At 46.3% G+C, this 99361-nt stretch carries 82 protein-coding genes, 2 tRNA genes, 1 pseudogene and 1 riboswitch; of the genes and pseudogenes, 46 read left to right on the forward strand and 39 right to left on the reverse strand.

All coding sequences use genetic code 11. The features are described from left to right. Positions 1-141 (forward strand): annotated as a pseudogene (locus QUB66_RS03685) (photosystem II D2 protein (photosystem q(a) protein)); the annotation flags it as partial. Positions 142-792: 651 nt separating this feature from the next. On the opposite strand, the gene QUB66_RS03690 reads toward QUB66_RS03685, so the two are convergent. Further along, positions 793-984 (reverse strand): hypothetical protein, encoded by a 192-nt coding sequence (locus QUB66_RS03690; RefSeq protein WP_265239349.1) that lies wholly within the window; start codon positions 982-984, stop codon positions 793-795. A 493-nt stretch (positions 985-1477) separates the two neighbouring features. On the opposite strand from QUB66_RS03690, the gene QUB66_RS03695 reads away from it, so the two are divergent. The 6 genes from QUB66_RS03695 (at position 1478) to QUB66_RS03720 (ending at position 8834) form a co-directional block, all read left to right on the forward strand. Further along, positions 1478-1759 carry a 4a-hydroxytetrahydrobiopterin dehydratase gene (locus QUB66_RS03695; RefSeq protein ID WP_265239350.1) on the forward strand — a complete coding sequence of 94 codons (282 nt, stop codon included), beginning with the start codon at positions 1478-1480 and terminating at the stop codon, positions 1757-1759. A 159-nt stretch (positions 1760-1918) separates the two neighbouring features. After that, complete coding sequence (locus QUB66_RS03700; protein WP_265239351.1) at positions 1919-3565, forward strand: HD domain-containing phosphohydrolase; 1647 nt, start codon at positions 1919-1921, stop codon at positions 3563-3565. A 291-nt stretch (positions 3566-3856) separates the two neighbouring features. Continuing rightward, positions 3857-6136: an iron uptake porin gene (locus tag QUB66_RS03705; protein WP_332966365.1), complete on the forward strand. Its 2280-nt coding sequence runs from the start codon at positions 3857-3859 to the stop codon at positions 6134-6136. A 252-nt stretch (positions 6137-6388) separates the two neighbouring features. Then, on the forward strand, positions 6389-6829 hold the full coding sequence (locus tag QUB66_RS03710) for an Rrf2 family transcriptional regulator (RefSeq protein WP_265239029.1): 441 nt from the start codon (positions 6389-6391) through the stop codon (positions 6827-6829). A gap of 56 nt (positions 6830-6885) precedes the next feature. Beyond that, entirely contained in the window at positions 6886-7848 is a 963-nt protein-coding gene (cysK, locus tag QUB66_RS03715; protein WP_265239030.1) for a cysteine synthase A, read from the forward strand. Positions 7849-8153: 305 nt separating this feature from the next. Continuing rightward, a complete protein-coding gene (locus QUB66_RS03720) occupies positions 8154-8834 on the forward strand; it encodes a J domain-containing protein (protein ID WP_265239031.1) in 681 nt (226 codons plus the stop codon). Between the two features lie 182 nt (positions 8835-9016). Here QUB66_RS03720 and QUB66_RS03725 read toward each other — a convergent pair whose 3' ends face one another. Further along, complete coding sequence (locus QUB66_RS03725) at positions 9017-10516, reverse strand: cyclic nucleotide-binding domain-containing protein (RefSeq protein WP_332966368.1); 1500 nt, start codon at positions 10514-10516, stop codon at positions 9017-9019. Positions 10517-10926: 410 nt separating this feature from the next. Between QUB66_RS03725 and QUB66_RS03730 the strand changes: the two genes are divergently transcribed. The 8 genes from QUB66_RS03730 to thiC all read left to right on the forward strand — a co-directional run bounded on the left by QUB66_RS03730 (position 10927) and on the right by thiC (position 23729). Continuing rightward, positions 10927-11796 carry a 6-carboxytetrahydropterin synthase gene (locus QUB66_RS03730; protein WP_332966369.1) on the forward strand — a complete coding sequence of 290 codons (870 nt, stop codon included), beginning with the start codon at positions 10927-10929 and terminating at the stop codon, positions 11794-11796. Positions 11797-12098: 302 nt separating this feature from the next. Beyond that, positions 12099-14147 carry a tetratricopeptide repeat protein gene (locus tag QUB66_RS03735; protein WP_332966371.1) on the forward strand — a complete coding sequence of 683 codons (2049 nt, stop codon included), beginning with the start codon at positions 12099-12101 and terminating at the stop codon, positions 14145-14147. Between the two features lie 532 nt (positions 14148-14679). Then, entirely contained in the window at positions 14680-16959 is a 2280-nt protein-coding gene (locus QUB66_RS03740; RefSeq protein ID WP_332966373.1) for a Calx-beta domain-containing protein, read from the forward strand. Between the two features lie 166 nt (positions 16960-17125). Next, positions 17126-17683 (forward strand): Uma2 family endonuclease, encoded by a 558-nt coding sequence (locus QUB66_RS03745; protein ID WP_332966375.1) that lies wholly within the window; start codon positions 17126-17128, stop codon positions 17681-17683. Positions 17684-17987: 304 nt separating this feature from the next. Next, entirely contained in the window at positions 17988-20942 is a 2955-nt protein-coding gene (locus QUB66_RS03750; RefSeq protein ID WP_332966376.1) for a dynamin family protein, read from the forward strand. Positions 20943-21028: 86 nt separating this feature from the next. Beyond that, complete coding sequence (locus QUB66_RS03755) at positions 21029-21283, forward strand: HNH endonuclease (protein ID WP_332966378.1); 255 nt, start codon at positions 21029-21031, stop codon at positions 21281-21283. Positions 21284-21295: 12 nt separating this feature from the next. Beyond that, positions 21296-21985 carry a hypothetical protein gene (locus tag QUB66_RS03760; protein ID WP_332966379.1) on the forward strand — a complete coding sequence of 230 codons (690 nt, stop codon included), beginning with the start codon at positions 21296-21298 and terminating at the stop codon, positions 21983-21985. A gap of 266 nt (positions 21986-22251) precedes the next feature. Continuing rightward, positions 22252-22348: riboswitch (TPP riboswitch) on the forward strand. 7 nt (positions 22349-22355) lie between these two features. Continuing rightward, a complete protein-coding gene (thiC, locus tag QUB66_RS03765) occupies positions 22356-23729 on the forward strand; it encodes a phosphomethylpyrimidine synthase ThiC (RefSeq protein ID WP_332966381.1) in 1374 nt (457 codons plus the stop codon). 131 nt (positions 23730-23860) lie between these two features. On the opposite strand, the gene dcm is transcribed toward thiC, so the two are convergent. Further along, a complete protein-coding gene (dcm, locus tag QUB66_RS03770; protein WP_332966382.1) occupies positions 23861-25153 on the reverse strand; it encodes a DNA (cytosine-5-)-methyltransferase in 1293 nt (430 codons plus the stop codon). Positions 25154-25569: 416 nt separating this feature from the next. Next, positions 25570-26145 (reverse strand): orotate phosphoribosyltransferase, encoded by a 576-nt coding sequence (gene pyrE / locus QUB66_RS03775; RefSeq protein ID WP_332966384.1) that lies wholly within the window; start codon positions 26143-26145, stop codon positions 25570-25572. An 83-nt stretch (positions 26146-26228) separates the two neighbouring features. Between pyrE and QUB66_RS03780 the strand changes: the two genes are divergently transcribed. Further along, on the forward strand, positions 26229-26753 hold the full coding sequence (locus QUB66_RS03780; RefSeq protein ID WP_265239043.1) for a hypothetical protein: 525 nt from the start codon (positions 26229-26231) through the stop codon (positions 26751-26753). A gap of 215 nt (positions 26754-26968) precedes the next feature. On the opposite strand, the gene QUB66_RS03785 is transcribed toward QUB66_RS03780, so the two are convergent. Together QUB66_RS03785 and QUB66_RS03790 are read right to left on the reverse strand one after the other, a co-directional pair. Further along, positions 26969-27718, reverse strand: a complete 750-nt coding sequence (locus QUB66_RS03785) for a pentapeptide repeat-containing protein (RefSeq protein WP_332966385.1) — start codon at positions 27716-27718, stop codon at positions 26969-26971. Positions 27719-27738: 20 nt separating this feature from the next. After that, a complete protein-coding gene (locus QUB66_RS03790; RefSeq protein WP_265238554.1) occupies positions 27739-28383 on the reverse strand; it encodes a hypothetical protein in 645 nt (214 codons plus the stop codon). Positions 28384-28707: 324 nt separating this feature from the next. Here QUB66_RS03790 and QUB66_RS03795 point away from each other — a divergent pair, with 324 nt between their 5' ends. Beyond that, entirely contained in the window at positions 28708-29025 is a 318-nt protein-coding gene (locus QUB66_RS03795; protein WP_265238556.1) for a WGxxGxxG family protein, read from the forward strand. A gap of 180 nt (positions 29026-29205) precedes the next feature. On the opposite strand, the gene QUB66_RS03800 is transcribed toward QUB66_RS03795, so the two are convergent. The 3 genes from QUB66_RS03800 to QUB66_RS03810 form a co-directional block, all read right to left on the reverse strand. Beyond that, positions 29206-32991 carry a PAS domain S-box protein gene (locus QUB66_RS03800; RefSeq protein ID WP_332966390.1) on the reverse strand — a complete coding sequence of 1262 codons (3786 nt, stop codon included), beginning with the start codon at positions 32989-32991 and terminating at the stop codon, positions 29206-29208. Between the two features lie 290 nt (positions 32992-33281). Continuing rightward, positions 33282-33887, reverse strand: coding sequence for a DUF4276 family protein (locus QUB66_RS03805; RefSeq protein ID WP_332966391.1), 606 nt, complete (start codon positions 33885-33887; stop codon positions 33282-33284). Continuing rightward, positions 33884-35038, reverse strand: a complete 1155-nt coding sequence (locus tag QUB66_RS03810) for an AAA family ATPase (protein WP_332966392.1) — start codon at positions 35036-35038, stop codon at positions 33884-33886. Before QUB66_RS03810 ends, QUB66_RS03805 begins: the two co-directional genes overlap by 4 nt. Before the next feature lie 217 nt (positions 35039-35255). Here QUB66_RS03810 and QUB66_RS03820 point away from each other — a divergent pair, with 217 nt between their 5' ends. After that, positions 35256-36011, forward strand: a complete 756-nt coding sequence (locus tag QUB66_RS03820) for a DUF561 domain-containing protein (protein WP_332966394.1) — start codon at positions 35256-35258, stop codon at positions 36009-36011. Positions 36012-36066: 55 nt separating this feature from the next. Next, complete coding sequence (locus tag QUB66_RS03825; RefSeq protein ID WP_332966396.1) at positions 36067-36222, forward strand: hypothetical protein; 156 nt, start codon at positions 36067-36069, stop codon at positions 36220-36222. On the opposite strand, the gene QUB66_RS03830 is transcribed toward QUB66_RS03825, so the two are convergent. After that, complete coding sequence (locus QUB66_RS03830; protein WP_332966397.1) at positions 36219-36881, reverse strand: hypothetical protein; 663 nt, start codon at positions 36879-36881, stop codon at positions 36219-36221. The genes QUB66_RS03825 and QUB66_RS03830 overlap by 4 nt on opposite strands. 84 nt (positions 36882-36965) lie before the next feature. On the opposite strand from QUB66_RS03830, the gene QUB66_RS03835 reads away from it, so the two are divergent. From QUB66_RS03835 to dprA, 3 genes are all read left to right on the forward strand, one after another. Beyond that, entirely contained in the window at positions 36966-37613 is a 648-nt protein-coding gene (locus tag QUB66_RS03835) for a DUF2301 domain-containing membrane protein (RefSeq protein ID WP_332966398.1), read from the forward strand. Positions 37614-37808: 195 nt separating this feature from the next. Next, complete coding sequence (locus tag QUB66_RS03840; protein ID WP_332966400.1) at positions 37809-38477, forward strand: YdcF family protein; 669 nt, start codon at positions 37809-37811, stop codon at positions 38475-38477. A gap of 124 nt (positions 38478-38601) precedes the next feature. Next, entirely contained in the window at positions 38602-39753 is a 1152-nt protein-coding gene (dprA, locus tag QUB66_RS03845) for a DNA-processing protein DprA (protein WP_332966403.1), read from the forward strand. 263 nt (positions 39754-40016) lie between these two features. Here dprA and QUB66_RS03850 read toward each other — a convergent pair whose 3' ends face one another. The 6 genes from QUB66_RS03850 to QUB66_RS03875 form a co-directional block, all read right to left on the reverse strand. After that, positions 40017-47681, reverse strand: coding sequence for a DUF4347 domain-containing protein (locus QUB66_RS03850; protein WP_332966405.1), 7665 nt, complete (start codon positions 47679-47681; stop codon positions 40017-40019). A gap of 499 nt (positions 47682-48180) precedes the next feature. After that, positions 48181-48450 carry a ParE family toxin-like protein gene (locus tag QUB66_RS03855; protein WP_332966406.1) on the reverse strand — a complete coding sequence of 90 codons (270 nt, stop codon included), beginning with the start codon at positions 48448-48450 and terminating at the stop codon, positions 48181-48183. Further along, entirely contained in the window at positions 48447-48644 is a 198-nt protein-coding gene (locus tag QUB66_RS03860; RefSeq protein ID WP_265238576.1) for a hypothetical protein, read from the reverse strand. The genes QUB66_RS03855 and QUB66_RS03860 overlap by 4 nt, the downstream gene beginning before the upstream one ends. A 57-nt stretch (positions 48645-48701) precedes the next feature. Continuing rightward, the gene (locus QUB66_RS03865) at positions 48702-49580 is read right to left on the reverse strand and encodes a 3'(2'),5'-bisphosphate nucleotidase CysQ family protein (protein ID WP_332966407.1); all 879 of its coding nucleotides are present in this window, start codon (positions 49578-49580) and stop codon (positions 48702-48704) included. Positions 49581-49786: 206 nt separating this feature from the next. Then, a complete protein-coding gene (locus tag QUB66_RS03870) occupies positions 49787-50917 on the reverse strand; it encodes a cupin-like domain-containing protein (protein WP_332966408.1) in 1131 nt (376 codons plus the stop codon). A 232-nt stretch (positions 50918-51149) separates the two neighbouring features. After that, positions 51150-52013: a PfkB family carbohydrate kinase gene (locus QUB66_RS03875; protein ID WP_332966409.1), complete on the reverse strand. Its 864-nt coding sequence runs from the start codon at positions 52011-52013 to the stop codon at positions 51150-51152. A 50-nt stretch (positions 52014-52063) separates the two neighbouring features. Here QUB66_RS03875 and rsmI point away from each other — a divergent pair, with 50 nt between their 5' ends. Next, positions 52064-52945, forward strand: a complete 882-nt coding sequence (gene rsmI / locus QUB66_RS03880) for a 16S rRNA (cytidine(1402)-2'-O)-methyltransferase (protein ID WP_332966411.1) — start codon at positions 52064-52066, stop codon at positions 52943-52945. A 241-nt stretch (positions 52946-53186) separates the two neighbouring features. Continuing rightward, positions 53187-54404: a glycosyltransferase gene (locus QUB66_RS03885; protein ID WP_332966412.1), complete on the forward strand. Its 1218-nt coding sequence runs from the start codon at positions 53187-53189 to the stop codon at positions 54402-54404. 143 nt (positions 54405-54547) lie between these two features. Here the strand turns inward: QUB66_RS03885 and QUB66_RS03890 are convergent, their stop codons facing one another. After that, positions 54548-55543, reverse strand: a complete 996-nt coding sequence (locus tag QUB66_RS03890) for a DNA cytosine methyltransferase (protein ID WP_332966414.1) — start codon at positions 55541-55543, stop codon at positions 54548-54550. A gap of 140 nt (positions 55544-55683) precedes the next feature. Between QUB66_RS03890 and QUB66_RS03895 the strand changes: the two genes are divergently transcribed. From QUB66_RS03895 to QUB66_RS03905, 3 genes are all read left to right on the forward strand, one after another. Then, a complete protein-coding gene (locus QUB66_RS03895) occupies positions 55684-56970 on the forward strand; it encodes a bifunctional folylpolyglutamate synthase/dihydrofolate synthase (RefSeq protein WP_332966415.1) in 1287 nt (428 codons plus the stop codon). A 234-nt stretch (positions 56971-57204) separates the two neighbouring features. Then, complete coding sequence (locus QUB66_RS03900; protein WP_332966416.1) at positions 57205-57492, forward strand: hypothetical protein; 288 nt, start codon at positions 57205-57207, stop codon at positions 57490-57492. Continuing rightward, entirely contained in the window at positions 57492-57950 is a 459-nt protein-coding gene (locus QUB66_RS03905) for an Imm30 family immunity protein (RefSeq protein WP_332966417.1), read from the forward strand. Before QUB66_RS03900 ends, QUB66_RS03905 begins: the two co-directional genes overlap by 1 nt. A gap of 58 nt (positions 57951-58008) precedes the next feature. On the opposite strand, the gene QUB66_RS03910 is transcribed toward QUB66_RS03905, so the two are convergent. Further along, positions 58009-58584, reverse strand: coding sequence for a Uma2 family endonuclease (locus QUB66_RS03910; protein WP_332966418.1), 576 nt, complete (start codon positions 58582-58584; stop codon positions 58009-58011). Between the two features lie 450 nt (positions 58585-59034). On the opposite strand from QUB66_RS03910, the gene QUB66_RS03915 reads away from it, so the two are divergent. Both QUB66_RS03915 and QUB66_RS03920 read left to right on the forward strand, forming a co-directional pair. After that, positions 59035-59763 carry a hypothetical protein gene (locus QUB66_RS03915; RefSeq protein WP_332966419.1) on the forward strand — a complete coding sequence of 243 codons (729 nt, stop codon included), beginning with the start codon at positions 59035-59037 and terminating at the stop codon, positions 59761-59763. Then, complete coding sequence (locus QUB66_RS03920; protein ID WP_332966421.1) at positions 59760-60191, forward strand: type II toxin-antitoxin system VapC family toxin; 432 nt, start codon at positions 59760-59762, stop codon at positions 60189-60191. Before QUB66_RS03915 ends, QUB66_RS03920 begins: the two co-directional genes overlap by 4 nt. Before the next feature lie 47 nt (positions 60192-60238). On the opposite strand, the gene QUB66_RS03925 is transcribed toward QUB66_RS03920, so the two are convergent. Further along, positions 60239-61522 carry an ABC transporter substrate-binding protein gene (locus QUB66_RS03925; RefSeq protein ID WP_265239208.1) on the reverse strand — a complete coding sequence of 428 codons (1284 nt, stop codon included), beginning with the start codon at positions 61520-61522 and terminating at the stop codon, positions 60239-60241. Between the two features lie 187 nt (positions 61523-61709). Here QUB66_RS03925 and QUB66_RS03930 point away from each other — a divergent pair, with 187 nt between their 5' ends. Then, positions 61710-61847, forward strand: coding sequence for a hypothetical protein (locus tag QUB66_RS03930; RefSeq protein ID WP_265239209.1), 138 nt, complete (start codon positions 61710-61712; stop codon positions 61845-61847). A gap of 55 nt (positions 61848-61902) precedes the next feature. After that, complete coding sequence (gene pilM, locus QUB66_RS03935; protein WP_265239210.1) at positions 61903-62997, forward strand: type IV pilus assembly protein PilM; 1095 nt, start codon at positions 61903-61905, stop codon at positions 62995-62997. 240 nt (positions 62998-63237) lie between these two features. Here the strand turns inward: pilM and QUB66_RS03940 are convergent, their stop codons facing one another. Beyond that, positions 63238-63408 carry a hypothetical protein gene (locus QUB66_RS03940; protein ID WP_265239211.1) on the reverse strand — a complete coding sequence of 57 codons (171 nt, stop codon included), beginning with the start codon at positions 63406-63408 and terminating at the stop codon, positions 63238-63240. Between QUB66_RS03940 and QUB66_RS03945 the strand changes: the two genes are divergently transcribed. From QUB66_RS03945 to QUB66_RS03980, 8 genes are all read left to right on the forward strand, one after another. Next, on the forward strand, positions 63407-64324 hold the full coding sequence (locus QUB66_RS03945) for a PilN domain-containing protein (RefSeq protein WP_265239212.1): 918 nt from the start codon (positions 63407-63409) through the stop codon (positions 64322-64324). The genes QUB66_RS03940 and QUB66_RS03945 overlap by 2 nt on opposite strands. Next, entirely contained in the window at positions 64321-65118 is a 798-nt protein-coding gene (locus tag QUB66_RS03950) for a pilus assembly protein PilO (RefSeq protein ID WP_332966426.1), read from the forward strand. Before QUB66_RS03945 ends, QUB66_RS03950 begins: the two co-directional genes overlap by 4 nt. 262 nt (positions 65119-65380) lie before the next feature. Beyond that, positions 65381-67837, forward strand: a complete 2457-nt coding sequence (locus QUB66_RS03955) for an AMIN domain-containing protein (RefSeq protein WP_332966429.1) — start codon at positions 65381-65383, stop codon at positions 67835-67837. Next, the gene (locus tag QUB66_RS03960) at positions 67761-68087 is read left to right on the forward strand and encodes a hypothetical protein (RefSeq protein WP_332966431.1); all 327 of its coding nucleotides are present in this window, start codon (positions 67761-67763) and stop codon (positions 68085-68087) included. Before QUB66_RS03955 ends, QUB66_RS03960 begins: the two co-directional genes overlap by 77 nt. Positions 68088-68771: 684 nt before the next feature. Then, a complete protein-coding gene (locus QUB66_RS03965) occupies positions 68772-69065 on the forward strand; it encodes an HU family DNA-binding protein (protein WP_265239215.1) in 294 nt (97 codons plus the stop codon). A gap of 15 nt (positions 69066-69080) precedes the next feature. Further along, on the forward strand, positions 69081-70214 hold the full coding sequence (gene cobD, locus QUB66_RS03970; RefSeq protein ID WP_332966432.1) for a threonine-phosphate decarboxylase CobD: 1134 nt from the start codon (positions 69081-69083) through the stop codon (positions 70212-70214). Positions 70215-70447: 233 nt separating this feature from the next. Beyond that, a complete protein-coding gene (locus QUB66_RS03975) occupies positions 70448-71923 on the forward strand; it encodes a dihydrolipoyl dehydrogenase family protein (protein WP_332966433.1) in 1476 nt (491 codons plus the stop codon). A 309-nt stretch (positions 71924-72232) separates the two neighbouring features. Beyond that, on the forward strand, positions 72233-72634 hold the full coding sequence (locus QUB66_RS03980; protein ID WP_332966434.1) for a hypothetical protein: 402 nt from the start codon (positions 72233-72235) through the stop codon (positions 72632-72634). Here the strand turns inward: QUB66_RS03980 and QUB66_RS03985 are convergent, their stop codons facing one another. The 9 genes from QUB66_RS03985 to QUB66_RS04025 form a co-directional block, all read right to left on the reverse strand. After that, positions 72635-73873 (reverse strand): FAD/NAD(P)-binding protein, encoded by a 1239-nt coding sequence (locus QUB66_RS03985; RefSeq protein ID WP_332966436.1) that lies wholly within the window; start codon positions 73871-73873, stop codon positions 72635-72637. A gap of 175 nt (positions 73874-74048) precedes the next feature. Further along, positions 74049-75422, reverse strand: coding sequence for an ABC transporter substrate-binding protein (locus QUB66_RS03990; RefSeq protein ID WP_332966439.1), 1374 nt, complete (start codon positions 75420-75422; stop codon positions 74049-74051). A gap of 499 nt (positions 75423-75921) precedes the next feature. Beyond that, complete coding sequence (locus tag QUB66_RS03995) at positions 75922-76137, reverse strand: hypothetical protein (protein WP_265239220.1); 216 nt, start codon at positions 76135-76137, stop codon at positions 75922-75924. 82 nt (positions 76138-76219) lie between these two features. Further along, a tRNA-Ser gene (locus QUB66_RS04000) sits at positions 76220-76306 on the reverse strand. Between the two features lie 60 nt (positions 76307-76366). Beyond that, a complete protein-coding gene (locus QUB66_RS04005) occupies positions 76367-78967 on the reverse strand; it encodes a ComEC/Rec2 family competence protein (RefSeq protein WP_332966441.1) in 2601 nt (866 codons plus the stop codon). A gap of 322 nt (positions 78968-79289) precedes the next feature. Next, positions 79290-79769: a DUF4079 domain-containing protein gene (locus QUB66_RS04010; protein WP_265239448.1), complete on the reverse strand. Its 480-nt coding sequence runs from the start codon at positions 79767-79769 to the stop codon at positions 79290-79292. A 1122-nt stretch (positions 79770-80891) separates the two neighbouring features. Continuing rightward, positions 80892-81236, reverse strand: a complete 345-nt coding sequence (locus QUB66_RS04015; RefSeq protein WP_106149494.1) for a DUF1815 family protein — start codon at positions 81234-81236, stop codon at positions 80892-80894. A gap of 317 nt (positions 81237-81553) precedes the next feature. Further along, positions 81554-82285 (reverse strand): RadC family protein, encoded by a 732-nt coding sequence (radC, locus tag QUB66_RS04020; protein WP_265239449.1) that lies wholly within the window; start codon positions 82283-82285, stop codon positions 81554-81556. A gap of 128 nt (positions 82286-82413) precedes the next feature. After that, positions 82414-82962 carry an excalibur calcium-binding domain-containing protein gene (locus QUB66_RS04025; protein ID WP_332966442.1) on the reverse strand — a complete coding sequence of 183 codons (549 nt, stop codon included), beginning with the start codon at positions 82960-82962 and terminating at the stop codon, positions 82414-82416. A 306-nt stretch (positions 82963-83268) separates the two neighbouring features. On the opposite strand from QUB66_RS04025, the gene QUB66_RS04030 reads away from it, so the two are divergent. The 3 genes from QUB66_RS04030 to QUB66_RS04040 all read left to right on the forward strand — a co-directional run bounded on the left by QUB66_RS04030 (position 83269) and on the right by QUB66_RS04040 (position 85169). After that, entirely contained in the window at positions 83269-83682 is a 414-nt protein-coding gene (locus QUB66_RS04030; protein WP_332966444.1) for a hypothetical protein, read from the forward strand. Between the two features lie 185 nt (positions 83683-83867). Then, positions 83868-84884: a succinate dehydrogenase/fumarate reductase iron-sulfur subunit gene (locus tag QUB66_RS04035; protein ID WP_265239328.1), complete on the forward strand. Its 1017-nt coding sequence runs from the start codon at positions 83868-83870 to the stop codon at positions 84882-84884. 93 nt (positions 84885-84977) lie between these two features. Beyond that, positions 84978-85169, forward strand: coding sequence for a chlorophyll a/b-binding protein (locus tag QUB66_RS04040; RefSeq protein WP_332966445.1), 192 nt, complete (start codon positions 84978-84980; stop codon positions 85167-85169). Positions 85170-85584: 415 nt separating this feature from the next. Here the strand turns inward: QUB66_RS04040 and QUB66_RS04045 are convergent, their stop codons facing one another. The 5 genes from QUB66_RS04045 to psbX form a co-directional block, all read right to left on the reverse strand. After that, positions 85585-86217 (reverse strand): pre-peptidase C-terminal domain-containing protein, encoded by a 633-nt coding sequence (locus tag QUB66_RS04045; RefSeq protein ID WP_332966446.1) that lies wholly within the window; start codon positions 86215-86217, stop codon positions 85585-85587. A gap of 297 nt (positions 86218-86514) precedes the next feature. Continuing rightward, the gene (locus tag QUB66_RS04050) at positions 86515-87963 is read right to left on the reverse strand and encodes a trypsin-like peptidase domain-containing protein (RefSeq protein ID WP_265239331.1); all 1449 of its coding nucleotides are present in this window, start codon (positions 87961-87963) and stop codon (positions 86515-86517) included. Positions 87964-88167: 204 nt separating this feature from the next. Further along, positions 88168-89301, reverse strand: coding sequence for a redoxin domain-containing protein (locus tag QUB66_RS04055; protein ID WP_332966448.1), 1134 nt, complete (start codon positions 89299-89301; stop codon positions 88168-88170). A gap of 593 nt (positions 89302-89894) precedes the next feature. Then, positions 89895-90707: a Ycf66 family protein gene (locus QUB66_RS04060; RefSeq protein ID WP_265239333.1), complete on the reverse strand. Its 813-nt coding sequence runs from the start codon at positions 90705-90707 to the stop codon at positions 89895-89897. Positions 90708-90992: 285 nt separating this feature from the next. Then, complete coding sequence (psbX, locus tag QUB66_RS04065) at positions 90993-91112, reverse strand: photosystem II reaction center X protein (RefSeq protein WP_193975715.1); 120 nt, start codon at positions 91110-91112, stop codon at positions 90993-90995. Positions 91113-91409: 297 nt separating this feature from the next. Between psbX and QUB66_RS04070 the strand changes: the two genes are divergently transcribed. Together QUB66_RS04070 and QUB66_RS04075 are read left to right on the forward strand one after the other, a co-directional pair. Next, positions 91410-91694, forward strand: coding sequence for a YggT family protein (locus QUB66_RS04070; RefSeq protein ID WP_265239334.1), 285 nt, complete (start codon positions 91410-91412; stop codon positions 91692-91694). A gap of 12 nt (positions 91695-91706) precedes the next feature. Beyond that, complete coding sequence (locus QUB66_RS04075; RefSeq protein ID WP_332966450.1) at positions 91707-91901, forward strand: hypothetical protein; 195 nt, start codon at positions 91707-91709, stop codon at positions 91899-91901. A 55-nt stretch (positions 91902-91956) separates the two neighbouring features. Here the strand turns inward: QUB66_RS04075 and accC are convergent, their stop codons facing one another. Then, positions 91957-93309 (reverse strand): acetyl-CoA carboxylase biotin carboxylase subunit, encoded by a 1353-nt coding sequence (accC, locus tag QUB66_RS04080; protein WP_332966451.1) that lies wholly within the window; start codon positions 93307-93309, stop codon positions 91957-91959. A 226-nt stretch (positions 93310-93535) separates the two neighbouring features. Between accC and QUB66_RS04085 the strand changes: the two genes are divergently transcribed. Continuing rightward, positions 93536-93619: transfer RNA gene (locus tag QUB66_RS04085), tRNA-Leu, on the forward strand. 128 nt (positions 93620-93747) lie between these two features. On the opposite strand, the gene QUB66_RS04090 is transcribed toward QUB66_RS04085, so the two are convergent. Together QUB66_RS04090 and QUB66_RS04095 are read right to left on the reverse strand one after the other, a co-directional pair. Beyond that, a complete protein-coding gene (locus tag QUB66_RS04090) occupies positions 93748-94227 on the reverse strand; it encodes a hypothetical protein (protein WP_265239338.1) in 480 nt (159 codons plus the stop codon). Then, positions 94224-94457, reverse strand: coding sequence for a hypothetical protein (locus QUB66_RS04095; protein ID WP_265239339.1), 234 nt, complete (start codon positions 94455-94457; stop codon positions 94224-94226). Before QUB66_RS04095 ends, QUB66_RS04090 begins: the two co-directional genes overlap by 4 nt. Before the next feature lie 254 nt (positions 94458-94711). On the opposite strand from QUB66_RS04095, the gene QUB66_RS04100 reads away from it, so the two are divergent. Beyond that, positions 94712-95299, forward strand: coding sequence for a hypothetical protein (locus QUB66_RS04100; RefSeq protein ID WP_332966452.1), 588 nt, complete (start codon positions 94712-94714; stop codon positions 95297-95299). Here QUB66_RS04100 and QUB66_RS04105 read toward each other — a convergent pair. Both QUB66_RS04105 and QUB66_RS04110 read right to left on the reverse strand, forming a co-directional pair. After that, positions 95275-96735, reverse strand: coding sequence for a hypothetical protein (locus QUB66_RS04105; protein WP_332966453.1), 1461 nt, complete (start codon positions 96733-96735; stop codon positions 95275-95277). The genes QUB66_RS04100 and QUB66_RS04105 overlap by 25 nt on opposite strands. 53 nt (positions 96736-96788) lie before the next feature. Further along, positions 96789-99361, reverse strand: a 2573-nt coding sequence (locus QUB66_RS04110; RefSeq protein WP_332971203.1) for a CHAT domain-containing protein, incomplete at its 5' end; no start/stop codon positions are given.

A 99361-nucleotide genomic window follows, 5' to 3' on the forward strand; every position in this document is an offset into this window, starting at 1 on the left:
GAAGATCCTGAGTTTGAAACGTTCTACACTAAGAACATTCTGCTTAACGAAGGCATCCGTGCTTGGATGGCTCCGACTGACCAACCCCACGAAAACTTCATCTTCCCAGAAGAAGTTCTGCCTCGTGGTAACGCTCTCTAATCAGCGCGAAGTATCAAAAATTGCAACATTTTGAAAGGGTAATATAAATCAGTTTAGGCTTTACCCTCAATGTTTAAAAAGCTCCCGCCGATCGCTCGGCGGGAGCTTTTTTGTTGTAATTATGACAATATCGAGTATTCTCGGCCAAATGAGGATTGTGCCAACTTGCTAACTGATTCATTTACGCGCTCACACATCTCAACACTGCTGAAAAATGATGAATGTGTAACGATAGCTTTGCCGCAAGCGGTAAAGGAGGAATCCCTCAAAGTTATAGGCAATAGCCTATAACGCTTTAAACACCTATTTTCACGTCTTGGTTTTGACGCTGGTTTGTCTTAATTGAGTGGTCGATCTATCACCACTCAAACGAACCAGACACGGTGCAATACCGATCTCTTTGATTTTACCAAAACGTGATCACCAAGCGCGATTATTTCTATTGCGCGGATAATCACCGTAAAATTCAGCAAATCAATCGACAGGACTAAACTCTCTTGAAATGCCTCTGCGTTGATCTGCGTTGATCTGCCCTACATCTGCGCTTGGACGATCGATCAAAGATTTATGCAATAATTCTAGTCAAATTCTACATTCGATCGCTTTGGCGGACTTTCCATCCACCACACGACATCGCCGCATTTGTCAATCTTATATCTGGCGAGAAATTGAGGAGCGGGCGATCGCACATTTCCCGCTTGACACCGCTCCAGATCCCAGCAATCCGTTCAAAAGCTCGTTAGCGAAGCCCTCGAAGAGGATCGTCCGCTGGCTGTAGAGATCGATCGAAAACCTCGCCCCGTCAGTAATTTGCCCGCATCTTGCAAAAATATCAATTTGCATCCCCCCACTTCTAATTCCTTGTGTTATTCTAATAATTGTGATTACTGAAACGATACTCAGAACGCAGGTTCTTTCGGTTACGCTGGCAAGGGCTAGCGCACAAATCCTCACACCAAATCTTGTATTTGGGTGAGGTGCGTTCAAATATTAAACCATTTAGCTAATCCCGGAGGTGATGCCCATGATAGGTAGTAAACTCATGGGTCATCAGATTGGAAACTACCGGCTGTGCGCCGGGGCCGCTCACTAGCAGCCAGCCCTCGTTTCCAACTGGAAACGAATTCCATCGGGAACCAGGCTGAGCTAGGGATTCTCCCGGCAGTCAGGTTCTAATCTGAAGACCCGCTAGACCGCTCTCACCTCAAATAGTGTTAAATCTTGAGTGTTAAAACTTGAGGCTCAACACTATTGGTGAGAGCGGATAGTTTTTGGTTATATTTTCCACAGGTGAGCAATTAATCTGTTATTAATCTCAAATCAAAGTAAAAAAATTATGGCTGATCTACTTAACGATACTGAAATTCAAGAGCGCACCAGTCAATTATCGGGCTGGAGGATTGAAGACAAGCAACTGCGGTGTACCCGGAAATTTAAAGACTTTATTGCTGCGATCGCCTTTGTGAATAAGTTGGTCGAACCCTCAGAAGCCGCCGGACATCACCCAGACATAGAAATCTCGTATAACAAAGTAACAGTTAACTTGACAACTCACGATGCCGGAGGCTTAACTGAAAAAGACTTTGCGCTAGCCCAAGAGATTTCTAAGCTAGATTAGAAGAGTTCCCGTTTTCAGAACAAGAGCCACTGCATCTAGCGACAGTCCCCGATCGCGGAAAGTTCGCAAATAAAAAATCGACTCTGGGTTAAAATCGGTGTGAAAAAGTCGAGATGCTAAAAGTCCAATGTATTAAAGGCTATTCGCCATCCTCCGACCATGATCGTATTTGAAAGGCCAGAGTTCTTGAACGAGTCTGCTGAAAGAACCGATCTGATAGAAAAGCTTTTGGATATTGGCGCGGCTCTGTCGAGCGCCCAAGATTTAAGCGGCTTGCTAAATTTAATTTTATCCAAAAGTAGGGAAATTACCAGCAGCGATGCGGGCAGCGTTTACTTAGTAGATCGCAGCGACGAAAAACCTAAGCTGCTGTTCAAGGTAGCCCAAAACGCTTCTAAACCGGGCCTGTCGTTTAAAGAGTTTGCGCTGCCGCTGACAGACAAAAGTTTGGCAGGTTACGTAGCAATTACAGGTCAAAGTTTGAACCTGTCGGATGCCTACGACTTACCCCCAGGCGTACCTTACCAGCTAGATACCAGTTTTGACAGGGATATTAATTACCGCACTTGCTCGGTAATGGTGTTGCCGATGCAAAACAGAGAAGGCGAGACAATCGGCATACTGCAACTGATCAACCGCAAAACAAAGGCAGATGCGGTGCTTACAGCCGAAAATGCCTGGGAATCGACGCAGCAGTATACTTTGTGGGAAGAAAGAATAGTTCGATCGCTCGCATCTCAAGCAGCAATCTCGATCGAGCGCAATCAACTCCAAGAAAGCATAGAACATTTGTTCGAGGGCTTCGTCAAAGCCTCAGTCCAAGTCATAGAAGCCAGAGACCCCTGTACCTACGGCCATTCAGAACGAGTAGCAGCCCTCACAGTACGCCTGTCAGAAGAAGTAAACAGCGTCAGCGGTGGATGGCTGCGATCTATTTACTTTAACAACCGCCAAATTCAAGAAATTCGTTATGCCGCCCTGCTCCACGATTTTGGTAAAATCGGAGTACCCGAAGCAGTTTTGACCAAGCAGAAAAAGCTCTACCCCGCACAACTAGAAATCATCCGCCACCGCTTTGGCTTAGCTCAGCGGACGATGGAAATGGAATGCGTCCAGTCTAAATATAAATACTTGCTAGAGCATTCAGCTTACCGAAAACACCCGGACGAAGGGCCCTCCTGCGCTCAATGCCAGGAAATAGAACAGCTAGACACGGCGCTAGCAGACGCAAAAACCAGATTGGCAGAATACTGGGAAGTCCTGCTAGAGGCCAACGAACCTCACATTTTGGCAGCAGAACCCCTAGCTCAACTGCTAGAACTTTCTAAGCAAACTTACAGAGATATAGACGGGGCAATGAAACCGCTGCTGAGTCCAGACGAAATTGTGCAATTGATGGTGGCGAGGGGCAACCTGACAGCAGAAGAACGATCGGCAATCGAATCTCACGTCACTCACACTTACGAATTTCTCAGCCAAATTCCGTGGACAAAGGATCTAAAAAATGTGCCCCAAATAGCCTACGGACATCACGAAAAACTGGATGGCACAGGCTATCCGCGAGGTCTAAAACACTCCGAAATTCCCATTCAAGCGCAGTTGATGACGATCGCCGATATTTACGACGCCCTGACAGCAGGCGATCGCCCCTACAAACGAGCTCTACGCCCAGATGCAGCAGTAAAAATTTTGCGGCAAGAAGCAGCTCACAACAAAATCAACGCCGATTTGTTAGAATTGTTCGACCGCCGCCGAGTCTTTAGCGTCCTCGGACACAGCTTGGATCCAAAAGTCGAATCAGCCTAGACGATTCGGGCGTGCTGTGCTAAAAAAGTAGAGAGGCGATCGGGCTTTTGGGTGCCAGCAGTCAAATCAATCGACAACCTAAGTCTTGTCAGGTTTTGAGGCAGTCGATGGCAGGGTTAAAAACACGCCCTCAGCAGCAGCCGATCGCATCCATACACTCAGTCAGACCAAAAGAATCAAAAGAAAAATCGAATTTTAGGTCTTTTTTTGCAGTATGCTAGTGGAGCAACTACTGACGGCATAGAAAACTCAAAAATTTTCTTTGTAATCGGTGTGAGGATGAGAGTGAATATGTCGAAATTTTTGTGGAGTTACCTATTAATCAGCCCAGCAGTCTTAGGAGCTACCCTAGTAGTTTCTTCGAGCGCGATGGCAGCAAACGCTCAGCCCGGTGCTGATGCGCTCAAGCCTCAAGCTGCCAAAGCTGAAACGGCCCAAACCTCTGAAGCGAAAGTCAATGCTTTAGCAGCGGTTGACGAAACTACCGTAGCAGCCGATCGAATCGCAGAAAATTCTCCAGCCGCCGGCATCGCAACAGAGCCAGCGATTGCAGCAGCTTCAAGCACCGCTGCAAAAGAAAGCGCGATCGCCGCCAACACAGCCCCCGCAGTGGAAAATCCCCAAGCGGCAGCATCAAAACCTGCAACTGAATCTCTAGCAGCAGTTGAGCCAACAGCCAACACAGACCCCGCAGCGACAAATCTCGAAGCTGCATCAGAACCTGCAACTAAATCTTTAGCAGCAGTTGAGCCAACAGTCGCTCAACCAGTAGAAAATTCAGCGGCAGCGAAACTAGAAAATCCAGCCCCGGCAGCTACCGCTGTCCCAGAGCTCCTTGGTGCAGTTCAATTAGAAACTACTGCCCCGACAGTGGCAGCGCCAGCACCAGAAAGCTTGCCCAAACTGGCTGAATCTGTAGCCCAAACTGACGCACCACAAGCTCAAAACCCAGCCGCCACATTAGAACAGCTCAACCAGTACAGCAGCGAAGGTGCTGCCGGTGGCGAAACTCAGGGTCAAGTCACCTCAGTATCTCAACTTTCTGACGTGCGGCCCACAGACTGGGCATTCCAAGCACTGCAATCCCTAGTCGAACGCTACGGCTGTATTGCTGGGTATCCCGACGGCACCTTCCGTGGCAACCGGGCAATGACCCGCTACGAATTCGCCGCCGGTTTAAACGCTTGCTTAGACAAAGTTAACGAGCTAATTAAAGCAGGTACAACCAACTTAGCGACCAAAGACGACTTGGCAGCCCTCCAACGGCTCCAAGAAGAATTTGCAGCGGAACTGGCAACCTTGCGCGGCCGCGTCGATGCTCTGGAATCTCGGACATCCGAACTCGAAGCTAACCAATTCTCAACTACTACCAAACTGACTGGGGAAGCAATCTTTGCCCTCAGCGACGACTTTGGCGGCAATGCTGGCTTGTTTGGCAGAGACAACAGAAGATTCGGCAGCGACAACAATCAGGCCGTCTTCCAACAACGGGTACGTCTCAATTTAAATACGAGCTTCACCGGCAGAGACTTGCTGCTGACCAGGCTTGATGTGGGCAATGGTCAAAACTTTAACTTGGGGGCTACCGCTGAAGGTACTCAAACTTGGAACGTAGTCAACCGCACCGACAACGTTTTCAACCTGGGCAGCTTGCTTTACAAGTTCCCCGCTAGCAATCGGTTGAACGTTACCATTGAAGCCGCTAACGGTATTTGGAACGATTTCATTCCTACCGTCAACCCTTACTTTGAAGACTTTGACGGCGGTAATGGCTCCCTCAGCGCCTTCGGTCAAAGCAACCCAATTTATCGCCTAGGTGGCGGTGCTGGTCTTGGCTTCGATTACGCCTTCGGCGGCCGGGGCTTGCTGGGCGGCGTGTTCGGCCCGACTTCTCTGTCCTTCGGCTATTTGGCGTCAAATGCAGCCAGTCCCGCCAAGGGCGGAGGCTTGTTTAACGGCGACTACGCAGCGATGGGCCAGTTGACTTTTACCCCGGGACGCAACTTGCAAGTTGCTCTCACTTACAACCACGGTTACTTTAGCCGAGGTAACTTCGGGTTTGACAACGGTTTAGGGAACGGGGATGGCAAGCTTGGCGGTTTCACCGGCACCGGCGTAGCTAATTCCATCAACGGTTTGAGCGAAGGCTTTGACGGCTTCCGTTCTCAGAAAGTTGTCAGCAACTCCTACGGTGCTGAGGCTTCGTTCCGACTCAGCCCGAGATTTATCCTTGGCGGCTGGGCTGGTTTAACCAATGCTCGGATTATCGGCGTCGGCGATGCGAGAATTTGGAACTACGCTGCCACTTTGGCTTTGCCAGATTTAGGGAAAGAAGGCAACTTGCTGGGCTTTGTGGTAGGTCGCGAGCCTTACTTGGATAAACTTGAGGCTCCCGGCAATTTGCGGAACTTCAACAACGATACTTCGTGGCACTTTGAAGGCTTCTACAAGTTTAAGCTTTCGGATAACATTGCTGTGACTCCGGGCGTCATTTGGATTACCAACCCGAATCAAGACCGCAGTAATGACGACATCATTATTGGTACTCTGAGAACTACTTTCACGTTCTAAGAGCGGCTTAGAGCAGGCACGACGGGTTATACCGTCTCTGCTGGCAACTTTAGGTCAAATTTAGCCCTGCTTTCGGCAGGGCTTTTTTGTGTGGTAGACGAATTCAGTGCCGCTATCTTTTGTGAAAGTCGATTAAGTTCGGTGGAAAACCGGAGTATAATAAAAATTTAGGAGTTAAAATTTTTAACTCAACATTGAGGAAAATTTTTAATGCCTGACTTCGGAGTTGAGAATTCTGGTAGTTGAAGTAATATGGTAGAACTCTCCTGTAAAAGCGAATACGCAATCTTAGCTTTGCTAGAGCTTGCTGATTGCTACGATGAAGGCGAGCCTCTGCAAATTCGCCAGATAGCGGCTCAGCAAAATATTCCCGATCGATATTTAGAACAGTTGCTGGCTACCATGAGGCGCTGCGGGCTGATTCGCAGCCAGCGAGGAGCTAAGGGAGGTTATATCTTGGCGAGAGAACCCTGGAAAATTACACTCCTGGAAATTATCAACTGTCTCGAAGGCTCAGAGTTCGATCGCTCCGAAAAAGACTCGCCTGCTCAAACTGTAGAAAGTGCGGTGATTTGGGAAGTTTGGCAAGAAGCGCGATCGACTGCCAACTTGGTGTTGCAAAAATACACGCTACAGGATCTGCGCGAAAAACGCAATGGCAGACGGCAGCTCGATATTATGTATTACATCTAGTTAGTATTGCCAACTAGGAATTAACATTTACTTTCAACAACCAACTGACAAAGATTATGCGTATTGCTGGCGACATTACAGAATTGGTGGGGCATACACCCCTGGTGCAACTCAACCGCATTCCCCAAGCCGAAGGCTGCTTGGCTCGGATTGTGGTCAAACTCGAAGGCATGAATCCGGCAGCATCGGTAAAAGACCGGATTGGTGTCAGTATGGTCAATCAAGCCGAGGCCGAAGGGCTGATTACTCCAGGCAAAACGATTTTAGTGGAACCGACTTCTGGCAATACCGGAATTGCTCTGGCAATGGTGGCGGCGGCTAAGGGCTACCAGTTGATTTTGACAATGCCGGATACGATGAGCACGGAACGCCGATCGATGTTGCGTGCTTACGGTGCCCAACTAGAACTAACTCCCGGCATTGAGGGCATGAGCGGCTGCATCCGCCGCGCTCAAGAGATTGTGGACAAAACTCCGAATGCGTATATGTTGCAGCAGTTTCGGAATCCTGCCAACCCGGAGGTTCACCGTTTGACAACGGCTGAGGAAATTTGGGCAGATACCGACGGCGAGGTGGATTTCGTGATTTCTGGAGTCGGCACTGGCGGTACGATTACGGGTATTGCAGAGGTGATTAAGTCGCGGAAACCTGAGTTTAAGGCGATCGCCGTTGAGCCGGCTAACAGTCAGGTACTTTCGGGCGGAAAGCCTGGGCCTCACAAAATTCAAGGTATCGGTGCGGGTTTTGTGCCGCCGGTGCTGAATGTGAATGCGATCGACGAAGTGATAATTGTTACCGATGACGAGGCGATCGCCTACGGGCGTCGCTTAGCCAGAGAAGAAGGACTTTTGTCCGGTATTTCCAGCGGTGCGGCACTGTGTGCGGCTTTGAAAATCGGCAAGCGTCCCGAAAATGCCGGGAAATTGATTGTGATGATTCAGCCTAGTTTCGGCGAACGCTACCTCAGCACTCCCTTGTTCCAAGATCCAGAACTCAATCTGGCGATGGCTGTCAACTAGGTTCGCTTTGGGGATCAGTCCCAAAAACTAAAAGCAGGGCGTACACTCTACGCTCTGCTGTTGTTTGTAGTGAAGACTTTAGTCCTTCTTAACTCAACTCCCTCAACAGAGGACTGAAGTCCTCACTACGAACTTTTAAAGAGTCAATATTTTTATAAAATGGATTTATAATAATTTGAAAACAGAGGTTTTTTACCTACAATTTTTGGCATTTATATCAGATAAATACCTAACGCATTAACAAATAATGATATTTTTGTCAAGCACTTTTTTGCGGATTATCCAGATTTCAAGGAAATAACAGCGTGTCTTCCGTTACCAATCACTACAAAACCCTAAAGATTAGCCCAACAGCAACACAAGCCGAGATTAAACAAGCATACCGCCGTTTAGTCAAAATATTTCATCCAGATAGCCAGAGTTCCACAGCCGGTCACGAAGAGATTATCCGCCTCAACGCAGCCTATGAAATATTAGGAGATGCCCAACACCGACAATCTTACGATCGCCAATTTTCCCAACCAAGCGAACAGCAATCACCCTACGCACCAAACGTCGCCCGCCAGCGCCAACAAGCAGCGCGGGATGCCGACGAACAAATGGAACAGTGGCTGATTAAAGTATACAAACCAGTCAATCGAATGCTCAACAGCATCTTGAAGCCGCTTAAAAAAGAAATAAACGAATTGTCAGCAGATCCGTTTGATGACGAACTGATTGAAAAGTTTCAAGCTTATATCGAAACCAGCCGCGACTTTCTTTCAAAAGCTCATAACTTTCTGAAAGCGATGCCCAATCCATCTAATGTAGCCGGAGTTGCAGCGCATCTCTACTACTCCATCAATCAAGTCGGCGATGGCATAGAAGAATTGCATTTATTTACCCTCAATTATGACGATCGCCATTTGCACACAGGTCAAGAACTGTTTAGAATTGCTGCTAGACTGCGGCGGGAAGCACAGGAGGAATTGAAAGTTAGAAGTTAGCTAGTTGAAGGAAAGGGGAGATGGGGAGATGGGGAGATGGGGAGATGGGGAGATGGGGAGATGGGGAAAATTGCCAAATTCCAAATTCCAAATTCCAAATTCCAAATTCCAAATTCCCAAGGACTACTGACTAATGACTACTGACTAATGACTACTGACTAATGACTACTGACTATTCAATGCTAAATTCCAAAAAGAACTTGAATGCGCTTGCGAATTTTAATAAAAGGAGTTTGTCCGAGAGAGTCCCCATCTAATAATCCCAAATCTCTTAAAGCTTGCTGGCGTTCGGACAATTTTTGAGCAATCTGATCTGCTAAATTAGGCTGTTCAATTAAAAGTTTTTGCAAGTCGTGGCGTTCCACCACAAACAAAATTGCATCTTCGCTAGTTTTAACAGTCGCCGTTCTCGGAGTTCCCAATAGCAAAGAGATTTCCCCAAAAAATTCGCCCTCGTGAAGCGTCGCAATATACTTATCGGCTTTTTGAGAAAGAACTTCCACAGAACCCGAAAGAATAATATAAAAAGAATCGCCTGGGGCATTTTCTTTACAGACAATTTGTCCCGCTGGAAACAGTTGTCGATAGCCGTATTCAATTAACTGCCGTAGTTCTAAATCCGTACACTGATCGAAATAAGTTACTCGCCGCAACAAATCTCGCAGCGTCCAATTATTAGGCGATTTAAGCCCTGGCTTTTTCTGCTCGGAAACGGTGGAATTTGATTGTATTTCTGTTGAATGTTTGGCATTCTGCGGAAAAACTTTGCCGTTGGAATTGTCGTCTCTGTGATCTTGAAAATGTTTAGTTATTTCTTGCGGATTTCGCAACCACAAATCCCGCTGGGGAAATGGAATTTCAATATTTCGGCGACGAAATTCGTAATCAATTAAAAAGTTGACCGCACTTTTAATGGCATCACTTTCCTGTGGCTGGTCAATCCAAACTAAAAGTTGAAAATCTAAAGCGTTATCTCCAAACCCGCAAAACCAAACTTTGGGAGAAGGATGAGATAATATATTGGGTTCCAGCCTCGCAGCAACTAACAGTGCTTCCGTAACTAATACTGGGTCGGTTCCATAGGCAACGCCTACGGGGATGCGAAGGCGACATCTGGGGTCTCTATAACTCCAGTTAATAATGTTAGTTTCGACAAACTTAATGTTTGGGATGATCACAAACAGACCATCAATTGTTTTAATAATTGTGGAACGGATGGAAATATTTTCGACTGTTCCTAATAAATGGTCGATCTCAATAAAGTCTCCGACTCTAATTTGGTGCTCGAATAGCAGGGTGAGACCGCTGATAAAGTTGCTGGCGAGATTTTGCAATCCGAAGCCGAAACCAATGCCGACTACGCCAGCTAAGACGGTGAGAGAAGTGAGGTTGATCCCTGCACTTTGCAGGACGAATATACAGCCAAGAGTTGCTAAAATATAGCTAATGATGGTGGAAATTGCTTCTCGACTGCCGCGATCCAATCCCATCCGAACTAGCAGGCTGCGCTTGATGCCTTCACTGAGGAGACGAGCTATAAAAAAGGCAAATATAGCTAAGATGATCAGTTGGACGATCGCACTAATGGACAGATGAGTGTCGCCTATATAAAATAGCGGGGTGCCCATCGCAGCGGACAAATGTTGAAAAAAGCGATCGGCTCGTACAGTAATCCAATTCATGAATATTTCGTCATTCGTAATTAGTTTTGCTCGCAACCGAACCGGAAACTGCTAACTATTGCAGAGCTTAGGCGAAAAACTATAACTGTGGAGTTCCCTGTGTTGCTAAAAGTACGCGCAGCGCAGCTATCCCTCGCGGGGCAAATCGAAAATGGGATAACCCATCCGTTAGCAACGGATGAGGAGAAACTGTTTTGTAGCAGTATTTTCTGCATTTTCTGCCGGATATCTGTGTTGTGGCGCACAATAGGCCATGCTACTCTCGCGGCGACTTGTTGGCAATATCTCGAAAATTGGTATAAATTCAAGTAAAGCACCCTCAAATTATCGAAAAATTCCCGTAAAAATTAGTCTATCCTTAAGAAGTAAGTCCTTTACATAACTTAACAAGCTTACCCTACTTGACTTTTATGCAGTGCATCATCAATCGTCGGGCACAGTTTTCGGCGAGTCATCGTTACTGGCTACCGGAGTTGAGCGCAGCCGAGAACTTTGAGCGCTTTGGCCCAACAGCCTGCGCACCGGGACACGGACACAATTACGTCCTTTACGTTTCCATGATAGGAGAACTCGACGAGTACGGCATGGTGCTCAACCTGTCTGATGTCAAGCACGTCATCAAGCGGGAAGTTACCAAGGATCTCGATTTTTCCTACCTTAACGAAGCGTGGCCGGAATTTGAGCAAACTCTGCCAACTACCGAAAACATAGCACGGCAAATTTGGCTGCGGCTAGCCCCTCATTTGCCTGTGAGCAAAATTCAATTGTTTGAACACCCCGAACTTTGGGCTGAATATTTAGGAAATGGCATGGAAGCTTATTTAACTCTGTCTACTCATTTTAGCGCCGCCCATCGGTTGGCTCGTCCCGATTTGAGCTTTGAAGAAAACTCGGAAATTTACGGTAAATGTGCTCGTCCTAACGGTCACGGTCACAACTATCATTTAGAGGTGACTGTTAAAGGGGAAATTGATGCGCGGACTGGGATGATTGCTGATTTGGGAGCTTTGCAAAAAGCTATTGATGATTATGTTGTTGAACCTTTCGATCACACTTTTTTAAATAAGGATATTGCTTATTTTGAGAAGGTTGTGCCGACGGCGGAGAATATTGCGGTGCGGATTGGGCAATTGTTGCGATCGCCCATTCGGGACTTGGGGGCAGAGTTGCACAAGATTAAGCTGATTGAAAGTCCGAATAATAGCTGTGAAATTTACGGCGCTGATTTGGATGTAGTGGCGTCACAACAGCAACAGTCAGCGGTTTTAGCTGCGGTTTAGAGCTACAAATCGGGTCAGTTGGGGCGGTTCACCCGGATTTTTGCTAATTGTACAGATTGGTGAAGCCGCCCCGATGATTCCGAGGATGATTTGAGGCGGATGAGGCGCGAGAATATATTTTTTGACAAAAGTTCCGCAGCCAGAATTATTAGCAATTTTCCTGACAAGTCAGACACAGCGCGTATTTTGGAGATAGTAAGCCAGCATTCCTCATCTCAGTTATTGTACAGTGCCCAGAGTATGAGGTCGATCGCCCGATCGCTGACAAACAACACTAATTTCTCCTAGGTGAGTTGAACTTTATGCGAGTCTCAAATGTAGCTCTTTTGACTCTGGCCGCCCTCGCATCCCAGAATGTAAATGCTCAAACTAATGCCGCTCCGGCTGCACCTCCCGCCTCTGGAGGGATACCGCAGGCCAGCAAATTTGTTGATGCCATAAATAATATCGCCTCCCGTCCGGCGGAGTCAATGAGCGCGCCCGAGACGATCGCCAACGAACAATTTTCCCCGCGAATTGCTGTAAAATCCCAGACAGGTTTGCTGGTAGCGGAGGCCGTGCCGGAGTTATCTCCTGCTGTAAAAAAAGCCAAGGCGAATGCTGCTGCTGTATCCGGCGATGAACTAACAAAATCTTTACAAGAAACCTGGCTGGCTAAATTAATTGAAACCGGAGTTGAAAGCAATCCCCAAGTTCGCGACACTTTCGATTTTCTCGCCCTGCGTACTGACAGTAATGCTGAATCTGGATATGGTTTTAATAATACCATAGCTCTGCTGAATATTTTGCTAATTCTTGGTACTGTCTTTCCACCGGTGACACTTGGCTTTTTTTGGATGTTCCGGCGGCTGGTAGTCAGACAGTTGGTTGCTGATGCCAATCAAAGATTGCAAGGAATTGGCGTGTTGGAATCAGAGCTAATCAATTCTAGTCAACTGACTCAAAAGTTGAGAGATGAATTAGAATCGCAACTGAGTGCAGCCAAACAATCAATTAATTTTTTAAGTAGAGAAACTGAAATTTCCAAATCTTCCGTTGAGCAAATTGAGACTCTCAAATCTCAATTTCTCCTGCACCTGCAAGTTTTGCTAACAGAAGTTTACGAGAAAAAATCTCAAATTGTTCAAGAAATATCCCAAGTTCCTGCTGTTCTTGCCCAAGAAGCTGTCAAACTCGCACCTCAACCGCAGTCAAACAATTCGCAAAATTCGGAAACAGCACCTGCTAATGAAGCAAATATGATTGCTGATGATTACATTAAGCAAGGTGAAGGGCTTTATTTTCAAGGCAATTATGATGAGGCAGTAGTCTGCTTTGAAAAAGCTATTTTAATGAATAATAATGTGGATGAGGCTTGGTATTGGCGCGGAAATGTGTTAATAAAATTGCAGCGCCATGAAGAAGCCCTCGCCTGTTACGACCAAGCAATATCGATGAAACCGGATTGTTGGGAAGCGTGGTATAATAAAGCGAATTTGCTAGGAAAATTACAGAAGTGCGAAGAGGCGATCGCCTGTTATGAGCGAGCAAGTGCGAGCGAGCCAAGAAAATACGGTTGTTGGCACAGCATAGCAGCTTTGTTGGGTAAATTGCAGCATTACGAAGAGGCGATCGCCAGTTACGATCGCGCCCTGGCTATCAAAACAACCGACAGCGAAATTTGGCACAACCGAGGCGCAATGCTGGGTAAAGTACAGCAGTACGCCGCCGCAGTCGATTCTTACGATCGCGCCATTGAGCTCAATCCCAAGAGATATGAGACTTGGTACAACCGAGGTAATATGCTGTGGAGAATGCTGCGCTACAGCGATGCTGTTGATTCTTACGATCGAGCTATCGAGCTCCGGGCCGACAAATACGAAGTTTGGTACAATAAAGGGGCAGTGCTGGGAAAAATGCAGCGCTATCAAGATGCGATCGCATCCTACGACAAAGCAATTGCCATTAAGCCGCAGGATTTTGAAGTCTGGCACAACCGAGGCTCAGCTTTCGACAAACTATCGCAACACGAAGCAGCAATTGCATCTTACTCCCAAGTAATCACCCTTAATTCGGAGTGTTACGAAGGTTGGTTTGGCAAAGGCGAATCTTTGGCAAAATTGCAGCGCCATGAAGAAGCGATCGCAGCTTACGAAAAAGCGATCGCAATTCAGCCCGACTCCTACGATGCTTGGCATCACATCGGCACAGCTTTGTCAGAATTAAAGCGCTACGAGGAAGCAATGGCAGCTTTCGATCGAGCCATTGCGATCAAGCCCGAAAATGCCGAAGCTTGGCGCGATAGAGGCGCAATTGCCTCAGAATTCAAGCAAGATACAGAAGGATTTGCTACTGGCGAAAAAGATACTTAAAGCCAGTTACAATTCGATGAATATTCTGACAGTTAGTTAGGCGTAAGGTGCACACGGAGCGGTGCACTTTTTTTTTACAATGTGTACACGGAGGCGTATAGCAGATTTTTTGCTAGATTAAACCTTTACATATATTTTGAAATATTGTCCTGAAACAGGTTGAATGAATAGAAGCATATAGCTAAACTGTTAGCAGTATTTGCAATCGGCGAGCGCCATTATTTCTTAAAGTGAACAAGTATTAATTCGGCTCGAAATAATCTTAAAACTTCGGGAACATTGCTACAGCATTCTCATTCTCCACTATTAACAGGACATCGAAGCGGAAATACAGTTGCAAAAATAGCAGGACAGCATAAAATTGCACAGAGAGATTACCTAATGGGGTAAAAAGTATACTAAATACTGACATAAATACCCGGTTTTTCTCCCAGCCATCTGTTAAGTAAAATACCGCATTCCTACCCTGAGACATCTCTACAGGTGCTTCTACCAAAAGCAAAATAAAAATTAACCTGTGGAGTTAAAAAAAATGGCAAACATAACAGGAACTCTCGGTCCAGACGTGATACCGGGTCTTTTACCAGACGGTCGCGTAATTAGCCTGGGAAACTTATTGAGCGACGATACCATCAGCGGCCTTGACGGCAATGATGTAATCAATGCACTAGACGGAAACGATCTACTTTTCGGCGGCCCCGGCAACGATTTTGTTAACGGCAATGAAGGTAATGACAGCGTTTTTGGCGGCAAAGACGACGACCAGGTTTACGGTGGTAAAGGCAACGACTTAGTTAGAGGCGACATCGGCAATGACAGCGTTTTTGGCAACGACGGAAACGACAGTATGTTCGGCGGCAAAGACAATGACACGATGTTCGGCGGGAAAGGCAACGACTTGATCCTAGGCGACCTCGGGGACGATGTACTCTACGGCGACCTCGGTTCTGATACGATGAGTGGCGGTGGTGGAAATGACATTTTTGCGATCGGGCGAGTAGGCGACGGCAAGCCCACAGCCACCACCGGCGGCCCCGGAGTAACCGATGCCGACGTGATTACCGACTTCCAAGTCGCCGGCAACGATGTCATCCAACTGTTCGGCGGACTGCAATTTAGCGATTTGCAATTCATCGACGGCACCAATTCCAACGGCATCAGCATCGGCAACACCCTCGTTCGCGATACCGGCACCGGCGAGTATTTAGTCAACATCCAAGGTTTGAGCGCAGCCCAACTGAGCGCGAACCCAGCTTGGTTCCAATCCGCTGGATTCCCGACACCGACACCAACCCCGACACCGACACCGACTCCTGCACCGACACCGACACCGGGAACTACTCCTGCAAGTGTCTTCAGCTTTAGCACAAATAATTACTCTACTCCCGAAGGCAGTCCCGCTACAGTCACAGTGATTCGCACGGGCAATACTTCCGCCCCTGGAAGCATTGATTTCGGCACTGTTGACGGTTCAGCTTCTTCTCCTGCGGACTATAGCCCTACCACTGGTACGCTGAATTTTGCGGGTGGACAAACCAGCGCGACTTTCACTATCCCAACTGTGGCTGATGCCATTAGCGAAGGCGCAGAGACAGTGAATGTATTTCTGAACAACGGTAATGTAGGCAGTCTCAATCCAGCCACGGTGACGATTTTTGATGGTGGAACCGGCCCGACTCCGACTCCGACTCCGATTACAACTCCAACGCCTGCAAGTGTCTTCCAGTTCAGCCAGCAGAGTTACAGCGTCAACGAAGGCGGCCAGGCTACGATTACAGTTACTCGTACCGATGGCGCTGGTGCAGCAACAATTAACTACGCCAGTGTTGACGGTTCGGCAATTTCTAGCGGGACTGCACCTGATTACACGGTGGCGGCTGGTTCGCTGAATTTTGCAGCGGGGCAAAATAGCGCTAGTTTCACGATTTCGGCTCTGAGCGACATGATTCTGGAATCGCCGGAAACGGTGAATTTGGTGCTCAGCGGCGGTAATGTGGGCAGCAATCCGGCAATCTTGACGATTAACGATGTTGCGCCGACTCCCACTCCCACTCCGACACCGACTCCGACTCCGACTCCTTTTCCGACTCCGACTCCTGGAACCGCAACAGCAACCGAGTTCGTTTTTAGTGCTGCTACTTTCAGCACCAAGGAATCATCTGGCTTTGCTACAGTGACGGTGAATCGTGTCGGCCCTAGTACGGCTCCGGCAAGCATTAGCTATGGTACTCTTGACGGCACGGCATTATCTACTGGGAGTGCAGTTGATTACTCCTCTGCTTCTGGTGTACTAAACTTTGGCCCTGGGGAAACTTCCAAGACGTTCAACATCTTTGTTAATCCTGATAGTGTGCCTGAAATGACCGAGACTGTTAACCTATTTCTCAACAACGGCCCAGTCGGTACTCCCTCAACAGCAAGGCTAGATATTCTTGACGGTAGTGCAGGTGCGTCTGGCAATGTCTTCCAGTATAGTGCGTCTGATTACGGCACTATCGCCACTCAGGGCGGTGGTACAACCGTTACAGTTACCCGTTCAAGTGGCTTAGGTGCAGCATCAGTTGACTATATTCTTCTTGCGGGTACTCCCGGCAGTGGGCCTGCACCTGTATTTGGTACGGACTATGCGCTTACTCCAGGCAGCCCAACTGGTGGCACCCTGTCTTTCACCGATGGCCAACTCAGTCAAACCTTTATGGTTCAAGACAACGCATTTTCTACTAATAATGGAACTGTGCGCTTAGGTCTTGCGAACCCCACTGCTGGCTACAGTTTTGGTTCCACAGCAGCAACAAGCATCACCCTCATCTAAAGCTGTTAGTAGGGCGAGTAATTCTTGCTCTACTAATATGTTTCTTGTCGGCAGTTAAAGGCTTGTTTAAGATTTGTTCTCTAAAATTTTCCTCTTTTTGCCGCTCCGTTTGGGGCGGTTTTTTTTGTGGTAAGCTTAGATCAACTGTTGAAAAAGGAGAATAGTTATGTCTGTTCAGACTCAAAGACGGCTATTTACAGTCCAACAATATCACCTGATGAGTGAAGCTGGTATTTTGCGTGAAGATGAACGATTGGAATTGATCGAAGGAGAGATTATCCAAAGGGCTGCAATTGGTACTCGTCACGCAAGTTGTGTAAAGCGCCTGATCGATCAGTTTAGTGTTATTCCAGAAGAAATTGCTATTTTGGATGTTCAAAACCCAATTCGGTTAACCGATCGCACTGAACCTCAACCAGATATTTTATGGCTGCAACTTCGCGCTGACTACGCCACGGCACATCCAGTACCGTCAGAAGTTTTGCTGTTAGTTGAAGTAGCCGACAGCACAGTTGATAACGATCGCAATATTAAAGTCCCTATCTACGCTCGATCGCTCATTGAGGAAGTTTGGCTGGTAGATTTAGTTGAAAATTGTTTGGAAGTCTACCGTCAGCCCGGCCCGAACGGTTATAGTTTAATGCTCAAGTTTTGGCGCGGTCAACAAGTTGCGCCGCTGGCTTTTCCCGAATTGGAAGTGAGCGTTGATTTTATATTGGGTTAGTATGAATAAGTAATGGCAGCTTACGATCGAGCGATCGCCATTAAGCTTGAAAATGCGGAAGATTGGCGCGATCAAGGCGCAGTTCTATCAGAATTAAAACAGGAGACAGACAAAATTTAATCGGGTGAAAAAAAGACTTATATTCAGCTATACTGACTTAGGGGCAAATAAGATGATCGCGATCGCGATTAGTACGGGTCACCTGGCGAGACTAACTGGTGGTTAGGTAAGCCAGGGGGCTTGAGTTGCTAATGGAGTCCGGCTCTTCTGAATAATTGTCTGAAAATTAGAGTGCTTTTTCCACATGACCCAAAAACCACATCAATGTGAAAATTTAGAAGCCCATGTAAATCGTCTGTTGCGGCTGTTAGAGAAGGAGAAGGGGCCATCTTTGAGAGGGAAGCACGATACTGCCGCAATTAGGACTTCCCGTGATAAGGCAATTGCCCCCAGGTTCGAGATTGTTTTTGCAGGAACATACAGTGCCGGTAAGTCAATGCTGATCAATGCCTTGTTAGGGCAAAACTTACTGTACAGTAATACCGGTCATGCTACTGGCCTCGAATGTTATATTGAGTATGCCAAGTCACTAGAAGAAGAACGAGATGTACTCACATTTCTGAGCATATCTGAAATTCAGGAAGAAGTGAATGAGCGGGGTGAAAACTTAAGACTAAAAAATAAAATTGATATTACTAACGAGCAGGCAATTAAACAGCTTGTGGAAGAATGTGCAACAATCATTAAACAGGAGGGCGGTTCCAAAAACACAGAGAAGGGAGAAGAAGCTAATGGGCTGAAAGAATTACTGGAAGGATTTCAGCTTCACCGCAAGTACATTCACTCATCTGAAAATAAAGTTTATGAAAGGGAGGAGTTAGGTCCTTCAGCCAAAGATTCACATAATTACGCTGGTCGCGGAAGCAGTAGTGCTGTTCTCAAACGTATTGATTATTATCGTCATCATCAGTTGTTAGAGGATGGTAATGTTCTGATTGACTTACCAGGGATTGATGCTCCTGTGAAAAGAGATGCACAATTGACTTCTCGCAAAGTCGAAGACACTAATACTTCTGCCGTTGTCTGTGTCATGAAGGCCAATCAAGAAGGGGAAACAGAAACAGCAGAAAAAAGACTAATACAGGTAATGCGAGAAAACACTGGAATTCGTGATCGTGTGTTTTATGTATTTAACCTTATTGATAAAACCTGGCGTAACCCCAAACTTGAACAAGACCTCTCTGACCTGATTAGCACAAACTTTAATGATACACCTAGAGGATTTTATAAAACTAGCGCTTTGCTAGGTTTCTGGGCTTGTCAGATCAAAAATACAAGTGAAAGTGATCGATGGGGACTAAATTCTATATTGGCTACTGAACCTGTACAAAACTCAGATGGAGTTGAGGGAATCCCTCATGAATTTGTGCGAGAGTTTCTTGACTACTGCGATTCCGATAAACTACCCGTTGATAAATTCCCCGATATTGTACTGCGTAAAAATAAAAGCAAAAACGAAAAATATATAGAAATTCTCAATCTTTATAAAGATAGCATAATCGAGCAGTTAATTCAGGATAGCGGTATTCAGGAATTTAGTAATGCTATCACCCGCTATCTAACCGAAGAAAAGCGACCAGAACTATTTGCCAACCTAGCTAGCGATATTAGTGAACTTTGTAACGACTTGCGTGAATCTTACTTAGAAGAGCGCAGTCAATGGAAAGAGAAACCTGCAAGTATTGCAGAAATAACTGAACAAGATTTGGCACAGGTCGATAAAGAAGTATGGGAAATTGGCGAAGAATTTTACCGACAAATAGAAGAAGAAATTCAACGATTGGTGATGGACACCTGCGAAGATTTTAAGCAAGATTTCAATAATCTTCATCAAAAGATGCAAGATAATCTCACGCAGTTGATAGAAAACTTTTCTATATTAGATACCTTCGCCAATACCTGCCGCAATTATCGTCATGTTACAGCGCCCTTAGTAGCCGTTTTGGGACAAGCTTTCTATGACATTGCCAATGGATTAGAAAATGTTCTGGTTAAGGAATCAGAAATTTTGATTACTAGCTTTTTCCAACGCTTGATTAAGCGAGTACGCAAGCAAAAATACCATCGTCAGCTTGGTAATTTGTTGTTAAATGATGATTGTGAAATTGTCCAAGAGCTACAGGATATACAAAAAAAAGTTATCGAGGGAGTAAAGGTTTTGGCGAGTGCAGAATGTGTGTTTTATATCATCGAAAGCCCCGACCTTTATGATTACAAAGATAGCGTTTGGCTCTATCAATTTCGTGAAACTTTGCAAGAAGCATCTAACAGCCGAGATGTCAAACGTATGGTAGAAGCAGAAGCATCTATACGTCAACTGCTAGAGATTGATTTTCAAGCCAAATTTAAACAAACAATAGAAGTTGATTTTGGTTTAAAAATTATCAAAATGCTGAATGAATATTTGTTATCAATGGCTGAAAGTAAACGGCAATTGATTTGGCAGCAGTCTGCTTGCGCTCGCGCCAACAAACGGCAAGCCATAGAAAAAGACGCTCAAGCGAAAATAGACAAGCGTAGCCGGAAGTTGGGAGAAGTTGAGGTAAAGATTTCCGACTATAACCAAGCAGTTGCAGGTATTAATAGCTGCTTAGAGGCTATGAAATTAGACGATTATAAGTTGCCTACAATACCTGAAGATAATTCCAGTACCACGCCAGATTTCATTGACGTAAATTCTGTAGAGTCAAATAACATCCCACCAGAATCTACTTCCAGTTTCGACTCAGAAAATGATTCAAGTGCGACGCAAAATTATAGTGAGCCAGATCCTGTAGAGTCAGATGACAGCCCGGAACCTGGAGCGAGTCCCAGTCCGCTAGCGCGACCTCATCACCAGGCTGCTCAATCCGAAAGCTCCAAACAATTACAGAGAGGACAACTTGTGGAGGGCAGAGTTAATAAAGTCACGCCAGATGTCGTAGTCGTCAATTTGGATAGTAGAGTTGGGTTGCTCCACAAAAGTAATGTTAGCGGTGGCTTTGTTATACTCGCGGATTTATTTAAGGAAAATCAGCTAATCAAGGTAATGATTGTTACACTGAATGATGATAAGGGTCGGATTTCTTTGTCTACTAAGGTTTTGGAAAATTATAAGGGGGAGATCCTGGAAAATATGGAGCAGGTGATGACTAATGCAGAGGCTCGTGTTCCTACAGCCCGGAAAAAACTGCCTAAGCTACCGGAAAAAACTGCCTAAGCTATAAGTATTTGTGTACTGGGTATTGGCAAGATGCCCCTACATGACGAGCCTGGAAGTGTATGATTTTATAATCTCTACCAAAAATGTCTTTGACGAAAAAAACTCCGCGAATTTTAATTCCACCAAAGGTAAGAAAACTTGTTTTTGATCGCGATGAAAATTGCTGCAAAAGCTGCGGCAGAACAGGCCAAGAGACTAATCTTACGATCGATCACATCATTCCCTTAGCTCTTGGAGGCTCAAATGACATCAGCAATCTGCAAACGCTTTGCTTCGATTGCAATAGACGAAAAAAAGACCGTATTGACCCCCGGTTCAAGCGTAGATTCAGCAAATAAAAAGGAAAAAGTATGCCTGAAACACCTCCTAATTATTCGCCTGCTATTTTGGGTACAAGCATAGCTGTTTTATGGTTGATTCATACAGGATTATCCATTGGATTTAGCAAAAAGTATAATAATTTTTTATCAAGATTTATCAATTTTTTTAATAAAAAACCGATAATATTACCTTCATTAATAGTGTTAATATCTCCGTTTATGTTGACTCGTCTTGCCCTGCCTGAGTATGAACTAACCGGAGCGTTTAAACAAGTTTTATCAATATTTACTTTTGTTTTAGGTGTAGTGATTGCCAGGGAAAAAGAAAAATCTGACTCAAGAAAAAGAGATAAGATTTTAGCAAACTCTCTTTTGGTAGAGTCCTGTGAGAACATTGAGAGATTGGACATAAATAAAACAAGAATTCAAGAGAAAGTCGATTCTCCCTTATTAGTATTAAATCTCACCAAAGTAGAATCTCTAGTTAATCTTATTGCTGAAACGCAAGAAGTTAATTCGATTAAATTGGTAACACTACATTTTAATACAAAAAGTTATATTAAGCATCTGAAACGTCTCAACTCTCAAATCAGAAAATACAACCGCCAACTCTCTAAAAAACTTGCTAACTCTTCAGAAGATTCCCAACAATTACTACTTCAGGTTTCTAAAGTCAGAGAAAAAATATTAAAAATCACAAGTGGTTTAAATAGCTTTTAGACTAATTAGCGACGACAGCAAGGGAAAAACAGCCGAGATTCGCGCAAAATATAACACGATTCGCCTAGCAGCAAAATTGCGCGAAATGGGGATTAATCCTGATGAGGTGTGATTGTTTTTGGGTTGTTAAATTGGGTACGCTAGCATTTTTTAAACAGCAGGAATATCAGAAGTCGGGAAAGGGCGATCGCGAACCTCATCTATCTGTCAATATTAAGATTTCCTTACTTGTTGCCGTCGCGCGCGGAAATCGGTGATATAATCAATAGCTTAGCTAGGGGTGCCCGAAAATCCGGGCTGAGAAAACACCCTTAGAACCTGAGTCTGGGTAATACCAGCGGAGGGAAGCTGTTTATCAAGGAAATTAAATATGCGTACCGAATGGATCGCTAAGCGTCAGGGACACACTAATGTATCTCAAATGCACTACGCCCGTCAAGGTGTCATCACTGAGGAAATGGACTATGTTGCTAAGCGAGAAAATCTCCCAGCAGAACTGATCCGCGCCGAAGTAGCACGGGGACGGATGATTATTCCCGCTAACATCAATCACACGAATTTGGAGCCAATGGCGATCGGCATTGCCTCTAAGTGCAAAGTCAATGCTAATATCGGCGCATCTCCCAACTCTTCCAACATGGAAGAAGAAGTTGACAAGCTTAAATTAGCAGTGAAATACGGTGCTGATACCGTGATGGATTTGTCCACCGGCGGCGGTAATTTGGATGAAATTCGCACTACAATCATCAATGCTTCGCCGGTTCCCATCGGCACTGTACCCATTTACCAAGCTCTAGAAAGCGTGCACGGTAATATGGAAAGTCTGACCCCGAATGACTTTTTGCACATCATTGACAAACACGCTCAACAAGGTGTTGATTACCAAACTATTCACGCCGGAATTCTAATCGAGCATTTGCCCTTGGTAAAAAATCGCCTGACTGGAATTGTATCTCGCGGCGGTGGCATTTTGGCACGGTGGATGCTGCATCACCACAAACAAAATCCTCTCTACACTCACTTTAACGACATCATTGAAATCTTCAAAAAATACGATGTTTCGTTTAGTTTGGGAGATTCTTTGCGCCCCGGTTGCACTCACGATGCGTCGGATGCTGCTCAATTAGCCGAACTCAAAACTTTGGGACAATTAACTCGCAAAGCTTGGGAACATGATATCCAGGTAATGGTGGAAGGCCCAGGCCACGTGCCGATGGATCAAATTGAGTTTAATGTCAAGAAACAAATGGAGGAATGTTCGGAAGCTCCTTTCTATGTTTTGGGGCCGTTGGTGACTGATATTGCACCAGGTTACGACCACATCACGTCCGCAATTGGGGCGGCGATGGCTGGTTGGTACGGTACTGCTATGCTGTGCTATGTCACGCCGAAGGAACACTTGGGATTGCCGAATGCTGAGGATGTCAGAAATGGGCTGATTGCTTACAAAATCGCGGCTCACGCTGCGGATATTGCGCGGGGCCGTCCGGGAGCGCGCGATCGCGATGACGAACTCTCCAAAGCGCGTTACAATTTCGATTGGAACCGTCAATTTGAACTCTCGCTCGATCCAGAAAGAGCGCGGGAATATCACGATGAAACTTTGCCGGCGGATATCTACAAAACTGCGGAGTTCTGTTCGATGTGCGGGCCTAAGTTCTGTCCGATGCAGACGAAAGTTGATGCTGATGCTTTGACTGAGTTGGAGAAGTTTTTGGCTAAGGAACCTGTAGCGCTAAGCTAACCCGATTGATTGGTAGGGCGGGCATTTCCCGCCTTACTTACCCGGAGTAATTTGGAATGATTTAACCGCAGAGGCCGCAGAGAGCGCAGAGAAGAGAAGAGAGATAGCATAAATTCCCTGATTAATGCCGATTAAACTGCATTTTGCAAAGAAACTTGTTTTGCAGAATACAAGACATTCTGGATAACTTCTTTCGCCACAGCCTTTACCACATTAATACTGACGCTATTACCCATTTGATGATAGGTTTTATCATCATTGGAATGCAGACTAAAATTATCTGGAAAACCTTGTAAACGCGCCGCCTCGCGGGGAGTAATTCGGCGGACTCGGTGATTATTGTAAACTCCTAATCTATTGGCATCGCTGGCAACAAGTGTGACAGAAATCTTAGCGGGATCAAGAAACTTATACACTTCAAAGGAAAAGTTACCCGATACAGGTTTATATAAATCATTGTTACACTGTAGGTACTTCTTGGCTACCAGTAAATCCAGAATTTTATCGAGATTGGGATGAGTGAAAAAAGTAGCGATTTGCTCTTTAGTTAATAGTTTACCATCTTGGTGATGTCCAAATTCTTTATTTCGCCTTTTCAATATAAAACGATTCATCAAATCAATTTCGTCTAAACTGCACTCGCCTCGCAAACCGAGTTCCCAAGAATGAATGGAATTGCCACCGCGATAGTCAATTAGCCGCATTCCGTGCAAGCGATTTAAATCATTCTTGACGATTTGTTTCAATGCCTTGACAAATTCTGGCGAGCAATCATATTTTGGGTCTGGATTGTCTTCCAAAATATCTGCAACTGCGACGGGTTTACTTAAGGGGGAAAATAAGGATAGCTGTTGATGGTTACAGGAATGGGAATCTTTTGGCCCTAAGTCGGAAACTAAGTCAAATTGGGGCGAAGCATTTAAAATTCCTATTAGGTAAACTCGGACGCGGTTCTGAGGTAAGCTAAAGTTAGAGCTATTGAGTAAAAAGTAATCGAAGCTATAACCTCTACTGGTAATTTCGTGTTTAATAGTTTCGAGAGTTCTGCCGCCGTCGTGGCTGACAAGTCCCCGCACGTTCTCGAAAATAAATGCTTGAGGTTGAGCGGTATCAATCAGCCTCATTATTTCAAATAAAAGGGTGCCTCTGGTATCGCCAAAACCTGCTTTTTTGCCGGCACCGGAGAAAGATTGACAGGGGAATCCTGCTAGTAAAATATCATGTTCTGGTAGTTGGTCAATTAGTCGGATGTCGCCTAATGGTGTGTCTTTAAAGTTTTGAAGGTAAACTTTTTGAGCGTCGGGATTGATTTCGCTACTTAATACGCATTCTGTTTCCAGATTTAAGGCGCGAGCGGCTGACTCCAAACCTAATCTCATGCCGCCTATTCCTGAGAATAAGTCGATAAAATGGATGGTTTTCATAGCATTAAACTGGCTGGTTAAGATTGATATCTTGCACCATTTGTAACACGAGGCAGATCCAGAGGCTCTGCGTTACCAGGTTCTACCTGGTAACGAGGGTAAAGTTTTCAATTTTTTCAATTATAGCGGTTCTCAGAAAGATGAGGTATGCCCACGGAGGCCTATGCCCACGGAGGCCTATGCCCACGGAGGCCTATGCCCACGGAGGCCTATGCCCTATGCCCAGTCGTACCTCACCTTTTTGAGAAAGGCTATATCTGCGTTTATCTGCGTGCATCTGCTTTGCATCTGCGGTTGCTATATTAATCAAAGATTCATGCAATTCAAGTCTATTTAATTTTTCGGGCGGGCTAGAAGCCCACCCCACAAGAGAGAGTTTCAAGAAACAGGATTGTACAAATTAGATGCGCGCCCGGTTATTTCTTGCTATTAAGCCATTCCTTGAGATCCTGAATCGTAAAAACGGCCTGAAAATCCAATCCCTGCTCGCGATACAACTCGCCTCCACCTTGCTCTCTGTCTATGAGCGACAACACTCGATCGACCTTATAGCCCGCACCTCGCAACCTTTCCACCGCCTGCATCGCCGACTTACCCGTTGTTACGACATCCTCTAACACCGCAACATTTGTCCCAGGAGGCAACAGAGGCCCCTCAATATACGCCATTGTGCCGTGTCCCTTCGTCTCCTTGCGGACAATTAGCGCCGGAATCGATCGCCCTTCCAGAGCCGAAACCACGCTTACCGCACTTACAATCGGGTCAGCACCCAACGTCAAACCGCCCACAGCTTGCACCTCCGACGGCAGCATTGAGAGCAGTACACGCCCCGTCGCCAAAGCACCTTGGGCGTGCAAAGTCACCGGTTTGCAGTTAATGTAATAAGAACTTTTCTGCCCCGAAGACAGTACAAAATCGCCCTCGCGATAGGCAAACTCGCACAATAAATCCAAAAGTCGATCGCGCAACACCTTTAAATCAGCAGCATCCATAACTCACACCGTGTAGAAAACACAAATAATCCGCCGATAATCAGTCTATATTGGAACCGTGATTAATCTAGAAACTGAAATATATGAGTCAAAAGTTAAAAAGCCTGAGCGGTGCGTTGATTCTCGCTGTCGCCTCTGCCTCACTGGCATCCATCAAACCAGCTCAAGCAGAAACAGCCCGATTTAGCCCCGTTAGCGACGACTTCAACCGACAATTCTTTGAAGCTTCAGGAGACTTTTATCACAACGTCAGCTTGCAAGGTTACATGGGCGACTATTTAGGCATCGGTTCCCCCAGCGGCGTAGTTGCCTTTCCCGAAAAAGAAATCGAGCGCGATGCCAGCCGCGTCAACGGGATTTACCGACGAGTATTGCAGCGGCAAGTTTCCAACGATCCAATTCTCCGTGTCCCGGATGCCGTTAATCCTTTTGATTCCTCAGTCATGGCGCTGCCTCCATCTTGTCAGCTAGCACCTCAACCGAGCGGTTGTTTCGCCACTCCCGCCGGAGTCCAAGAGCCGTTTGTACCGAGGCAGCAGCAAGAGTCGCAGGCAGCACCGGGCCCGGTTAGAGGACTTTATCAAGTATCGCCGGTCGGTGGAAATTAGTCGATCGCCAGTTGCGAAATTTCAGCCGGGGCGGGTTTACGAAATCTCGGATTTGGATTAGAGAGCAAGCGTGAACCCGCTCCTATAATTTATGTTTTGGCAATCCTGAGACTTATTGCATAAATCTTTGATTGATACAACCGCAGATGCAATGCAGATCAACGCAGATATTTTTCACAATAGAGAACCAATGAATGCCACTCAATTCTCTTATTTTATGAGGAAACAATGCTGCCATCTGGCATGATTGTTTCTTTCAAATGAGCATCGGCCAGATTAGCTCCCGCCAAGTTTGCTCCTCTTAAATTTGCCCCGGTCAAATTCGCCCCTCTCAAATCAGCTTTGCCAAGGTTTGCCCACCGGAAATCGGCAGCACTAAAGTCCGCAAAACTGAGATTTGCCCGAAAAAGATATGCTCCAGTGAAATGAGCTTCACCGAGGTTAGCTTTAGATAAATTTGCTGCGTAAAAATGCGCTTCAATCAATTCGGCTTGATTGAGATTGGCTTGACTGAGATTAGCCTGATTGAGGTTCACGCCGATCGCATTAACTCGAAACATTGCCGCACCGATTAAATTCGCATCTCCTAAATCGGCTTGTTGGAGATTGGCAGCACTGATGTCCGCCCCAATTAAATTAGCACCGCTCAAATCAGCTCCCCGGAGGTCGGCCACTCGCAGATTTGCTCCCGTTAAATTGGCTTTAACTAATTTAGTATCGAGGAGTTGCGCTCCGGCAAGATTTGCTAAACTCAGGTTAGAATCGGATAGATTAGCTGCAATTAATTTTGCCTTAAATAAGTCTATTTTAAAAAGGTTAGATCGCCACAAATTCGCGCCTCTGAGATTTGCTTCGGCGAGGTTAGCTTCGCTGAGATCCGGCTCGATATTTGGGTTGATATTTCTCCATTCAATCCAACTAACTGCACCTTTTTTTAACAGCGCTAAATGCTGTGTATTTGCCATAATTGCATCTCCTTTCACCTCTATTCTTTGCGACCAAAAATTGCAGGATTTTCCCGACCAGACACGCTTTCCACTGCCGCAATTGCTGCCCTGGAACCTGCTAAAATATCTTGTTCTGAGCCGCCGAGGTAAAGTCGCCCAAAACTGCCGACAGCTTGAACTTCTAAGATGTTAATCGAGGCGCCTTTTTCTGCTTCATTGGCTGCCAGGGCTGCATAGGCTGCGGGTTCTACTTCTAAGACATAAAGAGTTTGTCCCGCCAGCAGCAACTGTCCGCGCCTAGTGCGGTTGATTAATTGCGTTTGGTGCGGGTCAATGTTGCGAATAATTTGACTGGAAATCACCCGCGGTTTGATACACTCTTCTCTGCGGACTCCGATGAATTCGAGAATTGCTTTGCCGGCGGCCCGGGTTTCTCCCTGCTGGCCTGAGTGTACTTCCAGCAAGCCGTACAGGCGTTCGACTATCTGGATTCCGGGGCGCACGGAGGCAGATTTGAGGGCTACATCGGTAATTCGGTTAATTTCGATACCGGGTGAGATTTCTATCCACAGCGACGCATCGCCCGGTAGTGGCAAGAATCCGGCGGCGATTGTGCCGATGTATGCTGCGTGCTGTGGCTGCAAGTTGTCGAGAAATACGTAGCTGCGTAGCTCTATACCCAATTTGTTTTGATCTCCGTCGATCGAGCTTTAAGTGTTTTCTGTACAAGATCTGAGTTTACCTTTTTTTGTGAACAACACATTCTTTGTGGTCGAGAGTCCCAGAGTGCCTCAGCAGCGAAGGAAGTACGAGGCCCACGATTCCTAGTACCGGAGTGGCAGGCGCGAGCAATATTTAATTTCCTGGGCATGGTAAAAATCTCAGATCAATCTGTAGTAATAGGTGGAATCGATTAATGTTTACTGCTACAGATGGATTTAGCTTTCAGAGCCGATCGATATAGTGGTGATAGTTAAAGATTTTTGCCAACAGAGAGCATTTGAATTATGAAACGTTCTGACTTATCCAAAGCAATCGGTGCAGGTATTATCGCTGCTGGTTTAGCCATTGCACCAGCTCATCTGCCTGCTGCGGCTCAGACAAATACAGCGCCCGGTACTAACAGCAGAACCACCACCACCACCACAGCTCCTCGCTCCGATGTATACAGTGCTGATACCAATCGCGATTTTGATTGGGGATGGTTGGGCTTGCTCGGCTTGTCGGGTTTGTTCGGTTTGATGCCCCGCAAACGCGAAGAAAATGTCCGCTACACTACCACAACGGGCGATCGCGAGCCCGCAGTTCGCACCGACTTCCGCTAATGATCGAGTATAACGGACTGTGATCATGATACATGAACAAGATGTTTTAACCTGTCGGACGATCGCGAATAATCCTCAAAAAACCTCCATCTGTGAGGTTTTTTTGTTAGGTATTGTATGATGCGATCTATTGGTTTGTAGTGAGAACTTTAGTCCGAGCGATCGAACCTATCTAAGACTTTAAACAATATTTTCGCCCGATCGATCCACGAGTAAATCCAACATCACCTGCACCAACTTATCGGGATCTAAAGGCTTAGAAATGTGCCGCTGGAACCCCGCAGCCAGGGCTTGCTGATAGTCAATTTCTCCAGCATAAGCCGTGAGGGCGATCGCCGGTACGAGTCCGCCTTGCTCTGGCGGCAGAGCCCGCACCTGCCGCAGCAACATATAACCGTCGGTGTCGGGCATTCCAATATCGCTCAACAGCATATCCGGCAGAGACTGAGTTAAAACCGCCAAGGCATCGGCGGCGCTAGCAACTGCTGTCACGCTTGCGCCACAATCCTCCAGCAGAAAAACCACCAAATCTCGCGCATCAGCATCATCATCCACGGCTAACACCCGGATACCGCTCAAATCGAAGGATGTTTCCGCCATTGTCGGTGCGGGAATTTTCGGAGGTTGCACGGGCATCAAGGGTATCCTGACGGTAAATGTCGCGCCTTGTCCTTCGCCGGGACTGTCGGATTTGACTGTGCCACCGTGGAGTTCGACGAGATGGCGGACGATCGCCAATCCTAAACCCAATCCGCCAAACTTGCGCGTAAACGTGCTGTCTGCTTGCCGGAAATAGTCGAACACGTAGGGCAGAAAATCAGAAACAATGCCTTTGCCCGTATCAGTTACACTAATTTGAGCGTCGTTATCAATTTGATCGAGCTTGACTGCGATTTTGCCGGACGGCGGGGTGAACTTGACGGCATTTGACAGCAAATTCCACATTACCTGCTGAAGTCGGCCTGCATCGCCCAACACCAGCCCGATATTTAGTGCAAATTCAGTGCAGATTTGAATCGATTTAACTTCCGCTGACAGACGCACCGTTTCAATCGCCGCGCCGATCGCCCCGGCTAAATCCACAGGTACAATATTCAAGCTGACTTTGCCTTGCAGAATCCCCGACACGTCGAGCAAATCTTCGATTAGCTGGGTTTGCAATTTGGCGTTGCGCTCGATCGTCTCTAGGGCGTAGCGCTGCTTTTCCGGTGTCAGACAGTTCGATTGCAACAGCTTTGCCCAGCCCAGAATCGGGTTTAAGGGAGTCCGCAATTCGTGGGACAAAACAGCCAAAAATTCGTCTTTGACGCGGTTAGCGCGTTCTGCTTCCTCCCTGGCGGCCTTTTCGAGGGCTAGCAGGCGTTCCCGTTCATCTTCTGCATTGAGGCGATCGGTAATGTCGGTGTTGGTGCCGCACCAGCGCAGCACATTACCTGGCTCGTCGCGAATCGGCACGGCGCGGGAGAGAAACCAGCGGTACGATCCGTCTTTGCCGCGCAGGGGGAAAGTATCTTCCCAGAGTTCGCCTGTTTCACAGCAGCGCCTAAAGTTTGCGACAACGCGATCGACGTGTTCCGGGTGGTGAACCTGCTGCCAGCCCCAGCCTTGCATTTCCTCTAGCGTTGTGCCCGTGTAGTCAAACCAGCGCTGGTTGTACCAGAAAATCCAGCCTGTGGCATCTGTCATCCAAGCCAACTGGGCGATGTTGTCAGCTAGAGCGCGGAACCGATCCTCGCTTTCGTGCAAGTCCTGCAAGGCTCGCGCGTGCAGGATCACCGCCCAGAGGCGAGCCACCATTTCTTGCATCAGCGAAACTTCATCGGCCCGCCAGTGCCGCACCGTCTTTGATGCCACCAGCAAAAGAGCCACCCAGCGCCCTTCCTGAAGGCAGGGAACATCGACCAAAGCGCGAATGCCAAGGGCATCGTAGTTATCGAAAAAATGCGCTGTATGCTGGTCATTAGCTATATCTGAGATCGCCAGTGTTTGACCTGCCATAGAGACAGCTTTCAGTTCTGGGGTCTTAAAGTCTGAGATTTGATAGGTGCTGGCGATGCTGGGAAGCCCGGACTCGTGCCAGTCTCGATCGACAATTGCCCGATCGGCTTCTAGATCGATTTCGTGCCAGATGCAGCGATCGACATTTAAATATTCTCCCAGACTGCTCGTGGCTTCCCACAACATTTCTGTGGGGTTGGAGCGCTGGCGCAAGCGGAGTTCGAGGCCCGAGAGAAACTGCTCGTTGAGTTGGTCTTTTTTGCGATCGTGAATGTCGGTATTTGTGCCGATCCACTCGACAATCCGGCCGCCTCCGTCGCGAATGGGGATGGCGCGGGACAAATGCCAGCGTTCCATTTGGTCTGCTGCCCGCAGCAGGCGGAACTCAACTTGATAAAATTCTCCGGTAATTTGACACTCTTGCCAGCGGGCAAAAGCTTCTGCCAACTCCCACGGCGGCACTAGGGACTCCCAATGGTTTTGAGCGGCTTCCTCGTAAGACATTCCCAGATATTCCGACCATTTTTGATTGGCAAAGCGAAGTTCTCCGGCGGTGTCTACATTCCAAATCAGGTGGGGCAGCGACTCAGCCAGGAAGCGGAAGCGGCGGTCGCTTTCTGCTAAGCTTTCTTCGGCTTGTTTGCGATCGTCAATATCAATCCCGATCCCCACCCATTGCAGCACCTGTCCCTCCCTGTCTTTGACGGGCACAAGTCGCGCCAAATGCCAGCGGTAGGTGCCGTCAAACCTGCGTACCCGACATTCAAATTCGTAGGATTCCCCTGCTTGAATCCCCTGAGTGCGGGTGGCGACAACTGCGGGCAAATCCTCATGATGAAATAATTCCAGCACAGGCACTGTCAGAGGCAATTCTGGAATCATGCCCGTGTAGCTTTGCCAGTGTTGGTTGCAAAACTCTAACCTGCCGTCGGCGGTGTTGATCCACATTAATTGCGGGACGGCATCGGCGAGGGTGCGGTAGCGATTTTCGCTTTGGCGCAGTGCTTCTTCTATTTGCCGGCGTTCGGTTTTGTCTTGCATGATTTTCAGGAAACCTTGCACGTCGCCTGCTGCGTCGCGCAGGGGCATCACCAGCCCGCTGCCCCAAAAGCGGCTGCCGTCTTTGCGGAGGTGCCAGCGCTCGTTTTCTGCTTTTCCCTCAGTCAGCGCCAAGTGCATTTCTAATTCCGGCTTTCTGGCTGCTGAGTCTTCTGGGGTGAAGATGATTCGTCCGTGCTGGCCGACGATTTCTGCTTCGGCATAGCCCAGCAATCTCTCTGCGCCTGCGTTCCAACTGGTAAGGTGTCCACCGGTGTCGAGGGTGAAGATGGCGTAGTCTTTGGCGCTGTCGAGTATCAACTGGAGGTGCGTTTCGCGATCGCGCAAAGCTTCTGTGGTGCGATCAGCGCGATCGATTTTTAGGGCGGCAACGGCAAAGTCTGCTAGGGCGATCGCGATCCGCAAGTCTTCGCTATCGAACTGCCGGGAATCGTGAGAGACTATCCAGATTGCTCCCAGCGGTTGATTTACGGCGTACAGCGGCACGACTAAGGCTTCGGCGATCGGCATTCCTAGCTGCTGCAACTGAGTAAAGTATTGTTCTGGATGCAAGTAAAGCTGGGGAGTTTGCAAGTCTAGACCTGCTCCTGACAAACGCAACGTCTGGGGTTTATTTGTTTGTTCTGCGGCTTCCCAAGCGCCCGCCAAGGCTTCCCAATATAAAATTTGTTCTGATGTGGCATTTTGTGATATCAAACAGACTCCGACGCTGCCTGCGCTGCACAAATTTTGGGCGATCGCCACCAGTGTTTTGAGCAGCGTGTGCGGCGAGGTTGCCAATTGTCGGGCCAGCGTTTGCAGCGCTAGGTTTTCTGCTTGCAGATCCCGATGGCGAGGATTGCGGCGCGACAGTTCCTGGGCGATCGAAATGTCGGTTAAATTAGTTTGTGGGGTTTGCCAAGGTTCCATCTATTTAGTCGTCTTGATGTCTTTCTGTCTGAGCGGGCGCGCAATTAAAGCATCTGCTATTGTATTATCTACCCACAGACAGAAACAGTTATCTATCTTTGGAATTACTTTTAAGTTTTTCGGCTAGATGATTGGGAGCCGTCGATTTTAGATTTTAGACTTCGGCGCGATCGCGATCGTCGGAGGATTTGAGATTTACTCCCCAGATAAATCTGGGAGCTTGAACAGCAGTCTAAAATGTTTGATTTCTCCACAACAGGAGTCGCGGGCTTGTATCGTTTTTTGGCAAATCAAGGAATCAATTCGCCCCCACAAAGAGATAAAATAGTATTCAGAAAAGCCTTTAATTCAGGACAGACTACCGCAGCATCCATGAGATTTTGTCCGTCTAATATTCTTTTGGCATCCCGCGCTTTATCGTAGCTCCGACGTTTCCCCTGTTCAAATATTTCTTTAATCCGATAAGAAGGTGGATTATTGTGATTGACCAGTTCAGGAGAACCGCTAGGAACCGCTCTATTGCCTCCTGATATTTGCTGAATTTTTGACCAAAAAGGTAACAGCCAAGCTTCAAAGTCATGGGAAGCTGCATGGGGATAAAATTTAGGATTGTCCCCCACCCATTTTTTCATTTGAGCCTTAGCATCCGCTGCATCTTTAAAATCTTTAGTACCCGTATAAACATCTGTTAGTGCAATTACAGCATCATAGGCATCTCTACCAGTCAATAAATTTTCCACAACTCGCCTGAGTTTTTCTTCTTTGTGAATGCGACCTTCACAAGATATAAACTTTAATTTTGGCATCTGCTGTCCCAGGCGTGACTTGAGAAATTCTTGCAACTTAGCCTTAAATGCCATTTCCGTTGCTCCTTCAACCAAAATAGCAATCTTCACGGTCTGCCTCCAAAAATGTTCATTGCCCAAAGCTGATCCAAGCTATAATCTTCTAACCAGTGTTCTAAGTCTATAGAGTCAGCCCAAGTTAAAGTTGTGAGACCATCTTCAGCATCACAAACTAGCACCTCGTGAGGCTTTAAAAATCGGATCAGTCTATCGGAATGAGTTGCTACAATTAGTTGAGTTCTTTGAGCAGCTTCTCTCATGGCATTCGCTAACAGTTGTAACAACTCTGGATGTAAACTAACTTCCGGCTCATCAATCAGCGTGACAGCACTCAAATCTCGGCTTTGCAGCAGGGTGATTAACCAGAGAAACCTGAGCGTCCCTTCTGATAGTTGGTGCATATAAAAAGGATGAGAAAAATTTCTATCTTTCCAAGTCATTGCTAAAGTTCCGGCTGCTACTGGCGGAAAGCTCAACCTTTCAAAATCAGGAAAAGCCGCAGCCAGTGTATCTTGGATAATTTCAAATCGATTCGGATCTGTTTCTCGCAGATAATAGAGGCATGAAACTAAATCTTCTCCCTTACTACCGGGCAAAGTTGCAGGCCGCATAGATTGAGGTAAACGGATCGGACTTTGAGGGGAAAGATTCAACTCCCCAGCCTTATAAAAGCTACATGAAGCTAAGTGCTGCCTCAATGTTTCTGGTTCCCGATACATCTTAGGAACCTGAGCAAGTGAGCTTTCCAAAGGATTGTACTGCCAGTTTGGGCGTAGTAGCTTTTCATCCTCTGGACTGAAATACTTGACATCTAAACCGCGAGATTCAATATACTTAAAAGGTTGAGAAGCATGGCGATTGCGCTGTTGGATTAGAGTTTCTGAACCAATTTCATAGAATTGACCTTTGGTTGCAAGTTTCAGAGAATAGTTTAGCGGTTCCTGATTCTCTATAGGCATCGATAAGGAGATTGACACGCTATCAGCCCGGTCTAATGTTACCATCTGAGTTAGACCGCCCAACTCGGAAATTTTGGACTGTAACTGACCGTTGGCTGATGCTGCTAAAAGTGAGAATATTTCTAAGAAAGAACTTTTCCCAACACCGTTAGCACCAATCATCACTGTCAGAGGTCGCATTTCCACCTCTGCTGAAAACAAACGGCGAAACCCCTCGATCTTTAGGCGCTCAAATGTGTTCATAATTTTTGCTCTTGAGCTTATAGAATCGTAATATGCACAATTTTATTCCAGAATCGCGCTTTTTTCCATATCTGACTCGGACAGAAATTCAGTCGATGTTGGACAAGGAAAATACTGTTTTTCAGCGCGTTATTAAAAATTAAGAACTAAAAATCAAAAAATGTTCCAATCCGTGTCAAAATGATATTAACAATTTTTTTGAGTTGGAAAACTAACGATGAGTGTAAATCCTAAATTGCAGCGCGCATTTGAGCAAGGTCGCGCCCTGAAAATTATCAGCGGTTTAAATAATTTTGATGCGGCCAACGTTGCGGCTGTTGTCAAAGCAGCGGATCTCGGCGGTGCAACATTTGTCGATATTGCTTGCGATCGCGATTTGGTATTGATGGCAAAACAGTTGACAAATTTGCCAATTTGTGTATCGGCTGTGGAACCAGAAAAGTTTGTGGCTGCGGTAGAAGCTGGCGCTGATTTGATTGAAATTGGCAACTTTGATGCTTTCTACGCACTAGGCCGCCGCTTTGAAGCTGAGGAAGTTTTGGAGTTGACTCGCGAAACGCGATCGCTATTTCCGAACATCACACTTTCTGTCACAGTTCCCCACATTCTGACACTCGACAAACAAGTGCAGTTAGCAACAGAATTAGTCAAAGCTGGCGCTAACATCATTCAAACCGAAGGCGGCACTAGCGCCCAACCAATTCACGCCGGAACTTTAGGATTAATTGAAAAAGCAGCGCCTACTTTGGCCGCCGCCTTTGAAATTTCCCGCGCCGTACAAGTCCCCGTACTCTGCGCTTCGGGCATCTCCAGCGTCACCGCACCGCTTGCTATTGGTGCCGGTGCTGCGGGTGTTGGTGTCGGTTCTGCTGTCAGCCAACTTAACAGCGAAGTGGCGATGATTGCGGTTGTTCGCAGTTTGGTTGAAGCTTTGGCAAAAGTAGAGCGATCGCACTTTGCTGCTTCAATTTAATTCAGTTAACAGTTAACAGTTAACAGTTGACAAAAGAAGGAAGAGGATTGGAGTAATGAATCGTCTGATTTTAATTTATCCCGATCAGGGAGAGGCTTTAAACCAATTTTCTCTGGTAATCAAGAAGGCGAAGGAAGAGGAAAAAGGGAAGATTTTTTCTATTCCCTCTCTCCCTCTCTCCCCATCTCCCCCCTCTCCCACTCTTCCTTAATAGTGGATATACCACACAGAATAATCATGCAATAACTGATTGTTTGGGGATATCGCATCAACTGATGCTAGCTCTACTAAAAGCAAGCTAAACTTTTTGTGATCGCCGACGCGCTCCACTTCGGCAAATATGCCGTCTTCATGAACAACAAAATCCTCCACTCGGTTAATTGTGAAGTTATCAGTATAAGAAGGTTGAGTTTTCTTAAGCTTTGCATATTCTTTTTTGCTACCCAAACCCATTATATACTCTTCTTCCCATTCAAACTCTTCTCTACCCGTAACCTGGCATGGAAATTGCATATTTTGCTTGATGTATTCCAGATATTTGATTGAATTTTTGAGGTTGGAATTAATATTTTTAGTTCCTAGAATTTTCCTAATTTTGCTTTCAAATTGGTTGTCATTAAATGGGTTATTTTCAACGATATTGGCGAACATTTCTGGATTGAACCCCCCTGTCAATTCCGGTATTTCGGCAAGCAAGCGCTGCAAGTCATTGAACGGTTTCGGTCTTCTGCCTGCTACAATGGTTTCATCAAGCTGAACTGGAGGAAGTTCTGATTCTGAAAGCAGAGATTTGGTTTGATTTGGGCGATCGTCAAATTTAGACTTGTTAACTTTAGATTTGTTAAGTTGAGGTTTGTTAAATTTAGGCATCGCTCGGTTCCGCTGTACTGGTTTATCAATAAAGTATATCTTGGCAGAAGTACATTCGTGTCTGATGGATAGGAGGAAGCTGTGATGCAATTACTGAAATCGCCTGATGAATCGGAAGTATATCAAGGGCAATTCGGCGAGTTTACGATTACTCAAGGCGATCGCACGGGAGTGCTGATCTACCGCGCCGGGTTGGGAGTGGCGGCGCTATGTTGGGCGGTGGGCGCTACTCTGGTGTTGCAACAGGGCGACAACCCAACAGCAATCCAAGCTTTAACGCCTGTTTTTGCGTGTTTTTGGATCGCTTTAGGCGTTAGTTTAGCAACTATTCACATTTACATGATTCCGCTGCACCGCACATTACAGGCGTTTTGGGCGATCGGCGGCGCGGCAGCAGTATTTGTCGCCCTACAAAGCAGGGAACCTTTAGCTTTAGCAGTGTACGAAAATCCAGCGACTTTGTGGGGAATTGGCTTTACTTTTGCCGCCTTGAATGGCATCTTTTTTAAAGAAGCTTTCTGTTTTAACCGCCTAGAAACTAAGTTTTTGACTCCAGGAGTTCCGTTATTACTTTTAGGGCATATTTTCGGATTTTTGACACCGGAAAATGAACAGTTGTTGCTGGGGCTTTGGGCGGTATTGTTTATCATTTTTGCCGTGCGTAAGTTCTTTCAAGCGATCCCGCAGGATATTGGGGATAAGAGTGTTTTTGAGTATTTGAAACACAAATAGAATGAGGAAGATTGGCAGCGGATTGTGTAGCGGATTTAACGGATTTAACGGATTTAACTTTGGACTCGAAAGTTAGATCTATTGGTGTGATTTTTATCAGAACAGTTTGCGATCGCACTATTAGGCTAGAAACCCGGTTTCTAGCCTAATAGTTCGTAAATCCTCAAGAATTTGATTAATATAAATTTTGGAAGGATGCGAAAACCTCAAATCAAAATTAGCCTAATTCGCCGCCGAGAAATGTGGGCAATTACCTGGGAAGGTTGGGTAATTGCGATCGCAGGTTTAATCATTGCAATGACATTAATCATCACAAATATTCATCCATTTTTGGCGGTAAATGCGCCGATTAAAGCAGATATACTGGTTGTGGAAGGCTGGTTGCCGGATTATGCGATCGAAAGTGCGATCGCGGAATTCAAAAAAGGCGGATACCGCCAATTGGTGACAACCGGACTTCCTTTAGCTAAAGGCTATTACCTCGCTGAATATAAAAATTATGCTGAACTGACCGCAGCGACTTGTATTGCGCTAGGATTTGATCGGGATAAAGTTGTAGCCGTACCCGCTGCGAGTGTTGTGAAACACCGGACTGCTGCTTCTGCGATCGCCCTTCGAGATTGGCTAGCTACTTCTGCCCTCAAAGTTGACTCAATTAATCTTTATTCCTTTGGTACTCACGCCCGCAGAAGTTGGATTGTCTTCAAAGAAGTGCTGAATCCTGAGATTGAAGTCGGGATTATAGCTGCGGTTCCGCAAGATTACAACCCGCAGGAATGGTGGAAATCGAGCGAAGGTTTTCGGACTGTGACTGGGGAAATCATTGCTTATATTTATGCCCGTTTTGTCGATTGGAAAACTTAGGCAGTATTTTTAACTCTTTCTCTTCTTCCCTTCGCGTTCTTTGCGCCTTCGCGGTTCGTAAAAAAAAATCTATATCCCAACCCATAATGATAAAATTATTCTCAGATAAATTGAGGGCAAGTCTTTGCTAGAAGAACGCGCTTACTGGTTAGCATGGTCGCAGATTAAGGGTGTCGGGCCGATTTTGTTGCAAAGATTGCACCAACATTTTCCTACTTTGGCAGAAGCTTGGATGGCGAAACCAGTAGATTTAATGCGAGTAGAAGGGTTTGGCAAGCAGGTAATTGATACAACTGTGCAAGAACGATCTCAACTCAATCCTGAAGAATTTATTGAAAAACATTTGATTAAAAATCCCTGTTTCTGGACACCAGCAGATCAGGATTATCCCAGCTTATTATTGGAAATTCCGAGTCCGCCACCGGTGCTGTACTATCGCGGTTTAGTTGACCTCAAAGAGAATCGCGGAATTACCCCGACGGTGGCAATTGTTGGCACTCGTAGTCCTTCGGAATACGGCCGCCGTTGGACTCGTAAATTTAGCACGGCTTTGGCTACGAACGGTTTTACTGTTGTTTCGGGATTTGCTGCGGGTATTGATACGGAGGCTCATACAAGCTGTTTGGAGGCGGGCGGCCGGACTTTTGCTATTTTTGGGACTGGGGTTGATGTTGTTTATCCTAAGCCGAATGAGCGGTTGTGCGATCGCCTCGTGCAGCAGGGATTGGCAATTAGCGAATATCCGGCGGGGACTCAACCGAATAGAACTAATTTTCCGCGCCGCAATCGGATAATTGCTGGCTTGAGTCGCGCTACAATTGTGATTGAAGCTCCGCAGAAGTCGGGGGCGTTAATTACTGCTTATCAAGCTAATGATTTTTGTCGCGATGTGTATGTTTTGACGGCAAGATTGGATGATGAGCGATCGTTTGGATGTTTGGAGTTGCTGAGTAAAGGTGCTCATCCGATTCTCCCGAATTGCGATCGACAGTCCAGTGAAGATAGGTTGCTGGAAATGCTCGGAGCCATGCCAAAATTGGATAGCGCGCAGCAATTGTCTTTGTTTCCGGCAAATCAGACCCCTGAAAAGCAAGAGCCACTATTGGATGCAGAGTTGGCTGTGGTGTTCAAAGCTCTGGGCTCTGGGCCAAATTCTCTTGATACAATTGTGGAGGCTGCGGGATTGGAAGCGGGGACGGTTTCTGGTATTCTTTTGCAGTTGGAATTGTTGGGATTAGTTTCGCAGTTGCCTGGTATGCGTTATCAGCGGTGTTGATTGGTGTTAGTGCGATCGTATTTAACCATAGAAATCTCGATTATCGCCGAGGCCAGATCCCCCTAAATCCCCCTTAAGAAGGGGGACTTTGAGAAGATTATTATCCCCCTTGTTAAGAAGGACTTTGATAACTCTTGTCCCCCCCATTTTTAAGGGGGGTTAGGGGGGATATAGGCCTTGATTGTGCGCTAGGCATTCGGCGGTTGAAACCGATCCTATACAAACATCAAGATAAGACGGCGGTTTTAACCGCCGATTGTTTCTTAAATTAATCCGAAATTTCCCGCGCTAATACTGCTAGCAGAAACTCCGCTGAGAGAAGCTAAAATCTCGCCAGTTTGGGCAAACCGAATTAATGTTGAACCGCTATCTTCACTAATCGCCAATTGCGCGAAAGTCAGCCCGTTACCCAATACTAACAAGTCTTGACCAATTTCAAAATCGGTAACAGTATCAGTCCCGGAATTGGTAGAGAGTAGGAATTTATCGACTCCCATTCCTCCTGTCAAAGTATCATCTCCCAAACCGCCATCTAGTAAATCATCTCCCTTGCCTCCAAGCAAGATATCATTACCATCGCTGCCGTTCAAGATATCAGCACCTCGGTTGCCAAACAAGACATCATTACCGCTATTTCCCAGCAAAGTATCGCTACCTTTGCCACCGAAAATAGTGTCATTTTCCAAGCTACCGTCGATCGCATCATTGCCCTTCATAGCCATCAACACATCATTGCCACTCGTGCCGGTGAGGATGTCGTCGCCATTTGTACCGATAATTGCATCCGGCGAATTGCTGCCTAAATCTGCATCGCCTGTGAGTACAGGAGTTGCTATCCCAGCAGGCAAGGTTACAGATTGAATGCGGCTATCTAAAGCAGCACCAGTATTGTCAGTAACTAGCTGAGAAATTGGCTTGCTTCCGGTACCAACTGCTTTGAAATCTTGGGTAGTTGTTCCCAAAGATACTTGTTGGACGCGGGCAACTGCTTGGGGAATTGATGTTGCTGTTGGGTTGGTGATAGCGCTATCAATGCGCTGATTTGCTGTTGCCATTACTATCGCGGATTGCGAGGTAATTTGGGTGACTTTTTGAATGTTGAAACTGGGGTCAATCTGCTGGATTTTAGCAGCGGATTGCTGAATGATTGGTTCTAAGGCGGCTGGATTGCTGAGATTTAAGACTGAACCGGATTGAATTTTATCCGTGATTGAACTGACAACAGCTTTGACAAGATCGTGATTTGCTGCACTGGATGCGCCGTCAATCAAAGCGGCTGTTTGAGTGATGACGTTTTGGACTTTCACCATTGCCGCTAAGACTTGGATTCCGCCCGGTAAATTCTTGTTTGTGGCAGCAATAGGGTCTAACCTAGTCAGATCAAATTCAGCGGGGAGCGAAAGGGCGGCTTTGACTAAAGATTGGGCTGATTCTGGTGTAGTTCCTTTGTCGGTTAAGTCGGCTATCAAGCTGGTTAGGAGGGTGACTACACTGGAATCTGGTGGTGCAGTAAGTGGTGTTTCCAGGGGTAAACCGGTGGCGGTGTCAGTGCCTCCAATTGCGACTAGATTGCCTTCTTCGGGGTCGATTTCTCCGTTTTTGTTTTTGTCGAAGATGTCGAAGGGAACGTCGAGATTGAATTCACCGTTGCTGTTAGTGATAGTGGATGGTTCATTGATATCTTTAATGCCGTTTTTGTTGGCATCAAAAAATAGAGTAGCTCCCGCGATATAACCATCAATTGCGATACCAGAAAAGCCAGAACGGTATATGTGGAAGAAGTCTGTGGCAGTGGCACCTGCATTGTCCGTTGCTGTCACCTCAATTGGCAAATAGAATAATGAGGGGATATTCCCAGCATTTAAATTCACGCTGAAGGTGAGTGTATTCGGATCAAATTTAAGCCAATCCGGCGGAATGAAACTGCCAGTATTCGGGTTGACGCTAAGCCAATCGAGAGAGTTCGGTATTAAGGGGCCGAAGCCGGGTTTTGGCTCTGGAATTATTGAGTAGGAATAAGTGAGACTGTCACCTGGATCGTCGTCAATAAAAGTATTGGCAGCAAGAGTCAAACGGTAGTCGCTGCGGAAAATCCCGCGATTCTGCTCGATGATGGGATTGTTAACCCTTGGCGATCGGTTGGTGGCTGTATTGTCTACTGTAAAACTGCCTTCTGTGGCGAAAGGTGAACCGGCCCAAGCATTATCAATGGATTGCACACTCCAGTAATATTTCTGTGGAGACAAGTTATTGAGTTGCCAACTGGTGTTTTGGCTGGTATTGCCTAACCCAACAATTTGTCGAGTTCCATCGTCGAGAGATGTGGGGGCGAGAATATCCTTGCCACCGGGAGTGCTGCCAACTCGCAGGTTGTAGCTTAAACCATCGGTAGGAGTTTGAGCATCAGTCGCTTTATTCCAGTTGAAAGTGACTTTGTTGCCATTCGGTGCAGCCGACAGCCCTGTGGGTGCAGTGGGGGGAGTGTTCGCATTAGCTGTATTGCTGCGGTAGACTTGGTTGCCGATCAAGATGTCAAGTTTGCCGTCATTGTTATAGTCTCCCCAAGCTGCGGCACCGCTGTCACTGAGTACGGCATTTGTGTCTTCCCTAAAGCCGTTACCAGTGTTGCGGTATACTTTGCTGTCTAACAAGACATCCAATTTACCATCATTGTCGTAGTCTCCCCAAGCTGCAAAACTGCCTCCGGGCAATGCGGCATTGGTGTCTTCGGTAAAAGTGGTGCCAATATTGCGGAACACTTTCGCTATTTTGCCCGAACCGGTATCGCCCGCCAGCAGAATATCGAGTTGGCCATCATTGTTGTAATCTCCCCAAGCTGCTGAACCATCAGAAACACCGGGTAAGACGAAAGCTTCGGTAAAGGTGGTGCCAGTATTGCGGAACACCTTGGCGATTTTGCCCGCATTGGTGTTGCCAATTACCAAAATATCCTGTTTCCCATCGCTGTCATAGTCTCCCCAAGCAGCAGCACCATTGGAGACAGCGGGCAAATTAGCGCTGGCATTGATATCTGGTACGTGGCCGCTGCCAGTATTGCGGTACAGCAGGCTGGCGAGTTGATATTCCCCAGAGTCAGGATTGAGAGCAATTTTTCGGATGTTCGCATCTAGGATATCTAGTTTGCCATCGTTGTTGTAATCTCCCCAACTAAGAGAACCTGACGGGCGAGCGGAACCAAAATCTTCATTGTGGCCAAGATCGTAGTTCGTCCAAGAGGTGCCGGTATTTTTGTAGACTGAGATTGTGTAGGAGGGGATATAATTGCTGCCGGTGCCACGTCCGCGTGGATTATCCAACTTGTTGGCCGCGAACTCGATCCGATCATCATTGTCAGCATCTCCCCAAGCAGCAGATGAAGTAACGGGAAGAGCCTTGCCATCCCAAGTCAGGGTACTGCCTGCGTTGCGATACAGCCAAGTACCGCCGGTCGGTATTGTTCCCGTCAGGATCGGACGATTTCCTGATGCTAAAACATCAAGTTTGCCATCGTTATTGTAGTCTCCCCAAATTCCCTTGACTTGCCCGAGTCCCTGCGATATTTCTGTAGGAAATTTCGCAAACAGCGGGGCTGGAGTTTCATTGTCAGTGTTGGTTACAGTTACGTTGTTGGGAGAGAGAAACTTGTAGTCAAAATCATTGGTTGCGGGAGGATCGAGTTTGATGGTATAAGTGCGATCGCCGTCTGTGATGGCATCGTCTACTCCGGTAACAGTGACGGTTTGGGCTGTGTTCCAATTGTCGGGAGTAAATGTCAGTTCCGATCGAGAAATTTTGCCCTCGGCTGGGTTGTCAACCCTCATGGGAATTGTAACTACCGATTGCGGTTGAGTATTGAGTAAAACGCTGAAATTAGCAGTACCTCCTGCTTCGGTTGTAGTTAACTCGCTGGTGGGATAAACCACAATGCCCGGGCGTAAATTCTGCTGAATGATTAAGATATTGGTAAGGCTGACATCTGCAGCATCAAGGCCTGAGTAGTTAGGATCTCTACTTTGAACGGGTTCGGTGAAGATAGTGTAAGGTATGTTGCCGTATTGGTTTTCTATTGGGCCACCTCCACCTCTTACGGTTACAGTTTGAGGTTGATTCCAGTTATCGGGCGAGAAAGTCAGCCTCTGTGTGGAAACTGTTCCTAGGTTCGGGTTAACCGTCAAGCCAATGCTAACCCCATCACGCGGTTGAGTATTTAGTTTGACGCTAAAAGTTGATTCACCGCCTGCTGTCGTGGTGATTAATCCACTGGTGGGGGAGACTGTAATGCCTGCGGATTCGGACGTTGGTGTCAGTGTGGGTGTCGGTGGCGGTGTCGGTGTTGGTGTCAGTGTGACTGGTATCGGTCTTGGTGTAATTGGTGGTGTTGGTGTCAGTGTGACTGGTGTCGGTGTCGGCGTAATTGATGGCGTTGGCGTCGGCGTCGGCGTAAGTGGTGTCGGAGTCGGTGCCGGTGTCGGAGTAGGCGCATCTGAATCAGGCGGTAGCGGTGCTCCTCCTGGAGTCGGCGTTCCCGTCGGAGTCGGAGTCGGCGTTCCCGTCGGTGTCGGAGTCGGCGTTCCCGTCGGAGTCGGCGTTCCCGTCGGAGTCGGAGTCGGCGTTCCCGTCGGTGTGGGAGTCGGCGTTCCCGTCGGTGTGGGAGTCGGAGTCGGAGTCGGCGCTACATCGTTATCAGTAATCGCCACTGTCACACCCGGAATCACAATCCCGTTATACTTAGTATCACCAGTAGCCGTATGAGAAATACTGCCCGTATGATTTCCTTCCACGACTGCATCGTCTGTAGCGCTTACTGTGACTGACTTCGCCACACTCCAGTTAGTAGAGTCAAAAGTAACAGCAGCGATCGCATTAATTTGATCGCCATTCGCAAAACTAACCGTCACAGGCGCGGTGGGCTGGGATTTTAACTGAACGCTGTACGTCCCTGTAGCACCGCCTTCCGTAGCAGTTGTACTCGTCGGTGAAATAGTCACACCTGCCGTATCATTGTCAGCAATCGTGGCCGTCACAGGAGAAATTGTCAGATTGTTATACTTAGTATCCGTGCTGACCGACTGGTGAGTAATCGTGCCGCTGTGGGTTCCTTGGGCTATGCTGTCATCGATCGCACTTACAGTCACATTTTGAGCAACATTCCAATTATTGGGCGTGAAAGTCAGAGGTGCGATCAGGCTAATTTGAGTACCAGGGTCAAAATTAATCGTCACGGGTGCAGTAGGCGCGCTAGTCAGAAGCACGCCGTAGGTAGCCGTTGCACCGCCTTCAGCAATATTTGTACTACCGGCAGATTGCACGATCGACACACCGGGACTATCGTTATCAGTAATCGATGCCGTCACATCGGGCATCGCTTTGGCGCTATAACTCGCATCGGTACTGGTAACTGTATGGGCGATCGTCCCTGTGTGCGTTCCTTGTGCTACAGTGTCGTCGATCGCAGTAGCAGTGATAGTCTTTTCAACATTCCAGTTAGTGCTGTCAAAGGTAATTTGGGCGATCGGGCTAATTTGAGTGCCAGGATTAAAGCTAATGTTAACCGGTGCCGTGGGTTGTGCAGTTAGCTTGATTTTGTAACTGCCAGTTGCACCGCCCTCTGTAGCAGTGATGTTCGTAGGTGCAACGGTGAAGCCGGCAGTGTCATCATTTGTTATGGTAGTTGTCGCAGTTGCAGTAGTAATTGTCGGCGCGCCACCCGGTGAAACAGGATTTGATAGCGTAATTGCAACAGTTTCGTCAGATTCAACTACTCCATCGCCTAACACATTTAAGGTGATAGTTTTCGATGTTTCCGCCGCCGCAAAATTGATCGTGCCGCTAATACCAGTTGCCCCAGAAGTGCCACCGATACTGTTGTAGTCGCTGGCGTTAGTAGCAGTTCCTCCAATTGCATAATTGACGCTACTCGCTACACCCGTGCCGCTGCGAGTCACAGTGAAAGTTAGAGGTTTTGTGCCGCTATCGCCTTCGGAAATGCTGGCAATATCGGCGGCGACAGCGTAAGAAACAGTACCGTTAGCTGCAATAGTTAGTGTTGTTTCTTTGGTTGTACCTGCAATGCCTCCGGTGATTGTACCGAAGTTGAGAATTGCGGTTTCGGCGTTTTCAGGGAGATTGTCAGGTTTGATAGTAACTGCAACATTCTGGGTGAGAGTAGTAGTCCCGGCGAGGAAAGTAACAGTATTAGGCGAAAAGGTGTAGTCTGAATTTTGGGTGGCTGTGCTGCTGGGGTCGATCGCAATTGGTACAACTACATCGCTAATGGGAGTGCCACCGCTGAGGGTGACAGGGATATTAACTACTGTGTCTGTTGCTCCTTCTGTACCGCTATAAGTTGCCGCACCAAAATTGACTGTATTTGGTGTATTCAGTAGAATTGAAACATCATCTGAACCATTGTTGACTACTGCTAAGTCGGGGAGAGTATCAGCGTTAAAATTGCCCGCCACAAGAGAAATTGGATCTGTCCCCGCAGCAAAGTTGATCGCAGTGCTAAAACTGCCAGCCCCATTTCCTAATAAAATTGAAGCGCCGCTGCTGCTTCCTACTGCTAGATCAAGCTTGCCGTCTCCGTTAAAGTCGCTGGCGACAATCCCTTGCGGACTTGTCCCGACGTTAAAGTTGTCGCCTGCGCTGAAGCCGCCAGTGCCATTTCCTAGCAGAATTGAGACATCGTTAGAGCCGTTGTTAACTGCGGCTAGGTCAACTTTGCCGTCTCCGTTAAAGTCCCCTTGGGCGATCGAATTAGGATTTGTCCCAGCAGCAATATTAGTAGCCGCGCTAAATCCGCCCGTGCCATTCGCTAAAAAGATGGAAACACCGCCAGAAAGACTGTTCGGCACAGCTAAATCGGAAAAAGTATCTCCGTTAAAATCGCCGACTGCCATGAAAGCGGGAATTGACTGTGCGGTTAAGTTGGTGTTGAAGGTTAAGCTGCCGTTGCCACTGCTATCTGCCAGCAAAATTGTGACGGTACCAGAGGTACTGCCAGGGCTTGCATTAACTACTGCTACGTCAGAAAAGTTGTCTGCATTAAATTTCCCAACTGCGACGGATATAGGAGATATTCCTGTGGGATATGGAGTGGGACTACCAAAGCCACCGAGGCCATTTCCTAACAGAATAGAGAGGGCGCTTCCGGTACCACTTCCCACTACTGCCAAGTCAGGGAAAGAGTCGTTATTAAAATTACCGACGGCGATTGATTGGGCATTTGACACTGCTAATGTAGTGCCAGGGCTAAAGCCACCAGTGCCATTCCCTAACAGTATTGAAACGCCTGATCCAGAACTCGCTAGAGCTAAATCTAGTTTGCCGTCGATATTAAAATCCCCTACAGCAATACCGTAGGAATTTGTCCCCACAGGCAAGTTATTTGCCGTACTAAAACTATTCAAAACGTACTCGTAACCCGCTAACACTTCGGGTGCAAATACCAGCGGTGTGTTAATTTCCCCGGTTGTTGCTGCGAGTTTCCAATCGCCGCCTTTTGCTACACTTCCAGTGAGGTTTTTGGAAGCGGCAACATTAGTATTTGTGAGTTGGGCGATGCGCTGGATGAATGCGATCGCACTTAATGCGACATTACAACCATAAATCAGAATGTCCGCGCCCAGAGACAAAGCACTCCGCCACTGCCGCAATTTCTCGGAATAAGCTTCTAGATTGTCTAAACTCAAGCTACCGCTACCGAGTTGCAAGCAGCCGGGAGTGCCGTGAGAAATGATGTGGATGCTCTCAATATTCGTGCGATCGGCTAAAATATCAGTAATTTGGTCGATCGCATCCTCATTCCCATCTAACACCACAACTTCCGTGCCCGGTGTTACCCCCGCTACCAAACTTTGATAATTTGGTACTGTAGTGTCGATAAAGGCGATCGAGCTTACTGAAACTGGAATATTTAAATTTGGCATAATACACCTGACTGGGGTAAAAAAAGACAGCAATTCCCCAATTTCGTGACTTGCGTCCGAAACAATCTATCAATTTTTATTGACAGAGAAACAGCATCTCTGCGTAAAAATCCGGTGAGGAAACATCTGTTGTAGCAACACTAACAGTTTTTTCAGAGAATATATATAAAGTTTTCTTTATAAATAGCTGATTAATTAAAGCTTTGATAAAGATAGGGCTAATTATTAAGTAATATTACGGAAAATTGATTAGGAATGAGAATTAAATAACTTACACAAGTTTGTGGGGTGGGCGGGACGCCCACCCCACAATAACAATTAAAATTGTAAGTTATTTAATTTGCGATCCTTATGAGGTTAATGGATTAATATAATCAAATATTAATCGTAAGTATATGAAGTAGTAGGGACACGGCATTGCCGTGTCCCTACGGGCTCTATCGATGTGGCGTGTACTTCATTCATAAACGTGGAATCTGCTGTATGTGCGATCGGGGCTTTATTTCTGAGCTAATATGGCATCATAATCACCATGAGTCCCTATCCAAAACCATACAATACCTTCAGGTTTTTCAACTCCCAGAGCTCGGTAACTATCGCCTACTCGCACCGATTGCAATTGCTTTCGCCTACCAACTTTTTTTAAATGCAGCGAAGGGTGATATGGATCGACTTTGAGTAATTCATAATTTTTATCGGCTAAGGCTTGTATTTCTTTAGGTAGCTGGTGATAGCAGTGCCAAAAACGCGGTAAAGTCAGATGCTTCATAACACTTTAGCCAATCCAGCTTCATACTCTGCATCAACTTCATCAAGTAGCGCATCCAACCGCCCATCCTCCAAATCCTCTTCAATTTGCCGATCCCAGGCTTGTTGGCGATACTCTATCAGCCAAGTAGTTAACTCCGATAATTCCTTAACCGACAAATTCATAATTGCTGTTTCAAGTTCTTTGACGCTCATACATTTTGCCACATCATTATACGATCAGTATACCAAATTATTTAAGGGCGATCGCACTTATTTCAAACCCGAATCAATCTCCCCCAAAAGCCTCTGGGCATCCCCGCACAAAGCAGCGTGACAGCAACCGTTACTCGCCAACAATCCCCCCCACTGACTGACATCTCCCCGGTTATATTGCAAAGCAGAACCATCAAAACGAGTAAATCGGCCGCCCGCCTCCGTCAAAATCAATTCCGGTGCCGCCAAATCCCAATCCTTGGGTGCAGACTTTCCCGAAAGCGCAATATAAACATCAGCTTTTTGTTCGACAATCGTCGCAATCTTGCAGCCGATGCTTCCCACAGCCAGTTGATTTTGACAGGGAAATTTTTGCAATAGTCGATTTAGGCGATCGTCCCGGTGACTGCGACTTGTTACTATAGATAAATCTGCCACCATATTGCGCGCAGAAACCTGCAATTTCACCGCCGAACCTCCGCGACTTTCCCCAAAAGTACCAGCATCCCGAATTGCGTAATAAATCTTTTGTTGTTCCGGCCAAGCCACAACCGCTAATACCGGTCTTCCCTCAAAAGCTAAAGCAATATGAACGGCAAATTCCCCCGTCTTGTCAATAAAATCGCGCGTTCCATCCAAAGGGTCAATAATCCAAACCCAAGATTGAGGTAAAGGAACTTTGCCGTTACTATCTAAATAAGACTTGTAAGTTTCTTCGCTAAGATAGCCAAATTCTGCATTCCCTAAAGCCGACTGCAATTCATCTAAGATGTAAGAATTAACAGCGACATCCGCCGCAGTAACTGGGCCGTCTTTTTTCTCTTGAATGTCCAGGTTTGGAGTCTGGGAATCGGGGCGATAGTAGGATTGCAAAATATCTGCGGCACCCCAAGCCGCCGCCCGCGCAATTTCGCTTAATTCTTCAAGATTTTTCATTTTTTAAACCGCAGATTTAGTTTGTAGTAGGGTGTGCACCGCGCACCAGTTAGTAGGGTGTGCACCGCGCACCGGTTAGTAGGGTGTGCACCGCGCACCGGTTAGTAGGGTGTGCACCGCGCACCAGTTAAGAAGGTGCGCAGTGCACACCAGTTAAGAAGGTGCGCAGTGCACACCCTACGGATAGAAGTTCAAGTAAGTCTTGATTACCAATTAATATGAGGATATTTCCATTCATAATAATTGGGAAACACAAAATTAGTAAAAGAAACAGAAATACTAACCTCTAATGATTTTACATGATGCCACCAACCTACAGGAATAAATATAACTTCTCCCGGTTCCAAAATCACCTCAATGATTTTCGCATCTCTGTAAAGCGGATATTTGTCATAGTCAGGATTTTCGCCGTCCACCTTACTAAAAACTCCGACATGATTGTAAAGCAGAGGTGTTTGCTGCGGAGAAATCAATTTAATCAGCTTGCGTCCCGATACCTGTGCTAAAACTAAATTAACTGGGTCGTGATGCAGTGGCGTAATTGTACCCTTCGGCCCGAACCAAAAGAAAACTCTGCCTTTTGTATCGCCGGGATTCAGGTATTCTGGGAAAATCTCAAAGTCGTTAAATAGCGATTTAAATTCTTCTCTTTCCAGAGTTTGATTGTTAGCAACCATGTAGCAGTCGTTGCTGGGGCCGCCGTTGACGACCATATCTATATACTCGCGGAATAAAACTGTTTTTTTGTGGTTGTGTACCTTAATTTCGTAATCCGGGTCTGAGTTGCGGTTGGCTTGAATTTCTACCTCTGCATCTCCGTATTTTTGCTGCAAATACTCCGGTGTCCACAACTGCAATGCTTTCCAGTTGTGCATGATGTTGGTAATAATTACTGGAGTATTTTTGGCGTAGTAATTTTCTAGAAAATACTCTTGCGAAAGGCTACTTTTGCGTTCGATTGTACCAAACTTGGAAGAGAGTGCGGCTAATTGATTGTTGATGTTGAGTTGCGATTCCAGTTTCTGCAATAGCTGTACGTAATGGCTACCTGCTTGGAAGTACGGATGAGATGATATGGCCGTAACTTCTGCGGTTGCTGTTTCTGCATCAATACCTGTATTTACTAAGCCTTGAATGATGTCTGCGTCTGCTTTATTTAATAATTTGTTGGCCGCTACCCACTGTTTCAAGTTGTCGGGAACTTCTGGTTTGCTTGGCGCTGTTGCGAGTAGATTGGGTAAGTTTTGCGTCAGCCATTCTAGGTTAACTTGTTGTTCTTCTGTGAGGGTAATCCGCAAGGGGGGAAGTGTGATGCTTAGGGGTTGGGTGTCAGGCATAATTCGGGTATGTTGTTTTTGGACTGTTTGGCTTGGCTTGAAGTTGTTTTACTAATATAGCAATCTTGTTTGATTTGTGAATATGTATATTTTTTTATGAACCACAGAGGGCGCAGAGGGCGCAGAGGAAGAAAGGAGAGGGTTGATATGACTATTTTAGCTTAACAAGTGTTGTCTGTTTCTGTTTTCTGGGTGCGATCGCTTTTTTCAGGATATTTGGGTTATTTTAAGGTTAAGGTTGAATGTTTTTTATCCATTGGCGGGTTCCGAAAGTTTTGCAGGAATCGGAAGCTATTTTGGCGGCGGCGGTGAGGGCGTTTGTAAAGTTGTCTTGTAAAATATAGTGACAGAAAGCGCCGTGAAAAATGTCGCCTGCGCCTAAAGTGTCTGCAGCTTGGATTTGAGGCACTTCTAAACTGCCGCAACTGCCATTACTGAGGTATTGAATAGGTTTTTCGCCGCCTGTGATGGCAATGTGGGGAATTCCGGCTGCTGAGAGATAAGTAAAGACTTGTTCGGAATTGTTGCAGTCGGGGGGATGAAAGTTATCGGAACATACGGCCCATTTAACGAAGGGTAAGATTTCTGCTAATCCGGGTTTCCAACTGCCGCCATCGAGGACGATGGGAATGTTTTTTGATTTGGCGAGTTCAGCGATTTCTTGGCTGGCTGGAATTTGGTGTCCGTCAAACAGTATGATATTAACTGAGGTTAAAATATCGAGGTCAATTGCTTGACTTTTAACCTGCGATTGAGTAGCATTAATCGAGATTACGGCCCGATCGCCCGTTTGTTCAGTTACAATAATCGAAGAAACTGGTGGAGAGTGCGATCGCCCTGGCTGCAAATCGACTATCCTAATATCATACCCCGCTAAGTCTGCACGAATCAATTGGGCGATCGCGCCAGTGCCCAAAACCCCCGCCAACACCGCCGCATTCCCCAAACAGCTAAAAGCAACCGCAGCATTTGTCGCCGGCCCGCCCGCCACAATGGTAGAATCAACAGCAACAACCTTCTGATTTTCACCCGGAGGCTTCTCGGCCAAATAAATCAAATCCAAAGTTGCCAATCCCAAAAACAATCCAGTCTTCATATCTGCGTTAATCCGCATTCATCTGCGGTTAAAAACTCCAAATTATCAAAATGCAGCCAAATCCTAACACAGGAACACTTTACATTGTCGGAACCCCGATCGGCAACCTCGAAGACATGACATATCGCGCCATCCGAATTTTACAAACAGTAGACTTCATCGCAGCCGAAGACACCCGCCACACAGGGAAACTTTTACACCACTTTCAAATCAAAACGCCCCAAATCAGCTATCACGAACACAACCAACAGCAGCGACTCCCCGAATTAATCGAAAAACTGCAGTTAGGAAAAAGTATCGCCATAGTAACCGACGCTGGAATGCCGGGAATTTCCGACCCCGGATACGAATTAGTCAAAGCCTGCGCCGATGCTAACATTAACATAATTCCGATTCCCGGCCCCAGCGCCTGCATTGTCGGGATAAGTGCATCGGGATTACCTACAGACAGATTTGTATTTGAAGGATTTTTGCCCGCCAAAGGTCAAGAACGCCAGCGGAGTTTAGAAAATTTGCAAATAGAATCCCGCACTATTATCTTATACGAATCTCCCCACCGATTGCGACAAACTTTACAAGATTTAGCAAATACCTTGGGAACCGACAGACAAATTGTGCTAGCGAGGGAATTAACAAAAATGCACGAAGAGTTTTGGCGTGGTAGTATCGAAAGTGCGATCGAACTTTACACCACCCGCGAACCCCAAGGAGAATTTACCCTAATAATTGGCGGGCTGCAAACAGACGCACCAATTTTCTCCGAAGACGCCATCAAAGCCGAATTACAAACATTAATAGCAGAAGGCATCAGCCGTTCCCAAGCCAGCCGCCAACTAGCCCAACAAACATCCCTCCCCCGCCGCCAAATCTATCAACTCGCCTTGACAATAGGCGACAGCGAATCATTAGAACAACCCTTAGATGACTTGTGAAAAACCCTCTCTTTTCCCCTCTGCGCCCTCTGCGCCCTCTGCGGTAAAAAAAAGAAAACCAAATAATCACACTAATAATTCTATGGTACGCGGAAACTACTGAGGACAATGAATCACTCGAACAGCCAGGAAATACATAGTAAATCACCCCTTTCATCCTCTCTCCTCTCTTCTCCTCCTCTGCGCCCTCTGCGCCCTCTGCGGTAAAAAAAAGAAACTAAATAATCACACTAATCATTCTATGGTACGCGGAAACTACGATCGCCAAAAACCCTACTTAAGCAACCCCCACATCAACAAACCAATCACCGAAATCTATGCAGACTTAGACGCCTTTACCTGGGAGATATTTGAAAACCAACCCCACCGCTTCGATACCGTCAGCTTCTACGTCTTACTTCCCCCGCTATTTTACGAAGGAAAATTCATCAAAGGGATTTACTTCAGCGAAGGAGTCGAACTCATCAACAAACTATTTCCCCAACTCTCCTCAGTATTTTTCTCATTCACCTATTCCCCCGGAACGTCCTATTCCTGGGCACCGGTAGCCGATGCTTATTCCAGTTTATACAAAAACCCGCAGAGGGATAAGTGGTTTCGCGAGACTTATGCCGATCGCGCCAACAAACCAATCATACCACTGCAAGACACAGACTTCATCAACGAATACTTAATTTCCCCCCGCAACGTCCCCGCCAAAGACATCGACTTGCTAGCCGTCGCCCGAATTTCAGAAGAAAAGAATTTGCCAATAATTGCCAAAGCCTTAAAAATTTACCGCCAAAAATATCCGCAAAAACCGATAAAATTAACAGTAGTCAGCGGCCACGAATTTGATGTTAATAACCTAAATACTCTCGACGAATACGCCTTAAAAGAATGGCAACAAGTAGAGGCAATTTTAGGTAATCCCTCCGACTACATTAATTTATTGCCAAGAGTTGACTACTACAGCGAAATACCTACATATTATTCGCGGGCACAAGCATTCGTCCTCGGTTCCCTCCTCGAAGGAAAAAACCGAGGAATTACCGAAGCAATGAGTTGCAACGTACCAGTAATTTGTTTTGAAGAATTCAATCAGTACGCCAGAGGAAACTCGCCTGTTTTCCCCGAAGGTGCGGGACTTTACGCCAAATTCGACCCGGAATCCTTAGCCGATACTATTCATACAGTATTGGAAAATCAAACCGAATTTAAGCCGCGATATCAGTATTTAAAGCATTGCGGCCGCAAAAATTTTTTCAATACTTGTATAGACAGTTTTCCTTACTACCAGCATAACATTCCCGACTACAAACCGGGAGCAGCATTTAATAATTTGTGGCTGGATTTGGCGGTACAGCAAAATTATCAAATTAGTTTGGATAGTTTTTTGTATGGAGGTTCGCCCCTGTCTCATATTCGCGGCATAAATACGATTCGGCAAAATCTGGGTGAGTTGACTAAGTTTCAATAACAGATAATTCGGAGTGATTAAACCGCAGAGGCCACAGAGAACACAGAGGAAGAGAGGAGAGGGATGAATAATTCTGATGTTAAGCCCGTGGAATTCATTTGCTAGCGACTGGTAGATGGTCGGTTTCGGTTGACAATGATGCCCTATTCTCTATGCCCTATGACAATATCCGCATAAATCTTTTTTGCCAACATCTTAGCCAAATTAACAGGTACGGCATTCCCGACCATTTTGTAGCCGTCAGCAATATATTTGTACTTAAAAATAAAGTCATCCGGGAAAGTCTGAACTCTCGCACACTCTCGCACAGAAAGCCGACGGTAAGGCTGAGGCGAATTTGGGTCAAAAATGCGTTTGTCTTTGTCAACCAAAATCATTTTACTAGCTTGAGGATGCAGAGGTGCGTGTCTGCCGCTTGCCTGAATTGTAAACGAAGGTTCACCCCAACTTCTAACTCGATTCCGCGACATATAAATGCTAGAAAACCCCAAATCTGCACATTCGTGATTCGCGACAGAATCGTGATAATTATCTACTTTACCATGAACTAGAATTGGTTCAGCCTGCAAATCAAAAATTGCATCTTTCAGGGTCAAAATATCGGTTACAGGTTCGGGAAACTCAAAACCAAAACCCAGATTTTGCCGATAACCGATAACAATCACCCTTTGTCTATCTTGCGCTACACCAAAATTTTTAGCATTCACCAACTGGAACGAAACCCGATAACCAATTTCCTCAAACTGCGATAATATATAAGTGAAAGCATCATGATTTCTGGGCGCTAAAATACCCCTAACATTCTCAGCCAAGAAAAACAAAGGCTGCTTGTCTCGCACAATTCTGATATACTCCCAAAAAAGCTGACCGCGAGAATCGTCAATCCCGCGTTTCGCACCCGCCGCACTCCAACTTTGACAAGGAGGCCCACCGATAATCCCAATACAGTCGGGAATTTCATCAGAATTGATTTTTCTGATATCTCTGCGGTCTAAAATAGTTTCAGGATGATTGAACTCGTAGGTATCCCAAATAGACTTATCGTATTCATTCGCCCAAACCGGATTAAACCCAGCCAAGCGAAAACCCAAATCCAATCCACCGCAACCCGAAAACAAAGAAATAATATCCAAAGCCACCTTTTTTTTACCAACAATCAATACAACAAATCAATTATAAACAACTCTCTTTCTCTTTATTCTCTCACTCTGCGCCCTCTGCGCCCTCTGCGGTAAAAAAAAATCTAATTCATCAACAAATATAACACTTATAATCCTCAATGAATGCAAACTCCATCCTCAAATCTTATCAACACTTCGGCGTACACCTAGGCCTCGAAAGAATTCACCAACTCCTCCAAAAACTAGACAACCCCCACAAAAAAGTCCCCATTATCCACATTGCAGGCACAAATGGTAAAGGTTCCGTTTGCGCTTACCTCTCATCCGTACTAACAGCAGCAGGCTATCGAGTCGGGCGCTACACATCCCCGCACTTAATCGATTGGACAGAAAGAATTTGTATCAACCAAAAACCGATTTCTACAACAGCATTACAGCAGTGTTTAGAAAAAGTTGTCAACGCTGCGGAAGGTAATACAGAAAATCCCACTCAATTTGAAATCATCACCGCCGCAGCTTGGCTGTATTTTGCACAACAAAAAGCAGATATTGCCGTGATAGAAACAGGATTGGGCGGTAGATTAGATGCAACTAATGTTTGCGAAACTCCCCTTGTCAGTGTCATCACTTCTATCAGTCTCGAACACTGGCAAATCCTCGGCCCTACTGTCGCCGATATTGCTGGAGAAAAAGCCGGAATTCTCAAATCAAAGTGTCCGGTAGTTGTCGGAGAGTTGCCAGAATCTGCTAGAATAGTAGTAGAAAAAAAGATTCAAAAATTGGATTGTCCGGCAATTTGGGTAAAACCAGCGGTAGATTTAGGAGAAGGATTTGCAGAGTACGATCCCAATCCAGAAATCAGCGTTAATTCGCGTCTATCTGCGGTTAAAATAAAGTATGAATTGCCATTGTTGGGACAAATTCAATTAATGAATTCAGCGATCGCACTTGCCACTATCCACACCCTCCAAAACCTAGGATGGCAAATCTCCGCAACCGCCATCGCCGACGGAATCGCCAAAACCCAATGGCCCGGAAGACTTCAGCAAACTACCTGGAAAAACCGCAACATCCTGATTGACGGCGCGCACAACCCCGCTGCTGCGATCGCCCTGCGCGAATATGTAGACAATCTTACCACTTCCCCGTCACCGATTAACTGGGTAATCGGCATTTTGGCGACGAAAGACTGCGATGATATTTTACAAGCATTACTCAAAAAGGGCGATCGGCTTTACCTAGTACCCGTACCCGATCAAAACTCCGCATCCCCCGCAGAATTAGCCACCATTGCTGAAAATATCTGCCCCGAATTAACAATTTGTCAAGCCTTCCCAGACTTAACAACCGGTTTAGATGCTGCTGTTACAGGTGACAATTTAACAGTGCTCTGCGGTTCCCTTTATCTAGTCGGCTACTTCCTGCAACAACAATCTCAATTTTAAACTCATCCTGCCTGAAGATTAATTTTCGAGTAAACTGGGAATGGTAATTCATAGAAACTGGATTTATTGTCATAATATCATGTCCCCCGATCGCGGAATAGGAGAATAGAAATAGCTAATTATACAAACAGACTTCTCCCAGGGGAAGGCGCAGTTGGGTGTTACGGAGACCTGCTTAAAGCTGGATGCAGAGGCGATAATCTGACACCACATCACATTCCTTCTAATGGATTCATGGCAGCAAAAGTTCCTGGTTACACGAGAGAAATGGGTATTGCTATAATGATGGAACACCCCTTGCCCGGTAAAGGAGGTCGTCATCGCCAGACTATCTCTTATGGACAATCCCCCAATCTCAGCTTGTTACCAAGAGAAGCACTAGCTAGAGAAATTAGCGATGCACCAGTAATTTATCGCCGTCAGGGACTTTATACGCCACAAATTAGGCGCAGCTTACAGCAAGTTATCCAGTTAAATAAGTTAGGTTGGTTAGGCGTTTTTGAAAAGAGAGGAAATAGCTGATGAAGGAAAATAGCTGGATTAGCATTTTGGACGCTAATAAATTAATGCGATCGACTGAAGAAGTAACAGCTTTTGAAAATGCTTTAGCGGAAGTCGCTAAGCATCATGAGAGCGAACAATTACCAGATTTACATCTGATTTTAGATGATCGCTGCCAACAGCCAGAGGTCATGTTTAGCCTAATTCATTTTTTAGAATCTTTTGAAATGGAACAGCAGTTACAAGCATTTATCAGTGTCATCCCACAATTAATTATTTTTGCCTCTGATTGGACAAGAATACTCCACAGTCGCATTCTGAATGATGAGGCTGCCTGTCGTTTGTATAGAAATTTGTTACATTCAATTAACACTCACAGTCCCCATTTTATTCGACAATTGCTCGAAGAAAGTGCTACCTATCAATTGACGCATCAAGATTCACCGATTGAGCTAGCTGTACAAGTTAATTACCGCTGATGAATATTTAGAAGTACGCGCGAGCGAAGCTATCCCGTAGGGAATCGCTCTTTTTTCCTTAACCTTGTGTTTCTTCCTCAGTAAAAATAGGAGGCCACAATTCCGAAACGGGCAATTCCCAACCGAGAACAAGCTCTGGTATCGTTAAAATATCGCCATTTCCTAAAATAGTTGGTTCACCAGTCGATCGATAAATAGTCACTGTTTCTTCATCAGGATCGATCAGAAGTCCGACAACCGCCCCCAACTCGATAAACTTCAAAACCTTGGTTTCTATAGGCTTAATGCGATCGCTCTGAGATTTAATTTCCACCACCAAATCCGGGACAAGTTCACCAAAATAACGCGGACTTTGGGGCAAGCGGGCGGCGCGCACAAACGAAACATCCGGGGCTTTGACGTTTGTATTCGGCATGATGAAACCGCCTGCGGAGTCAAACACTCTCCCCAACCGGCGGGGATAAACCCAATTACCGAGTAAGCGAATCAAAATACTGCCGATTTCACTGGATACGATGTCTGATGGGCCCATAACTGAAAGTCTCCCGTCATCTAGTTCAATTTTGTAATCTAAACCCGCTTCGGAAAAAAGAGCTTGAACTTGGTTTAAATCTTTGACTGTCATCGCTGTCATAAAATATTATCCTATTCTAGGCTGAACTTTGATTTTAACACAAGTCAAATTTCTGAATATTTTAGGAACTCAGGCTATATTCCTACAAATCATCGATTAAGCTGAATTGATAAAGGCGATCGCACGGAATAAATAAACCCGGTTTCTGGGATGAGCGATCGTTCTGATCAACAAACATTGACCTCTAAAATAGTCGAAATTGACTTGTCCAGACTTTTCCTCCGACTCCGCCTTGTGAAGATGCGGTAATTTCATCATTCGATAATAACTTAAAAGCTTATATATGCTTATATATATGGCGGCACAGATTCCCATTATTTAATAATACGTCAAGTGGTAGAAAAAAGCAAGGGGCGAGTTCAAAAAAGATTAATGCCTAATGCCCACTGCCGAATGCCCAATTTTTGTTACAATACAAGTGAGTTTAGAAAAATTTAGAGTTAGAAGTTTATGAGCAGCCTTATATCGGTGCAAACACTAATTGAATATATAGAAGCTTTGCCAGCCCAAGAGCAAACTTTACTATTTGACGAGCTTTTCAGACGAAACATCATCAAGCAGCGTCAGGAAAACATCGATTCAACAGTCAAGGTAGCTGTTCTCTCGGTGAGCCGGCCAGCAATAGAAAAGTTAGGCCCGGAAAACACCAAGCCTATTGGAGTAAACACGGCCAAATTATATGACGCGCTTCTCAAAGCAGACCCGATTCTCATTGAAGAAAGAGAAAATCCGCGCCAGGAAAACACCAAGCAGATAGTCAAGACAAAAACACTCTTAACAGGTAACGCTACCTGCGACATTCGCGCAGCCGATCGCACTAACTTTGGGGGCGACTTCGACAGCTCAACTGCTCACATAATCATTAAAAACGAATCAGACAGAACAGTCAGTGCAGCGTTGCTGGGATGGCCCGAATGTAAAGCTTTTGGCCAGACGCGATCGCAAGCACTGCAAAACCTTCACGATTTAGTAAATACCCAGCTAGCCGAAGCAGAAATCGTCTCTGTCAAACTCACTTCTAGTCGATCGAACAATCCTTGGGTGAGGTTAGCTGGTAAGTATGAAAACGATCCGCAATACGATGAGGTATTGGCACACATAGAAGAATATCGCCGCGAACTCGATGCAGAAACCGAAGCTTATTATAGTCAAATTGACGCTGCGGTTGAGACAAAATGAGCCGATACATACTTGATACGGATTGTTTCTCCCTTTGGCAAAAGAATCATCCAATGATGGTGCAGCGGGTCGAGGTTAACGCAGAAAACCTTGCTGTAACTATCGTAACCGTAGAGGAAGTAATTCGCGGCTGGTTCAATGTTATCAGACAGGCTTCGACACCTTCGCAAGCGAACAAATTAGTATGGGCTTACACCAGCTTAGGGGATACATTAGATGATTTCAAAAATCTCAACATTCTGAAATTTGACCAGAATGCTTTCACTATTTACACCGAGTTCCCTCGTCAAATAAGAGGTATCGGCACGCAAGATTTGCGGATTGCTGCTATTGTACTTGCTAATAATGCTATCCTCGTTACGCGGAACAACCAACATTTTTCGCAAGTGCCTGATTTAGTGCAGGAAGATTGGACAATTCAACCTTAAAAGCAAGGGGCGATCGCAAAATAATCTGCCCCAGCTTCCAGAAAAAACTACCTTTGATCCCAAGCTGTCGCCGCATCAGTCACAGCTTGTTCCACCGATTTTTCCTCCAACATCGCCGCCTGCAAATTGTCATAAATCGCCTTTTGCAACTTCTTAACATCCTTGAGAGGCGGAATTAACAACTCAGCTTTTGCCAAGCCAGAAGCACTCACAATCCTAGCTCGATCGCTCGGAGCAGCATCAGCCGGAACACTCTTAAAATAAGAGTCCTGCAAAGCCTCAACCGTAGAAGGCAAAACATTAGCAACCTTCGCAAAAGCCAACTGATTTTGAGAATTAGTCACGAACAAAGCAAACTTCACAGCATCATCAGGGCGCTTGCTGTCGCGAGGTACAACCAAATTCATCACCGCCACAGTCTTCTTGCCGGTTTCCCCCGTAATTTGAGGCGCAGCAGCCGAGACAGCACCAATATTCGGAGCATTCTCAGCGATCGCCTTTAAAAACTGCGGCCCCGAACCCAACAAAGCAGTTTCTCCAGCTTGATAAAGCTCGATCGCCCTGCGATGTCCCTGCACCAAAACATCCTGCGGCAAAAATCCGCCCTTGTACAAATCCACCCAATACTCAAAAACAGCCTTCCCCTTATCAGTATTAAAAGCAGCCTTACCTTTAGCATCAACCAAAGGCACACCCATCTGCACAAAAGATTGCAACACCTCCGACGAATCTTCCGGTACAAAAGTCGCAAAAAAAGCAAATTTACCAGTCTTCTCCTTCACCTGTTTCGCCACAGCAGCCAACTCGGTATAGGTAGCGGGAGGCTTAGCAATTCCAGCTTTTTTAAACAACTCCGTATTGTAAATAGTTACCCCAGTTGTCAGATACCAAGGAATCCCAAAAGTCTTGCCATCGAGTACGCTAGCTTTCCAGATATTCGGGAGATAGAGCGATCGCACTTGCTCAGAAATTCGAGAGTCCAAATCCAGCCAAGCATTGCGCCCCGCCAATAGTGAAGCAAAATCGGGATTCAGGTTCACCACATCCGGCGCAGTTTTCGCCGAAACAGCACCCAAAATCTTACTTTCCATCGCCGACCAAGGGACATCCACCCAACGCACCTTCACGCCCGGATTTTTGGCTTCAAAATCGGCGATCGTCTGATTGAAATAGTCAGTAAACTGAGGTTGAAGCTGCATAGTCCAGAACTCGATTTCGTTGGCATTCTTAGTCTGGGAATTCACAGCCGGCTTGCCGCAACTTACCACCGCAGCCAGCAGCAGCCCCACCAGCCCAAAAACAGCAAACAGTTGCCAAGATTTACGTTTCATAGAAATAAAATTGAGAATCATGGTTCGCCAACGAGAAAACAAGCATCGCCCGGAGAGAGTGCGCCAGAGTCAAGCGCGAGAGTTTTGTGCCCTAGCCCCGAGAGGGAGAGAGTCGGTTTTGCTGCCGAATCTATCGGTTTTCGGTCGATCGAGCTGAAATTTGTTGACATTCGCAGCAGAATAGCTATTGTCAAGTAAATTGGATAGCATAAAATCGGAACTGGCGATCGCGCCACAAAGACTGTGCAGCGCAGAAGCAGGCGGGATACCGAGATTACAGTATCAGTGGCAATTGGAAACCGAATCTCCAACAGCCAACGGCTGAATCAGGCTGGCCAACTACAAAATAAAAAAATAGCAACTACCAGCGACCCAATCCTATGGTTAACTTTTTCAAAGGTCTACTTTCCCAACGCCAGCCAGGAATCGGGATCGAAATAGCCCCAGACCGCATCAACATCATTCAGCTCGAAAAGAAAGCTCAGGCTTTAAAATTAGGCCTCATCGCCTCAATAGAAGTACCAGAAGACTATATACAAGAAGGACAAATAGTCGATCCGCCGGGAATGGCAGAACTAATACGTACCGTCCTCGCAGAAAACAAAATCAAAGCCAAGCGAGTAGCCACAGCCATTCCCGGCCGCGAAGCTGTGATCCGCCTCATTCCAGTTCCTGCAGAACTCAACCAAGAAGAACTGCGGGATTACATGAATGCAGAAGCAGGGCTCTACTTGCCGTTTCCCAGAGAAGACGCCGACGTAGACTATCAAAAAATCGGCCTGTTTGTAGATGACGATGGCGTAGAAAAAGTGCAAGTAGTATTAGTGGCAACCCGCAGAGAAGTTACCGACACCTACATCGAAACCTTCAAAGAAGCCGGACTGATTATAGACGTGCTAGAAGTAACCAGCTTTGCCCTGATTCGCACCCTCAAAGACCAACTGCAACAATTTTCCTCCCAAGAAGCCGCAGTCCTCACCGACATAGAATTTGACAGTACCGAATTAGCTATAGTAGTGGACGGCATACCGCAATTTAACCGTACCATCCCGATCGGCACATACCAAATCCAGACCGCCCTCAACCAAGCCATGAACCTGCCGCCAACCAGAGACACCAGCGAATTGCAAGGCATGACCCTGCCAGTCACAGATACAATGGGCGCATCTGGAGACGCCAATCCCGGCACCAATGCGATGATTAAAGTATTGGGAGAACTAGCAGACGAATTGCGTCGTTCAGTAGACTTTTACCTGAACCAGAGCGAAGAACTCGAAGTAGCGCAACTGTTGCTAGCGGGCCCAGGAGCTGCGATCGGCAAACTTGACGAATTTTTCATGCAAAGATTAAGCTTGCCGGCATCTCAAGTAGACCCAATCGAAACCCTAGGACTCGAAATCAGCCAAGAAATTAGCCCAGAACAGCGAGCAGGCTTAGGAGTCGCCCTAGGTTTAGGACTGAGGGAGGTGATGTGACCTCAAACTTTTAGATAATAGAAAAACAGATTTGAGAATTTTCGGAAAAAGCTTCTTCCGAAAAAAGAAGACCCCTGATACAGAAGGTAGAATATTGGAGGTAAAAGGTAAAAGGTAAAAGGTAGAATATCGGAGGTAGAAGCAACCACTTCCTGCGGTAGAAGGCAGAAAGTTCTTTGTTTCTTTCTTCCCTAAATAAATCCTTCACTTATACCGGCAATCTGGCGCTGTGTCTAAAATCTAAAATTTCAAATTAAAATCTATAGCAACAGCCAAGACGGTTGGGACGTTCTTAATTGCTGAAACCATGCGGTCGATTGCACCTGCCATCGGATTTATTCCTTCTTCCTTCTTCCTTCTTCCTTCTTCCTTCTTCCTTCTTCCTTCTGCTATAAAATCGAGTGAAGCCATGTACAGCCTAGATATTAATTTTCTCAACGACCGCCCCGACTACAAACCAGTCACAGCAGCCAAAAGCTCAAGTAAAAAAAGTTCCGGGGGAGTCAAAGACCAACTGCCCCTAATTGGGGCGGCGCTGTTTGCCTTCGGCATCAACGCCGCAGTCATGGGCACCTGGTGGTGGGCGACTAACGAAAATACCGGCTTGGCCACAGAACAAGCAACCATCGACCAAGAACTGGCAAAGTTAAACACTCAAGCCAACGCCATCAAAGCCATCAACGCCGAAACCGACAAAGTTACCGCAGAATACAAAGCATTAGCCGGAGTATTCGACCAAATTAAACCTTGGTCGGCGATGCTGCAAGACCTGAGTGTCCGCACTCCCGCCGGAGTGCAAATTTCCAAAATCGAGCAAATCGAGCCCAGTCCATCCCCAGTTGCAGCAGCACCGCCACCCCCCGCAGCAACTCCCGCCGCCTCCCCGGGGGCGAGTCCGTCTCCGGGGGCGAGTCCCTCCCCAGCGAGTCCCACCCCGGTGGCTGCTCCCGTCCCAGTCGCCCCGCCGCAGGCGGCAAAAGTACAAATTTCAGGGATAGCCAGTACCTTTGCTCAAGTTAACGACTTTATGCTCCTAGTCCAGCGCTCTCCTTTCTTCCTCGACACCGATACCAAACTGGTAGCAGCCACACTAAAAAGCAACCCCACACAATTACAAGTGCGCAACCCAAGCGCAGCAGCAGCAGAACTTCCCAAACTGCGGCCCGTGGTGGAATATAAAATTGAAACAACGCTCAGCCCGACTGGCGCCACCGAGTTGCTCCCCGAGCTGCGGAGCAAGCAAGCAGACGGGCTAGCAATACGGATAGAAACACTTCAAGAAAAAGGAGTGCTAGAACCAGAAAAAACAGAGGTGAAAAAACCATGACAGCAGAGTTTCTTCCCAGCGGGGCACAAGCAGAAGAAGCCGGGACTCAGGAAATATTCGGCATTAAGCTGACACCCCAAGTCCAAGCAATAGGCGTCGCAGTTCTCGGCCTAGTCATTGCCGGTGGCCTTTGCTACCAGTTTGTACTGCCAGAATTCCAAAAAGGCGGCGAATTCAAGCAAAAACTTAGCGAAAGCAAGCAAACGCAACTGCAATTGCAAGCTCAAATTCAAAAAAAGTCAGAAGCAGAAGCAAAGCAAGAAGAAGCAAAACAGCGCCGCGCCCAAGTGACGGCAATGTTTGCCAGCGATGCGGGCGCTACCACGTTGCTGCTTGACATGACCCAACTGGTTAATCGAATCAACGTCGGCGTGCAAGGGGACGACCTCAAGGCTAAAATTACCAAATTTGAGCCGGATGTGCCACCAGCAGGAGCAGCAACGGTGCCGGGAGCTCGCGACCCAGATATTCTCAGCGATACGTCCTTCGGGCCGTCCCTGGCTGGCAAGCTCAGACGCAAAAAATATAAGGTAGAGTTTGAAGGCAGTTTCGCTCAAACCCGCAATTTTATGCGTAACTTGGAGTTGATGCAGTCGCTGTTGGTAGTGAGGAATTTGAAGTCTGAATTGCTAACATCAACTCAGTCAATGCAAATAGATTTTTTGAAAGGAAGAATAGTTCCTGTGGAGCAGCCACAAACTAAGATTAAAACGGCTTTTGACTTGCACGCTCTGCTGCCGTTAAAGCAAGAAGAAAAACTACCAACTCCGGCTCCGAGTCCTGCTGCTAAGTAGCGGTACTTAAGCGGATATTAGGTATTCCCAGTCGCTGTTTCAGCAGAAGGTAGAAGCGAGAAGGTAGAAGGTAGAATTTAATATATAAATGCCATAAAAATATTTTTTCGTATGGCAATATAAGATAATTTTCTGCCTAATTTATTCTAACTTCTTCCTTCAATAAAGTGTCAAATAAAGAATGTTTCAGTCAGCGTGAGAGGCTCGAAACTCAAGACTGGAACAAATAAGCAAATAACAAAGTTGTAGTTGAGGAGAGAACGTGAAACAGCATCTACGGTTAAGTGGAGGACTTTTGAGCAGTGTTGCCGGAGTTCTGATCGCCCAAGCGCCCGTCTCGGCCGCGCCGACTCAAGTCACAGGAGTGCAAGTAAGTCAAGCGAATAATGGGGTAAATATTGTCCTAGCTACGGAAAAGGGCGATCGCCCGCAAGTTTTCGCCATCAACAACGGCAATACTTACCAAGCCACAATCATCAACACCCAGCTCCGCCTGCCCCAAGGCAACAGCTTCCGGCAAGATAACCCAGCTCCAGGCATTTCCTCAGTAGAAATCACCCAGGTAGAGGCTAACAGCATCCGCGTTGTGGTAGCAGGCACCAACGGAGTTCCCAACGGACAAGTTATGCCCGGACAAGGCCAAAACATCGTCCTCAGCGTTGCCGGACAGGGCGGGACTGTGCAATCTACCCAAGCTACACAGCCTGGATTGCCCTCGCTCAACCAAGCCCAAAGTGCACCCCCGCCACCTCCCGGACTGCCGCTGAACCCAACAACTTCCCGGCCGGCCCCCGTCCGCACGTCGCAAAACCCGAACGTGATGCTGCCAAATCCCGAAGTTACTGTGACTAGGAACGATCGCCCGCCCCTCCCCAGCGAAATACAATCTCAGAGCAATCAAGCTCCGCCTTTCCAGCCGCGAGCTATAGCACCGCCCCTGGGAGACATCTCCGTATCTAACATCGCCCCGGCTGCGGCAAATATAGAACTAAGTTCGGGAGAACGCATCCCCCGCTTGGTGCTGCGCGATGCCCCAGTCCGCGACGTTTTAGCTCTGCTGGCCCGGGCTGCCGGATTGAACATTGCTTTTACAGGCGGTGGAGCTCCCGGTCAACCTGGCCAAGCCGCTCCGGCCGCACCGGGAGCCGCAGGAGGCTCCGATGAAGGACCGAAGATTTCCTTGGACATCGAAAATGAGTCGGTGCAAGATGTTTTTAATTACGTGCTGCGGATCAGCGGACTGCAAGCGAACCGCGTCGGGCGCACGATTTTTGTCGGTTCTAATTTGCCTCTGGACTCGCGCAATATTATCGTTCGGACTCTGCGACTCAATCAAGTCAGATCTACGGATGCAGCTAACTTTTTGAGCGCTCAAGGTGCAGAAACTCAACTGCCGATTACTCGGGTAACTATCCAAACCGTGGGCCAGGGAAATTCGGCGCGGGATGTGGAAATTCGGGAACCGGACATTAAGGCGATCGGCGCTAAGGACGGCAACGGGCCGCTCTTGCTGAGGGGACTGTCGGTGCTGGCAGATGCGAGGCTCAATTCGATCACTTTGGTGGGAGATCCGCGCAAAGTCGATATTGCCGTAGCTTTCTTGACTCAGCTAGATTTGCGCCGCCGTCAAGTGGCTGTCAACGTCAAGGTGATCGATATCAACTTGTTGGGAAACAACAACAGTAGCAGCAGTTTCTCTTTCGGAATTAATAACAATTTCTTTGTCAATGAAAACGGGGTGGCAAGTCTCAATTTTGGTGGCTTGCGGCCTGCTAGCGCCGACGATCTCACCGCTGGCGGTAATCGATCGACTCCGCCGATCGTCACCAACCCCATAGGAGCCGTAGCTCCTATCTACGATCAGAGGGGCAATTTAATCAACGTGCCTCTAACAGGGACTCCTACCTACGATCGGAATGGCAATTTAATCAACGTGGCTAACAGTGGCGGGGCGTTCCTCCGCCCGACAGCAATTACTGGAGACCCCGGACGAATTGGGGTTGACACTTACGAGCCTGGAACGGCTACCGCTGGCGGCGCTGCGACTTTCGCCCTGTTCCCGCTGTTGCAATATCCGAGGAGGTTCCTGTCGGCGTTACAGGCAACTATTGAGACTCGGAATGCCAAAATCTTGACTGATCCGACTCTGGTGGTTCAAGAAGGAGAAACGGCGAATGTGAATATTACTGATGAGGTGATCGCTAACATCACTCAGCAAACGCAGACTACCGGCAATACAAGTACCACAACAACGACGGCAGTGAAAGATAAGGCTGGTTTGCAGTTGGGGGTGGCGATCGATCGGGTTGACGATAATGGCTTTGTCTCTCTGCGGGTGAACCCGATTATCAGAACACCAGCTCCGCCTGTAAATCTGTCCACAGGCAATAGCATCAATCAGATCACTCTGCTGGGCGAGCGATCTTTGCAATCCGGGCTAATTCGCCTGCGGGATGGTCAGACTTTGATTCTTTCGGGGATTATCCGCGATGAAGAACGGGTGCAAGCGAACAAAATTCCGATTTTGGGAGATTTGCCGATTATCGGTTCCCTCTTCAGGAGAACCACTAAGAGCAACCAGCGGGCGGAGTTGATTGTGTTGCTGACTCCGCAGATTTTGGATGATAGCGATCGATCGAACTTTGGCTACCAAAACAACATCAGTCCCGACGCCCGCCAACTGTTGCAGCGCAGTCAGCCCGTCCAGCCCAGACAGTAGGTCTCGGACGAAGGAAGAAGGAAGAAGGAAGAAGGAAGAAGGAAGAAGGAAGAAGGAAGAAGGAAGAGGTGTCAACTTAAGGTCAAAAGTAGTGCAGGTCTGCTGTCTGATGATTGGCAGAGTCTCGATCTCCCTGGCACACCCCTTAAGAAGGGGGGGACAAGAGCGTCGTCCAAGTCCCCCGACTATCCGGGAGACAAGAGCGTCGTCCAAGTCCCCCGACTATCCGGGAGACAAGAGCGTCGTCTAAGTCCCCCGACTATCCGGGGAGAGGGACAGGATTCTTCTCAAAGTCCCCCTTTTTAAGGGGGATTTAGGGGGATCTGGCCTCGTCTATAAACGAGAGATACAAAGATTTTTAGGCGATTGTTGACACCAATCGAAAGAAGGAAGAGGTTCGAGGAAAAGAAAAATTTCGTTTCCCCTTGACAAATCACACTTTTTCCCTTTTGTTTCACCTTCTTTCCCTCAGAAGGAACAAGCAAGAAGGAAAAAAATTTTGTTTAACTCTTGACAAATGACATTTTATTCTTTCTATTTTTACTTATTTTCCAATTTCAAATCCACTCCCGGCGAAAAATCTTGTGTCCAAAGTGGTATTTTTTTACCTAAATTTGGGTATTAATTCTAAAAAGTTGGCAAGTTCCATATAAATTAAAGGTTCCACCGATCCATAACGGTCGGCAAGACTTTAGAATAATGCAGTGAAAATTAGATGCTGTCGGGTTTTCAGCAACTAAAAACAAAAATTCCTTTTGTGACCAATTATCCTAGGGTAATTAGTATTCAGCAGGAGTTGTTAATTGGGGAAGCGGGCTGGAGCAATGGGGACTACCCAAACGCTCCCAACCGAAACTTCAATGCAGTTAAAACTCACAACTAATAGTTGAACTCTGTTTAACGTAATTTTGCAAATCCAGAAGAGGAGTTCGGAATGAACAAAGGTGAATTGGTTGATGCAGTCGCGGAAAATGCTAGTGTCACTAAAAAACAGGCAGATGCCGTTTTGAGTGCAGCGTTGGAAGCAATCATGAAAGCTGTCTCCGAAGGCGACAAGGTGACACTGGTCGGTTTTGGCTCGTTTGAGTCGCGGGAACGTAAGGCCCGTGAGGGTCGCAATCCCAAAACTGGTGACAAGATGGAAATCCCGGCAACCAGAGTTCCTGCATTTTCTGCCGGCAAGTTGTTTAAGGACAGAGTTGCACCGCCGAAAGAACCCAAAATTTAATTGGTGAACTGAGTCTTGATTAGACCTGTACACGGTGGGAATTTAGCTTGGGCAGCCGCACTGGCTGGCTGCCCTCCCTCTGCTATTCTCGATTTTTCTGCCAGTATCAGTCCTTTGGGCCCTCCTGAGTCTGCCCTGGCTGCGATTCAAGCTCATTTGAGCAGTCTCACGGCTTACCCAGACCCGGATTATGGAGTGCTGAGGACTGCTTTGGGTGAGGCGTTTAATGTTGACCCGGATTGGATTTTGCCGGGGAATGGTTCGGCGGAATTGTTGACTTGGGCTGCTTGGGATTTGTCGAAGCTGGAGGCGACTTATTTGGTGACTCCGGCTTTTGGCGATTACTTGCGGGCTCTGAAGGCTTTCGGGGCGCAGGTGCTGGATTGTCCTTTGAATCTCAAATCGTTGGACTGGGAGACTGGCAGCGGGTTGGTAACGGATGATTTGTCGGTTTCTAATGGTTCCCTTGTCTCCCCTTCTCTGGCTATCCCGGTTCCTCTTGCTCTGGATGCCGATCGAGGTTTGCTACTGAACAACCCGCACAATCCGACGGGTTTGCTGTTCGCTAGGGAGGCGATTCTGCCTTATTTGGAGCAGTTGGGTATGGTGGTGGTGGATGAAGCCTTTATGGACTTTCTACCGCCAGCAGAGCAGCAAAGTTCGATCACACAGGTTGAGGAGTTTCCGAATTTGGTGATTTTACGATCGCTCACTAAATTCTATTCTCTGCCGGGACTGCGGATGGGATGTGCGATCGCCCATCCCGACATCCTGCGCCGCTGGCAGTTGCTTCGCGATCCTTGGCCTGTGAATGCCTTGGCTGCGGCTGCTGCTGCTGCTGTGGTGCGAGATACTGCTTTTGAGCGGCAAACTTGGGATTGGCTGCCTGTGGCTCGCCGAGAGCTATTTGAGGGTTTGGCTGATTTACCAGGTTTGCGGCCAATGGCTGGGGCGGCTAATTTCTTGTTGGTTGAGTCGTCGGTGTCGGTGGCTGCGATTCAAAAAAGTCTGTTGCAACGACACCGGATTTTGATTCGCGATTGTTTGAGTTTTCCTGAGTTGGGCGATCGATATTTTCGAGTAGCCGTGCGCTCAAGGGCGGACAATCTGCGGCTGATTTCTGGACTTGCCGATGTCATTAGTCGTTAACTCGGAAATTACGGATAATAAAAAGTTTGTAGTGAGGACTTTAGTCCTCTGATTTTTATGAGGAATAAAGTCCTCACTACGAACCAATTTTATGAGACTTATTGCCTAAATCGCTGTTCCAAACCAGTCCTAAAAAACGCTTTTTATACTCATCGGGATGCTTCCAGTAATGACTAATGAATGATGACTAATGACTAATGACTAATGACTACTGACTACTGACTTCTTTATTTATGCTTGACTATGATTTAGTGATTATTGGTGGAACTCCGGCCGGACGCTATGCTGCTTTGACTGCAACTAATTTCCCGGCCCGCGTTGCTTTGGTGCAACCGTTAAGTAATTCCCAAGATTTGCCGACTGGGGGGAAAGAGTCGATCGACCTTGGTTTAAGATACAGCCAAACTTTGAGCGAGGCTGCTCGTTTTGCCCAGCAGATTAGCCGCCAACAGTTCGGGGCTCGGTGGGAAGTGGCTAATTCGGAAATGCCGATCGAATTGCGGTTTGATGGGGTTCAGAAGTGGGCCGAGGGTGTTGTTGCTAATTTAGAAGAAATTGATGATCTCGGCGTTTTGGCTGCTCGCGGGGTCGATATTATTTTTGGTAGCTGCGAGTTTGTTACCAAACCGCATTTGGCTTTGATTGTGGGTGACAGGAAATTGCGATCGCGCTGTTATTTGCTAGCTTGTCCAACAATGCCTGCAATTCCCAATATTGAAGGACTTTCGTCTGTCGGCTTTTTTACTTCGGAAACTGTCGGGGAATTAGCAAAACTTCCAAAGTTACCTAAAAGTTTGGCTGTAATCGGCGCCGATCCCAGCGGTGTCGAAGTCGCTCAAACTTTTGCTCGATTAGGGGTGGCTGTGACGCTTGTGGTGAAGGGTTCCCACATTTTGACGAAAGAAGACCGAGAGGCTGCTGGCTTGGTTCAAGCTGCAATGGAAGCCGAAGGAGTGCGGATTCTGACTGCTACTGAGGTGACTCAAGCTAGGCTGATTGAGGGTAAAAAGTGGATTCAAGCTGGGCCAAGGGCGATCGAGACTGAGGAGATTTTTCTCGCCGCGGGCCGCCAGCATAATTTTGCATCATTAAATCTGGAAGCGGCTAGAGTTAAATTTAGCGATCGCGGGTTGATTTTAAATGAAAAGCTGCAAACAACTAATTCGCGGATTTATGCGATCGGTGATGTTGCTGGGGGTTATTCGTTCCCTCACATTGCTAATTGCGAAGCTGCGATTGCTGTGAAAAATGCTTTGTTTTTGCCGATGTATCAAATAGATTATCGCGGGATTCCTTGGGCGATTTTTTCTGACCCGCAGTTGGCGAGGGTTGGCTTGACTGAAGCGCAAGCAAGACGACGTTTTGGAGACGATTTGATTGTTGGTCGGGAATATTTCAAGAATGTTGAAAGAGCTCAAATGTCCGGGGATACAACGGGTTTTTGCAAGATTGTCGGGCGGCGCAATGGGGAGATTTTGGGAGCGAGTATTGTGGGGCCACAAGCTGCTGAGTTGATTCATGTGATCGCCCTTGCTGTCCGTCACGGGATGAAGGTTGAGGCGATCGCGGAACTTCCTTATATTTGGTCAAGTTTTTCGGCAATTAACGGTCAAACTGCTGCTGTTTGGGAGTCGCAGCGCCTCCGCAGCAATACTTTTATCCAGAATTTGTGGGAGAATTTGTTTCACTGGCGCAGGTATTGGAAATGAACAAATTGCTCATTGGTCATTAGTCAATGGTCATTAGACAAGATTGCAAAAATCGCAAACTATCTTGCAAATTATCTGCGTTTATCTGTGTTAATCTGCCTCACATCTGCGGTCGATCGATCAATCAAATATTTAGGCAAGAAGTCTATTAGTCATTGGTAAACTGAGATACATCATTTGTTAAAAGTTATAAATTTTTAACAATTTTCATCAAAACCTCTTGATTTAGTTGCCACTATGGAAGATAATAATCAAGGTCAAAAACTAAAAATAGTTGAGACACGCTACTAACTACCCGAGGTCGGATTCATGGATTGCAAAACTGCTACTTTAGTTTACGAAACAGGAAATCCCCTGGAAAAGATTCGCGAGATGTTCCCAGAAGCTTGGCAATTTTTGACAGCTCAGTCTGCGGCTTTTGTGGCTGGGAAAGATGATGCTTTTGATACGGAAATTAAAAAGTCGATCGGCAAAACGCCTTTTCAGTTCAGAATTACTCACCGCGACGATACTGAACAGTTGACAAAGGATATCTCTGAACTGTTGGGCGATATCACTTCTCGCTTACTTTTGGAACAGCATTTTTCTCAAGTTGTCGGTCGTCCTCTTTATTTCAGCACAATTTGCTGTTCCAGTCACCTGACAGCCGATCGCGAATTGACATTGGATGAAGTTTTGCCAATTCAGCGGGCTGCTGTTAAGTTGCAATAGTTAAGCGGTTGTTCTAATTATTGCGGGCGAGAGTGCAACGCTGGATTTGACGATCGCTGGTACAATGCGATCGCACGCCATTCTCGCCCCTGAAAGGTTTCTCGCCACTGGGCCAACTTGCAGCGCTGCTAAACCACCAGTCACAAATAATTCGCACCCAGGCCAACGCAGGTGTTTGTCTAAAACTGGCAAACCTTTAACTATTTCAATGGGATAGGTTTCTAGCATTTCCTTGAACAAAGGCTCGGCTGTAATGTCTAGTTTAGTGCCAGTTGCTAGCCAAATGCGATCGACAAATAAGCTCTCCCCATCGCTACAATCAACAGTCCATCTATTATTTTCCCACCGAACGCCAACAACTTCGCACTGTTCATGAAATGTCAGCTTTTCGCTGTGGGACAACCTGCGCAACTGTGTCATAATTTCCGGTGTCATCGATCCGCCATTGCGAGCTTGTTGAATAGCTTCCCAACGTTTATGACAATCAGCTTCAGCGGCGAATCCTTTCAGATATTTTGGCCCCAACCAACCAGCGTCCGCATCAAATAATTTTTCTTGGAAATAGCGCCGCGTCATTAACAGGACTTTTGCTCCTCTAGCAATTGCTCCTACTGCTAAATGTCCGCTAGTTAGCCCGCCACCGACAATTAATATTTGTTCTCCTGATAATTCTAAATTTCGTAAATCTACTTGATTAGAGTGGCGAATTCTTTCGGCGGGATGCTGTGTTTGAATTTGATTTACCCAGGCTGGTAAATGGGGTTTTCCACTGCCGGCGGCGACAATTACTCGGCGGGCGATCGCACTTTTGCCATCTTCAAACCACAGGCAGAAACGGCCGGCTTGAGGCTGAATGCGGGTGACTTTTGCTTTAATAACTCGATCGCCCAAATCCCACCGTTTAACTGTATCAGCGCAAAATTCCTCAAATAACCGACTTCCCGGCAAATCGTAGGGTGGAAACAATTCGGAGGAGCGATTTTCGGCAAACCTCCGCAATTGGTAAGGGTTGGGATCTGGGTGGTGCACAGCGGGCGATCGCAAATGTCCAATTTCTAAAGCTGCAAATTGCCTCCGCCACTCAGTCACCCATTCGCCGCTCGGATCGAATGCTAAAAGTTTATCCCGCAGACTATTGCGCTTTTGCAATATGTGTGCAGTCAGAGTCAGGGCGTGGGGCCCGGCGCCGATTAAAGCTAAATCAATTTGGGGCGGCGTGGCTGCTGATGTCGCTTGCATGGAGAATTGCTAATTTGCGAATGATAACAATTCTCATTATAGATCGATCGGGCATTTCCGTGGACAGCAATCCAAAATAAACTTGAATTCCCATTCACTGTCCTATCTGGTAATTATCTGCGTTAATCTGTGTTAATCTGCCTCAAATCAGCGGTGGCTCTATCGATCAACCCAATCACGGCAGCGCCAAAAACTTGTAATCATTTCCTTGGCGCTGAACTTGTACTAAAATCGGTTTGCCCGATCGATCGCCCGTTGGCAAAAACCTCACATCTTCACTCGCACCCATAGCCGAAAAATTCTGATTCTTGAGTGCTTGTTTCAATCCTTCCCGCGTATTGCTTTTCTGCAAACCGCTGATGATAGCTTGAGTCGCGTCAAAACTCGTTGCGGTGCGCCAATTCACCACGCCTCCCCACCGCTGACTCGCATTCTTAGAAAATGGGTTATTGGGATTGGTGTCAGGATGCCACGGAACTGGCAAAATCAGCCCGTCAACGTCTTTTTGCCCGTCTTTTACCGTTTGAAAGGTGTACATCGTAGTGCTGCCGTAGAGTGGTAATTTGCCTTGATTGGCCTTGGCTAGGTCGATCGCGCGATCGATGCGATCGACATGAGGCGCTATCATTAACGCTTGTGCACCTTTGCTAACAGCATCAGCAACGCTAGCGCTGGAATTAAAAGTCGGCGTTGAAAAGTCACAAACCGTAGGCACTACCTTACCACCCAAAGCAGAAAGCGACGCTACAAATTCATCCTTAAACGATATGTTATCGGGAGCTTGAGAGTCATAGCAGATAGCAACAGTAGTTTTGCCAGCTTTCTTAACCATATATTCTGCTAAAGGAGCCGCCATCGATTGAATCGCGGGGACTGTCCGAAAAATGTAGCTGCCAAAACCTGATAAATTGTTAGCAAAGCTAGTTGGTGTCACCATCACCAATTTTTTTTCTTGATAGATGGGAGCAGCAGCTAGAGAAGCGTTGCTGGCATTATGTCCAATGACTGCTAAAATTTTCGGGTCATTTACGAATCCGGTTGCAACTTCTTTAACAACATCTGGATTGTTGTCATCATTCGCAATCAAAACTTGCAAACCCGCACCATTAATGCCTCCTCTAGAATTAACTTCGTCTTGAGCTTGAGCTACTCCTCGCAGAATTTCTTGCGCTACATTCGGGTTGTTGCCAATGGGAACGCTGACGGCAATTTTCAGAGGATTGTCATTATTTACTTTGGCATTATTCAAATAAATTACGGTCTCTGGATCATTGCGATTTTGTTGCAGTGATGCCTGAAATTTTTTGACAGCTTCTTTGTAATTTCCCTCAGCAAAAGCTTTGATACCTGCTTGTTTTCCTGCTGTGGTTTGCGATTGCACCAATATTTTGTTTCCCAAACTCATCCGAGTATCGCTAGCAGATGTATCTGAATTGCCACCATTAAATAAGCTGGGAATAAACTTGAATGCACCAATAGCAATTAAAGCAAATGCAACAATAAAAACAATTGGTGGCGGCCCTTTTATTTTTTGAGGATTTTGATACATGATTAGTTCTCCTGAGTTTAATATTGTTTTGAGGCTTTGATTTCGGGTAAGCATTCCCTGGCAGAGTGGAGTAAATCGGCTATGGTATGAAAATGCTCCGGTTGTCAATCTATAGAAATATCTAGTATCTTGGATTTCGATCGACTTTTATGATTGTTGCTCAGTGCTGTGATACGTTGATGTACTAATTATACATAAAAGCTTGGTTAAAGTCAAATCATAAAAGTCATATTCTTGAGTTCATAAAAGTCATATTCTTGAGTTCATAAAAGTCATATTTGTGTAGTTTAGTTTCAATGAGTCGCAGGGAGCATCTCATTTTCGTAAAAAGATTTTTTTTTTACGGTGCGAGCTTAATAATTCGCACTACAAATGCAAAACTCAGATGCACCATACTCACATCATGCCCGTTACATTACCCGTAATAAAACCTGTTTGAGCGTTCTCTTAGGACATGATATACAACAGTTTTCAAGTACAGGAGGAATAACTTCAACAATCAAATTATTTGATTGTAGTCGCCCTGAAGGGCATGGGGAGACTTTAAACGGACGGGGAGCGACAGTAAGACAACTTCGGTAGCAAGTTGCGATGAACCGTCAAGAATCCCCGTCCGTTCTACGGCGGGGAGTATGTCAATTACCCAATACTGTGCGAAAATACCGTAGTTGGGCGATCGATCTTTCCCAGTATAAATAAGGCGTGTACTGCACACCCTAGGTTGGAAGTTGGGTTAGATACAGCACAAGCACCCTAGGTTAATAAGGTGCTTGTGGTGCATTTGACGTTTAGATGTACGGAGAGGGTGGGATTTGAACCCACGTTAAGATTGCTCCTAAAGTAGTTTTCGAGACTACCGCATTCAACCGCTCTGCCACCTCTCCAATTGACTTGAGATGTAAGCTAAAAGTATCTTACCCTACAGTGCGCCACATTGTAAATCTTTATAGAAAAGAAGTTTGATTTTCTTCAGATTCCAGAGTCGTCTTAAATCCCCCTGTTGGCGTCCACTGAAGGGCTCCGTCGCGCCCAGTCCAGAAAATCTGGGTTTTGCTTTGGCGCAGTTGGGCGGCGGTTTCTGGGTCGATTTCGTCTGAAGATGCGATCGCCACTTGCGGGCTAACTGCCTCCAATAACTCGGCTGTCAGGGTTTTTCCCGACCACAACAGCACTTGCGCCCGCTTCAATGTTCCTGCGGCTGCTAATCTCTTTGATAACATACTTTGCGCTTCCGGTGTCATGTCACCGACAATCAACCAGGTACGCCCCCTCACCAATAATTCTACTACCGGAATCTCCGCATCCACGAACTGCAACCGCGTCGAACCCAGATCGATCGTGCTGTTAGTTTCTAAAAGAAAGTAAACGCCTTGCTGCGATTGCACAGCCGTCATAAATTTCCCATCGTTGCCACGGTGAATTTGTTTGGAATCTTTATTATCATAAAATGTTTTAATTGGCAAGCGTCCTAGTAATTTTCCCCAACCGCCACTTAAACCTAAATGGCCGTGAGTGGCGATCGCAAAATTCACAGAATTAACTCCTTGCTGCTGCAAAAAAGGCAACACCGTAAACCGCACCGTATTTTCATCACCGGTATTAATTAGCGTCACTTTTCCCTGATCTTGAATTACCAAAACTGGTTCGCCAGATGTCGCCAGCAAAGTAACTTGAAACAAAGATGTCTGACTGTGCCAACCTGGCAAAGCTATGATACTAATTCCCGCCACCAGCGCCAGCGGTAAAATCCAAGCCGAAGAAATCCGCAGTGCAAAAACTCTGCTTTTCCCCTGTTTCCCTCTCCCTGCTTCCTGCTTCCTGCTTGCTGCTTCCCTCTTCCTGCTTCCCTCTTCCTTCTTCCCTCTTCCCTCTTCCTTCTTCCTTCTTCCCCCCAGCCAAACCCAGCAGATTAAACCGTAAAGCGCGATTAGCTGAAACACCGATACTTGACCTACAGCTACCGAATTACCGGGCAATTGCGAGAAATATTGGGCGATCGCAATTAACCACCTTGCAGGATACTCCAACACTTGCACCAAAACACTACCAGCCGGCGGAAAAATCAATCCTGCTAAAGCGCTAACCATCCCACCAATACTCAAAATCCACAGCAAAGGAGCCGCAATAATATTGACTAAAATACTGTAAGGTGATACCACACTAAAAACGTAAAGTAGCAGTGGCAGCACCCAAACTGAAGCGGCGATGGGAATCACAACAATCGAAGCGATCGCAGGCGGCATCCAATCCAATTTTGCCATCAGTGGCGGTGCTGTCACCACTAACCCCAAAGTTGCCAAAAAACTCAATTGAAAACCTAAATCCCAAATCCACAAAGGGTTAACTAGCAGTAAAATAGTCCCAGCGATTAACAGCAATCCCAACGGCTTAACTTCGCGACTTAGTACCAAAGCAAATAGTGTGCCAAATCCCATCAAAGCGGCGCGGCAGATTGAAGCTTCAAAGCCTGTTAATCCCACCAGCAAAAATAAAGCACCCACGCCAAAACAAAATTGTAACTGTTTGGAAAAACGCCTAGTTAAAGCCAAAACTAAAGCCAAAACCATCGAAACTTGAGTGCCGGAAGCTGCGATCGCGTGAGCCAACCCAGCTTGCACAAAATAGTCGCGGATGTTGTAAGGTAAATCAACCGCTTGTTTGCCTAGGGCGATCGCACTGATCAACGGCCCTTCGGGAACATTTAACTGCGATAGTTGCGATCGCACGATCCGCATCCGCATCGCTTGAATTGGCGACGGCTGCATCCCGGTTGACTCCCAGAAAGCAGCCGTTTTGCTGTTAAGTCGATTCACATCCGCGATCGCATTTTCTCTCTTCCAGTCAATCTGACGCCCTTTGAGCCCTGCAAAAGCCCCTTCTCTAGCTAAATATGCTTGAAAATCAAAAGCCCCCGGATTCGACGGTGGCTGCGGTTTGTACAACGAACCTACAACTGCGATCGTATTGTCGGCGTACAAGCCCGTTGCTTGCAGCAGAGGCACTGTCACGTAGAGTTTCCCGGATACTTCGCGGTTGACGACTACTCCTCCTTCACCGCCGTTGATTTCGCTCACTATATCTGTGTCTAGCCAAAATTGCGCTCGACCCGATCGAGTTAATCGGGGCGTACTGGCAAGTCTACCGCGAACTGTCACCGCCACTTCTTGAGTGTTACCAACCGCCGGAATCAGTTTGCTGATGTCATTAATTGTCGGTTGGGGCGATCGAACTGCCAAATAAAAGCTAGCGAGAAATGCCGTTAAACCGGTCACTGCCCACACCCATTTTGCTCTCGGCAGCATCTCCAGAAAACTCAATTCTTCCCTCGCATCCAAGCGTTCTTCAACAGTATTTTCTTTTTGTCTGCTGCGTCTTTTTTTAGTGGTTTTGAGAGAATTCCTAGCATACTTTAACAACAATTTAGGCATAGCGAATGCGACGGCTATTCCCAAAGCAAGTATCCCGTATCTACCCCAAGAAACCCCTGTAGAAATCAATCCCAAAATGTAGGCAAGACAGAAAATGACACCCGTTGCTTGATTCATTAATTAGTAATTAGCAATTTTTACTGTCAAAAATAGAGTTTATTTTGCTTTCCAAAGCCTAACAAATTAAGCTCAGAAAATAGAAAAAAATTCGCTTTGATAACCTATTCAGCAGATAAGATTGCACTCATTCGCAAACTATCTTGAAATTATCTGCGTTGATCTGCGTTTATCTACCTTGCATCTGCGGTTGACTTATCAATCAAAGATTTATGCAAGAGGTCTAGTATTTAAATTGTATATCAAGAAATAATCAAACTCTTGTGGGGCGTTGCTCTGAGCATCACCCCGAATATGCAATTTAAATCCCCAACAGCTTAGCTTAAATAGACAAACCCAATTTTAAACCGAAAGCCGCGTGCAACACCATAAGTGCTAAAGCCGTCGTGCCCAAATAAGCATGAACCGCGCGCAGGGCTAGCTTATTGCCTCCAAAACCCGTCAGCGAAATTAAGCTACCAACAGCCAGCAAAACTAGCACTCCCGAACCAGTCCAAAAGTGTGGGCTTTCCATGACAGGCTGGTGCTGCATTACCAGCGACAGCAAGCCACCAGTGTAGCCCAAAGCTAGAAATAAAAACATCCACGGTGCTAGCTTACGATGATCCGATCGACTTTTGAGCGCGACATCCTTATCGGCAGCCAAACGTCCCTGCCATCCCGTATACCCAACGAAACTGCCCATTGCCACAACCACAATCCCCATCATGACAGGATGTCCCCAATGGGTAATCGGTTCGGGAATTCCCAGACTGCGAAATTGGCTGGCGATGGGCTCTAGAACTTCGCTTACATTTACCATTTGATTTTGATTCCCAGCTTGGCGATAAAATTTTTCGGACTAATTATTAAAATATTATAAAATACTTAGTATGGCAACTGCGATCGCACACTTCAAAGAACAATTTAACCAGACCGCAAAACATTGCCCAGAAGTCTATATTTACACAAAACTTAGCCGGCTAAAGCCGGCTGTGAGATTTTTACAGCAGTGATGCTGTTTCAAGTTAGTTGTTAGTTTGATCCGCTAAATCGAAAAGCAAAAAACAAACGTAATTCGTCGGCACGTCACACCCCGAAGGTGCTTTTCACCCAATCTTCACAGCCTCATCCTCACTCTGGATGTTAAATTTTACTTGCCTACTCAAAGTTAATTTCAATTCCTTGACTTTGGAATGCCAAAGAGGGAAACTAACATTGGAGCTGACGAGCAGTGGCACTTCCAGATTTTGCCAATCGCTCTCAAGGGAGAGTCAGGAACTCAGGTCTAAAGACACTGAGCTTGTAAGACGAAAGTTGAACCAAGCTATTCTGACCAGCCTAAGTCTTAACTGACTACATTTTTTGAGTCACGACACCCCGGAATACGAAGCTAGTTCCTTGCTCTGTCATCTGCAATTAAACAGTTTTAAAGTCACTGAAACAGTGTTGCAGGTCTAAAAAGCTCTCAAAACATTGACCGACAAGCTAACATCACCCCGAAAGGGAGGCTCGCTTGCGAGCAAACATTATGCGTACAGGATTGCGAAGCTTGAAATGGCAATTGTCAAGCGTGAAAGTACATCACAAAAGTACCCCTAGCCAAGCAATCCCAAGGCGGTAATGGAAAGATTCAAGGAGGTTGAAACCGCCGAGCCGTTTTCCTCTCAGGACTAAAGTCTCGCTCGTTTCCCACTTACCGAGTTTTTCTATGAACTACTGCAAAAAAACTAGAGGTTTCAACTCTCAGAATTTTTCTATAAAGTATGCCGTCTGATCGCGCTCAAAAACAGGTACAAGCCTTCGACTTAAGTAGTGAAGACACCCAAATTTTAGACCATAGTTCAAACTCCCAGATTAATCTATGGAGTCAATCTAAAATCTAAAATTTAAAATCGACTAACTTTAGCGCTTAGCCTTCCTCGGAACCGTGCGCGTGCGATCGCTAAACTCGCTGCGCCGTCGCTAAAGTAGCTTCCGAAGGTTGGATATGATACTTTACGAGATTGGCCAGTTCTTGTAACTGACTAATCGCCTCTGCACCTTCAAGTTTCATCAATTCGCGATCGTCCCGCATCTCAGTCCAAGTAATTCCGTAATCTGACACCAAAAACCGAATCAGATGGTTGTCCGTCAAACTGACCATAAATGAGGCACTGTTCATCTGACCCCCGCAAGTGTAGCAGGATGCCAGATAACCCCGACGCTCTAGCACGATCGCCAAAGCCTGAAGGTTCATTACCAAATCTTGGACGAATTTACGGTGTTGTTCTGCAAGTCTCAGAAACACAGTTGTTCTCCTATCACCACGCCGTGTATTTTATACCCAATTTCATGGTTTCTTAATAATTGGGTATTTAGGTGCTGGTTCATTATACGTTTAGTATGCTTTAAAAAAATCGGATTAGCGACCTCTTCAGCTTACTTATACTAGACTAACCGAGTTGCGATCGAAACTAAGTATCACCAGCGACATTTAGCCAAAACACGCTGTCATCCGGGACTCCAGCCAGAAAATTCGCCTACTCTCACGGCTGATTCAGCCCTCGGACAGCCCAAAGATACAAATAACTAATCATAGCAATGAAGTTAGTTAAGTATAATAGTTCAATCGCCCTGGGGATACTCCTCCCAAAGGGTTGTCGTCTGCCGCAAGCTCCGAAAGTCGCCATTTCCCAAGATCAAGTGATCCAGCAGCGGAATCGACAAAAACTGCGCTCCCGCCAGCAACTGCCGCGTCAAAGCAATATCCTCCGGGCTCGGTTCCACACTCCCCGATGGGTGATTGTGCGAGATAATCGCCCGTGTCGCCCCTTGGCGGATGATCTCCCGAAAAATATCCCTGGGATGAGCTAAAGTTTCCGTAGCTGTGCCGATCGTAATTACCTGAGTTCCCAGCAGCCGATTCTTGACATCCAGCAGCACCACAGCAAAACGTTCCTGAGACTGCCACATCAAATCCTGACTTAGCGCATCCGCCGCTGCTTGGGGAGAGTCAACCACCGCCATTTCCGGCGGCCGCGACTGAAATACCCGCTTCCCCAACTCCACCGCAGCCAAAATCCCCGTTGCCTTAGCAGGCCCAATCCCGTGAATCTGCGTCAACTCCTGGACGCTAATGCCACGCAGCACAGCCAGAGGGTCGCGCTGGTGCAAGCTCAACTGATTTAAAATATACTGTCCCAGCCCCACGGCCGAAAGTTTACCTTTTCCCTGACCGGTACCCAGCAGAATCGCAATCAATTCCGCCGTCGCCAAACTTTTCGGGCCACCGGCCATCAGCCGTTCCCGTGGACGTTCACCGGGAGGCAAATCGACAATTCTCAAGCTGTAAGTCATAGATGCACCTTACTAATACAGCGGAAGCTCAGCAATTACATAATTTTAGCCGATCGATTTCCTGGTTCAAATCAGTACAATCACCGAAAAAATCCCCAGCATTAACCGAGGGTTTTGGCACAGCAAATCTAACCCAACGTTTCGCAAGCGATCGAGTCTTTATCTCGATCGAGCTTAAACGGATCGCCAGGATATGCCTCTAACACTCGCTGCGCTTGGGCTTGAGTCGCAAAATCAGAACAGTTGCAATCCGAGTTAACGCAACTGGGAAAATCCGCACTTTTCACCTTGGGTTTAGAAGACTCGTAGTTCACTTTCTTGATATCTTTCTTTGGCTGCTGTGCATCAAGAGCAATCTCTGCGGTTCGTTCAACAGATTTGACTGAAGATGGCAATTTGCGATCGATCTCTGGTTTGACAAGTGCAGGTGCCGCCGCAGAAATTGCAGCTTTCCGTGCTGGTAATAGCGTTTTCACAGTCTCCGGCTGGGGTGTCGGCGCTGCCGAAATCACTGACGGCTTAGGCGTTTGAGATGATATTAGCGGAGTGGTTGGGGCCCGATCCGCCACCGAAACTTGCTGAGGTGGATTCGGTGCGGTGACGCCCACAAGTACAAACGAAGACGCCATCAACCCGCCGTACATCGCGATCGATCGCTTGCGGGTTGGTGCGGCCACCCATTTCGGATTAACAAGGCCCAGAAAGAAGGCAGGGATCGACAATAAAAAGCTTAAGATTAAAAAATTAAACATAATGACCTTAATTCGTGCGCGTCCAAGACTGAGAAGTTAACTTCCTTCTCTATCGGCAGGCCAACTCACAAATCCCTATAATTTACAAAACAAAGTATATAGGACGCCCGACACCCGACGCTGGTGAAACCCAGTTTTTGAGTGTATTTCTCTTGACTAAAGCCGCGATTTTTTCCTAAAGTTCGCGATCGCACTTTGACCCCTAAAAATCAGGGTTTTTAATGGCAGTAAATGACTAAAACCAAGTTATTTTCCTTAAAAAACCCGATTTATCGCCCCTCGGACGTAAGTCCTGGTAAAATTCTTTGTAACGCTACCAGAAACGTGAAGTGCGCGCGCAGCTACGTTCAGCGCAAAGGTTCGCTGACCATAGATTCTTGCCATTCAGTTGAGACTGGCAACACCGAAGCTACTGGCTGCGGCGGCTTAGCTGCTGTCACTCCCACCAAAACGAACGAAACTGCCATCAAAACGCCGTATAAACTTATAGATAACTTGCGATCGCCCATTCCCACCCATTGCGGATTGACCAGACCCAGACAAAAAGCCGGCATTGAAAACATAAAAGTTAAAACAAACAAGCTAGACATCACAGCACCTCCAACTCCCGAACTGTACCAGTCAATTACTTCTCTCTTCCATTAACCCATCAAAAATCCGCTGAAAAAAGTTGCGATTGATGATTTATGACTTGCGAAGTATTCCCTGTTACCAAACCATAAAAAAAACCGTTAAATCTACTACTTGAGGTAGATGTTAAAAGAATTAATAGCTTTTGATAGAATCGAAAAATCGCGCTTAAAATGGACACTAAATTTCTCAATCAAAATATGCAAGTCCGCTTTAACGTAGTCCGCCAAAATCAAAACGAGGCTCCCCGCGTTCACACTTACACGCTAAACGTGGAAGAAAGCAATACTATCCTCGACTGTCTCAACAGCATCAAATGGGAACAAGACGGCACTTTAGCCTATCGCAAAAATTGTCGCAATACCATTTGCGGTAGTTGTTCTATGCGAATTAACGGACGCTCCGCCTTAGCTTGCAAAGAAAATGTCGGTAGCGAACTCGCAAGATTGGCAAAAATAGCGAATTTTAGTTCAGCAGAACAGCCTGCCGATTTCATCCCAGAAATTACCGTCGCCCCAATGGGAAATATGCCGGTAATTAAAGATTTGGTCGTTGATATGACCAGTTTTTGGGACAACCTGGAAGCAGTTGAACCATATATCAGCACAGCCTCGCGAGCAATTCCAGAACGCGAATTTCTGCAAACTCCCGAAGAGCGATCGAAACTCGACCAAACTGGCAACTGCATTCTCTGTGGCGCGTGCTATTCTGAGTGCAACGCCCGTGAAGTCAATCCCGAATTTGTCGGCCCCCACGCCCTCGCCAAAGCTTACCGCACGATCGCCGATTCCCGCGACAGCGAAACCGAAAATCGGCTCGAAAAATACAACGAAGGTACCGCAGGCGTCTGGGGCTGCACTCGCTGTTATTACTGCAACTCGGTTTGCCCGATGGAAGTTGCGCCGATGGATCAAATTGGTAAGATTAAACAGGAGATTCTCGATCGCAAAGACGACCAAGCCAGTCGATCGATCCGCCACCGCAAAGTCTTAATTAATCTCGTCAAAGAAGGTGGCTGGATAGACGAGCGCAAATTTGGCATCGAAGTAGTCGGAAACTACTTTCGCGACGTTCAAGGTTTGCTGAGTCTGGGCCCGTTGGGTTTGAGAATGATCGCCCGCGGCAAATTCCCGCTGTCCTTTGAGCCTTCCGAAGGTACCGAAACCGTGCGAAATCTGATCGAATCGGTGCAAAGTTTAGAAAATTCGGCAGATTAGCGATCGGCTGTCGTTTTCCGGTAAATTACAAGTTGTGCGATCGGCAATCTTCCCAAAAGTCACTACTCAAAACTCGCAACTCAAAACATTTAAATGACTGCTAAAACACCTCCATCCCCAAAACCGACAACTCCCAATACCCTAAAACCAGTAGAACCAGCTTTTGGCTGGAATACCTACGCCGAAACAATCAACGGACGATTTGCAATGGTGGGATTCGTGGCACTTTTGCTGCTAGAATTTTTCACCCGCCAGGATTTTTTCACCTGGCTGGGACTGCGTTAAATTCAGCATAACTCGGTTGATAGCCACTAATGCGTAATATCATGTCACATCCCACGACACAATAAAATTGGTTCGATCGTTTGGACTTCAATTCCTCATCATCCGAGGACTGAAGTCCGAACAATCAAACAGCTTTATTAGGGTAATTTGCCCGACATCATATACATCTTCTCCCTAAAACACAGTTCATTCAGTTGACAGTTGACAGTTGACAGTTGACAGCTACTTCTACCTGGAAGGAAGAGGATTGGAGTAATGAATCATCTGATTTTAATTTCCCCCTAAAAGAGAGAGGCTTTAAACCAATTTTTTCTGGTACAAAAATAGATAATCATCCATTCTTAACCTGAATTCCTGCTTGCAAAACGTGAAAATCGAGTTAAGTCATCGAAATAGATTCTGGATTTAGATCCAATTAATTTCCAGTTACTTCGCGGATGGTCAAATTGTACTTACCTTTACCTTTTGGAGGTGGATCGTAAGCATTGACAACTACGCGGTAGCGACCGCTAGCAGACAAGGTAACAGTCAGCTCAGAATTGGAATTTTGCTGCGTGACATCATCATTTTCTCCAAGTAGCTCGCCCTGGGAGTTGAGAATAGCCAGATAAGTATCAAACTCGCTACTTTCTACGGTGACAACCACTTTCTGACCCTGAGTTCCTTCAAAGGTGTACTCGTCGTACAAACTGCTGTCCGAGGGCAGTACAGAAGACTTGGTAGTAGTGAGTTCTCCCTTTTGCTCTAAAATGACCTTAGACGATCCCCCAGCAGGACTCGGCGAAGGTTGTACATTTGGAGCCTGAGTTGGCGAGGGCTTTGGATCTGGCGACGGATCTGGCGACGGGTTGGGGCTTGCTTGAGCTAAAACAGCCTTGTCAGTATGACTCGCATCATCTGAATTTTGAGGAAATTCTGCTGAAACAATCGTGGAACTGCTGTTAGTAACTCCACCTGAATTTGACACTGGTACCGAAAGAGTCGCTTTCCCAGAAAAAATAGCTAGTAGAGCCATTGGCGCGATCGCCCAAAATCTAATTTGACCCATGAATTACCTCGATGTGCAACGAAGGAAGAGTTGACAGTTGACAGTTGACAGTTGACAGTTGACAGTTGACAGTTGACAGTTAACTGTTGACAGTTGACACTTAACAGTTGACACTTAACAGTTGACAGGAGGAATAGGGAAGAAGAAATCAGAAAGAATAAATCGGAAATAAGGAAGAAAAAAATCGCTCCATTGCCAATTACCAATTACCCATGCCCAATGCCCAATGCCCAATGACCTGTTTGGCCAATGCCCAATGCCCAATGACCTGTTTGGCCAATGCCCAATGCCCAATTTTTAACGGATAGTTAGACTGTAACGACCCCGACCTGAAGCATCATAAGCATTGACAATCACGCGGTAGCGACCCGTAGCTGGCAAAGTAACGCTCAGAAACGCATTTTTAGTCGAATCGCTCGCATCGTCATTTTCTGCCACCAATCGGCCGTTAGGGCCAAATATAGCCACATAGGGATCGAAATCTGTACTTTCGAGGGAAATCACTACAGACTGACCCGATCGACCTTCAAAAGTATACTCGCGATACAGACTGTTATCAGAAGGCAATACCGCGCCACCTGCGACTAAAGCGCCTTCTTCTTGCAAAATCGCCCGAGAAGGTGCCGTAGGAGCACTCGCTTTCAGTTCTAACGTATAAGCCCCCAACTGCCTAGCTTCGTTGGAATTTGCCAGCAACGTGTAAGTGCCATCTGCTGGTAGCCTGAGTGTAATTCTGGCGTTTTTATTGCCCGCTCCGTTATCATCTTGCGCGATTTCCCGCTCGCCTGGTCCGAGCAAAATTAAATAAGGGTCAATTTCTTGACTCTTCATTTCTATTGTGATTTGCTGGCCCGCTTTGCCCTCAAAGGAGTAGAGGTCAAAAAAGCTGTTGTCTGCGGGCAGAATACTAGACTTGTCGGTAAGTTTGCCCGTGACGGCGGGCCCGTTTAACGCAACTTTTTGAGGTGATTTGCTGCCAAAGGCCGATCGCCTCTGAGCCACGCGGGGAGCTCGCCCTTCTCGCACCGCTGTCAAAAAAGCTGGTACTTTGTCTATGACAATTGCAAAACCGATACCGATATTGCCTCCACCTTGGCCGCGAGTAAAAATAGAAGTATTGACGCCGATTAATTCTCCAGAACTATTAAGCAGCGGGCCTCCTGAATTGCCGGGATTGATGGCGGCGTCGGTTTGAATTAAGCCCCGCTGCGGGTCAATGCGGCTGACAATTCCGACTGTCAAAGTACCTTGAAATCGACCGAATGGATTGCCGATCGCAAATGCTTGTTGTCCGACTTTTATCGAACCGGGACGGGCTAAAGGAATTGTCGGCAAATTGTTTTGACCGCGAATCTTTACCACCGCTAAGTCTAGACCATCTTCGCCGAATCCAACGACATCGGCGACCAGTTTTCTGCCGTCTGACAGAATTATATTCACCGTACCGCCGGCGGAAACAACGTGGGCGTTGGTTAACACCATGCCGTCGGGGCTGATAATTGTGCCACTACCGTTAGATTTAGCTGTATCGACGGTAACAACCGCAGGACTGGCTTTTTCGTAAACCCGAATATTTGTTTGTTCTTCGACATTTTGGGCGATCGCGCCTGGGAAACGCACGGAGTTAAATTCCGCTAAATTTTCCTCCTGCTGTCCGGGGAGCACCTTCACAACCGCAGCAGCCCTGACTGGAACCCCAACTATTAAAATTCCTGATACCGCTAAACTTAGAAGTTTGAAATTCATGATCGTGAATTAGTATTTTTTAACTATCAGCAGGTAGCAGTTAAGTTTTCGGGTTAACTGCTAACTGTGGCCTGTAATTATTTTAAGACTTGGAGAAGGGTATTGATAAATTTAAGCTTGAGATTGCTTTAAGATTTCGCCTGTAGCTGAGTTTTCGGAAAATCGATCGACTTATCGGGCCAGAGTTTTGTTGGCAAACTAAGATCAGCCAGCAGTTTCGACAATTCTCGAATCTTCTGGCGAGCGATCGACAATATACTTAACATTAGCGTCCCGCACCACAGCATCCTCATCGCCATAGAAAAAAGACAGCAAAGCAAAACGCTCACCGCTAATCATCGCCGTCGCTTCATGCAGCAAAGAACACGAAAAAATAATCGCCGTGCCAGAATCCCCTTTATAACCGTGCGGCGCGTACTCCGGGAACCGCAAAAATCCCCCCGTGTACTCCCCCACATTCAAGTTCAAAGTCATCGCAAACCTGCGGTGCAGCGTACCTTTGCTCGTATTGTCGCGGTGCGCCTGAAAATAACCGCCGCTTTGGGCATCATAACAAGCTATCAAATACCGTTCAAACCGAGTAATTTCAAACTGGAAAGCTTTTTTTACTTCCGGTACCACCCTGCGTAGAATAATCGCACTCAATTGTCGCTGCAAATCCTGGTCTTTAATAAAAAAATCTCGACGTTTCTTGAAATTATCGTCGTGAATACCAACAGTTTTCCCGTCTATTTGCCTCATAAAGCCCGAGGGACTGCCACCGTGAGTTTTGTACATATCGATCAAAGCGCCGCAAGAAGCTTTGTCCAAAACGTTAGGAATTACCAATACGGGGGCGTGACGAGTCGCCTGTCTGGCTACCTCGAAGGGGGGCAAAGTTTTGAGAAAATCCAATACTTGCAGCGCGTGTTGGTGGGGGTCTCCCATCGGGACAATGTTAATTACCTGAAGGTTTTCGTTGAGAACAAAAGTTTGGGGTGCATAGTGAACTCCGACTACTCCATTTTCTTCGATATCTCGACAAACGCCGTACTGTTGGCTGAGTTTTTTGTCTAAATCCCAGAAAAATATGAATGACGGAGCAATTGTTGTCCGTCTGTCTTGTTCTTGGTCTGCTGTATCAACGCTAACTCCCAATAGCGGTACTTGCAAGTTTTGGAATTCTGCTGAAAGTTCTTCAAAGCTTTTGAGCATAACTTGAACTTCTGCGAAAGCTGTGCTGGCAAAGAAAAAGAGCACACTTCGCCGGCCGCCAACCGTCGAGAAATGAAATAAGGGGTTATTGGAAGCAGCTATGGAAAACCAAGGCGCCGGATCTCCTATTTCTAGTAATGGCATATTGCTGATTTTAGATTTTAGACTTGAGATTTTATATTCTAGACTATTGTACTTTGGGTTAGTTCCAGAGGTTGTATTTTTTGCGATCGAACCTGACAAAGGTTATTTTACAGGAATACTATTAAATAGATTTAAAGAGTATTTTTTTATTAGCTTTTATTTGTATTTTATACCATTATAAAAAAGCTTGCTACAATAATTTATTGGGGCTTGCTTATAGGTTTATCGAAGCTCCCAGGTGCGTCGCTATGAGATTGTCGATCTTTCTTAAAGATGGTGGATAGCGACACACCCTAAGGCTACGGCTAATGTTGCATGAATTTTGCTTTTTTAGTATTACTTGATTGAGCTGCCTCTAAAATCGGATTTTATAGTTATTTAAACATTATATGGTCTGAGAATAAGTAGATGGGCATCAATAAACGCAACTTGGATTTTTGCCTTGCTGGCGCGAGAAATGTTGAGTTTTACCCACCTACTTATAGCGGTTCTCAAAAAGTGAGGTATGCCCTATGCCCTATGCCCTATGCCCTATGCCCTATGCCCTATGCCGTTCGCGTACCTCATCTTTCTGAGAAAGGCTATATGTTTGCCTATTTGTCGAAACTGGGGGAATTATCCGGTTGGTCTTCCGGGTATTCTACTGGTCGATATTCCACGTAGTCTGACGGCGGTGCTTCCACGTCGCGGTTGCTGGGGCGAGACCTCGACCCTTCCGCAGGACGGGGTTTTTTGGTTCTCGGCGGCGCGTCAGAACTGCGGTTTTCCGAAGCAGGGGGGCGGTTGCTGCGGCTGCGGGTAGGTCTTTCTTCGGGGTTGTCTGAAACGTCCCAGTTGTCAGACCCTTGGGCTGGCGGGGCTTCTGGGCGGGAGGGACGTTTGCGTGAGGACGATCGATCGATCGACTCCCTAGATGTGTTCGCGCTACCGTTGCGATTCGACGAAGGACGGCGGCGGGGCTCATCGTCGTAGGATTCCCGCGAGGAACGATTGTCTTGACTACCTCGAATCCGAGGACGCTGAGGGTAGTCTTCCTCTGCTTCTATCTGGTCGAGGTCGCTATCGTAGCCATCGTAAGCGTAGGCGTTACTGACAGGTCGCTCTTCATCTACATATTGGGAGCGACTTTTAGCTTGGGCTGTGGTAGCTCCCCGCAGTTTGATGCTTTCGGCTGCAAAAAATATGGCGGAACCTGCGAGTAAAAATTGACCGAATGCCAGAATTGGGTCAAGCCGCCATCCTTGAAATAACAGAATACCGCCACAGAGCAAGCCGACTGCTGCAAAAAAAATATCGTGGTCTCGGGCTAGTTTGGGACGCCACGATCGCAGAAAGTACAGTCCTGCCCCTGCTACTGCTAGGATGATCCCTAACAGGCTGCTCAAGTTCAATCCTAAATTGACCATTAGCCTATCTCCTATGTCTTTCCTATGTTAGCGAGTTAGATTTTACATCTATCAATAAGTCTGTTATCCCGACTGTGCTTTCACAGGGCAGCGTCCGGTCAGCCTTTCAGAAGAGGGAAGCGCACCTTATAATAATGAGTTTAACGGGAAAAAACCTCAGCGAAAGCAGTCAACCGAAGGTTTTGCCTTCACAGTTGCTGGTGGCCGAGGTTTCGCAAGCCGGGAAATGCCCGACGTGCAGCCCAAAATTGACTCGCGCGCCGGACACAGAAACCCGCAGACTTTTTAGGTGCGCTTGATTTTGTCTTTTTGGCTGATAAAGATCAGGGCGATGGTTGCTGGAATCACTACTAACGCCACGCCCACCAACAGGCTGTACAGAAAATTCGCGAGTGAAGGAGTCATAGATTCAAAACCTTTGTTACAACAATTTGATTTTTATTAATTTTATCAGCACTCAGTTCTCAGAGCGAAGTTCAGCAACGGATGTTGCAATGGATGTTGGTGATGTAACGGATAGAGGCAGAAGCAATATTTTCCCCCTCCAAAACTCGAACCCTGGCAGCCTCTAACCCTTGAACCCTCTCCATTCCAAGGTCTAAGGCCGGGAAAATTATGCTTGTCTTGTTCGATCGCACCTACGAAACGGTTAGAATTATGAGGCGCTGACTTAACAAAACTTAAGATTTCGAGATAAGACCCATGACTGGTATTACCGTTGCAAGTTGGATTCTGGGCTCTGTCCTAGTGTTGATGACTTTGCTATTTATTTTTCGGATCGTCCTGACTTGGTATCCCGAAGTGAACCTGAGCCGACTTCCCTTAAGTCTGATTGCTTGGCCGACGGAACCTTTTTTAGCCCTAACTAGAAAGATTGTACCGCCGATCGGCGGAGTGGACATTACGCCGATTATTTGGGTCGGTATCTGTAGCTTGCTCCGGGAAATGATTCTCGGCCAGCAAGGCATCCTGACGATGATGATGTAAGAGTCAGTGGGCATGGGGCATTGGGCATGGGGCATTGGGCATTGGTCATTGGTCATTGGTCATTGGTCATTGGTAGAGGCTTATTTCCAGTTGGCGATCGCACTGGCTACTGCTAGAAACCGGGTTTTTGACCAAATCTGCGGGCTGAAACCTGTCTTTTGGCTCGAACCGGGTTTCTGGACACCAGTGCGTTCAGGACGAAACTAATGACTAATAACTAATGACTAATGACTCATGACTCATGACTACTGACTCATGACTACTAACTATTTTGATTCATAAACTGTTCGACAAAGTTGGTATAAACTTCGCCACTGAGAAATTCGGGGCTATCCAGGATTTTTTGGTGGAAGCTGAGAGTCGTGGGAACGCCGGTGATGGCGCATTCCCGCAATGCCCGTTTCATCCTGCGAATCGCTGAAGGTCGATCGCGCCCCCATACAATTACTTTACCGATTAAAGAATCATAGTAAGCGGGTATTTCGTAATCGGTGTAAACGTGAGAGTCCATCCGCACACCGGGGCCGCCGGGAGGTAAATAACCGCTGATGATGCCGGGATGGGGTCGGAAATTGCGATCGGGATCTTCAGCATTGATCCGGCACTCAATGGCGTGGCCACTGAGAATCACTTGGTTTTGCTTGATTTGCAGTTTTTCGCCTTGGGCGATGCGAATTTGTTCGGCAATCAAATCGAGGCCTGTAATCATCTCCGTGACGGGATGTTCTACTTGGATGCGCGTGTTCATTTCCATGAAGTAGAACTTGCCTGATTTGTCAAGCAAAAATTCCACAGTCCCCGCACCAGTGTAGTTGATGGCTTTGGCAGCGGCGACAGCGGCGTGACCCATTTGATCTCGAAGTTTCTGCGTCAGCGCGGGACTCGGCGCTTCTTCCAGGAGTTTTTGATGCCTGCGCTGAATCGAACAATCTCTCTCGCCGAGGTGGATCACGTTACCGTAGTTGTCGGCGAGGATTTGGATTTCGATGTGCCGCGGCTTTTCGATAAATTTTTCGAGGTAAACTCCGGGGTTGCCGAAGGCTGCATCGGCTTCGCCTTGGGCTGCATGGAAGAGTTTGGGGAGTTCCGAGGCGTCTCTGACTAGCCTCATACCACGACCTCCTCCGCCAGCGGTGGCTTTGACCATCACAGGATAGCCGATGTCGCGGGCTACAGCCAAAGCCTCATGTTCATCTGCCAGCAATCCCCCACTACCGGGAACTGTGGGAACTTTCACCCGCTGCATAGTTTCTTTGGCGGTGGATTTGTCCCCCATCCCTCGCATTGCTGCCGGAGACGGGCCGATGAAGGTAATTTGATGGTCTGCACAAATTTCGGCAAATCGGGCGTTTTCGGCAAGGAAACCGTAACCGGGGTGAATTGCTGCGGCGTTGCGCGTCAGGGCCGCCGAGATGATGTTAGGGATGTTTAAATAACTTTTACTACTGGTGGGGGGGCCGATGCAAACGGCTTCGTCTGCCAACTGGACGTGCAGGGCGTGTTTATCTACAGTGGAGTGAACGGCGACCGTGGCAATCCCCATTTCCTCGCAGGTGCGCAGTATGCGGAGGGCGATTTCCCCCCGATTAGCGATTAAAATTTTCGAGAACCCCATCTTCGCTGCTTAATTCACTCAATATTCTGTACAATAATGCCTTTCGGTATGTTCTGGATAATCGTTTTGCAGAAATTGTTCACAAAAATTTATTTTACATTTTGCGGGTAGTTGTGCTATCGTTGTAAATCGGCGGTGCAAAAGGGCAAGTCACAAGTTAAATGTCAGGAACCTCAACCTGTAAATTTTTAACTCGTAACGCGAAAATCCCTGAGTGCCGGAAAAAGCGGATGTGGCGGAATTGGTATACGCGCACGCTTGAGGTGCGTGTGGCATTATGTCCTTGCGAGTTCGAGTCTCGCCATCCGCATTGAATATATAAAACAACTGTTGACGGTTTTTGCTGTTGACAGTTGTTTTATTGGGCGGCGTGAGTCCCAAGAAAAAAATATCGTTACAGGTATTAAGCTGTTGTGCATTTCAATTGAATTTTTTGTGTCAGGCTAAATTGCCTTCTGTGTCAACTTTAGTTTCTGTCTGAGATCCATCATCATTATCTTGCAAGAAACCGTGATACCAAGGTGTTACAATTCCATTTTCTCGCCCTAACCTCACAATTTCCCACAAAAGTGGGTCTTTACTTATTTGATGTTCCAGGATCAGTTCCCAGTAAGTATTTGCTCCTATATCGGTGCGCTCAATTAATCGGTTTTCTCCACCATTCCAGAATCTCTCAACAATCAAACGTTTGGATTGTACTATTTGGTCAATTAATATAAGTTTGGTCGCGACTACTCGATCGGGTTGAAAATCGAGGTATTCAATGGCATGATTGTATTTGGGAATGCAATCTAATTCAATATTCTCATCTGGTTCGAGGTCAAAATACTCTGAGGGTGTTAACTCGACGGATTGCCAATGAATACTGTGATTGAGCTTGTATTCGATCGCGATTTGGATGTTGGGCTCAGTTTTCATCTGTTTTTACCTCTTTTACCTAAATCTCGACCTTCAAAGGCTTTCATAATCTGCCTGTAGGTTTTGGGTTCGATATCTTGATTGTTTAGCATTTCCTCTAATTGATTCGGTGTTTGCTTCAGCAAAAAGTTGATGTCAATACCTTTGAGGTTTGGGTTGCTTCTAAGATCCTTGAGCTGTCCGAGTCCTGCTAATTGAGTTTCTATGGGAACGTTTGGCTGAATACTCACCGTTCACGGATAGCGATATGTCAGTTGTGTTTGTATCATAGTATCATCAGGTATCGATCGTTTGTCAATAGGCAGAATGGGATTAGTTAGGTTCCGAATTTGAGAGTTGGCTGATGAAAAAGGTTGGACGCTACAGGATGCGATCGCTCGGATTCCCACTGGGTTAACATAATAGGTAAGTCAGCGGAAGGACTGATGCTTGCGGACAACCTCTCGAATCTTGATGAGTTGCTTGAAGCTATTAGGGAAAGAATATGACTGCAAAAACAATTACCGATACTGCACTAGAGCGAATTTTAGCAATTAAATGGGAGCCACACGATAGTCGCGTCAACTCTCACATAGCCCTGTTGCGAGAATACTTGAGACGTGCTGCGCTTTGGGCTAAGGCTTTAGATTGTACAGATGAATGGCCGTTTTTTGATGTGGCTGCTCATCTTGATTCTCTAGATGCCGATGAAACTAAGGTTAAAGTGCTGAAGACTCATTTCACACAGACACCGTTTTATGTGGCGGGTATTATTGAGAAAACCTGCGAGTGGTTCCTCGAATGGGATAGCGTGAAAAATTCACCAAAAGTCAATGAATTTACTCTACCTGAACCCTATGAACCGCTAATCTTAATGTATGAACGCGGTGGCATATTCTCTACGGAACATGGATTTTTTGATTTTACTGTTGGGAGTTTTCCTAGAGGTAAATGGCAGCAATACGAACAAATCATGCCTTTGTTGAAACTAGATGCGAGAACTCTAGATAGACTAGATATTGATGCGGGCGATGGGTTAAACATAATTAATCGGAAAGCAGAAGGCGATTACACATCAATAGAGGTAGATTGATTTTCGGAATTAGGTAAACTTGTCTGTGCGGATGATGATTGTAAAAGTTTATTTTTGAGATGGCGTTTAGTGAAAAACCAAGCCAACCATCCCAAGCCTCCACCGCACAAACAACTAACTCCAATGGCAATAATGAAGGGATGAGGCGGCAGAGGATGCTGGAAAGAGGGTAGTGCCCAAGGTTGTTCGATTAAGGGGTAGCTGCTGGCTAAGATGCCCGCAAAGCCAATTCCTACACCGATGCCGGTACCGACTGCTTGAATGGTAATTTCTAATTCTTGATCGCGCTTTTTGTCTCCTTTCTCAATATCCTGTAAAGTTTGTTGCAGTTTGCCATCGCACTTGGCTTGTTCTATTGCTACCAAACCCCGCAATGTATTGATAAATTCGCTAATTAAGTCTTTACCCGGTTGGATATAACTGAGGTAGGTTCTTATTTGCTGGAGATAGAGTTTGCAGGTGATTTTGTTAAAATCTTGCCAAGTGGCAATATCGCCGGTTTTCCAGAATTTTTGCAAATAGTTTTGATAGTTTCTCTGATTGACTTGGATTGTGGTATAATGCCCTTGCAGATTTCTCAGTTGCCGTTGATACTGCATTGATATTTCTGGCATTGCTTCCAGAAGTTTTTGTAGTTCTTCTAAAGGCAAATCTTGCTTGAATTCCTTGATTTTGGCTTCTAAAGCGCTATAAAGTTTTCTGGCTTCTTTATAACTTTCTCGCCCTTGTTTGTAGGCATATTCTATTTTGTGGCGAGCCCACAGCGCGCCAAATAAATTTTCATAAGCTGAGTCAAAGTCTGGATTGATGGCTTGATTGTTAATCCAGACTAAAATATTATAGAGTTTATTCGGCTGATTGTTTTGTTTGATTTCATATTCAAATAATGGAATTCCCAATAATTTACCTTGACCTTTATCGACTAATGTAGCTGTAAATTTAGTGTTTTTTAGAAAATTTGTCACCAATTTATTGGCTGCATCTTTACATTCTGTATCACCTACTGCTGTTTCTCCGTAAAACCAGATGGTTTCACCGAGGGTGTTTTCGGAACAATCTAAAAAGAGGCTGCTGGGTTCAAATAAATCGAGTTCTTCTGGTGCAATGTCTAAATCGGGATTTTCGGCATATAAAGCTAAGTCGAAGGCGTAGGTATCGTGCAACAAAAAGGGTTGCAGCTTGCCGCTAATTGATAATCCATTGTGGTTAATGGCGGTAAGTGCGATCGGTTCTTCTGTTTTTGTCAGCCAGAGATTGATTGAATTTAATGATTCTTTTTTGTGCTGAAAAATATTTGATTCGCGATCGAACTCATAACACGATAATTTTGATTTCACATCTTTTAGTTCAGCGAAATGCAGTTTTTCGCTGAGTTTAATCAGATTTTCCCAAATTAAATCGGCTTCAGGTGAAACTTGTTCTAGAGGTTCAGTCACACTCTGATTTAGATGGAAAAAACAAACACTGATACTAAAGTTTTTCATGGAGACTAGGGCGTATCTTGATTTGATTCGGGAGGTTTTTCTGGGGCGATAGTCAGATTTATGATTTCCTTCAATATTTGGCTTGCTTGTCCTGGCTTGGTAGGTGATTGCGCTCTATTGCCTAATTTAACTCCCTCTAATTGACGGTCTTCATACTCTTCTAGGATATTATTTTTGTCAGGTTCTGGGAGTTGTTCTATCCAATTGTCGATGATTTTGATATTAGTTATATCGTTATCTGTCAATTGCTCTTTAAGAGAATCTAAGGCATCTCTTAGATTGACAAATAAATCTGATTCTTGAATTAATTGCTGGAAAATTTCTAGTTTGCTGGTGCTTTGAGTCATGTTTTGCTCTCCTTTGCCGGCCGCGCAGAAGCCGGCCCAGTGATAGGGATTTTGATAGATTTTAGCACGATCGCCCTGAGTTCGCGATTGTTTGTTTAGATTGCGTTGTAATTTTTCTCGCCATTTTTTGTCTAAAAGGTGACATTGGTTTGTCCAATCGAGGAAGCCTTGGATGTCGGTGTCTCGTACCCAGATTTGGGCCTGGTTTAATGCTAGGGCGAGTTGACCGGGCTGCTGGTAGAGGTTTTCGTAGGTTTTAATCAATAAAATCGCTGTGGAAAAGGCATTTACTGACCACAGGGTGACGTATAAACTGGGACTACCCGCCAACAGGAAACCGCTGGTGAGGCTGATGTATTCGTCGGTGTTGTCGAGTTGGACTTGTCCGGTTTCGCAGGCGGAAAGGGTGACTAGACTGCATTCGCTGAGGTTGAAATAGCGGATGATTTCTTCTAGGGTGAGAGTACCGTCGGCTAGTTCTAAACCAGATTGTAGCGGATCGTTGGAGTTGAAGTAACCGTGACAGGAAAAAAACAGATGGTGGCTGTCGGCGACTCTTTCAGCGATTTCTAGTGTTTCTTCTGATTTTGCGCCTTTTTTGCCATTTTCTTTAGCTACAATTTCTGGGTTGGGGAAGATATTTTTGATGGTTTCTACTTCCATGTCGGCAGCCATCAAGTCATCTGTGGGGTTTTGGATGGCGAATAATTTATCGAATTTACCTCGTTTGTATTTTTGGACTTGGTGGAGAATTTGGCAACTGGGGGCGTAGGAAACTCCATTGTCGAAGCAGTCAACAAGACAGGGATTTAGAGGGCAATTTTCGTTGTCGCGGTGAAAGCGCTGCCAAATTTCCCCGCTGACGGGTAAGGCGTGAATTGGGAATAAATGCAGGTAGCGGTGGGGAATCAGGATTAGTTTGTCGTAAGTTTCGGGAATGGCTGCGAGTATTTGATCAATGTGGAGAATTTGGGCGAGGTTTACGAGTTTGGTTCCCAGGCTGTTTTGCCATTGTTCGGGGTTGCTGTAATAATCTTGTAAATATTCTCTTACCCAATCAATTAGCTTTTCTAAATCTTGCGGTGATGATTGCCAAAATCCGATCCCCCCTGCCCCCCTTAATAAGGGGGGTTCTGAATTTCGATCGGGTTCGCTGTGAGATAACTGTGTTAATTCTAATTGATTTTCTCCCATTTTCAAGGGAGATTCCGATCCCTCTTGCTCCCCCATTAATAAGGGGGGTTCTGAATTTCGATCGGGTTCGCTGTGAGATAACTGTGTTAATTCTAATTGATTCTCTCCCATTTTCAAGGCGGATTCCGTTCCCTCTTGCTCCCCCATTAATAAGGGGGGTTCTGAATTTCGATCGGGTTCGCTTTGAGATGACTGTGTTAATTCTAATTGATTCTCTCCCATTTTCAAGGGAGATTCCGATCCCTCTTGCTCCCCCCTTATTAAGGGGGGCTGGGGGGGATCATTCGCGATGAAAGCACAAAAACTATTATTCAAAATGTACCATTCAACAATTGCTGTTTTTTCACCTGCTAACTGCTGAATTTCACCAAATTTGAGAGGTGTATAGGGATATTTTGCTGCTAAATCTTGGCGCAGTTGGTTGATAGCATCGTAGTTTTTATCTTCAGCTTGTTTTAACCGCTGATTTTCCTCAGCAATTCTCAGCCTTAACTGTTGCAACTCTTGGCGCACTTCGGGGGGGATTTCTCCTTGGGGATACAAATCTTTTACCGATAGCAACTCGATTAAGTTTTGCCCCTTGGAACGTTCCGCATATTCCACAGCTTCGGTGTAGCGTTGCAGTTCGATGCAAACTTCTACTATGCCCAGATAAAGTCTGTTCCATACTTCGGCTAATTTCTGTTTGTTTTCATCCCCAGATTCCTCACCCCGTAAAATTTCTACTGTTTCAATGGCTAGGGCATAATTATCATAGGCTAGTTGCCATTGCTGGTTGCTGCGGTAAAGATAGCCTAAATTAGATAAAGTTTCTGCATGATTTTGCGGGAAAGCCTCACGAGTTCTGATTGTTAAAGCAGCTTGATAAAACTCGATCGCCTTTTCTAAATTATCCGCCCGCGAACCGTTGATTCTGTAAAGGTAGGCATTAGCTAGGTTATTTTGACTCCCTGCCCAATCTTCGGGGAAATCCTCAAGCTTATAAACAGTTAAAGCAGCTTGATAAAACTCGATCGCCTTTTCTAAATTATCCGCCC

Origin of the sequence: Microcoleus sp. A2-C3, from assembly GCF_036706065.1 — a bacterium.
GTDB lineage: Bacteria > Cyanobacteriota > Cyanobacteriia > Cyanobacteriales > Microcoleaceae > Microcoleus.

Excerpts from the sequence above, each read along its gene's own strand:
- QUB66_RS04035 (WP_265239328.1), top strand. The coding sequence starts at position 83,868 with ATGCAAGTCCGCTTTAACGTAGTCCGCCAAAATCAAAACGAGGCTCCC.
- QUB66_RS03920 (WP_332966421.1), top strand. The coding sequence starts at position 59,760 with ATGAGCCGATACATACTTGATACGGATTGTTTCTCCCTTTGGCAAAAG.
- QUB66_RS04010 (WP_265239448.1), bottom strand. The coding sequence starts at position 79,769 with ATGGTAAATGTAAGCGAAGTTCTAGAGCCCATCGCCAGCCAATTTCGC.
- QUB66_RS04045 (WP_332966446.1), bottom strand. The coding sequence starts at position 86,217 with ATGGGTCAAATTAGATTTTGGGCGATCGCGCCAATGGCTCTACTAGCT.
- QUB66_RS03885 (WP_332966412.1), top strand. The coding sequence starts at position 53,187 with ATGGTACGCGGAAACTACGATCGCCAAAAACCCTACTTAAGCAACCCC.
- QUB66_RS03730 (WP_332966369.1), top strand. The coding sequence starts at position 10,927 with ATGCAGTGCATCATCAATCGTCGGGCACAGTTTTCGGCGAGTCATCGT.
- QUB66_RS04060 (WP_265239333.1), bottom strand. The coding sequence starts at position 90,707 with ATGGTCAATTTAGGATTGAACTTGAGCAGCCTGTTAGGGATCATCCTA.
- QUB66_RS03735 (WP_332966371.1), top strand. The coding sequence starts at position 12,099 with ATGCGAGTCTCAAATGTAGCTCTTTTGACTCTGGCCGCCCTCGCATCC.
- QUB66_RS03990 (WP_332966439.1), bottom strand. The coding sequence starts at position 75,422 with ATGTATCAAAATCCTCAAAAAATAAAAGGGCCGCCACCAATTGTTTTT.
- QUB66_RS03725 (WP_332966368.1), bottom strand. The coding sequence starts at position 10,516 with ATGAATTGGATTACTGTACGAGCCGATCGCTTTTTTCAACATTTGTCC.
- QUB66_RS03760 (WP_332966379.1), top strand. The coding sequence starts at position 21,296 with ATGCCTGAAACACCTCCTAATTATTCGCCTGCTATTTTGGGTACAAGC.
- QUB66_RS03740 (WP_332966373.1), top strand. The coding sequence starts at position 14,680 with ATGGCAAACATAACAGGAACTCTCGGTCCAGACGTGATACCGGGTCTT.
- pilM (WP_265239210.1), top strand. The coding sequence starts at position 61,903 with ATGGTTAACTTTTTCAAAGGTCTACTTTCCCAACGCCAGCCAGGAATC.
- QUB66_RS03860 (WP_265238576.1), bottom strand. The coding sequence starts at position 48,644 with ATGAGCGTCAAAGAACTTGAAACAGCAATTATGAATTTGTCGGTTAAG.
- QUB66_RS03755 (WP_332966378.1), top strand. The coding sequence starts at position 21,029 with ATGTCTTTGACGAAAAAAACTCCGCGAATTTTAATTCCACCAAAGGTA.
- QUB66_RS03850 (WP_332966405.1), bottom strand. The coding sequence starts at position 47,681 with ATGCCAAATTTAAATATTCCAGTTTCAGTAAGCTCGATCGCCTTTATC.
- QUB66_RS03870 (WP_332966408.1), bottom strand. The coding sequence starts at position 50,917 with ATGCCTGACACCCAACCCCTAAGCATCACACTTCCCCCCTTGCGGATT.
- QUB66_RS03700 (WP_265239351.1), top strand. The coding sequence starts at position 1,919 with ATGATCGTATTTGAAAGGCCAGAGTTCTTGAACGAGTCTGCTGAAAGA.
- QUB66_RS03965 (WP_265239215.1), top strand. The coding sequence starts at position 68,772 with ATGAACAAAGGTGAATTGGTTGATGCAGTCGCGGAAAATGCTAGTGTC.
- QUB66_RS03985 (WP_332966436.1), bottom strand. The coding sequence starts at position 73,873 with ATGCAAGCGACATCAGCAGCCACGCCGCCCCAAATTGATTTAGCTTTA.
- QUB66_RS03905 (WP_332966417.1), top strand. The coding sequence starts at position 57,492 with ATGAAGGAAAATAGCTGGATTAGCATTTTGGACGCTAATAAATTAATG.
- QUB66_RS03910 (WP_332966418.1), bottom strand. The coding sequence starts at position 58,584 with ATGACAGCGATGACAGTCAAAGATTTAAACCAAGTTCAAGCTCTTTTT.
- QUB66_RS03840 (WP_332966400.1), top strand. The coding sequence starts at position 37,809 with ATGCGAAAACCTCAAATCAAAATTAGCCTAATTCGCCGCCGAGAAATG.
- cysK (WP_265239030.1), top strand. The coding sequence starts at position 6,886 with ATGCGTATTGCTGGCGACATTACAGAATTGGTGGGGCATACACCCCTG.
- QUB66_RS03945 (WP_265239212.1), top strand. The coding sequence starts at position 63,407 with ATGTACAGCCTAGATATTAATTTTCTCAACGACCGCCCCGACTACAAA.
- QUB66_RS03950 (WP_332966426.1), top strand. The coding sequence starts at position 64,321 with ATGACAGCAGAGTTTCTTCCCAGCGGGGCACAAGCAGAAGAAGCCGGG.
- QUB66_RS03875 (WP_332966409.1), bottom strand. The coding sequence starts at position 52,013 with ATGAAGACTGGATTGTTTTTGGGATTGGCAACTTTGGATTTGATTTAT.
- QUB66_RS03895 (WP_332966415.1), top strand. The coding sequence starts at position 55,684 with ATGAATGCAAACTCCATCCTCAAATCTTATCAACACTTCGGCGTACAC.
- QUB66_RS03780 (WP_265239043.1), top strand. The coding sequence starts at position 26,229 with ATGAGTCAAAAGTTAAAAAGCCTGAGCGGTGCGTTGATTCTCGCTGTC.
- QUB66_RS03705 (WP_332966365.1), top strand. The coding sequence starts at position 3,857 with ATGTCGAAATTTTTGTGGAGTTACCTATTAATCAGCCCAGCAGTCTTA.
- QUB66_RS04090 (WP_265239338.1), bottom strand. The coding sequence starts at position 94,227 with ATGAAAACTGAGCCCAACATCCAAATCGCGATCGAATACAAGCTCAAT.
- QUB66_RS03690 (WP_265239349.1), bottom strand. The coding sequence starts at position 984 with ATGCAAATTGATATTTTTGCAAGATGCGGGCAAATTACTGACGGGGCG.
- QUB66_RS03810 (WP_332966392.1), bottom strand. The coding sequence starts at position 35,038 with ATGAACACATTTGAGCGCCTAAAGATCGAGGGGTTTCGCCGTTTGTTT.
- QUB66_RS03975 (WP_332966433.1), top strand. The coding sequence starts at position 70,448 with ATGCTTGACTATGATTTAGTGATTATTGGTGGAACTCCGGCCGGACGC.
- QUB66_RS03750 (WP_332966376.1), top strand. The coding sequence starts at position 17,988 with ATGACCCAAAAACCACATCAATGTGAAAATTTAGAAGCCCATGTAAAT.
- QUB66_RS03980 (WP_332966434.1), top strand. The coding sequence starts at position 72,233 with ATGGATTGCAAAACTGCTACTTTAGTTTACGAAACAGGAAATCCCCTG.
- QUB66_RS04055 (WP_332966448.1), bottom strand. The coding sequence starts at position 89,301 with ATGCCATTACTAGAAATAGGAGATCCGGCGCCTTGGTTTTCCATAGCT.
- QUB66_RS04100 (WP_332966452.1), top strand. The coding sequence starts at position 94,712 with ATGACTGCAAAAACAATTACCGATACTGCACTAGAGCGAATTTTAGCA.
- QUB66_RS03745 (WP_332966375.1), top strand. The coding sequence starts at position 17,126 with ATGTCTGTTCAGACTCAAAGACGGCTATTTACAGTCCAACAATATCAC.
- QUB66_RS03925 (WP_265239208.1), bottom strand. The coding sequence starts at position 61,522 with ATGAAACGTAAATCTTGGCAACTGTTTGCTGTTTTTGGGCTGGTGGGG.
- QUB66_RS03830 (WP_332966397.1), bottom strand. The coding sequence starts at position 36,881 with ATGCCTAAATTTAACAAACCTCAACTTAACAAATCTAAAGTTAACAAG.
- QUB66_RS04070 (WP_265239334.1), top strand. The coding sequence starts at position 91,410 with ATGACTGGTATTACCGTTGCAAGTTGGATTCTGGGCTCTGTCCTAGTG.
- QUB66_RS03800 (WP_332966390.1), bottom strand. The coding sequence starts at position 32,991 with ATGGAACCTTGGCAAACCCCACAAACTAATTTAACCGACATTTCGATC.
- QUB66_RS04050 (WP_265239331.1), bottom strand. The coding sequence starts at position 87,963 with ATGAATTTCAAACTTCTAAGTTTAGCGGTATCAGGAATTTTAATAGTT.
- QUB66_RS03835 (WP_332966398.1), top strand. The coding sequence starts at position 36,966 with ATGCAATTACTGAAATCGCCTGATGAATCGGAAGTATATCAAGGGCAA.
- accC (WP_332966451.1), bottom strand. The coding sequence starts at position 93,309 with ATGGGGTTCTCGAAAATTTTAATCGCTAATCGGGGGGAAATCGCCCTC.
- radC (WP_265239449.1), bottom strand. The coding sequence starts at position 82,285 with ATGACTTACAGCTTGAGAATTGTCGATTTGCCTCCCGGTGAACGTCCA.
- QUB66_RS03915 (WP_332966419.1), top strand. The coding sequence starts at position 59,035 with ATGAGCAGCCTTATATCGGTGCAAACACTAATTGAATATATAGAAGCT.
- thiC (WP_332966381.1), top strand. The coding sequence starts at position 22,356 with ATGCGTACCGAATGGATCGCTAAGCGTCAGGGACACACTAATGTATCT.
- QUB66_RS04075 (WP_332966450.1), top strand. The coding sequence starts at position 91,707 with ATGGGGCATTGGGCATGGGGCATTGGGCATTGGTCATTGGTCATTGGT.
- QUB66_RS04030 (WP_332966444.1), top strand. The coding sequence starts at position 83,269 with ATGACTAAAACCAAGTTATTTTCCTTAAAAAACCCGATTTATCGCCCC.
- QUB66_RS03795 (WP_265238556.1), top strand. The coding sequence starts at position 28,708 with ATGAAACGTTCTGACTTATCCAAAGCAATCGGTGCAGGTATTATCGCT.
- QUB66_RS03785 (WP_332966385.1), bottom strand. The coding sequence starts at position 27,718 with ATGGCAAATACACAGCATTTAGCGCTGTTAAAAAAAGGTGCAGTTAGT.
- QUB66_RS03855 (WP_332966406.1), bottom strand. The coding sequence starts at position 48,450 with ATGAAGCATCTGACTTTACCGCGTTTTTGGCACTGCTATCACCAGCTA.
- pyrE (WP_332966384.1), bottom strand. The coding sequence starts at position 26,145 with ATGGATGCTGCTGATTTAAAGGTGTTGCGCGATCGACTTTTGGATTTA.
- QUB66_RS03695 (WP_265239350.1), top strand. The coding sequence starts at position 1,478 with ATGGCTGATCTACTTAACGATACTGAAATTCAAGAGCGCACCAGTCAA.
- QUB66_RS03865 (WP_332966407.1), bottom strand. The coding sequence starts at position 49,580 with ATGAAAAATCTTGAAGAATTAAGCGAAATTGCGCGGGCGGCGGCTTGG.
- rsmI (WP_332966411.1), top strand. The coding sequence starts at position 52,064 with ATGCAGCCAAATCCTAACACAGGAACACTTTACATTGTCGGAACCCCG.
- QUB66_RS03940 (WP_265239211.1), bottom strand. The coding sequence starts at position 63,408 with ATGGCTTCACTCGATTTTATAGCAGAAGGAAGAAGGAAGAAGGAAGAA.
- QUB66_RS04005 (WP_332966441.1), bottom strand. The coding sequence starts at position 78,967 with ATGAATCAAGCAACGGGTGTCATTTTCTGTCTTGCCTACATTTTGGGA.
- QUB66_RS03900 (WP_332966416.1), top strand. The coding sequence starts at position 57,205 with ATGGCAGCAAAAGTTCCTGGTTACACGAGAGAAATGGGTATTGCTATA.
- QUB66_RS04040 (WP_332966445.1), top strand. The coding sequence starts at position 84,978 with ATGACTGCTAAAACACCTCCATCCCCAAAACCGACAACTCCCAATACC.
- psbX (WP_193975715.1), bottom strand. The coding sequence starts at position 91,112 with ATGACTCCTTCACTCGCGAATTTTCTGTACAGCCTGTTGGTGGGCGTG.
- QUB66_RS03820 (WP_332966394.1), top strand. The coding sequence starts at position 35,256 with ATGAGTGTAAATCCTAAATTGCAGCGCGCATTTGAGCAAGGTCGCGCC.
- QUB66_RS03710 (WP_265239029.1), top strand. The coding sequence starts at position 6,389 with ATGGTAGAACTCTCCTGTAAAAGCGAATACGCAATCTTAGCTTTGCTA.
- dcm (WP_332966382.1), bottom strand. The coding sequence starts at position 25,153 with ATGAAAACCATCCATTTTATCGACTTATTCTCAGGAATAGGCGGCATG.
- QUB66_RS03825 (WP_332966396.1), top strand. The coding sequence starts at position 36,067 with ATGAATCGTCTGATTTTAATTTATCCCGATCAGGGAGAGGCTTTAAAC.